Source organism: Dialister sp., assembly GCF_047832375.1.
GTDB lineage: Bacteria > Bacillota > Negativicutes > Veillonellales > Dialisteraceae > Dialister.
Genome location: NZ_CP181256.1, coordinates 375,172 through 490,514 on the forward strand (window position 1 = coordinate 375,172; position 115,343 = coordinate 490,514).

General features: G+C 50.2%; 94 protein-coding genes, 1 pseudogene, 2 riboswitches and 1 other annotated feature (1 of these 98 running past the window's edge). Of the genes and pseudogenes, 75 read left to right on the top strand and 20 right to left on the bottom strand.

Annotated elements, in window-relative coordinates; all coding sequences use genetic code 11:
- Positions 1 to 7: 7 nt before the first annotated feature.
- A riboswitch (cobalamin riboswitch) is annotated at positions 8 to 181 on the top strand.
- A gap of 96 nt (positions 182 to 277) precedes the next feature.
- A riboswitch (cobalamin riboswitch) is annotated at positions 278 to 454 on the top strand.
- Between the two features lie 770 nt (positions 455 to 1,224).
- The 11 genes and pseudogenes from ACFWUL_RS01520 (at position 1,225) to ACFWUL_RS01570 (ending at position 14,035) form a co-directional block, all read left to right on the top strand.
- A complete protein-coding gene (locus ACFWUL_RS01520) occupies positions 1,225 to 1,770 on the top strand; it encodes a glutathione peroxidase (protein ID WP_416177596.1) in 546 nt (181 codons plus the stop codon).
- A 307-nt stretch (positions 1,771 to 2,077) separates the two neighbouring features.
- Positions 2,078 to 2,839 (top strand): HAD-IIB family hydrolase, encoded by a 762-nt coding sequence (locus ACFWUL_RS01525; RefSeq protein WP_416177597.1) that lies wholly within the window; start codon positions 2,078 to 2,080, stop codon positions 2,837 to 2,839.
- Positions 2,840 to 3,126: 287 nt separating this feature from the next.
- Complete coding sequence (locus tag ACFWUL_RS01530; RefSeq protein WP_416177598.1) at positions 3,127 to 4,221, top strand: metallophosphoesterase; 1,095 nt, start codon at positions 3,127 to 3,129, stop codon at positions 4,219 to 4,221.
- A 575-nt stretch (positions 4,222 to 4,796) separates the two neighbouring features.
- On the top strand, positions 4,797 to 5,681 hold the full coding sequence (locus ACFWUL_RS01535) for an energy-coupling factor transporter ATPase (RefSeq protein WP_297021418.1): 885 nt from the start codon (positions 4,797 to 4,799) through the stop codon (positions 5,679 to 5,681).
- The gene (locus ACFWUL_RS01540) at positions 5,657 to 6,523 is read left to right on the top strand and encodes an energy-coupling factor transporter ATPase (protein ID WP_416177599.1); all 867 of its coding nucleotides are present in this window, start codon (positions 5,657 to 5,659) and stop codon (positions 6,521 to 6,523) included. The genes ACFWUL_RS01535 and ACFWUL_RS01540 overlap by 25 nt, the downstream gene beginning before the upstream one ends.
- Positions 6,517 to 7,319 (top strand): annotated as a pseudogene (locus ACFWUL_RS01545) (energy-coupling factor transporter transmembrane component T family protein). The gene ACFWUL_RS01540 and the pseudogene ACFWUL_RS01545 overlap by 7 nt, the downstream one beginning before the upstream one ends.
- A gap of 620 nt (positions 7,320 to 7,939) precedes the next feature.
- Entirely contained in the window at positions 7,940 to 8,737 is a 798-nt protein-coding gene (truA, locus tag ACFWUL_RS01550; protein ID WP_297021408.1) for a tRNA pseudouridine(38-40) synthase TruA, read from the top strand.
- A gap of 303 nt (positions 8,738 to 9,040) precedes the next feature.
- Entirely contained in the window at positions 9,041 to 9,862 is an 822-nt protein-coding gene (locus ACFWUL_RS01555) for a TetR family transcriptional regulator (protein WP_297021405.1), read from the top strand.
- Between the two features lie 265 nt (positions 9,863 to 10,127).
- Positions 10,128 to 11,576, top strand: coding sequence for an amino acid permease (locus tag ACFWUL_RS01560; RefSeq protein WP_297021402.1), 1,449 nt, complete (start codon positions 10,128 to 10,130; stop codon positions 11,574 to 11,576).
- 297 nt (positions 11,577 to 11,873) lie between these two features.
- Positions 11,874 to 12,081, top strand: a binding site (T-box leader).
- Positions 12,082 to 12,217: 136 nt separating this feature from the next.
- A complete protein-coding gene (locus ACFWUL_RS01565; protein ID WP_297021399.1) occupies positions 12,218 to 13,000 on the top strand; it encodes a transporter substrate-binding domain-containing protein in 783 nt (260 codons plus the stop codon).
- Positions 13,001 to 13,039: 39 nt separating this feature from the next.
- Positions 13,040 to 14,035, top strand: a complete 996-nt coding sequence (locus ACFWUL_RS01570) for an ABC transporter substrate-binding protein (RefSeq protein WP_297021397.1) — start codon at positions 13,040 to 13,042, stop codon at positions 14,033 to 14,035.
- Positions 14,036 to 14,294: 259 nt separating this feature from the next.
- On the opposite strand, the gene tnpC is transcribed toward ACFWUL_RS01570, so the two are convergent.
- Together tnpC and tnpB are read right to left on the bottom strand one after the other, a co-directional pair.
- On the bottom strand, positions 14,295 to 15,857 hold the full coding sequence (gene tnpC, locus ACFWUL_RS01575; RefSeq protein ID WP_416177600.1) for an IS66 family transposase: 1,563 nt from the start codon (positions 15,855 to 15,857) through the stop codon (positions 14,295 to 14,297).
- Between the two features lie 113 nt (positions 15,858 to 15,970).
- Positions 15,971 to 16,324 carry an IS66 family insertion sequence element accessory protein TnpB gene (tnpB, locus tag ACFWUL_RS01580; protein WP_416177601.1) on the bottom strand — a complete coding sequence of 118 codons (354 nt, stop codon included), beginning with the start codon at positions 16,322 to 16,324 and terminating at the stop codon, positions 15,971 to 15,973.
- A 597-nt stretch (positions 16,325 to 16,921) separates the two neighbouring features.
- Here tnpB and ACFWUL_RS01585 point away from each other — a divergent pair.
- From ACFWUL_RS01585 to ACFWUL_RS01625, 9 genes are all read left to right on the top strand, one after another.
- The gene (locus ACFWUL_RS01585; protein WP_416177602.1) at positions 16,922 to 17,629 is read left to right on the top strand and encodes a YggS family pyridoxal phosphate-dependent enzyme; all 708 of its coding nucleotides are present in this window, start codon (positions 16,922 to 16,924) and stop codon (positions 17,627 to 17,629) included.
- Positions 17,626 to 18,144, top strand: coding sequence for a cell division protein SepF (locus ACFWUL_RS01590; RefSeq protein WP_297021392.1), 519 nt, complete (start codon positions 17,626 to 17,628; stop codon positions 18,142 to 18,144). The genes ACFWUL_RS01585 and ACFWUL_RS01590 overlap by 4 nt, the downstream gene beginning before the upstream one ends.
- Complete coding sequence (locus ACFWUL_RS01595; RefSeq protein WP_297021389.1) at positions 18,144 to 18,566, top strand: cell division protein SepF; 423 nt, start codon at positions 18,144 to 18,146, stop codon at positions 18,564 to 18,566. The genes ACFWUL_RS01590 and ACFWUL_RS01595 overlap by 1 nt, the downstream gene beginning before the upstream one ends.
- A 2-nt stretch (positions 18,567 to 18,568) precedes the next feature.
- A complete protein-coding gene (gene proC, locus ACFWUL_RS01600) occupies positions 18,569 to 19,366 on the top strand; it encodes a pyrroline-5-carboxylate reductase (RefSeq protein ID WP_297021387.1) in 798 nt (265 codons plus the stop codon).
- A gap of 41 nt (positions 19,367 to 19,407) precedes the next feature.
- Positions 19,408 to 20,199 carry an RNA-binding protein gene (locus ACFWUL_RS01605; RefSeq protein ID WP_297021384.1) on the top strand — a complete coding sequence of 264 codons (792 nt, stop codon included), beginning with the start codon at positions 19,408 to 19,410 and terminating at the stop codon, positions 20,197 to 20,199.
- Between the two features lie 326 nt (positions 20,200 to 20,525).
- Complete coding sequence (locus ACFWUL_RS01610) at positions 20,526 to 21,245, top strand: DivIVA domain-containing protein (protein WP_416177603.1); 720 nt, start codon at positions 20,526 to 20,528, stop codon at positions 21,243 to 21,245.
- Positions 21,246 to 21,249: 4 nt separating this feature from the next.
- Positions 21,250 to 22,107 carry a polyamine aminopropyltransferase gene (speE, locus tag ACFWUL_RS01615; protein WP_416177604.1) on the top strand — a complete coding sequence of 286 codons (858 nt, stop codon included), beginning with the start codon at positions 21,250 to 21,252 and terminating at the stop codon, positions 22,105 to 22,107.
- A gap of 398 nt (positions 22,108 to 22,505) precedes the next feature.
- On the top strand, positions 22,506 to 23,405 hold the full coding sequence (locus ACFWUL_RS01620; protein WP_416177605.1) for a LysR family transcriptional regulator: 900 nt from the start codon (positions 22,506 to 22,508) through the stop codon (positions 23,403 to 23,405).
- Positions 23,406 to 23,987: 582 nt separating this feature from the next.
- Positions 23,988 to 25,304 carry an SGNH/GDSL hydrolase family protein gene (locus ACFWUL_RS01625; RefSeq protein WP_416177606.1) on the top strand — a complete coding sequence of 439 codons (1,317 nt, stop codon included), beginning with the start codon at positions 23,988 to 23,990 and terminating at the stop codon, positions 25,302 to 25,304.
- A 237-nt stretch (positions 25,305 to 25,541) separates the two neighbouring features.
- Here ACFWUL_RS01625 and ACFWUL_RS01630 read toward each other — a convergent pair whose 3' ends face one another.
- Both ACFWUL_RS01630 and ACFWUL_RS01635 read right to left on the bottom strand, forming a co-directional pair.
- On the bottom strand, positions 25,542 to 26,132 hold the full coding sequence (locus ACFWUL_RS01630) for an IS630 family transposase (RefSeq protein ID WP_416177607.1): 591 nt from the start codon (positions 26,130 to 26,132) through the stop codon (positions 25,542 to 25,544).
- On the bottom strand, positions 26,014 to 26,637 hold the full coding sequence (locus ACFWUL_RS01635) for a helix-turn-helix domain-containing protein (RefSeq protein ID WP_416177608.1): 624 nt from the start codon (positions 26,635 to 26,637) through the stop codon (positions 26,014 to 26,016). Before ACFWUL_RS01635 ends, ACFWUL_RS01630 begins: the two co-directional genes overlap by 119 nt.
- Before the next feature lie 272 nt (positions 26,638 to 26,909).
- Here ACFWUL_RS01635 and ACFWUL_RS01640 point away from each other — a divergent pair, with 272 nt between their 5' ends.
- From ACFWUL_RS01640 to ACFWUL_RS01700, 13 genes are all read left to right on the top strand, one after another.
- The gene (locus tag ACFWUL_RS01640; RefSeq protein ID WP_416177609.1) at positions 26,910 to 27,656 is read left to right on the top strand and encodes a carboxymuconolactone decarboxylase family protein; all 747 of its coding nucleotides are present in this window, start codon (positions 26,910 to 26,912) and stop codon (positions 27,654 to 27,656) included.
- Between the two features lie 32 nt (positions 27,657 to 27,688).
- Positions 27,689 to 27,850, top strand: coding sequence for a hypothetical protein (locus ACFWUL_RS01645; protein WP_297022850.1), 162 nt, complete (start codon positions 27,689 to 27,691; stop codon positions 27,848 to 27,850).
- A gap of 11 nt (positions 27,851 to 27,861) precedes the next feature.
- On the top strand, positions 27,862 to 28,482 hold the full coding sequence (locus tag ACFWUL_RS01650) for a flavodoxin (RefSeq protein ID WP_416177610.1): 621 nt from the start codon (positions 27,862 to 27,864) through the stop codon (positions 28,480 to 28,482).
- A 180-nt stretch (positions 28,483 to 28,662) separates the two neighbouring features.
- Positions 28,663 to 28,860, top strand: a complete 198-nt coding sequence (gene tatA / locus ACFWUL_RS01655; RefSeq protein ID WP_297022845.1) for a twin-arginine translocase TatA/TatE family subunit — start codon at positions 28,663 to 28,665, stop codon at positions 28,858 to 28,860.
- A 1-nt stretch (position 28,861) separates the two neighbouring features.
- Complete coding sequence (gene tatC, locus ACFWUL_RS01660) at positions 28,862 to 29,539, top strand: twin-arginine translocase subunit TatC (protein WP_416177611.1); 678 nt, start codon at positions 28,862 to 28,864, stop codon at positions 29,537 to 29,539.
- A 199-nt stretch (positions 29,540 to 29,738) separates the two neighbouring features.
- Entirely contained in the window at positions 29,739 to 30,275 is a 537-nt protein-coding gene (locus ACFWUL_RS01665) for a flavodoxin family protein (RefSeq protein WP_416177612.1), read from the top strand.
- An 11-nt stretch (positions 30,276 to 30,286) separates the two neighbouring features.
- The gene (locus ACFWUL_RS01670) at positions 30,287 to 31,591 is read left to right on the top strand and encodes an MATE family efflux transporter (protein ID WP_416177613.1); all 1,305 of its coding nucleotides are present in this window, start codon (positions 30,287 to 30,289) and stop codon (positions 31,589 to 31,591) included.
- A gap of 460 nt (positions 31,592 to 32,051) precedes the next feature.
- Positions 32,052 to 32,777 (top strand): flavodoxin, encoded by a 726-nt coding sequence (locus tag ACFWUL_RS01675; protein WP_297022835.1) that lies wholly within the window; start codon positions 32,052 to 32,054, stop codon positions 32,775 to 32,777.
- Positions 32,778 to 32,815: 38 nt separating this feature from the next.
- Positions 32,816 to 33,712 (top strand): aldo/keto reductase, encoded by an 897-nt coding sequence (locus tag ACFWUL_RS01680; RefSeq protein WP_416177614.1) that lies wholly within the window; start codon positions 32,816 to 32,818, stop codon positions 33,710 to 33,712.
- Between the two features lie 20 nt (positions 33,713 to 33,732).
- Positions 33,733 to 34,215, top strand: a complete 483-nt coding sequence (locus ACFWUL_RS01685; protein WP_416177615.1) for a cyclophilin-like fold protein — start codon at positions 33,733 to 33,735, stop codon at positions 34,213 to 34,215.
- Positions 34,216 to 34,241: 26 nt separating this feature from the next.
- On the top strand, positions 34,242 to 34,901 hold the full coding sequence (locus tag ACFWUL_RS01690; RefSeq protein WP_297022831.1) for a hypothetical protein: 660 nt from the start codon (positions 34,242 to 34,244) through the stop codon (positions 34,899 to 34,901).
- A gap of 59 nt (positions 34,902 to 34,960) precedes the next feature.
- Positions 34,961 to 36,130, top strand: coding sequence for an iron-containing alcohol dehydrogenase (locus ACFWUL_RS01695; RefSeq protein ID WP_297022829.1), 1,170 nt, complete (start codon positions 34,961 to 34,963; stop codon positions 36,128 to 36,130).
- A gap of 15 nt (positions 36,131 to 36,145) precedes the next feature.
- The gene (locus ACFWUL_RS01700; protein ID WP_416177616.1) at positions 36,146 to 36,490 is read left to right on the top strand and encodes a hypothetical protein; all 345 of its coding nucleotides are present in this window, start codon (positions 36,146 to 36,148) and stop codon (positions 36,488 to 36,490) included.
- A gap of 213 nt (positions 36,491 to 36,703) precedes the next feature.
- Here the strand turns inward: ACFWUL_RS01700 and ACFWUL_RS01705 are convergent, their stop codons facing one another.
- Positions 36,704 to 38,026 carry an IS4 family transposase gene (locus ACFWUL_RS01705; RefSeq protein ID WP_416177617.1) on the bottom strand — a complete coding sequence of 441 codons (1,323 nt, stop codon included), beginning with the start codon at positions 38,024 to 38,026 and terminating at the stop codon, positions 36,704 to 36,706.
- 204 nt (positions 38,027 to 38,230) lie between these two features.
- On the opposite strand from ACFWUL_RS01705, the gene ACFWUL_RS01710 reads away from it, so the two are divergent.
- The 4 genes from ACFWUL_RS01710 to ACFWUL_RS01725 all read left to right on the top strand — a co-directional run bounded on the left by ACFWUL_RS01710 (position 38,231) and on the right by ACFWUL_RS01725 (position 41,700).
- Positions 38,231 to 39,031: an alpha/beta hydrolase gene (locus ACFWUL_RS01710; RefSeq protein ID WP_416177618.1), complete on the top strand. Its 801-nt coding sequence runs from the start codon at positions 38,231 to 38,233 to the stop codon at positions 39,029 to 39,031.
- Between the two features lie 71 nt (positions 39,032 to 39,102).
- Positions 39,103 to 40,104 (top strand): aldo/keto reductase, encoded by a 1,002-nt coding sequence (locus ACFWUL_RS01715; protein ID WP_416177619.1) that lies wholly within the window; start codon positions 39,103 to 39,105, stop codon positions 40,102 to 40,104.
- 210 nt (positions 40,105 to 40,314) lie between these two features.
- Positions 40,315 to 41,220 (top strand): DUF362 domain-containing protein, encoded by a 906-nt coding sequence (locus ACFWUL_RS01720; RefSeq protein WP_416177620.1) that lies wholly within the window; start codon positions 40,315 to 40,317, stop codon positions 41,218 to 41,220.
- 24 nt (positions 41,221 to 41,244) lie between these two features.
- Positions 41,245 to 41,700, top strand: a complete 456-nt coding sequence (locus ACFWUL_RS01725) for a flavodoxin (protein WP_297022816.1) — start codon at positions 41,245 to 41,247, stop codon at positions 41,698 to 41,700.
- A gap of 3,606 nt (positions 41,701 to 45,306) precedes the next feature.
- On the opposite strand, the gene ACFWUL_RS01730 is transcribed toward ACFWUL_RS01725, so the two are convergent.
- Positions 45,307 to 45,948 (bottom strand): MBL fold metallo-hydrolase, encoded by a 642-nt coding sequence (locus tag ACFWUL_RS01730; protein WP_416177621.1) that lies wholly within the window; start codon positions 45,946 to 45,948, stop codon positions 45,307 to 45,309.
- A 95-nt stretch (positions 45,949 to 46,043) separates the two neighbouring features.
- Between ACFWUL_RS01730 and ACFWUL_RS01735 the strand changes: the two genes are divergently transcribed.
- The 4 genes from ACFWUL_RS01735 to ACFWUL_RS01750 all read left to right on the top strand — a co-directional run bounded on the left by ACFWUL_RS01735 (position 46,044) and on the right by ACFWUL_RS01750 (position 49,194).
- On the top strand, positions 46,044 to 46,640 hold the full coding sequence (locus ACFWUL_RS01735) for a TetR/AcrR family transcriptional regulator (protein WP_416177622.1): 597 nt from the start codon (positions 46,044 to 46,046) through the stop codon (positions 46,638 to 46,640).
- Positions 46,641 to 47,030: 390 nt separating this feature from the next.
- Positions 47,031 to 47,852, top strand: coding sequence for an ABC transporter ATP-binding protein (locus ACFWUL_RS01740; protein ID WP_416177623.1), 822 nt, complete (start codon positions 47,031 to 47,033; stop codon positions 47,850 to 47,852).
- Positions 47,836 to 48,645, top strand: coding sequence for an ABC transporter permease (locus ACFWUL_RS01745; protein ID WP_416177624.1), 810 nt, complete (start codon positions 47,836 to 47,838; stop codon positions 48,643 to 48,645). Before ACFWUL_RS01740 ends, ACFWUL_RS01745 begins: the two co-directional genes overlap by 17 nt.
- Positions 48,646 to 48,693: 48 nt before the next feature.
- Positions 48,694 to 49,194 (top strand): flavodoxin family protein, encoded by a 501-nt coding sequence (locus ACFWUL_RS01750; RefSeq protein WP_297019425.1) that lies wholly within the window; start codon positions 48,694 to 48,696, stop codon positions 49,192 to 49,194.
- 685 nt (positions 49,195 to 49,879) lie between these two features.
- Here ACFWUL_RS01750 and ACFWUL_RS01755 read toward each other — a convergent pair.
- Together ACFWUL_RS01755 and ACFWUL_RS01760 are read right to left on the bottom strand one after the other, a co-directional pair.
- Positions 49,880 to 50,554: a TetR/AcrR family transcriptional regulator gene (locus ACFWUL_RS01755; RefSeq protein WP_416177625.1), complete on the bottom strand. Its 675-nt coding sequence runs from the start codon at positions 50,552 to 50,554 to the stop codon at positions 49,880 to 49,882.
- A gap of 840 nt (positions 50,555 to 51,394) precedes the next feature.
- Complete coding sequence (locus tag ACFWUL_RS01760; protein WP_297019421.1) at positions 51,395 to 52,141, bottom strand: class I SAM-dependent methyltransferase; 747 nt, start codon at positions 52,139 to 52,141, stop codon at positions 51,395 to 51,397.
- Positions 52,142 to 52,846: 705 nt separating this feature from the next.
- On the opposite strand from ACFWUL_RS01760, the gene ACFWUL_RS01765 reads away from it, so the two are divergent.
- Both ACFWUL_RS01765 and argH read left to right on the top strand, forming a co-directional pair.
- A complete protein-coding gene (locus tag ACFWUL_RS01765; RefSeq protein ID WP_416177626.1) occupies positions 52,847 to 54,100 on the top strand; it encodes an argininosuccinate synthase in 1,254 nt (417 codons plus the stop codon).
- On the top strand, positions 54,097 to 55,524 hold the full coding sequence (gene argH / locus ACFWUL_RS01770; RefSeq protein WP_297019415.1) for an argininosuccinate lyase: 1,428 nt from the start codon (positions 54,097 to 54,099) through the stop codon (positions 55,522 to 55,524). The genes ACFWUL_RS01765 and argH overlap by 4 nt, the downstream gene beginning before the upstream one ends.
- 809 nt (positions 55,525 to 56,333) lie before the next feature.
- On the opposite strand, the gene ACFWUL_RS01775 is transcribed toward argH, so the two are convergent.
- Entirely contained in the window at positions 56,334 to 57,710 is a 1,377-nt protein-coding gene (locus ACFWUL_RS01775) for a PhoH family protein (protein WP_416177627.1), read from the bottom strand.
- Between the two features lie 180 nt (positions 57,711 to 57,890).
- Here ACFWUL_RS01775 and ACFWUL_RS01780 point away from each other — a divergent pair, with 180 nt between their 5' ends.
- The 3 genes from ACFWUL_RS01780 (at position 57,891) to sucD (ending at position 60,829) form a co-directional block, all read left to right on the top strand.
- Positions 57,891 to 58,526 (top strand): hypothetical protein, encoded by a 636-nt coding sequence (locus tag ACFWUL_RS01780; RefSeq protein ID WP_416177628.1) that lies wholly within the window; start codon positions 57,891 to 57,893, stop codon positions 58,524 to 58,526.
- 193 nt (positions 58,527 to 58,719) lie between these two features.
- On the top strand, positions 58,720 to 59,916 hold the full coding sequence (sucC, locus tag ACFWUL_RS01785; protein ID WP_416177629.1) for an ADP-forming succinate--CoA ligase subunit beta: 1,197 nt from the start codon (positions 58,720 to 58,722) through the stop codon (positions 59,914 to 59,916).
- 10 nt (positions 59,917 to 59,926) lie between these two features.
- Positions 59,927 to 60,829 carry a succinate--CoA ligase subunit alpha gene (gene sucD, locus ACFWUL_RS01790; RefSeq protein WP_416177630.1) on the top strand — a complete coding sequence of 301 codons (903 nt, stop codon included), beginning with the start codon at positions 59,927 to 59,929 and terminating at the stop codon, positions 60,827 to 60,829.
- A 66-nt stretch (positions 60,830 to 60,895) separates the two neighbouring features.
- Here the strand turns inward: sucD and ACFWUL_RS01795 are convergent, their stop codons facing one another.
- Positions 60,896 to 62,281 carry a PLP-dependent aminotransferase family protein gene (locus ACFWUL_RS01795; protein ID WP_416177631.1) on the bottom strand — a complete coding sequence of 462 codons (1,386 nt, stop codon included), beginning with the start codon at positions 62,279 to 62,281 and terminating at the stop codon, positions 60,896 to 60,898.
- 156 nt (positions 62,282 to 62,437) lie between these two features.
- On the opposite strand from ACFWUL_RS01795, the gene ACFWUL_RS01800 reads away from it, so the two are divergent.
- Both ACFWUL_RS01800 and ACFWUL_RS01805 read left to right on the top strand, forming a co-directional pair.
- Positions 62,438 to 63,217 (top strand): PhzF family phenazine biosynthesis protein, encoded by a 780-nt coding sequence (locus ACFWUL_RS01800; RefSeq protein WP_416177632.1) that lies wholly within the window; start codon positions 62,438 to 62,440, stop codon positions 63,215 to 63,217.
- A gap of 85 nt (positions 63,218 to 63,302) precedes the next feature.
- Positions 63,303 to 63,524, top strand: coding sequence for an RNA helicase (locus tag ACFWUL_RS01805; protein ID WP_416177633.1), 222 nt, complete (start codon positions 63,303 to 63,305; stop codon positions 63,522 to 63,524).
- 266 nt (positions 63,525 to 63,790) lie between these two features.
- Here the strand turns inward: ACFWUL_RS01805 and ACFWUL_RS01810 are convergent, their stop codons facing one another.
- A complete protein-coding gene (locus ACFWUL_RS01810) occupies positions 63,791 to 64,486 on the bottom strand; it encodes a hypothetical protein (RefSeq protein ID WP_301959707.1) in 696 nt (231 codons plus the stop codon).
- Positions 64,487 to 64,509: 23 nt separating this feature from the next.
- A complete protein-coding gene (locus ACFWUL_RS01815; protein ID WP_416177634.1) occupies positions 64,510 to 64,899 on the bottom strand; it encodes a hypothetical protein in 390 nt (129 codons plus the stop codon).
- Positions 64,900 to 65,089: 190 nt separating this feature from the next.
- Between ACFWUL_RS01815 and ACFWUL_RS01820 the strand changes: the two genes are divergently transcribed.
- Genes ACFWUL_RS01820 through ACFWUL_RS01830 form a run of 3 tightly spaced genes read left to right on the top strand, consistent with a single transcriptional unit; the run spans position 65,090 to position 67,212 of the window.
- Positions 65,090 to 65,302: a helix-turn-helix domain-containing protein gene (locus tag ACFWUL_RS01820; protein WP_370802981.1), complete on the top strand. Its 213-nt coding sequence runs from the start codon at positions 65,090 to 65,092 to the stop codon at positions 65,300 to 65,302.
- A gap of 15 nt (positions 65,303 to 65,317) precedes the next feature.
- Positions 65,318 to 65,737, top strand: a complete 420-nt coding sequence (brxF, locus tag ACFWUL_RS01825) for a BREX-3 system P-loop-containing protein BrxF (protein WP_416177635.1) — start codon at positions 65,318 to 65,320, stop codon at positions 65,735 to 65,737.
- Positions 65,738 to 65,751: 14 nt separating this feature from the next.
- Positions 65,752 to 67,212: a DUF6079 family protein gene (locus ACFWUL_RS01830; RefSeq protein WP_416177636.1), complete on the top strand. Its 1,461-nt coding sequence runs from the start codon at positions 65,752 to 65,754 to the stop codon at positions 67,210 to 67,212.
- Between the two features lie 18 nt (positions 67,213 to 67,230).
- Here ACFWUL_RS01830 and ACFWUL_RS01835 read toward each other — a convergent pair whose 3' ends face one another.
- Together ACFWUL_RS01835 and ACFWUL_RS01840 are read right to left on the bottom strand one after the other, a co-directional pair.
- Positions 67,231 to 67,815 (bottom strand): IS630 family transposase, encoded by a 585-nt coding sequence (locus tag ACFWUL_RS01835; RefSeq protein WP_416178102.1) that lies wholly within the window; start codon positions 67,813 to 67,815, stop codon positions 67,231 to 67,233.
- Positions 67,805 to 68,296, bottom strand: coding sequence for a helix-turn-helix domain-containing protein (locus tag ACFWUL_RS01840; RefSeq protein WP_416177637.1), 492 nt, complete (start codon positions 68,294 to 68,296; stop codon positions 67,805 to 67,807). Before ACFWUL_RS01840 ends, ACFWUL_RS01835 begins: the two co-directional genes overlap by 11 nt.
- A 62-nt stretch (positions 68,297 to 68,358) precedes the next feature.
- On the opposite strand from ACFWUL_RS01840, the gene ACFWUL_RS01845 reads away from it, so the two are divergent.
- The 17 genes from ACFWUL_RS01845 (at position 68,359) to ACFWUL_RS01925 (ending at position 89,647) form a co-directional block, all read left to right on the top strand.
- A complete protein-coding gene (locus ACFWUL_RS01845; RefSeq protein ID WP_416177638.1) occupies positions 68,359 to 70,605 on the top strand; it encodes a DUF6079 family protein in 2,247 nt (748 codons plus the stop codon).
- Between the two features lie 3 nt (positions 70,606 to 70,608).
- Positions 70,609 to 73,164, top strand: a complete 2,556-nt coding sequence (locus ACFWUL_RS01850; protein ID WP_416177639.1) for a DNA methyltransferase — start codon at positions 70,609 to 70,611, stop codon at positions 73,162 to 73,164.
- Positions 73,165 to 73,199: 35 nt separating this feature from the next.
- Positions 73,200 to 75,875, top strand: a complete 2,676-nt coding sequence (locus ACFWUL_RS01855) for a DEAD/DEAH box helicase (RefSeq protein ID WP_416177640.1) — start codon at positions 73,200 to 73,202, stop codon at positions 75,873 to 75,875.
- Positions 75,876 to 75,877: 2 nt separating this feature from the next.
- On the top strand, positions 75,878 to 77,353 hold the full coding sequence (locus ACFWUL_RS01860) for a hypothetical protein (protein WP_416177641.1): 1,476 nt from the start codon (positions 75,878 to 75,880) through the stop codon (positions 77,351 to 77,353).
- A complete protein-coding gene (locus ACFWUL_RS01865) occupies positions 77,346 to 78,059 on the top strand; it encodes a hypothetical protein (protein ID WP_416177642.1) in 714 nt (237 codons plus the stop codon). The genes ACFWUL_RS01860 and ACFWUL_RS01865 overlap by 8 nt, the downstream gene beginning before the upstream one ends.
- Positions 78,056 to 78,442 carry a hypothetical protein gene (locus ACFWUL_RS01870; protein WP_416177643.1) on the top strand — a complete coding sequence of 129 codons (387 nt, stop codon included), beginning with the start codon at positions 78,056 to 78,058 and terminating at the stop codon, positions 78,440 to 78,442. Before ACFWUL_RS01865 ends, ACFWUL_RS01870 begins: the two co-directional genes overlap by 4 nt.
- A 1,334-nt stretch (positions 78,443 to 79,776) precedes the next feature.
- Positions 79,777 to 80,364 (top strand): phosphatase PAP2 family protein, encoded by a 588-nt coding sequence (locus tag ACFWUL_RS01875; RefSeq protein ID WP_008859892.1) that lies wholly within the window; start codon positions 79,777 to 79,779, stop codon positions 80,362 to 80,364.
- A 38-nt stretch (positions 80,365 to 80,402) separates the two neighbouring features.
- Complete coding sequence (locus ACFWUL_RS01880) at positions 80,403 to 81,413, top strand: helix-turn-helix transcriptional regulator (RefSeq protein ID WP_297019785.1); 1,011 nt, start codon at positions 80,403 to 80,405, stop codon at positions 81,411 to 81,413.
- Positions 81,410 to 82,138 carry a hypothetical protein gene (locus tag ACFWUL_RS01885; protein ID WP_416177644.1) on the top strand — a complete coding sequence of 243 codons (729 nt, stop codon included), beginning with the start codon at positions 81,410 to 81,412 and terminating at the stop codon, positions 82,136 to 82,138. Before ACFWUL_RS01880 ends, ACFWUL_RS01885 begins: the two co-directional genes overlap by 4 nt.
- A complete protein-coding gene (locus tag ACFWUL_RS01890) occupies positions 82,131 to 82,550 on the top strand; it encodes a GerW family sporulation protein (protein ID WP_297041474.1) in 420 nt (139 codons plus the stop codon). Before ACFWUL_RS01885 ends, ACFWUL_RS01890 begins: the two co-directional genes overlap by 8 nt.
- A gap of 331 nt (positions 82,551 to 82,881) precedes the next feature.
- Positions 82,882 to 83,298: an OmpH family outer membrane protein gene (locus ACFWUL_RS01895; protein WP_297019777.1), complete on the top strand. Its 417-nt coding sequence runs from the start codon at positions 82,882 to 82,884 to the stop codon at positions 83,296 to 83,298.
- Between the two features lie 357 nt (positions 83,299 to 83,655).
- Positions 83,656 to 84,876 (top strand): ISAzo13 family transposase, encoded by a 1,221-nt coding sequence (locus tag ACFWUL_RS01900; RefSeq protein ID WP_416177645.1) that lies wholly within the window; start codon positions 83,656 to 83,658, stop codon positions 84,874 to 84,876.
- Positions 84,877 to 84,927: 51 nt separating this feature from the next.
- Positions 84,928 to 85,440, top strand: a complete 513-nt coding sequence (locus ACFWUL_RS01905) for an HD domain-containing protein (protein ID WP_416177646.1) — start codon at positions 84,928 to 84,930, stop codon at positions 85,438 to 85,440.
- A complete protein-coding gene (locus tag ACFWUL_RS01910) occupies positions 85,437 to 85,907 on the top strand; it encodes an 8-oxo-dGTP diphosphatase (protein WP_416177647.1) in 471 nt (156 codons plus the stop codon). The genes ACFWUL_RS01905 and ACFWUL_RS01910 overlap by 4 nt, the downstream gene beginning before the upstream one ends.
- Before the next feature lie 9 nt (positions 85,908 to 85,916).
- Positions 85,917 to 86,969 (top strand): A/G-specific adenine glycosylase, encoded by a 1,053-nt coding sequence (gene mutY / locus ACFWUL_RS01915; protein WP_416178103.1) that lies wholly within the window; start codon positions 85,917 to 85,919, stop codon positions 86,967 to 86,969.
- 227 nt (positions 86,970 to 87,196) lie between these two features.
- On the top strand, positions 87,197 to 88,312 hold the full coding sequence (locus ACFWUL_RS01920) for a metallophosphoesterase (RefSeq protein WP_416177648.1): 1,116 nt from the start codon (positions 87,197 to 87,199) through the stop codon (positions 88,310 to 88,312).
- Positions 88,313 to 88,573: 261 nt separating this feature from the next.
- Complete coding sequence (locus ACFWUL_RS01925) at positions 88,574 to 89,647, top strand: IS630 family transposase (RefSeq protein WP_416176725.1); 1,074 nt, start codon at positions 88,574 to 88,576, stop codon at positions 89,645 to 89,647.
- Positions 89,648 to 89,764: 117 nt separating this feature from the next.
- Here the strand turns inward: ACFWUL_RS01925 and ACFWUL_RS01930 are convergent, their stop codons facing one another.
- Positions 89,765 to 90,274, bottom strand: a complete 510-nt coding sequence (locus tag ACFWUL_RS01930) for a succinate dehydrogenase (protein ID WP_416177649.1) — start codon at positions 90,272 to 90,274, stop codon at positions 89,765 to 89,767.
- A gap of 286 nt (positions 90,275 to 90,560) precedes the next feature.
- Between ACFWUL_RS01930 and gyrA the strand changes: the two genes are divergently transcribed.
- The gene (gene gyrA, locus ACFWUL_RS01935) at positions 90,561 to 93,029 is read left to right on the top strand and encodes a DNA gyrase subunit A (RefSeq protein WP_416177650.1); all 2,469 of its coding nucleotides are present in this window, start codon (positions 90,561 to 90,563) and stop codon (positions 93,027 to 93,029) included.
- Positions 93,030 to 93,743: 714 nt separating this feature from the next.
- The gene (locus tag ACFWUL_RS01940; protein ID WP_416177651.1) at positions 93,744 to 95,618 is read left to right on the top strand and encodes an adenosylcobalamin-dependent ribonucleoside-diphosphate reductase; all 1,875 of its coding nucleotides are present in this window, start codon (positions 93,744 to 93,746) and stop codon (positions 95,616 to 95,618) included.
- A 242-nt stretch (positions 95,619 to 95,860) separates the two neighbouring features.
- Here the strand turns inward: ACFWUL_RS01940 and ACFWUL_RS01945 are convergent, their stop codons facing one another.
- The 5 genes from ACFWUL_RS01945 to ACFWUL_RS01965 all read right to left on the bottom strand — a co-directional run bounded on the left by ACFWUL_RS01945 (position 95,861) and on the right by ACFWUL_RS01965 (position 101,883).
- Positions 95,861 to 96,934 carry an IS630 family transposase gene (locus ACFWUL_RS01945; protein WP_416176725.1) on the bottom strand — a complete coding sequence of 358 codons (1,074 nt, stop codon included), beginning with the start codon at positions 96,932 to 96,934 and terminating at the stop codon, positions 95,861 to 95,863.
- A gap of 175 nt (positions 96,935 to 97,109) precedes the next feature.
- Entirely contained in the window at positions 97,110 to 98,603 is a 1,494-nt protein-coding gene (locus ACFWUL_RS01950) for a lyase family protein (protein ID WP_416177652.1), read from the bottom strand.
- A 290-nt stretch (positions 98,604 to 98,893) separates the two neighbouring features.
- Complete coding sequence (locus ACFWUL_RS01955) at positions 98,894 to 100,336, bottom strand: C69 family dipeptidase (protein WP_297019752.1); 1,443 nt, start codon at positions 100,334 to 100,336, stop codon at positions 98,894 to 98,896.
- A 270-nt stretch (positions 100,337 to 100,606) separates the two neighbouring features.
- The gene (locus ACFWUL_RS01960; protein WP_416177653.1) at positions 100,607 to 101,401 is read right to left on the bottom strand and encodes a transposase; all 795 of its coding nucleotides are present in this window, start codon (positions 101,399 to 101,401) and stop codon (positions 100,607 to 100,609) included.
- Between the two features lie 20 nt (positions 101,402 to 101,421).
- Positions 101,422 to 101,883 carry an IS110 family transposase gene (locus ACFWUL_RS01965; protein ID WP_273317918.1) on the bottom strand — a complete coding sequence of 154 codons (462 nt, stop codon included), beginning with the start codon at positions 101,881 to 101,883 and terminating at the stop codon, positions 101,422 to 101,424.
- A gap of 2,865 nt (positions 101,884 to 104,748) precedes the next feature.
- Between ACFWUL_RS01965 and ACFWUL_RS01970 the strand changes: the two genes are divergently transcribed.
- The 5 genes from ACFWUL_RS01970 to ACFWUL_RS01990 all read left to right on the top strand — a co-directional run.
- The gene (locus ACFWUL_RS01970) at positions 104,749 to 105,969 is read left to right on the top strand and encodes an ISAzo13 family transposase (protein WP_416177654.1); all 1,221 of its coding nucleotides are present in this window, start codon (positions 104,749 to 104,751) and stop codon (positions 105,967 to 105,969) included.
- 21 nt (positions 105,970 to 105,990) lie between these two features.
- Entirely contained in the window at positions 105,991 to 107,628 is a 1,638-nt protein-coding gene (locus tag ACFWUL_RS01975; RefSeq protein WP_416177655.1) for a ShlB/FhaC/HecB family hemolysin secretion/activation protein, read from the top strand.
- 99 nt (positions 107,629 to 107,727) lie between these two features.
- Positions 107,728 to 114,840 (top strand): hemagglutinin repeat-containing protein, encoded by a 7,113-nt coding sequence (locus ACFWUL_RS01980; RefSeq protein ID WP_416177656.1) that lies wholly within the window; start codon positions 107,728 to 107,730, stop codon positions 114,838 to 114,840.
- A gap of 11 nt (positions 114,841 to 114,851) precedes the next feature.
- Positions 114,852 to 115,223, top strand: a complete 372-nt coding sequence (locus ACFWUL_RS01985) for a hypothetical protein (RefSeq protein ID WP_301874092.1) — start codon at positions 114,852 to 114,854, stop codon at positions 115,221 to 115,223.
- A 10-nt stretch (positions 115,224 to 115,233) separates the two neighbouring features.
- Positions 115,234 to 115,343: the 5' end (the start) of a hemagglutinin repeat-containing protein gene (locus tag ACFWUL_RS01990; protein ID WP_416177657.1), read on the top strand. It continues 2,185 nt past the right edge of the window; 110 of the gene's 2,295 nt are visible here — the first part of the coding sequence; the start codon lies at positions 115,234 to 115,236; the stop codon falls past the right edge of the window.

Here is a 115,343-nt window from a genome sequence, read left to right on the forward strand (position 1 = left end):
AAATACAACCGAACAGGAAAAGAAAGGTGCCCTTAAGGGCTTAATAGGGAAGACCGGTGAAAAGCCGGCACGGTCCCGCCACTGTAATGCAGAGCGAATCCAGAAATGTCACTGGGAAACCGGGAAGACGGAGGAGCGAGGAAGCAAAGTCAGGAGAACTGCCTCTCTTATGTCACCGTTAATACCCACGAGCGATGGGAAGGGGATGTCTTATGGATGTCTCTTTACGCTTGGGTAAAGGGATTTTTTAATGGCGGCCATTCGGTTATGAGGAGAACAATTTCATAAGGAAACAGGTGCCCTTAAGGGCTTAATAGGGAAGACCGGTGAAAGGCCGGCACGGTCCCGCCACTGTAATGCGGAGCGAATCCAACAAAAGTCACTGAGTGCATTGGGAAGGCTGGAGGAGCAGGGAAGCAGAGTCAGGAGAACTGCCTGTTTTGTAATCACCGTTTGACCTACGAGCGATGGGAAGGTGTTCTATATACATGCTTTTAGCATGGGTGGGACCACCTTATCCTTTTTCGGAAAGGTGGATTTTTTATTCGGCGCGGAAATGAGGATTTCCTGCCGTATATGCCCGGAGGATGATGGCAGGGAACATGATTCTCCCCTTCCCGGTGATTGCGGTATGAATCGTTCTTGTCAATATCGATGTAATACTCCTTTGGGGTTTTACATAGTCCTGTGGGGGTTTCTCCATGGTTCATCTCCTTTCGGGTGATGGCGGTAACAGGGAAATATCATCATCACCCATACCTTTTACAGATGCTTCTGCAAAGAAGTTCCTATATACGGCGGTATCTATACCGCGCCGGGGGCTTGGCCCCCATGGTTCACCTCCCTTTCAGGCGATGGTTTTAACAGGGAAATAGAATCATCGCCTCCCCTTTTTACAGATCCTTCCTTTATGGAAGTTCCTATACAGAAGTTTTCTTCTGGTCCAATTTCCTCTATTTGAGGGATGGTGATAACAGGGAATGTTATCATCCCTCATCTCACTCTTTTTGGTAATAGCATTCCGAAAGGATGTTATTATACAGGTTCTCATAGGAGCAATAGCTCCAACCCCTTTTGAAGCGGCTTCCGGTCGCTTCTTTTTTTACTTGACTACTTCGATAAAAATAAATATAATTAATGCAGATGGAGAAATATCGTTTTATGCAACCGATGTAATAGATAAATCGTTTTTGCGGCCCCTGGGGACTGCAGAAGGAGGAAACAATGAACGTATATGATTTCAAAGCGACTACCATGAACGGAAAGGAAATTTCCCTTTCGGAATTCAAAGGAAAGGTACTCCTTATCGTGAATACCGCCAGCAAATGTGGGTTTACACCGCAGTTTGAAGGGTTGGAAAAGTTATATACCACCTATAAAGATAAGGGATTTGCGGTGCTGGGATTCCCCTGCAACCAGTTTGCAGAGCAGGATCCGGCCAGCAATGGGGAAATCCAGGAATTCTGCCGCCTGAACTACGGCGTCACATTCCCCATGTTCCAGAAGGGCGATGTCCGCGGCGAGACAGCCCAGCCTCTTTTCAAGTATCTGGTGAAGGAAAAGGGGTTCAAGGGCCTGGACATGGACCATCCCAATGCCCAGAATCTCTTGAATTTCATCAGGAAGAACTATCCTGATTTCCTGAAGGATGATTCCATTAAATGGAATTTCACGAAGTTCCTCATTGACCGGGATGGCAACGTGGTGGCACGGTTCGAACCCACAAAGACACCGGAAGCCATTGCTCCGGAAATTGAAAAGCTGCTGTAAGCAGGGAGTGAGTGCACGTCCACACGTAAAGGGGCTTTTAGCAACCAGGAAATCTGGCCCGCCTGCGGCGCATTCCAATCGTCTGATTCCTGTTGCTTACAGTGGAAATCGAAGTTGGCAGAAACTCATATTTCTGGCCTAAAGGGTCTGGCCAGCTTTCCTGGCAGCTTGAAGCTGGAAGCCCTGTGCAGATGACTCTATCCATAACCATGCTATACCGTCGGAAGAATCCTTTCCTTTTCGGCGGTATTTTCATGTCTGAAATCATAGTATAATGGTAAGCAGAAGACCCTATGGAGGAGAGGACATGAAAAAATACTTTTTCTTTGATATTGATGGGACCCTGACTACACCGCTGACGGCGGACTATCCTGAAAGCACCAGGGAGGCCATTCGCCTTCTTATCAGGAATGGCCATTTTGTATCCATCGCCACAGGCCGCATGCAGGCGGACGCCTGGGAAGTGGCAAAGACCCTGGGCATTCCGGCGGTGGTGTCAGATGGCGGTAATGCGGTGACCATTGACGGGAAAATTCTGTACGATGAGGGACTGCCTCTTTCGGACTGCTTCCAAATGCTGGCGGAAACGGATGAAGAGAAACATCCCTGGGCCGCGGCTCCTTATAACAGAAAGTATCGCATCACCCGGACACCGCTGTACCTGGAAAAAGTGAAGGACCGATACTATGAGACAAAGGTGGACCGGGACTTTGATTTCCGTAGGGTAGAAGCGATTCACAAGATTTTTGTGGCCTGCACGAAAGCGGAGGTCCATGAAGTTCCCCTCCATGGGCTGCCCCATGTATGGTTCAGCGCAGATACCATGCTTATTGAGCCGGTGCACAAGGAACGGGGTATCATGGAAATCCAAAAGAAATTCCACATACCTGATGAGGATATCGTGGTTTTTGGCGATGGCATGAATGATCTCACCATGTTTCGGAAGGAATGGATGACCATTGCCATGGGAAATGCCAAACCCCAGCTGAAAGCAAAAGCCCGCTACATTACGGACCGGGCTGATGAGGATGGCATTTATAACGCATGCCGCCATTTCGGTTGGATCTGATGGTATATAGTGTGTGGCAGGCAGATTGAATAGAGCGCAAAGTGGCAGGTGAACGTTTTGCGATGGGGGCATAAGGTACGAAATTTTGCCAGGGGCTGCGAATCCACATTATGACTTTGCCAAAACCATAATTCCAAAGGGACTGCTGGTCAGCCAGGCGGAGCAATGTCCAAATTGCCATCTCCTGATCCTGATTATCCTGTTAATCATCAGACGTATGGCCCTCACATATTACAGAAATCAGCCTCTGTCTGTCAGGGGCTTTTTGCCATACAGGAGAAACAACCATGAAAGAACGGAATCGGTTTTATCTATTCCAGGGGGGTCTGGGGATTCTCTGTGCCCTGCTGCAGTGGCTGCTCTTCCGAAGCGGTTTTGATTTCCTTAGAAATCCGGCGTGGGTTCTTTTATTCCTGCTGGAACCCCTTATATATACCCTGCCAAACCTGGCGGAGAAATACATGCCCCTTTCCCTGGTACGTCTTTGCGCATGGGCCGGAGGCTATGGATTTATATTTACCTATTATGCCACCATGGCGGCGGTTCCTTTCCTGCTGATGAAAGGAGCCTGGTGGATTACGGGATGGAACGGTCTTGAAAACTGGATTTCCCTGTATAGCCGACTGGTCCTGGCAGCCCTTTTTATCCTGATCGTTTTCGGCAGTTGGCGGGCCTTCCATCCCCAGGTGGTGCATCTGGACCTGACTACCCATAAGCCTGTGGGGGGACCGGTGACTTTTGCCTTTGTGAGCGATATTCATTTCGGTATCCTTCTGGGCCCCTGGTTTGCCCGGCGTTTCGTGAGGGACCTGAACCGACTCTCACCGGACTATATTCTCATGGGCGGCGATATTATTGATGGCAATCTTCACGTGGTGGAGAAAAGCCATATTTTTGAGGAACTGAGAAACCTGGAACCGAAAAAAGGGACATTGGCGGTCCTGGGAAATCATGACCATTACAGCGGCCATACGGAGAGGGAAAAGGACATGCTGGAACACCTCGGCATCCGGGTGCTCCTGAATGAAGGCTTCCTGACGGACGAAGGGGTTATGGTGAACGGCATGGGAGACTTCCTGTACCATCCCCTGTCGGAGGTCCCTCCTTCGGATGCTCATTTTTCCATAGTCATGGAACATGAGCCGGTGTCCATGAAGGAGGCGGCAAGGGCAGGTCATGATCTGTTCCTGGCGGGCCATACCCACGCCGGCCAGTTTTGGCCAAACCGTTATTTTACAAAGAAGGCCTTTGACCTGGACTACGGGGCAAAGAAATATGGAAATATGACGGCCTATGTCACCAGCGGTTACGGCATGTGGGGTACTCCGTTCCGCCTGGGCCCGAAGCCGGAAATTGTAATGATTACGGTGAGATGTATGTAAAATCGGTATTCCCATCTTTCTGGGTGTGATTTTCCTTAGGTGGCTTAGGTGGCTGAAGTGGCTCAGGGGGAACGGGCTTCGCCCGAGGGGAAGGTGCGGCGCACAGAATTTGGAAGCGCCGCAATATTTATATTTACTCCCTCGATACCTAAAGGCAGCTATAGCTTCAGCTGCCTTCGGTGGACACGGAAAGCTTCGTGCCTCTGGTGCGATAGCGCTCAACAGCCTATGGGAAATACGATTCACTTCATTCTCAGTCACCTGTCAGGCTCCCTACAGCACGGCTATCCAGCGACTTACCACAATTTGAGTGTCGATGGGTTTCGGCAAATTGTGTTCGCTGGTGTGACCGCAGTTCGCTATGCGCTAGTGAACGACTACAGCGATGTTCACCTGCAACCCTTAGCACCATCTATGAATATTGTAAACGAATGCAAATATATAAATTGACAAATGCGCTTCTCATGATATGATTATAAGAGGCTGAACGGACCCTTTCCATTGACGGCAGGGTCTTGATTCTGCTATCATAAAGTATCATTGTTTTATTCTTATCATTGCAGGAAAGAGGAATCATGGATACAGAACCGGTGAAGGATGAAAAACAGGGCGGAGAGATTCTGTTTGACATCCGTCATTTGACACATACCTTTGAGACAGAGGAAGGAAAGAAATTTGATGCCCTCTCCGATGTGACGGCCACCATAAAGAAGGGGTCCTTTACGGCCATCATCGGGACCAACGGCAGTGGGAAATCTACGCTGGCCAGGCATCTGAATGCCCTGCTTATTCCCACGGACGGAGAACTTTATGTGGAAGGCATGAATACTTCCGATTTCTCCCATATCTGGGATATCCGCCAGAAGGTGGGCATGGTTTTCCAGAACCCCGATAACCAGCTGGTAGCGGCTATCGTGGAAGAAGATGTAGCCTTCGGTCCGGAAAATATCGGTGTGCCCCCTGATGAAATCAGGAAGCGGGTGGATGTGGCATTGGAAAAGGTGGGCATGACGGCCTACCGCACCCATTCTCCTGCCATGCTTTCCGGTGGCCAGAAACAGCGGGTGGCCATTGCGGGAATCCTTGCCATGCATCCGGACTGCATCGTTCTCGATGAACCGACGGCCATGCTGGATCCGAAGGGCCGGAAAGAGGTCATGGATACGGTGCATGACCTGAATGAAAACGAAGGCATCACCATTGTTCTCATTACCCATTTCATGGAAGAAGCGGTGACGGCAGATCACGTGATGGTCATCGACAAAGGCCATCTTCGCATGGAAGGGACTGCCCGTGAGGTATTTTCCCAGGCGGAGAAACTGAGGGCCCTTGGCCTCGATGTGCCGGTGGCGGCTGACCTGGCCTATGGCCTTCGGAAAAAGGGATTTTCCATTCCTGAAGATTGTTTGACTGATGAGGAGCTGGGAGAGGCATTATGTCCATATGTGTCGAAAATGTAAGCTGTGTATACAGCAAAGGCTCTCCTTTTGAAAAGGTGGCTCTGGAAAATATCAATCTCACCATAGAGCCGGGAGAGTTTGTGGGTATCATCGGCCACACGGGCAGCGGGAAATCTACGCTCATCCAGCACCTGAACGGGCTCATCCATCCTACCACAGGCAAGGTCACCATCGATGGGGTAGACCTGGCGGCCAAGACGAAGGAAGCGGTGGCGAAGCGCCACTCGGTGGGTATGGTTTTTCAGTATCCGGAGCACCAGCTCTTCGAGGAGACTGTGGCCAAGGATATTGGCTTCGGCCCGAAGAATCTGGGCTGCGATGAGGAAGAAACGGAAAAGCGGGTAAAGAGTGCCATGAAGTTCGCCGGCCTCGATTATGATACCTATGGAGGACGTTCCCCATTCCGCCTTTCCGGAGGCCAGCAGCGGCGGGTGGCCATTGCGGGGGTCATCGCCATGCACCCGAATTTTCTGATCCTCGATGAACCGTCGGCAGGACTGGATCCCATCGGACGGCGGGAAATTTTCTCCCGTATCCAGAGCTGGTATCAGAAAGGCGTATTTTCCGTTATCCTTGTTTCCCACAATATGGATGATATTGCCCGGCTGGCGACGAGACTCCTTGTCATGCATAAGGGGCATCTTGTCATGGACGGAAAGCCTATGGATATTTTCCTTCACCACCGGAAGGAGCTGCAGGAATGCGGCGTCGATGCGCCGCCCCTCACCCAGACCCTTCTCCACCTGAAGGATATGGGCATTCCGGTGCCGGAAGAAGCGAAGACCGTGGAAGAAGCAGTCGATAAAATGAGCAGGATGCTGGGAGGTAAGAAATCATGTTAACCGATATCACCCTCGGCCAGTATTATCCGGGAGATTCCTTCCTGCACAGGATGGACCCAAGAGCTAAGATCCTGTGCACCATGATTTTCATTGTGGCCATTTTCCTGGCGAATAATCTCTGGTCCTATATCCTGGTAGCCGGCTTTACCTTCGCTGCCATTGCCATGTCCGGCGTCCCCGTTTCCCTCATCTGGAAAGCCATCAAGCCATTGTGGATTATCCTTGTGTTTACACTGGCCATCCATATTTTTACTACACCGGGAACGGAACTGTTCAGCTGGAAATTTATCCATATCAGTGAAGAGGGTATACGAAACGGTATCATCATGACACTGCGCCTCGTATTCCTCATTGCCTTTTCTTCGCTCCTTACTTATACGACGAGTCCTATTGTTCTCACCGATGGCATTGAAGCCCTGCTCATGCCCTTCCGCCGCTTCGGCGTACCGGCCCATGAACTGGCTATGATGATGACCATTGCTCTCCGCTTCATTCCTACACTTCTGGAAGAAACGGACCGCATCATGAAGGCCCAGTCTTCCAGGGCGCGGACTTTGTGAACGGCAATCTCTGGCAGCGGGCGAAGAATATGATTCCGCTGCTGGTACCGCTCTTCATTTCTGCCTTCCGCCGGGCCGATGACCTGGCAACGGCCATGGAAGCCCGCTGTTACCGTGGTGGCGAAGGCCGGACAAAGATGCACCAGCTGAAGTACACCTGGCGGGACAGGAACGCATTCCTGGCAGTCATCCTGGTGACGGCGGCCCTGCTGGTGCTGTACATTCTTTTCAGGTAAACCTGTGATTGACGAAAAAGTCTGTGAAATTTTTTCACAGGCTTTTTTAAGAGGAAATATGGTTACAGTCCCTGGCGTGGGACTTCAAGTGATGGGTTTTAATCACATTTGGAATCATGGTGCCAACTACAATTGGCGAGAGAACTACTGGATGTTTTAAACGACAATTGCATCTATTCGCTAGATGCGTGCCCCCTTAGAGAAGGGGGCAGCCCGAAGGGCAGGGGATGGATCCGCCTCGAAGAGGCGGTACCTGCGGAACGGTGGCGGTCCCCATTATCTATCAATCCATCCTGCGGCTTTGCTGCGGTCATTCTTTAAAGACCCGCATACTGGGGTTAGTTTCACATACGATTCCATCGAAATTTACTATGTTGGATTAACGCAAATATGCTTGAGAGGAGACACTGACTGCTGGCTGTCAGCTTTCAGGAAAGCTCAGCCGCCTACAGCATGAAGAGGCTGTCGAGCTGCCTGTAGGAAAGTGCCGCAGGCAGGTTAGCCTCTCTGGCCGCTGGGGGCTGTAAGTTGTAAGCCCCATGGGTTCTATGGCATTCTCCTATACAACTGCCATAGGGCGCAGGACCTCAAATCTCAATTCTTTTTTTATAAGGAGAATTATGAAAAATATCTGGATTACCCTTTCCTACGATGGCACCACTTTCGGCGGCTTCCAGCGGCAGGAGAACCGGATGACGGTACAGGAAATGGTGGAAAACTGCCTTCTGGAACTGACCGGGAAAAAGACGACCCTCTACTTCGTGGCCCGTACGGACGCCGGCGTCCATGCTTACGGGCAGGAATGCACGTTTTATACGGAATCCACCATTCCTGGCGGCCGGTTCATCTATGCCATGAATGCCCACCTGCCCTATACCATCCGGGTCACCGCCAGCCGGGAAGTGGATATGGACTTCTCTGTGCGCCGCAGGAATTTCGGCAAGACCTATGGGTACCTTCTTTCAGAAGAGCGGGAGGCCTCTCCCTTTCTGAAGCCCTATGTGTGGCGGACGGGGAAGAAGCTGGACCTTTCTCTCATGGAATCGGCGGCCCAGGTGCTGGAAGGAACCCATGACTTTACTTCTTTCCGGGGGAATAACTCGGTACCCTCAGACCCGGTCCGCAAAATTCACGAAATACGGATTCTGAAGGATGGCCCCCTTTTCCGTATCTACGTGACGGGAGAAGGATTCCTGTACCACATGGTGCGCAACATCGCCGGTGCCCTGGTGGATGCGGGAACCGGCGCCCTGACGCCGGCAGATATAGAGCGGATCATGGCAGCCAGGGACCGGCGGCAGCTGGGGATGACAGCCCCGGCGGAAGGTCTCTGCCTCCTTCGGGTCTATTTCAGGCCCATAACAAAGGAAGACGTGGACGAGACGCTGCATAGGCCTCTCTATCCCTGGTGTCTGTGATAGGGCCTGCGGCCGGGCAGAGGCTTTGCCTGGGAAGTGTCCTTCGGACATGGCTATGGCCTGACGTCCAAGGCTAAGGCGGGCACCTGGGTTCAAGGAAGAGATATGGACTTCGCCTGCGGTTCTTAACTGAAGACCATACCTTTGCCGGCGTGCATAGCCCCAGATGCCTTGGTGGATTCCATTTTTATGCTTGTACAGCTCTCTTGATACACTGACATTTAAACGTTTCAATCGTTTTACCTCTTATGTTCCAATCGGGATGAAAATCGTATATAATAGGGACAGAGAGCAGGAATAAAAATGACAACAATAATCCTGCAGGAGGTAATGAGAACCATGGTTCCGGATAAAAAGGAGCGGATTGGAAGAGCGGCAGCCAGACTGTTTAAAGAGAAGGGATATACCGGCACATCTCTCAGGGACATCAGTCGGGAAGCAAAGGTCAATGTATCTTCCATTTCCTATTATTTCGGCACGAAAGAAGCGTTATACAGGGAATTGTTCCCGGAAGGGGAGAAAGAAAAGGAACCGGACACGAAGGAACAGATCGAAAATGCGGCGATTCGGCTCTTTGCTTTTCGAGGGTATTCGGATGTATCCATCCGGGATATCGGAAAAGAGGCCGGCGTGAACAGTGCGGCCATTTCCTATTACTTTGGAGGGAAAAAAGAGCTCTATGCTTCCATCCTGGAACGGGGCTCGGCGCTGCTGGTGGATTTCGTGAAAAGTGCAGCCGATGGGACGCACAGCCCCACAGAAATCATGGAAATGTATTCCCATTTCTTCTTTCGACTCATGAAGGAGCACCCCTATATTCTCCGTATTTTTTCCTGGGAAATGATCCATCCTACCGAAGTCTTTGCGTCCATTGGGAAGGAACGGTTTGCCATGGTACTGGTGGTACTCCGGGCAGCTTTGACGGAGGGCATGGAAGAAGGGTGTTTCCGGAAAGACCTGAAGCCAACGGAAGTCTGCATTTCCTGGGCCGGTATGGTGGCCTACTACTACCTGATGAATGAAATCAAGAAACGGTTCGATGTGAAGGAAGATATTTCTGAAGCCTCCTATATGAACCAGGCCTATGATGTGCTCATGAATGGAATCAAAGCCAAAAAGAAATAAGTCTTCGCCTGTACAGGAAGTTACAGACCGCAAGAATCATGCTCAACAGGGTATGATTCTTTTGCTTTTATAAACAGTAAAACCAGACCATTTATACATATAATTTAAAAAGTATGGAAATTGTAAAAATCCATCTTGATGTTTATAAAATCTCTGTATAAAATAAAAAACGTAGTTTGTTTTACTGGAGGCGGCAGCAGGCCGTTCTCCATTTCCTGCGGAAATATAAAAGTCGCGGGTGGAATCGGGGAAATGGGAGCTTTTTATGGCAGAACAGAATCAGGAAATGCATGAAAATCTGGAGCGGGGGCTGAAGAACCGCCACATCCAGCTCATCGGCCTTGGCGGGGCCATCGGAGTCGGTCTTTTCTTAGGATCCGCCACAGCCATTGAACTGGCGGGCCCTTCGGTGCTCCTGACCTATATCATCGGCGGCATTGCTATTTATTTCATTATGCGAGCACTGGGCGAACTGTCTGTGGCTTACCCGGTGTCCGGTGCTTTCAGTGCCCACGCTGCCCGCTTCCTGGGACCGAAATGGGGATATCTCACCGGCTGGACTTACTGGTATATGTGGATGGTCACCTGTATGGCGGAATTAACGGCCGTAGGGATTTATATGAACTTCTGGTTCCCTGACCTGCCGCGGTGGATTCCGGCCCTGGCGGCGCTGGCCATTATGACGGCCGTCAATTTTATCGCCGTATCGGCGTATGGAGAATTTGAATTCTGGTTTGCCCTGGTGAAGATCCTCACCATCATATTCATGATTGTTACCGGTGGCGCTATGATTCTCTTTGGCCTCGGAAATGACTGGGAACCGGTGGGCATTACCAATCTCTGGAGCCAGGGCGGATTCTTCCCCAATGGTTTCGGAGGAACCCTGATGGCCCTGGTGATGGTTATGTATTCCTATCTGGGCATTGAAATTATCGGCGTCACTGCCGGCGAAGCCCATGATCCGAAATCCACCATCAAGAAAGCCATTGACGAAGTCTTCTGGCGTATCCTGATTTTCTATGTTCTTTCTCTTGGCGTAATCATGGCCATTTATCCCTGGAATGAAATCGGACACATGGGGAGCCCCTTTGTCCTCACATTCCAGAAACTTGGCATTTCCAGCGCTGCTGACCTGATCAATATCGTGGTGATTACAGCTGTCCTTTCTTCATGTAACAGCGGCCTCTTCAGTTCCGGCCGCATGCTGTACAACCTGTCTCTCCAGGGCAATGCGCCGAAGTGCTTCCAGACACTGAACCGCCATCGCCTTCCCTGGGTGGGCATTGCCTTTTCTTCCTGCATCCTCCTCATTGCCGTGGCTTTGAACTATGTGGTCCCGTCCCAGCTCTTTGTCTATGTCACCAGCGTAGGCTCCTTTGCAGCCCTGTGGACCTGGTTTGTGATTCTTCGGACCCAGCAGAAGTTCCGGGCTTCCCTGTCGGTGGATGAAAAGAAACTTCTCACCTATAAAATGCCCTTTGCTCCCTGGTCCGGTTATATAACCATGCTCTTCCTGGCAGCGGTGGTGGTGGCTTCCGGGTTCCGGGATGATACCCGGGTGGCCCTCTATGTAACGCCCATCTGGTTTGCCATTCTTCTCATCGGGTATCATTTCATCGAAAAGCATAGAGGCAAGATGGAAAGAAAAGGCGGTCTCCGGGAAGAACCGGAACCGGCCAAAGAGCTGGCTGCTGGAATTTCTGAGATAAAATAGATCCGTATCATCTGAATGGGGCTAAAGGTGGTGGGGCATTGCTGTGCTTGCCGACCGGGGTGTGACTTTACCTGGGGCTGGGGCCCCGGTAAAGCGGGGGATAAGGTAGTCTCGCCGCCGAAGGCGGCTGTTGTACCTTATGGCCCCGGCGCGAAGCGCCCACAACCCGGTGAACGAGCGAAGCGATGTTCACCCACCACCTTTAGCCCCATTTTTCAGTTTGATTGCACATATTCATTCTTCCATCAGCTTTTCTCTTGACAATCCATAACCCATTGGCTACAATGGACTCAATACAAAAAAGTGCTGATGGAAAAAAGTACGTGTCCTGAAGTTTCAAAGAGAGCCGGCCTGTGGTGAGAACCGGCAGCGGAGGGGCAGGGAAGTTCTTTCCTGAACTGCATGGCTGAACGCAGAGTAGGTTGTGACGGTGGCCTCCGTTATGGGCTTTGAGCTGATCTGGTGAAGATAATTTGGGTGGTACCACGGATAATCCGTCCCTTGGGTACCACCCTTTTGTGTTTATCCAGATAAAAAGGGTGGTACCGCGATGCGTCCCGTCGTCCCTTGTCCGAAATGGACAGGGGACTTTTGTTTTGGAAGATTTGCTCACGGGCAGTTGAGCATAGGAGGATGGGAATATGAAAAAAGCAATGAAATGGGGAGCCGGCCTTCTGGCGGCAGCCCTTCTGATGGCAGGAGGCGGAAGCGCCTGGGCGGCACATCTGGAGGATATTGCAGCGAGGGGAACCATTCGCATCGGTACCACCGGCGATTATCGGCCCATGTCCTACAGGGATCCCGCCACCGGGACCTATGAGGGCTTCGATACAGAACTGTCACAAAAGCTGGCGGACAGCCTTCACGTGAAGGTAGAATACGTGCCCACCACATGGAAGACACTGACCGCCGATACGGAGGCAGGAAAGTTTGATCTGGCCCTCTGTGGGATTACGAGGACCTTTGACCGGGAACGGGTGATGGCCATGTCCGATGGGTACCTTCTCTTCGGGAAGACTATTCTCTGCCGAAAAGGGGAAGAGGGAAAATACCAATCCCTGAAGGACCTGGACCGGCCGGAGGTAAAGGTCATGGTGAATCCGGGCGGAACGAATGAAAAGTTTGCCAAGGCAGAGCTGCCCCACGCTACCCTTCTCGTCCATGAGAAGAATGCCGAAATTCCTTCGCTCATAGCGGAAGGGAAAGCGGATATCATGATCACCGAAACCATGGAAGCCAGGCGGTACGTGAAAATGAATAAGAAACTGGCAGCACCCCTGGTGGATTCTCCTTTTACAAAGAGCCGGTTCGGCGCTCTCATGGCGAAGGGAGACCAGGAATTTCTGAATTATGTCAATTTCTTCCTGGCGGAAATGGAAACGAATGGGACCATGGAACAGCTGGAAGATAAATATATCCGTTAAAGAATATATAGAAGCAGAGGATTAAGGGAGGAAAATCATATGAAACAGTGGATGAAAATCGGTATGGCAGCGGCATTGGCAGCAGCGGCACTTCTTTACGGTGGATGCGGCAGCAGCGCAACGAAACAGGCAGCTGGCTCTTCCAATGGAAAGATGGTCATCGGTGTGGTACAGATCGTACAGCACGGGTCCCTGGACCAGGCGAATAAGGGCTTCGTAGATGGCCTGAAAGAACGGGGCTACGGGGAAGACAAGGTCCAGTTTGACCAGCAGAATGCCCAGGGTGACCAGTCCAACCTGAAGACCATTGCATCCCGGTTCAAATCAGAAAAACCGAAACTCATCTGCGCCATCGCTACGCCGGCGGCCCAGGCTGTGGCCAATGAAATCAAAGATATCCCCATTGTGGGCACCGCCATTACGGACTATACCACCGCTAAGCTCGTCAAGAACGATGAGCAGCCCGGCGGCAATGTGACCGGTGTCAGCGATCTGGCATCCATTGATGCCCAGATGGACCTGGGACGGCAGCTGGTTCCCAATGCAAAGACGGTGGGCCTTATTTACAGCTCCAGCGAAGTAAACAGCGAAGTCCAGGCAAACATGATGAAGGACTACTGCAAGAAGAACAACCTGGCCGTAGAAGAGCGGACGGTGAACAGCGTCAACGATATCCAGCAGGTGGCAGAATCCCTGGTGGGCAAGGTGGACTTCATTTATGTCCCCACCGATAATACCCTGGCTTCCTCCATTCCTACCCTCATGAAGATTACCGATGCCAATAAGATCCCTGTCATCGTAGGGGCGGATATTATGGCAAAGGATGGGGCTCTGGCAGCGCTTTCCGTGGATTACTACAAGCTCGGCGTCCAGACCGGCCACATGGCAGCGGATATCCTGGATGGCAAGATCAAGCCGGAGACCGCAGCCATCCAGCACCAGAAGGAATATACCATCGTTATCAATAAGAAGGATGCAGATATCCTGGGCATCAAGATTCCCGATGAAATTGCAAAGAAAGCACAGCTCGTGTAATGGACAATAAAAAACAGCAGCTTCGGCTGCTGTTTTTTTATTGGAGCTGAATCCGGCATTGAGTGAGGGGGATTTTGGGCATTCGGGGAATCTGTGGGTTTTCCTTGCCGCCCCTTTTGGGGGAGATGCCGCAGGCAGCGGGGGTGCATTTGCTGCAGGTCGGGCAGGGACTGAAACATAGTAAGCGCAAAATAAAAGAGTGTATTGAAAAAGCCCGAAAGTTATAGAATAATCATACTATAAGCTTTCGGGCTTTATGTTATTTGCAGGATTCCTGAACTACAGTGTTCCAAGGCATGTACTTCTCTAATACTGCCTCACCTTTGAGACGCTCTTCATTGGGCATCCCGGTGAGTATGTAGATCAGGTATTTCTCCGGATCTATATTATTGGCCTTGCAGGTTTCAATAATACTGTATACGCAGGCACTGGCTTCAGCACCTTTCGGGCTCGCTGAAAAGAGCCAGTTTTTCCGGCCCACGGTAAAAGGACGTATGCTGTTTTCCGCAATGTTGTTGGATATAGCACACCTGCCATCTTGCAAATAGGTTTCAAGCTGCTCCTTGTTAGTCAGGGAGTAGTTCAAAGCCTGGCTGATCTTGGATTTTGGAAGGACTTTGTCCCGGCTGCTTTCTACCCACTTCCAGTAGGCGTCGAGCACCGGCTTTTCCTTTTCAAGTCTTTGCGCCTTTCTCTCCTCAGGAGTAAGGTCACGCAGTCCTTTTTCAATTTTAAACAGTTCACGTATGCAGCCCAGCCCTTCGCCAGCCAGACTTACGGAAGATTCATCCTGCTTTGCTGTTTCTGCTTCTACATACTTTCGTCTTGCATGGGCCCAGCAGAGGCAGCGGGTAACTTCGGTTACCTGGTTGTATCCGGAATAGTCATCCGTTTGGAGGTAACCGGTAAATCCTTTAAGGAATTCCGAGGCATTGGATCCTTTTCTGGTCGGGCTGTACTGGAACAGGCGGATATTATGTAATGGTTCATACTCTCCACTGGTAAAGACCCACATATAGGATTTGCTGGTATTCTTACGTCCTTTTTCATTGAGTACCTGTACCGGAGTCTCATCTGCATGCAGACAGGCTTCTTTGAGAAGGAGACCATGCATGTAGTCCCACAAGGGTTTCAGGTACTCATTTGAAGAAATAATAATCCAGTTGGCCAGAGTTGCCCTGCTGAGAGGCAATCCCAGCTGCTTCCACTCCCGCTCCTGACGATTCAGCGGTACGGCTAATCCGTACTTCTGCATCATCACATGGGCAATGGCAGAAGGTGAAGCAAAGGAATGGGGAATCGGAGGCTTGGGCACTGCCGGCTTCACAATATGCGGTTCGTCATTCTTCCGGCAATTCCTGCATTCATAAGATATTTGGAAGTAACGCCTGCAGATAAGCTTTGGCGGAACAAACTCAATCTGAGTATTAACAAGCTCCCTGCCTATAGGAGACAGCTTATTTCCACAGATGTCACAGACTTTCTGGTCCGCATCCAGGTCAATATCTATGTTCTCAATGCAGTCTTCAGGAAGGGATTCCAGCAAGTTCTTAACAGATGCTGACTTGCTCTTTTTCTTTCGTTCATAGCCTTTAACCGCAGTCGTTTCAAGCTCCGGTTCCTTGACACTGGGCTTGGCCTCTGTTTCCGCCTCATTAAAGATGCTGGGATAGGCGGCATCCATATCCGGATCAGTCCGGCGTTCCGATTTAGAACCAAAACGGGCCTGCTGAAGTAATTTCACTGTAGCTAATAAAGCCGCTTTGTCCTTTTCCAGTTTTGCAATTCTATCTAGTAATTCCTGCTCACGGCGGTCTGTCATGGGTACACTCAATTCTATAAAAACAACCGAAATTTCATGTATTTATTATACCATAAAACAGGCGAAAAAGCTCGATAAAATCTAGCTTTTTCGCCTGTTTTAGCATGCAGATTTCATACGCTGCAGCAGGGGTGGATGACCTTTACTGCACGGGGTTGGATGATGGCAAGCCCCTCCATAAGCCAGCGGTATTGCTGTGGAGAAAGCTCAACCAGAGAGGACGATTTCCTGGGCCACTGGAAGCTCCCGCTTTCAATCCGTTTGTACAGAAGAACAAATCCATCGCCTTGCCAGAGAAGGCCTTTGATTCGATCACGCCGCCTTCCACAGAACAGGAACAGTGAGGGAAGAAACGGATCCAGATCATACTGTTGTGAAACCACAGCAGATAATCCGTCGATAGATTTCCGCATATCCGTATAGCCACCCGCCAGATATATGCGGTCAGCAGTTAATATAATTTCCATGAGTAATACCTCCCGTCGTTGAACTTGTAGGTATTATCTCATGTTCATCAGGAAGATAAAATCCATCATTTTATTTTGCGCTTACGAAACATAAAGCCCACTATTCCCGTTCGCAAGAAAGATTTCTCCACTCCTCTAAGCTTTAGGAGCTTTAACCGATAGGAGACATCAGGCATGTGTACCACCGGTCGAAATGACGGGTTTTGAGAGAGGCGAATTTCGGAAAAGCCGTTTGCTGCTATCTGACGCTCCCCCTCTCGCCGTCATCTCGAGCAGTGGTCAGCGCCGAATTGCCTATAAACATAAGAATCGTATGTGAGGAAGAGTCGAGAGATCTCCCTGGTTAATGACTATGATGATGTTGCAGCATAACGGGGCTGGGAAGAGACGACCGGCAGTGGGAAGATGCTGCATGCAGCGGGGGGTATTTGCTGCAGGTTGGGCCAATTTACCCGAGTTGGCCAGCCGCTATTTTCCCGCAGAAAATCATAAAAACTAATGCATTATACAGGAAAATTTGTTATACTATTACACAGGTATATCCTTTTTTTCGAAAATAGGGAAATGTACCGAAAATACTGTAAAGAAGGCGGGGCTATGTCAGAAATCAAAGAAAGATTAGCCCATGTAATGGACCGGATTGAAGAGGCCAGAAAACGGTCTCCCTGGCACCAGAAAGTGACTCTGGTGGCGGTAACGAAATTCCATCCTCTGGAGGATATGGAAGAAGCCATCCGACTGGGGGTCACCCAGGTGGGAGAGAACCGGGTCCAGGAAATGGAACAGAAGTATAAAGCCCTTACGCTTCCGGTGACCTGGAACCTGCAGGGCCATTTACAGAAAAATAAGGTGAAAAAAGCGGTGGCCATGGCGGACCTGATCCAGTCCGGCGATTCGGTGGAGATTCTCCAGGAAATCGACCGAAGGGCCGGAGAAATCGGGAAAGTGCAGGATGCGCTTCTGGAATTCAATATTTCCGGAGAAGCATCGAAGCATGGCATTCCACCGGAGAAAATGGAAGAAACCATCCGGACGGTCAAAGAACTCCCCCATATCCGGGTGAAAGGACTCATGTGCATGGCTCCGAACTATGAGGACGTGGAAAAGACGCGTCCCGTATTCCGGAAGGCCCATACCATGTGGAATGAAATGAAGAAAGAGTTCCCGGAAGGACAGATTTCCCTTCTGTCCATGGGGATGACCCATGATTTTGAGATTGCAATCGAAGAAGGAGCCAATATGGTTCGTATTGGCACAGCTATTTTTGGTGAGAGACAGTACCATCAGGAGGAGAGCAAAGCATGAGCTTACTTGATAAATTTAAAGACCAGTTCGTAGATCGTGACGAGGACGAAAGAGAAGAAGACCTGGGAGAGGAAGAAGAAGCACCGGTGAATCCGGCAGCTCCCGTTCCACCCCGCACCAATGCTGTCAATAATCCGGTGAGAGGTATCGGCCGTACGGCAGCTCCCCGTCAGGCAGCCAAACCCTATACCATGGTGGTGGTGAACCCCAAAAGCTATGGGGATGCAGAAAAAATCGGCGACCATCTGAAGGCTATGCGTCCGGTGGTGATGAATATGGAAAAGACCGATGCCGATGAAGCCCAGCGGATTGTGGATTTCGTACAGGGAATCATGTATGCCCTTGATGGACGGATTGACCAGATTTCCGAAAGCATTTATCTCTGCGCGCCAAATAATATGAGCGTTTCCCGCGAGAATTTTGCGGCCTACCAGGGAGACCAGCAGGCTCCGGCGGCTCCGCAGTGGAACGCGGGAGCTCCCCAGGGCCAGGGACCTGAGGCCCACGAAGGCTGATGTCCTTTCTTTCTAAGGGAATCCGCTGGCTTAAAAGCCAGATGGACGACCCGGTAGAAGAGGAAAGCTACGAGGAACCGGAAAGAGAAGAGGGGGAGGATGTCCCCGGGCCAGGCGCGGTGCCCGCTAGGACTATCCGGCCTCTTGAAGTAGATATTATTGTTCCGGGATCCTATGGAGATGCCCGCCATGCGGTGGACGCCCTGGAACGGGGGATGACCGTCATGGTCGTGCTGAATGATAATGTGGATGATGAAGTGGCCAGCCGTTTTGTGGATTTCATGAGCGGCGCCGTCTACATGGCCCACGGGGATGTGATGCTCCTGAATGATGATGTGCTCATCTGCGTGCCTTCTACTGTGGATATCCATGAAGACAGACTGGCATTTGTATCAGGCATTCCGACCTGGAAAGGACCGTAGGAATGAAGAAGATTCTGATCATCGGCTGCGGGGCCATGGGAGGAGCCATCCTCTCCGGCTGCCTTGCTAAAGGGCTTTGGGAAAAAGAAAATGTATATGTGAAAGAGCATTCCGAGGAAGCGTCCCGGGAAAAAGCAGCCCGATACGGCGTGCAGGCATCATTGGATGGGAAAGAAGCGGGAGAGGCAGACCTTGTCCTCATCGCTGTGAAACCGAACGTGGTGCCCGGGGTGCTCGAAGAAATATCCCGGTACCATCCATCCCGGGTTCTTTCAATTGCGGCGGCTGTGACACTGGAGTCTCTGGAAAAGGGACTTCCGGAGAATACGGAGGTAATCCGTGTCATGCCGAATACCCCCGCTTCCGTGGGAGAAGGCATGGCAGCCATTGCCCCTGGGACGAAAGCGTCCCCTGCCTTTATTAAAGAGGCGGAAGAGATTTTCTCTGCCCTCGGCAGGGAAGCGGTGGTGACGGAGCGGCAGCTGGACGAACTGGGGGCCCTCTCCGGGGCAGGCCCGGGATATGCCTTTGTCATTATTGATGCCCTGGCAGACGCCGGTGTCCTCATTGGACTTCCCCGCAAACTGGCCATCGAAGCGGCGGCCCAGACTCTTTACGGTGCGGCAAAGATGGTACTGGAAACAGGAAAGCATCCGGATGAACTTCGGGACCAGGTCACAAGCCCCGGCGGCACCACCATTGCCGGTATTTACGCCATGGAACAGAAGGGGCTCCGGGGAGCTCTCATGGACGGCGTGAAAGCGTGCCTGGACAAATCGGATCAAATGGCAGGAAAGTAAGAGATAGTCCATTTGATCCCTGTCATAGAGAAGAGAATGAGATGAAAGATAGAGAAAAAATTCTTCGTTATTTTGCAGCTTCCGGGGAGGAAGCCAAAGATATGGCTATCCGGCTCCTGGATATCGCCGACTCCGTAGATCGGGGCAGGCCCTTTGCAGTGGGACCCTTTATGGTACCCTTTTCCCGGCAGATCGGCCAGACCATTGCAGCCCACATGAAGACGGTGGTGGCGAAAAGTTACGGTGGCTACCACGAGGCGGAACGGGTGAAAATCGGCTTTGCCAGAAGCGATTACGATGGCCCCGTGGATTTCGGGGTGAGCCTCCTGTCGGTGACCTGGGACGGCCGGTACCGCCTCATCGGCCACCGGGATGTGCTGGGCTCCCTCATGGGTCTTGGCATTGACCGCTCTGTGCTGGGGGATATCCTCATGCAGGGCGCCGGCTGCCAGGTGGTGGTGGACAGCACCATGAAGGACTGGCTCATGGATAATTTCCATAAAGTGGCCATGGTGCCGGTGAAGGTAGAGGAAATCCCCCTTTCCGAAATCCAGCCGCCCAAGCAGACCGCCAAGGAAGTGCGGGCTACGGTGGCTTCCCTTCGCCTCGATGCGGTGGGAGCTGCAGGATTTGGCATTTCCCGGTCAAAAATGGTACAGGCCGTGGAAGATGAGCGGGCAGAAGTGAACTGGCAGCTCGCCAAGAGCCCGTCCCAGACCGTGAAAGCAGGAGATATTATCAGCATCCGCGGCCGAGGGCGCATTGAAATCGTGGAAGAGACCGGTATGAGCCGTAAAGGCCGGACGGGCCTCCTGATTCATAGATTTAAGTAAGGCCTGTGAAGAATAGGATCCTTTTTTAGCACATTTGGGCTAATCCTACATTGTTTGGAAAGTGGCTGAAGGGGAATGGCCTGCGGCCAAAGTGGCTCAGGGGAAACGGGCTTTGCCCGAGGGGAAGGAGCGGCGCACAGATTATATAGCGCCGCAAATGATGCATATAGCGGCGAAGCCGTCATCTTCCCTTTTGAACCTGCGGTGGCGAGCATCAGAGACACATTAACATCCCCGGAACTTCTCGAACATACTTGGACGAATGAACCAAAAGTTAAAATTATTTCACAGCCTCTGAAGTATCTTTTTTAAAGGAGATAATTTGTATGATTACACCGATGGATATACATAATAAGACATTTTCCCGCCAGATTCGCGGCTATTCCCAGGATGAAGTGAATTCCTTCCTGGAAGAACTGGCCCAGGATTATGAACGGATTTATCGGGAACATCGTGAGATGGAAGAAGAAATGGATACCATCAAGACGAAGCTTCGTAACTACGAAAAGATGGAAGCCACCATGTCCAATACCCTGGTCATGGCCCAGGAAACCGCAGACAATGTAAAGAAGAATGCCCACAAGGAAGCGGAACTCTCCATCCGGGAAGCCCAGAATGAAGCCCATAAGATTGTATCCGACGCAGAGACTGCCCGCCGCAGGATGAATGCAGATATCCTGAAGACCCAGGGCGACATGAACCTGTACATTGAAAAACTGTTGTCCAATTTCAAGTCCGCCCTGTCCCTCATCGAAGCAGCCAAGGCAGCCCAGGCTCCCCAGCCCGTAGAAGACGGCACAGCGCCGAAGGCAGCTCCGGCTCCGGAAGCAGCACCGGCTGAAACTTCCGCAGCAGAAGCAGCGCCTTCCGAAGCGGCAGCACCGGAAGCGGAACCGGCCGAAGAAGAAAAGGAAGCCCCTGCTGATAAGGAGGAAGAACAGGCAGCAGGCGGCAATCTTTTCGACCAGGCCGCAGCTACCGTAGCTCCGGCAGAAGAGAAGGCAGCGCCTTCCGAAGAAGCCGCTCCTGAAGAAACTAAGGAATAAAACTATGGAAGAAAAGCAGTATGTCACGGAATGGGCCAATGAAAATCTGGGGCTTACTTTGAAAATCACGAAAATGGTCCACGAAGAACAGACCCCGTTCCAGCATATCCAGATCGCCGATACCCTCCAGTATGGACGGATCCTTATTCTGGACGGCGTATTCCAGACTTCCGTAAAGGACGAATGGACCTACCATGAAATGATTTCCCACGTGCCACTCATGATGCATCCCCATCCGGAACGGGTGCTCATTATCGGTGGCGGCGACGGCGGCGTGGCCCGGGAAGTATGCCGCCATGATTGCGTGAAACAGGTGGATCTCTGCGACATCGATGGCAGGGTCATTGATCTTTCGAAGGAGTATTTCCCCACCATTTCCAAAGTACTGAACAATCCTCCGGAAAAGCTCCACGTCCATGTGGGAGACGGCATCGCTTTTGCGAAACAGGTAAAAGATTTTTACGATGTCATCATCATCGACTGCTCCGACCCCATCGGTCCGGGGGAGGGACTCTTCACGAGGGATTTCTACCGGAGTGCTTTTTCTGCCCTTCGGGAAGATGGACTCATCGTGCAGCAGACGGAGTCTCCCATTGTGCAGCAGCAGACAGTGCACGACGTGTTTGAAGCCATGAATGATGTATTCCCCATCGTCCGCATGTACTATTCCCACGTCCCCATTTACCCGGCCTGCATGCATTCTTTCATGCTGGCGTCCAAGAAATACGATCCCCTGACGGCGGATATCCGCAAAGATATGCCCCAGCCCATGAAGTATTACAACCCGGGCATCCAGAAGAGCTGCTTCGTCCTTCCCAATTTCGTGAAGGAACTGCTCTATAAGGGAGTCAGGAGTTTCTGATGTATTGAGCTTTGCCATTTTGGTAAAGCTCTTTTTGTCTAAATTGTTGGAAATGTGGCTGGTGGGCGCACCAATCGGTAAAGGTTGTAGGCCGGGCGCCGCTTCGCTGGCCCGACCGGGTTATGGGCGCTTCGCGCCGGCGGCATAATGTGGAATGGGCCTGCGGCCAGGGGGAGCGACTTACCAACCGGAAATTTGTCTGTGTGACTGGGCTTCCAAAAGACAGCAATTTTGGCGAAGCTTGTTTACCCTATGCCCCCGCTTCAATGAGCGCAGCGATATTGAAGCCACAACCCGGTTGGCGAGCGCAGCGATGCCAACCCACCACCCTTACGAACCATTCACCCGATTAGAGCGGTATCCTATTTATCACTTTCTATGTAACAGGGAGAAAATCTATGGAACTTCGTGTTTTGAATTACTTCCTCATGGTAGCCCGGGAAGGGAATATTACCAGGGCCGCCGAGCGGCTTCACCTGACCCAGCCCACCCTGTCCCGGCAGCTTTCGGAGCTGGAGGAGGAACTGGGAGTCAAACTCCTGATCCGGGGAAAGCGGAAAATTACCCTCACCGAAGAGGGATTCCTCCTGCGGCGCCGGGCGGAGGAAATCCTGTCTCTCGTAGAGCGGACGGAGCGGGAGGTGACGGAGTCCGAAGAAAAACTGGAAGGCACCGTCAGCGTGGGAGGCGGTGACCTTCCGGCGAGTCGGGACTTCATCCGCCTCATCCACGAATTCCAAGTGGCCCATCCTTTGGTGGAATTCCGTTTCCTTACGGCGGTGACTGATATCCTCTGCGAAAGGATGGACCGGGGGCTTATTGACGTGTCCCTCCTGGTGCAGCCCTTTGACATGGAGAAATATGAGGCCCTTCCCTTTGGCCGTCCCGGACGGTGGGGCATTTACATGAGAGCCGATGCTCCTTTGGCTGCAGAAAAAATGGTCAATATAAAGGCCCTGAAAAATGAGCCGGTTATCGCATCCAGCCGAAGCGATATCCTATCCCGCTATTTTTCCCTGTCCGGCCAGGGTGTTCATCTGAACCATGTTCCCATCATTACGAACCTTCCCAGCAATGCGGTTCTCATGGTGGAAGAGGGAATGGGATACTTCATGGGTTCTGAAGGAGCCCTGCCATTCCTCGATGAATCCCGTATCGTTTTCCGGCCGCTCACTCCGGTCATGCTGGCGCCGCCGGCCCTGGCCTGGAGGAGAAACCAGCCCTTCAGCCGGGCGGCAGCGGCGTTCATTGAATACCTGAAGGACCACGGAGAGAAGCGGGAAACCGTGGAGGCATAGGAGCCCGGAAAAAGGCTGTGAGTCTTCCAATCGGAAGTTACTCCATTCATTTCGCATCCGTAGAGACTGGAAAAGAGAAGAAAGGAAAAACAGAAAGGTACTGTACCCTTATGGGCCGGTACCTTTTTTTGTGGTGTATAGTTCATTCCGTTTTGTCAATTTGCGGTTGCAGGGCTGTTGTATCATGCGCTGATAGGTAGCGTCATTCGCACGGAGCTTCTAGCTGCTAGCTCCTGGCTTCTAGGAAAGCTGGCCAGCCTACGGCACGAATGACTGACGGAAATAACGGAAAGAAAGCGCCGCAGGCGGATCAGCCTTCCTAACAGCTAGCCGCTAGAAGCTAGCAGCCCCGTGTGAATGACTCTACACGCAAGCATACTAACCGCCAAACCCAACAGCTCGACAAACTGAAATATCGCAATATCTGCGTCTGAGCAAAGATGCTATCTTCCTTTCAAATACAATGCTTTATAAGTATGATTTCCTATTTATTATAAGTATTGGCTATTGTTAGGATCTGCAAGTATACTGTGTACAGAAAGAGGGAAGATCCCTGCGAAGTCTGGTGAAAGGAGAAAACAAATGAAACGGCATGTTCTTGGCAAAGTCATTCTGGCAGGTATGGTACTTGCCCTGGTACCGGCGGCAGCCCTTGGTATCAGCCATTACCGGTGCGCCAATGTACGGGCGGCAGAAGCGGTGACATGGAAAGAGAGCAGCGGCCTTGGTGTTCTCGGCTGGCCCCAGAACCTGAACGCCGTGCGCTGGGAACTGGAGGTTTTTGCAGGAGTGCCGACAGGGCTGGATGACGAAGCGCCTGTATCAGGTGCAGTATATCGGAATGAACATATCTATATGAACAGTGTCAGGCTGGATACCACTGCCCTTCCCCAGGGAGAGCCCCTGTTTTTCCGAGTGCGGCCCTACGACCTGGATGGGAACCCTGTGGGCCACTGGTCCCAGCCGGCGGAGCTCACGAGCTCTCTCACAAAGGCAGGACGGAATGCGCCGATGCCCCACAATCCCTTCAATAAGGGAAATGGTACGGTGCTGCTGTATCCGGTATATGCCTATACCCCAAACCCGGGGGCCGAAAAGTTTGAAGTAGAAGTGCTTGACCATTATCCGGAAAAACTGGATGGCTGGGCGCCATCGAAATACCGGGTTTACGCCGATGTAACGGAGCTCACGGACCTCTATGACAAGAGACCCCGTACCGGTACCTACTACTGGCGTGTGAGAGGCATGGATCGGGCAGGAAATCCGGTGGTCGAATGGAGTCTGCCCCAGGAAATGCACACCGCCCCCTCGGACCATTGGAAAGTGGCGGTCTTCGGAGACAGCATTTCCCATGGCGGAGGCCATCTGTCTTTCAGCCCTGCCGATTTCTCTTACAGCTACGAGTCCTATTTGGACTTCCCGTCTATCAACCTGTCGGAAAGCGGGGACACCAGTAAAATGATGGTGGACCGGTTCCAAAAGGACGTGGTTCCCTTCCATCCCGATTATCTTCTTGTCATGGGAGGCACCAACAGCCTCCGGGCCGGCGTTTCCCCGGACTCCGTGATCTCGGACCTGAAAGAAATCCAGAAGGAAGCCCGTGACCATGGGATGACACCCATCCTCATGACACTTCCTCCCATCAATCCGGCCAGCATAGAAAAGGCTTTCCAGGAACCAACCTATGAAGGATGGCGGGATTCTTTTGCCCAGGTCAATGATTTCATCCGGACCCAGCCCCATATCGATACGGCAGCCCCCTTTGCCCAGATGGATGAGATTCCGGAATGGCTGGCACTGGATGGGCTCCACGGGGACTGGAACATGAAACGGATCATGGCTTCTGTGATTAACAGGGAAATGCCCCGGTTCATCGGAGGTGGGGAGTATTCGTTTTAAGAAGTTGGAGAACGCAATCCACATGCCGAAATTGCGGTTTGTAGAGCTGATGGGTTTTGCATGCTGACGGGTAGAGTCACTCGCATGGAGCTCCTAGCTTCTAGCGGCTAGCTGTTAGGAAGGCTGATCCGCCTGCGGCGCTTCTACCCGGTATTTCCGTCAGTCATTCGTGCCGTAGTCTGGCCAGCTTTCCTAGAAGCTAGCAGCTAACAGCTATAGTGAACGACAAAAATAACTTTATTTAAAGCTGCACAGGGTTCGAAGCTGATTATTTGGCTTTTTCCAAGCCTCGAATGCTTTTTCAACTGTTTCCATAAGTTCCATTAAGGTTGCAAAGAAACGATTGTGTGTATATTCTCTGCGGGTTTTTCTCCAAACCTGTTCGATTGGATTCAGATCAGGTGAATAGGGAGGAAGCATCAAAATTGTAATTTTATCTGATATATCCGCATATTCTGGCCGCTTTTCTACAGCAATTAGTCGATAGGCCTTTTTGTGCCAAGGGGCATTGTCCATTACCAGAACATAATGCTTGCCTTCCGGCAACAGTTTTGCAGCCAAGAACTCACGAATAGAGGCTATTGTGGTCTCATAGTTGAATTTCTCCGGCTTTGTCGTAAATAACTCTCCGGTTTCTGGGATAACAAACCCACTATAAGGAGACTTGAAACGTGCCGGGAATGATTTCACCTTAGGTGCACTGCCTTTTTCATACCATCCACGTGTAATTGTAGTCTGAATTTGGAAATGCACTTCGTCCTGAAATGTCAGAATTGCGGTACTGTCTGCTTTTACTTCGTCGATTTTTTTTAAAGGCAATTCGTTCATCCGTATCTTCGTATCCCTTGGATGGATATAGTTGGGGGCGGATAAGGGAAAAGCCCAGACTGTGAAATAGACGTTGGCATTGTCTAACGCTTAGCGTAGTGTTGTACTTACTACTGATATAGTCAGACAAGCTCGGCCCATCCCAGACATTGTAGCCGTATTGTTTTGGCTCGGAAGTAAGGGCCTGCTTGATTTCTTTTAGCTGCCCGTTGGTAAGCTTTGAGGGCCGGCCTTTGTGCCCTTTTAATTTAAGTGCGTCAAAGCCCTTTTCATCAGCAATTTTTACCCAGGATGAAATTGTCATCTTGCTTACACCAGCTAATTTACTGATTTGGGAAGCAGACAAACCGGATAGAACCATGTTTACGGAGAATACTCTGAAATGGAACCTGGCGTCATCAGTAGACGACATAATCTCCTTACCTTGTCTCAAAAGTTCTTCCGGATCAGTGTGATACTTTCGATTGTTCATATGTACTGTACCTCCAATTGAAGTATAGCACATAGATACATCAATTTAAAGTAAAGTAATTAATGTCGTTTACTATAGAAGCTCTCACGCGTTTGACTCTCTCCACCAGCTTCGCCCTATTAGCTCGACAAACTGAAATTGGCAGAACTCTATTTCTAAGATAACTATCATGCTTTGCCCGTATGGATAGCGATTTATTATAAGTATTGGCCATCAAAAAGCATCGCAGATATACTGATAGTGAGAAATGGAAGTCATATATATCCCTACAGGACAACTTATTTACAGGAAGAAGGAAGTAAAAAATGACTAAGATTGTACAGATCGCAGGACATGATGTATTAGGAAAGTTTGCACCGGAATTTGCGAAACTCAATGATGACGTGCTGTTTGGCGAAGTATGGAGCCGGGATGGAAAGCTTTCCCTGAAGCTCCGCTCCATTGTCACTATCAGCGCCCTCATCGGCAAGGGTATTGTGGATTCTTCCCTCAAGTACCATCTGGAAACGGCGAAGAAGAACGGGGTGACCCAGGAAGAAATGGCGGAAATCCTCACCCACATCGCCTTTTATGCAGGCTGGCCCAATGCCTGGGCGGCCTTCCGGATGGCAAAGGAGGTCTATGAAACGGGAGACGCGGCGCATGGAGGCTTCTTCGGACAGGGAGGAGTAAATGTGGGATATGCGAAATATTTCACCGGCACCTCCTACCTGAAGGTTCTCACGAAACCGGAAGATCCTATGACCATCTGCAACGTGACCTTCGAACCGGGATGTCGGAACTGGTGGCACATCCACCACGCCGCTTCCGGTGGCGGCCAGGTCCTCATCTGTGTGGATGGGGAAGGCTGGTACCAGGCAGAAGGACAGGAACCGGTGAGTCTCAGGGCCGGGGACATCGTGGAAATCCCACCGGAAGTGAAACACTGGCACGGGGCAAAGAAGGACAGCTGGTTCAGCCACCTGGCCTTGGAAATCCCGGGCACCGGTCTTTCCAACGAATGGGTGGAAGAAGTGGGAGATGAAGAATACAACAGGCTGGAAGAGAAATAATTTTCCGGCAGCCCGGAAAGAGAGGAAACCCCATGGTGGAATGTTCAGCACAGTCTATAGAAGGAATGAATCTGAAGGAACTGAAAAAAAGAAGGATGCAGCTTCTGGAGGAAATTCATAAACAGCAGGAATTACTGGACCAGATGGATTATGTAATTTTTAAAAAGGAAAAAATCGGCGGAAAGGCCGATTGAAGGAGGAAACTATGATCTGGAAAAAAGCAGCAGTATTGGGAATGGCAGCAGCAGCAATCATGGGAATTTCTGCCTGCGGCAGCAGCAATGGAACCCAGCAGGCATCAGCGCCGGCCAATTCGTCCGCCGCTTCCCAGTCGGTCAAAAATCCCGCCGGCAATGGCAAGACCATTGTGGTCTATTTCTCTGCCACCGGCAATACGGGAAAGGCAGCCAATGTAATTGCCCGGGAATCGAAGGGAGATATCTGGGAAATCAAACCGGAAAAGCCTTATTCTAAAGCAGACCTGGATTACCTGGATGACAACAGCCGCAGCGTGAAGGAACACAATGATCCCTCCATCCGCCCTGCTATCAGCGGCAACGTACCGGCCTGGGATTCCTACAGCACCGTATATCTGGGATACCCCATCTGGTGGGGAGAGGCGCCGAACATTATGTACACCTTCGTAGAGAACCATGATTTCTCCGGGAAACGGGTCATTCCTTTCTGTACCTCCGCATCCAGCGGAGTGGGAGACAGTGCGGAACACCTCCACCAGGTAGCAGGCAAGGGCGACTGGATGGGAGGCACCCGGTTCTCCGGCGGATTCAATGAAAAAGACGTCATTGACTGGGTGAAGAAGTACTAAGGTTAAAGGTTCTTAAGGTTCAAAGGGTTCGTGGGTTCATGGGGCTGCTGGGAAGATTTCATTGCAAAGCCTGGGAATCTTCCCTTTGGACCTTTTTATTACCCCATGAATAACATTGCCGGCACTGGGATAAGAAACAGGGGCCCGCAAGGATAATAATTCGAAAGGAGGATGTCTGTTATGTTTGGATTAGGAGTACCGGAACTGCTGCTGATCCTGGTGATCGGGCTCATTGTTTTCGGACCGGGAAAGCTTCCCATGATTGGAAGTGCCCTGGGCAAGAGTATGAAGGAATTCAAGGATGCCTTGAACGCGCCGGTGGAAGTAAAAGAGAGTCCCAAAAAGGAGGCCGCTCCGGTAGAAGAAAAGGAGAAATAACATGAGCTGGACAGACCATATGGAAGAGCTCCGGCAGAGGATCCTGAAGTCCCTTCTGGCCATTGTCATGGGCATGGGGGTATCCTTCCTCTTCATGGACGAAATCATGGCCTTCCTTACATCCTATGTGGGCACCCTGTATTTCATGAGGCCCGCCGAGGCCTTCATGATTTACTTCAAGATTGTCTTCTGCGCCGGCACCATTGTGGCGTCACCCTTCTGGTTTTACCAGCTCTGGGCATTCCTGCTGCCCGCTTTTACGACCCATGAAAAGAAGGTCCTGGCCGTGGTGGTTCCTCTCTCCCTGCTGCTCTTTCTGGGAGGTATCGCCTTTTCTTACGGTATCGTGCTGCCTCGGGGACTGACGTTTCTGATGAATTTCACATCCGATGGGATCAGGCCTCTCTTTTCTATGGAAAGTTATATGGATTTCGTGTTTTTTATGACCATTCCCTTCGGCATTCTCTTCAACCTGCCTCTGTTCCTTGTGCTTTTGGCAGAGACTGGGCTCGTTACATCGGCAAAACTCAGGCGTATCAGAAAGTACGTGGTATTGGCCTCTTTTATCCTGGCCGCACTCATTACGCCCACCACCGACATTTTTTCCCAGTGCCTTCTGGCGGTGCCTCTGCTCCTTCTCTATGAGGGAAGCTGTATTTTCATCGCAGCGGCACTGTGAAAGTAGAATGGGGCCTGGGAATTTATTTTCCCTGTGATTTTGAAGGAGAAAGAAAATGAACAGGCGAGAGTTTTTAAAGGTCACCGGCTTCGGCATGCTGACACTGTTTCTCAGCGGCTGCAGTACATTCATAGCATCCGGTCAAAATGGCGGTTCTGCTGCCAGTGCTGTTCCAGGGCAGGTTTCAGGAGGTAAGAAAATGAAAATCGTCGTCATTACAAGCAGTCCCCATCCCAGAGATGAGTCAACTTCTATTTATCTGGCAGAACGGTTTGCCAAAGGTGCTGAATCGGCGGGGCATGAAGTGTTTCTCTTCGATGCAGCAAACAGCGACACCCATCCCTGCCGGGGATGCGACCACTGCCATATGAATGGGCCCTGCATTTTCCAGGATGATATCGAAAAGACGCTGATGCCAAAAATGCTGGAGGCGGACCTTCTGGTCCTCACCACCCCTTTGTACTACTTCGGCATGTCTGCCCAGCTGAAGACCATTGTGGACCGGTTCTATTCCCGCACAGGCCGGCTCCATGGAAAGAAGTCCATTCTCATGGCTACGGCCTACAACAGTGACGACTGGACCATGAGTGCCCTGGTGGACCACTACGACACCCTGGTCCGCTACATGGGATGGCAGGACTGCGGAAAGATTCTTGGTATCGGCTGTGGATCCCGGCCCCTTGTGGAACGGTCGGATTTCGGAAACCAGGCTGAAAAACTGGGTGCCAATCTATAACGGAGGATAGTATGGGACAATCGTCTGCTCTTTTCTGGAAGTCGCTGGTCATTCCGGCCGCGCAAAAGCCGCTTTCCCAAAAGGAACGGCTCTTTTCTGACAGCCAGCTGTGGCAGATGATGGTTCCCCTTTTCATCGAGCAGATCCTTGTAGTGGCCCTGGGAATTGCGGATACCTTCATGGTGAGCTTTCTGGGGGAGGCCGAGGTCTCCGGAGTGGCCCTGGTGGACCAGGTCAACCTGATTTTCCTCTATATCCTCATTGCCCTTTCCTCCTGCGGTGCTGTCATTGTGAGCCAGTACCTGGGAGCCGGTGACCGGGAAAATGGAAATTGTGGGGCAGGGCAGCTCCTTTCCTGCGCCGCCTTTACCGGAATATCTCTGGCCGCTTTGGCCGGCCTGTTTTACGAGCCTTTCTTCTCCCTCCTTTTCGGAAATGTGGAGCCCCCTGTCATGGCGGCTGCTGCAGAATATATGAAAATCTGCCTCTTCTCCTATCCCGCTCTCGGTATTTACCATGCCGGCGCCGCTATCCAGCGGAGTCTGGGAAATACGTCCTGCACCATGAAGATATCAGCCGCAAGCAACGGCATCAATATCATCGGCAATATTCTGGGACTCTTTGTATTCCATGCCGGCATTGCCGGTGTAGCGGTGCCAACAGTATTGGCCCGATGGTTCTCTGCCATTGTGGTGACCATGCTGACCTTCAGCCAGGAAAGGCCGGTCTATTATGAATGGAAAATGATTTTCTCCTGTCATCGGGATATGATTCGCCGGATTCTTGCAGTGGCCATCCCCAATGCCATTGAGAATGGCTTTTTCCAGCTCATGAAGGTACTGCTGGTGGGCATTGTGGCCCTCTTTGGCACATCCCAGATGGCGGCCAATGGCGTGGCCCAGAGCATCTGGAGCCTGGCAGCCATGTTCGGCGTCACCATGGGATATGTCTATGTGACGGTCATCGGACGGTGTATGGGGGCAGGTATGAAGGAGGCGGCGGCCTACTATTTCAGAAAGCTCAGCCATATGACGCTGGGGCTATCGGTATTCTGGAACCTCCTCGTCCTTATAGCCGCATTCCTCGCCCTGCAGTGGTACCCTCTCACCGAAGAAACCCGGCAGCTGGTGTTGGTGCTGGTGGTACTTCACAACCTGTGCAACGCCTTTTTCTTCCCCTTCTCCCAGCCCCTGGCCTTCGGTCTCCGGGCGGCGGGGGACGTGAAGGTGCCCATGTACATTACTATTTTCGGCACCTTCTGCCGGGTGGCGTTGTCCGTCATCCTCGGTATCTGGCTGGATATGGGGGGGTGGTAGGAGTCACACTGGCCATGTGCCTGGACTGGCTCTTCCGGGCCCTCCTCATGGTGAAACGGTGGCAGGAAGGGGCATGGGAGACAAAACAGCTCATCTGATGGGGATAGCAGGAAGACCGGCAAAATGGGAATCAGTACAAATAATGCATAGCCAATCCGGCTCTCTTACTGCAGGACGTATTTGCTTTACAAATACCGCTTCTGCGAGGCAGATCCATCCCCCGCCCTTTGGGCAGCCCCTTCTCTGGAGGGGCTCTTTTTTTATGGATAGGGTCACCGCGAGAAATGGCGGAAAGCGGTTAGCCGTAAGCTGTAAGCCGTCAGCTATACTCCTCTATTTCGTTGCACTTTCATGCTTTCTGTCTATGGGATTCCATTTATTATAAGTATTGGCTATTAATAGAAGAAAAGCGTAATCTTTTAGATGAAAGATAATGTTCCATGGAAGAAAGGAGAAAAATATGAAAAAGATGATTCTTCGTTTACTGGGATGTGCGGTGGCAGGTATGGTTGTCCTTGGGATTTCTGCCTGCGGCGGACAGAGCAGCACTGCCAGTACCTCCGCATCACCGGAGCCAAAGGCGGAGGCTGGGGCCTATGTGCCGAATCCCACGGGAAAGCCCATGTCCGAGGACCTGAAGGATGTACTGGAGATGAAGCACAAGGAGGAAGCGAAGTCCATTCCTCTCATTAAAGAACTTCCGGCGGGGTCCAATAAGGATAAGAAAGTGATGATTGCCTACTTCACCTGGGGCGGCCGTTCCGGCGAAGTAGCCCAGATGATCCACCAGAAGGTGGGTGGCGATGTTTACGAAATCGTAAGGGACCCGGATTATCCGGCGGACTACGACAGCATCCTGGACGTGGCGGCGAAGGAAGTCGATGAAAATGCCCGGCCGAAGATTGCCGGTGAAATGCCGGACCTTTCCAAATACGATGTCATTATCCTCGGCTATCCGGCCTGGTGGTTTACGGCGCCCATGATTATCCCCTCGTTCCTTGAAAAGCAGCATCTGGATGGAAAGCTGATTGTCCCCTATATGTGCTCCTTTACGAGCCCCATCGAGGTAAGCCTGCCGGCCATTGCCCATGCGGCTCCGGGAGCGAAGATTTTCCAGGGCCTTACGCTGGATAAAGATACGGATTACAACGTCATTGACCCCTGGCTGCAGAAAGCGGGATTCTAATGATACCCTCTATTTCATTCAGAAAGGAATGAATGCCTATGGAATATGTTACGCTGGCTAATGGTGTGAAAATGCTATCCTTCGGGTTTGGTACATTCCAGATTCCCGCCGCTTCCTGCGAAGGAGCGGTGAGAATGGCACTGGATGCGGGGTATCGGCTCATCGATACGGCCTGGTCCTACCAGAATGAAGAGGCCGTTGGGAAGGCCATCCGGGAGTCCGGTATTCCTTGGGAAGACATTTTCGTTTCCACCAAGGTATACATGATGGGCCCCGATGGCTACAGCTATACGAGGAAGGCCTTCGAAGAGGCCCTGGAGCGGCTGGGACTGGAGTACGTGGATATGTACATGATCCACATGCCCTTTGCTGACTATTACGGCGCCTGGCGGGCTATGGAAGAATTTTACCGGGAAGGGTGGATCCGGGTTCTGGGAGTCTGCAATTTCAGCAGTGCGAAACTGGTGGACTTCAGCAGGAATGTGGATACCATGCCTCAGGTGGACCAGGTGGAACGGTATCCTTTCTACGTGAGGCAGGAAGAGGAGAAATGGATGAAGAAGCTGAGGGTGCAGCCCCAGGCCTGGGCTCCCTTTGCGGAAGGAATGAACGGCATGTTTACCAATCCCCTGCTGAAACGGATTGCTTTGGCCCATGGGAAAACGGTGGGCCAGGTGATTCTCCGCTGGGAAATACAGACCGGCTGGGCAGCCATCGCCAAAAGTGTCCATGAAGAAAGAATCCGGGAGAACTTTGATATCTGGGACTTTACTCTTTCCGATGAAGAAACAGGAGCCATTTCTGCCCTTGACCTTCACAAGCCCCAGATGCTGGATACCGAAAATCCGGTGGAAGTGAACCGGTGCTACGATTTCCTGGAACATCCGGTGGTGACTTCCCTGCAGAATGAAACGAACCAGGATAGCAAAGACTGATTCATTAGAGGAGATACATCATGAAAAAAGGAATCTGGGTCCTGGCAGCGGTTATCCTGGCAGCAGGGGCGTGGCATTTTGCCTTTTCTGCAGGAGCGGCACCTGCTCCCGCGCCGTCTCCGGTGGCAGACGGAGAAAGCCTGAACCCTGTGGCGGAGCCAAGAATTATTACCATCAGCGATGGTACAAGAGAGGTGTCCTATGGACTGAATGACAGCACCGCAGCCATGGACCTGTACCAGCGGCTTCCGCTCAAGATAGAACTGAAAGACTACAGCGATAATGAAAAAATTTTTTATCCCGGCGCCCTGGATGTATCAGATACGCCAAGGGCGAAGAACAGGGAAGGCACACTAGCCTACTACGGCCCCTGGAAAGATGTGGTTCTCTTCTATGGCCCCTACAGGGAAAATGAGGAGCTCTATGAATTGGGCCGGGTATTGGAAAATGGGGACAGGATTTCCCAACTGAGACCGGGTATGGTAACCATTGAGAAGAAATGATATCGCTGGGGGAAGGAGGAAGTACGGTGAGATATGCACTGGACCTTGCGATGATGGCAATTCTGGTTCTGGAAATGAGCTTTCTATTTATGCCCCGGCCTTTCCATGAAATATTGGGCGTGGCTTTTCTGGTACCCATTATTTTCCACGTCTGGAAAAACCGGTATTTTCTGAAATCCCTTCCCCGGGGACGTTGGCCGATTCCCCGAATTATGGGGGCATTGATTGACCTCCTTCTGGCCATTGCCTGCTTCACTACGATAATCAGCGGCTGTCTTATTTCCAATCTCTTTTCGGATCTGGTGCCCTCTGCCATCCGCACAAGCCCCATGCTTTACCAGCTCCACAGCTTGGGGGCCCGGGGATTCCTGATTTTTGCGGGCATCCATATGGGGCAGCATGTGGAAAGCTGGTGGAAGCGGCTGCTCCAGGTATTCCACATTCCCCGCCGCTCCCAAGTGGCCCGCATGGCCGCAGGAATTCTTGTGCCTTTCATTGGCGCAGGCGGACTCTTTGCGGCTTACCAGGACAGGCTCTGGCAGCGGCTCATGGGGATGCCGGTCTTTATGACGCCGGCCCTGAAGTACCATACCCAGGGCTACATACTGGTGCAGCTGGGGATATTCCTGCTTTTTACGGAAGTGGGCTGGATTCTCTGGCGCATGGCAAGCCGAAGGAGAAGATGACTTTTTAGAGCATAAATCTGGTATGAAACCGTTATTTTTGCGATCAAAGGAGAAAAAACATGTTAGGAGATTTTACATACTGCAACCCGACAAAACTGTATTTTGGGGAACATGCCCTGGATAACCTTCACGGGGAACTGAAGAAATATGGAAAGAAGGTCCTTCTCGTCTATGGCGGTGGTTCCATTAAGAAGAATGGCATTTACGGCGACGTGACCCGGATTCTCCGGGAAGAAGGGAAAGAGGTAACTGAGGTTGCTGGCGTCATGCCGAACCCCACCATCCATAAGCTCCATGAAGGCATGGACATCGCCAGAAAGGCGGGGACCGATTTCATCCTGGCCGTGGGCGGCGGATCCGTCATCGATTATGCCAAGGCTCTGTCCGTATCCGTATACTGTGAGGAGGATCCCTGGGAAAAGTATTTCATCAGGATGGAAGAACCTGCCTGTGAAACCATTCCTGTGGGAGCCGTACTCACCATGGTGGGAACGGGTTCAGAAATGAATGCGGGCTCCGTCATCACCTATCCTGAGAAGAAACTGAAAATCGGACATGTCTTTGCGGACGAGAAAATCATGCCCCGGTTTTCCATCATGAATCCTCTTTACACCATGACTCTGCCGAAGTACCAGATGGTGGCCGGCATCTATGATATGTTCAACCACATCTGTGAACAGTACTTCTCCGGAGAAGACGATAATACCAGCGATTACCTGGCAGAGGGCCTCATGAGGAACGTCATCGAGTCCGGCCGCAAGGCGGCAGAGGACCCGAAGAACTATGAAGCCCGTTCCAACCTCATGTGGGATGCTACATGGGCCCTGAATACGCTCATTGCCAAAGGCAAGACCACGGACTGGATGGTCCACATGCTGGGCCAGTCTGTGGGGGCCTGCACCAATGCCACCCATGGTATGACACTGGCTGCCGTTTCCCTTCCTTATTACCGGTTTATTATGAAATGGGGACTGCCGAAGTTTGTCCGCTTTGCGAAGGCAGTCTGGAATGTAGACAGTGCCCACAAGACCGACGAAGAAGTGGCAAAGGAAGGACTGAAACGGATGGAGTCCTGGATGAAGGAACTGGGTCTGGCGCTTCACTTGAAGGACCTGGGGGCCACGGAGGATATGATGGATGACCTGGTGAAGGGAACCCTGATCCTGGACGGCGGTTACAAGGTGCTCACGAAGGAAGAAATCCGGAAAATTTTTGAAAAAGCTATGTAATGGAAGAGGGGATCTATGATGAGAAAAACTGCAGTGAAGAAAATGGTTCTGGGCCTTGCGTGCCTGCTCCTTATGGGCGGTGGGATGATTACCGCGGAAGCGGCGGTGCCGGGTCCCATTCCGGATCCGTCGAAAGTACAGGATTCCGTGGCGCCGAAAGAAACGATTGATGCAGGCAAACTGTCCAATGCCTGGGACAAGGTATTTCCGGAGAATCCGGCCGTTGCCCATCACAAGGTGGTATTCCACAACCGCTACGGCATTACCCTGGTGGCAGACCAGTATACTCCGAAGAACCTGAAGCCCGGCGAGAAGCTGCCAGCCATTGCCCTGGCCGGCCCCTATGGGCAATGCTATTAAGTTAAGAGAAAAACGAGCAAAATATGTCTTTTAGGGATGCAATATTATTGTGAACTTGCCATAAATTCTCCATTTTTGCTTTGCCTAAACAACCATTTTTACATCAGTTATTTTTACAAGTTAGATTTTTGCATGCGAAAAGAACCGAAAATTGCGGATTTTTTTCGGATTTATCCGTGATAATAGCTTGGGTATCTTAGTTGACAATATTCCTTAGAATCCGGTAGGTTTTCCCTCGAAGGCATGGACCTTCTTTTCAATTCTTCCACGGTCGTAATGCCTGTTGTGAATGATAGCTACTTTGTAGGCCTCGAGTCGCTTAGTCAAATTGAAAGAATTCGCCTGCTCTTCCGTACAGAATAAATAGTGCAGGCAGGGCAGGACTCCTGCTTTGAAATTAACCTTGTACCGGTACTTGTGGTGTGCATCAATTTCCTGAATAGGAATATGGTTTATGATGGCTGCAACACAGTTATACAACGTAAGTGCCGCATACAGTTCCATTTCCTGATAGAGCAGGAACTTGGAGTGAAATACGATGGCTCCTACTCCATATTTCAAATGGCGGAAAGCTGTTTCAACCTGCCAGCGCTTTCTGTAAATACATCCAATCTCCGAGGCAGAAAATGACCGGATATCCAGGTTGGTAAGGTAATACTGGACATCCCCACTTGGCGAAACCGAGGACACGATGCGGATTCTCAGCATCATATCTGTCTCAGGCCGGAACTTTTCACTGGATTCCTTATGATAGATTCCTTTGGCACTGCGCCTTACATGGACATTGATTGTTATTTCTTTGTTGGTGATGCCATCCGGGAGATTAAGCCCTTTGGCTGAAAGAATGCCTGCACTCGGACCTTTTGCCCGGATGACGTATCCAAAACCCATTTGAGTAAGCAGACACAGGACCTGATAGCCTTCATAACCACGGTCACTGATGATGACCGTATCCTCGGGTTTATAGATAGGATGCTCTTGGGACAGTATTTGGGCCAGCTCCAGAAGTTCGCGCTGCTCATTGCATGACAGCTTTGGTTTAGTCGTAATTGCCAGATAGAGATGGTTTAGAACGTCATAAAAAGCATTTACATGATCCATATGGTACTGTGGCCTCCCAAATGGACTGCAGTCATCTGGAACAGGTAACACTGGAGTAGGCATGGGCGAATCTGAGCCATCGCAGGCGATAAGGAATTTGCCATGGTATCTCTTAAGCTCAAGTAACCGGTGCAGGTCCTTGAGGACATTCCTGAAAATGGTGGTAAAAACTTCCGTCGTGAGTTTCTGCCGCTGCTGAATGAACGCAGAAGGAGTTGAGTCACCAAATTCATCCATCTCAATGAAATTCTTGAAAAGGATATCTGGCAAGGTGCCGGTCTGCATCTTATACATAACTAAAAGAATACGTGCAATAGGCCATTTCCGTACCCGGGTAAAAAATCTGGGGTTAATCCCATACAACTTGGGATTGTCAATAACATGTTGAACGTGGCTCCTAAAAATTTTTCTGACTTGCTTTTCAAAATTGATCATAACAAATCCTCCTTGTTAACAATTGGGGTGGTTCCCTTACTAACAGGCGGAGCCTCAAATTTTTGAGGATTTGTCAAGCCTTTTTTTGATGTTTTTATATTTTTTTGTAAACCTAAGCTTTTTTTAGACACAAAAAAAGCACACGTCGTTATAACGTATGCTTGTGTAAAACGCTTAACTGAATAGCATTGCCCCTATGGGGCGGTGAAGGAGCAGGTCTCCGGCCGTTATGCCCAGGAGCTGGCTGCCCGGGGCTTCCTCACCATTGCCTTTGACCCCTCCTTCACCGGGGAAAGCGCCGGTGAACCAAGAAACACCACGTCCCCCGATATGGCGACGGAAGACTTTATCGCCGCCGTGGACTATCTTTCCAATAATGACCAGGTGGAACCAGGAAAAATAGGCATCCTTGGCATCTGCGGATGGGGCGGCTTTGCCCTGAATGCGGCATCCCTGGATCCCCGGATCAGGGCCACCGTGACCTCTACCATGTATGACATGAGCCGGGTCATTGCCAATGGCTACTTCGACTACAACAGGAAACCGGAGGATTTGGTGAAGGAAAGAAAGGCTATGCGCCAGTCCATCAGTGCCCAGCGGACACTGGATTACAAAAACGGTACCTATAAGATGGCCGGCGGCGTTCCTACGGAAGTGAATAAGAACACACCCCAATTCGTGAAAGATTACCATGATTTTTACCAGACCAGGAGGGGCTACCATCCCCGGTCCTTCGGTTCTACCACCGGTGCCACCTTAAGCTCCCTTTTGGATTTCGCCGTCATGCCCATCAATTCCTATATCGATGAAATCGATACGCCGGTGCTGATGATCCATGGCGAAAAGGCCCATTCCCGCTACTTCAGTGAAGACGCCTTCAAAAGGCTGAAGGGTACGAATAAGGAACTCTACATCGTCCCCGGCGCCGTCCATACGGACCTCTATGATAAGATGGACGTCATCCCTTTTGATAAAATCGAACAGTTTTTCAAGAAGAACCTGTAAGGAAAGGCCGGGCTTTGCTGTGCATGGCCCGGCGATTTTCCCTTTCAGACAATAAGATAAGGAGGAAATCCATGGAATATGTAAATCTTGGACATACGGATATCAGAGTATCCCGGCTCTGCGTGGGATGCATGAGCTTCGGCAAGGCTGGCACCATGCATGACTGGACTTTGGACGAGGAAAAGAGCGCGGAAGTGATTCACCATGCCCTGGACCTGGGCATCAACTTCTTTGATACTGCCAACGGATACTCCGCCGGTACGAGCGAAGAATACCTGGGGAAAGCGCTGAAGGGATATATCCCCCGGGACCGGGTGGTCATTGCATCGAAGGTCTATTTCAATCCCGGCCGCCTTTCTAAAGAAGCTGTCCATCGGGAAATCGACGGTACCCTGAAGCGGCTTGGCACCGATTACCTGGACCTTTACATTATCCACCGCTTCGATTATGAGACTCCCATGGAGGAAACCATGGAAGCCCTGAATGATCTGGTGAAAGCGGGCAAGGTGCGGGCCATAGGTGCCTCCGCCATGTACGGCTACCAGTTCTACAACATGCAGCTCATTGCCCGGGACCATGGCTGGGCCCGGTTTGAAACCATGGAAAACCACTATAACCTGCTATACCGGGAAGATGAACGGGAACTGATTCCTATCTGCAAACAGATGGGGGTATCTCTCATGCCCTACAGTCCCCTGGCCGCAGGACACCTGGCCCGGCCAACCTGGAAGTCCGATTCCCTCCGGGGAAGAACGGACAGGGTGGCCATGGGAAAGTATGATAACTATGAAGCCAATGATATGGAAATTATAAATAGAGTAGAAAAAGTGGCTGACAACCACGGGGTCTCCATGGCCCAGGTGGCCATCGCCTGGCAGTGGGCCAAAGGGGTGACAGCTCCCATCATCGGCGGCACGAAGACAAGAAATTTCGATGATGCCCTGAAGGCTTTGGACCTCCATCTGACAAAAGAAGAAATCGACTATATGGAGGAACCCTATGTACCCCATAAGATTGTAGGAGCCATTGACCATAACCCGCCCCAGGGGGTCATGCTTCTGGATAAAAAATAGGAGGAAGGGCCATGAACCGCAGGGAATTTTTGAAAGTTTCAGGTATGGGGGGCCCTTTCCATCCTACTGGCAGGCTGCGGCCTGACTTCCCAGGCCAGTTCCCAGGGAGCCCCGGCCGCGTCCGGTATTCCGGCAGCAGAAAAAGAGAGAAAACCGGGCAGTGGCGGCAACCACTACGTGCCGCCGGGAGAAAGACAAGGCGGAGAATCGGTGGTCTATTTCACAAGGGACCTGTCGTCTGCGGGACTTCTCAAGGTATACAGTACCATTGCGGGCAATATGACCGGAAGGGTGGGCATCAAGCTGCACACCGGGGAGCCCCATGGGCCAAACATTATCCCAAGGTCCTGGGTGAAGACGCTGATGGCAGAAGTCCTCCCGGATGCCCATATCGTGGAAACCAATACCTACTACCAGGGTGCAAGGTATACCACGGAAGACCATCGGAGAACCCTGGCCATTAACGGCTGGGATTTTGCGCCGGTGGATATTATGGATGAAGAGGGAACCACCATGCTGCCGGTGAATGGGGGCAAGTGGTTCACGGAAATGTCTGTAGGTTCCCATATGATGAATTACGATTCCCTCCTGGTCCTGACCCATTTCAAAGGCCACACCATGGGCGGATTCGGCGGGTCCGACAAGAATATCGGTATCGGTTGCGCCGACGGGCGCATCGGTAAGAAGATGGTCCATACCGGTGATTCCGGCGGCCAGTGGAGCGCTATAGAGGAAGAATTCATGGAACGGCTCACGGAGTCTACGAAGGCCACGGTGGACCATTTCGGAAACCATATTGCCTATATCAATGTGCTCCGCAACATGTCCGTATCCTGTGACTGCGAAGGTACCTCCGCCCAGCCGGTGGTGACACCGGACATCGGTATCCTGGCATCCACGGACATCCTGGCCGTTGACCAGGCTTCAGTGGACCTGGTCTATGCCCTGCCGGAAGGAAAGCACCATGACCTGGTGGAGCGCATGGAAAGCCGCCATGGCCTCAGGCAGCTGTCCTACATGAAGGAACTGGGCATGGGTTGTGACCGCTGCGTCCTGCTGGATATGGACAACGGCAGCAGGCCCATTACCCTGGCAGAAGCGGTGAAGGATGTATAGAGTATTCCACAAGGAGATGTTTTTATGTCTGAATCATTGGTTACTTATTTTTCCGCCAGCGGCACCACTGCTAAAAGGGCAGAAGAACTGGCAAAGGCCCTGGGAGCAGACCTCTATGAAATCGTTCCCAAAGAAAAATATACGGCAACAGATCTGGACTGGACAAACCGGAAATCCCGGACTTCTGTGGAAAGGGATGACCCCGCGTGCCGTCCGGCACTGGAGAAAACGTCCATTTCTATGAAGGAATATGACAGGGTGTACGTGGGCTTTCCCATCTGGTGGTATACGGCGCCCCGCATCATCAACAGCTTCCTGGAAGAAAATGACTTCGGCCAGGCAGAAATCATCCTCTTCGCCACCAGCGGCGGCAGCGGCATCGGAAAAGCGGTAAAGGACCTGCAGAAGGCCTATCCGGGTCTCCGCATCACCGAAGGAAAACTGGTAAATGGGGGAGTGAGTGGGTTAGTGGGAAAGTGAGATAGTGGATTGGTGAGTTAGTGAATTAGTGGATTAGTGGGACAGGTTGGCAGGATTGAGTGGTGTCCATTCAACCCACGCAACCTATCTAATCTATCCAGGATTACCAATCCTGCGTGCCCTGCGTCATGGTTTGCCTTATAGTCAGCGACTTTGCCGCAGATGGAAGTCTGATGGGAACAGATGGGATTGGCCCAAGGGGCCTGAACGCCTGGCCACGAGCTATTAGTTTACCGGTAAGCTGTAAGCGGATAGCTGATAGCCTGCTCCCCTCGATCTCGACCTCGGTCTCGACCGGTCATTCGCAACTGACCAGTCACCCTAAAAATTTTTTGAAAAAATTTCACTTTCCATGTTCACAAAATTGAAGTTCGCGGTATGTATATAGTAGAGGGACAAAATAGTACCAGGTATGGCGAGATTCCATTTCATATTTCCCCATTAGCCGGCAAAGGGAAGATTCTATGAAAAAGGATGCAGCCATGGATGTCCACTTGAGTTCCTCGACTCGATGGCCAACGAGAAGGTGAGATTGAGTAGCGAGACCAAGATCGAATAGGACAGCGGCGAAGCCGCGAATTGCCTCAATCTCAATCTCGATCTCGATCTTCACGCAATGATCCACCGTCCGGATAACGGACAATGTTACGCAATACAACACCATAAGACCCAAGGACTTTCTGATAGCTCATGCTTTTGCCTCTTTGACGACTAGTTCGGTTTTTGGAGAAACTTCGGTTTCCATCCTTACGCCGGCGCCTGATTCACTGGACAAATTCCTGCATCTTACGGACACCGGGTCTTGTTGGTGTTTTTTTGTTTTGCGTCATTTCGATATTTGTGGATAGAGGACAGATTGAGATCGAGGTCGAGATCGAGTGAGTCAGCAGCTTCGCTGCAGAGACGATAGATGGAAGAGGGGAAGGGGCTTGCGGTGAAATTGAAGCTGATAGTCAGGCTTACAGCTATCAGCTGACAGCTTACTGAAACCCAGCGGCTGCAGCCGGACGGCTCTTGATATCCATTATGAAACTGTATCGAAGCTTTGCCGCATGCAGAAATGCTGCTAATCATTTCCTGAAAAAATTCACTATCCCTGATTCGTCATCTCGAGCAGTGGCAAGCGCCGAAGTGAGTAAAAATTGTAAGAATAGTATGTGAGAAAGCGTCGGGAGATCTCCGAGAAAAATGACTGTGACGGTGTTACAACGCTGACGCCGGTGTGAAAAGCGTGTATTCCTGAACACAAGAAAGATTTCTCGACTCATCGTAGCTGTAGCGATTTTGGCAGTAGAGTCATAGAGTATGCTGGCACCGCTCGAAATGACGTGAGGCGGAAAGGGGCATTTTCTGGAATACTGTAATCGTGACGGTGACTCCATCCCTTTCCCGTCATTTCGAGCGGTGGCAAGCGCCGAAGTAAGTAAAAATTGTAAGGATAGAATGTGAGAGAGAGTCGAGAAATCTCCGAGAAAAATGACTATGACGGTGTTACAACGCTGACGCCGGTGTGAAAAGCGTGTATTCCCGAACACAAGAAAGATTTCTCGACTCATCGCAGCTGTAGCGATTTTGGCAGTAGAGTCATAGAGCATGCTGGCACCGCTCGAAATGACGTGAGGCGGGAAGGGGTATTTTCTGGAATACCGTAATCGTCATGATGACTCCATCCCTTTCCCGTCATTTCGAGCGGTGGCAAGCGCCGAAGTAAGTAAAAATTGTAAGGATAGAATGTGAGAGAGAGTCGAGAAATCTCCGAGAAAAATGACTATGACGGTGTTACAACGCTGACGCCGGTGTGAAAAGCGTGTATTCCCGAACACAAGAAAGATTTCTCGACTCATCGCAGCTGTAGCGATTTTGGCAGTAGAGTCATAGAGCATGCTGGCACCGCTCGAAATGACGTGAGGCGGGAAGGGGTATTTTCTGGAATACCGTAATCGTCATGATGACTCCATCCCTTTCCCGTCATTTCGAGCGGTGGCAAGCGCCAAAGTGAGTAAAAATTGTAAGAATAGTATGTGAGAAAGAGTCGAGAAATCTTTCTGAAAAGTGGCTGTGACGGTTTTAAAAAAAGAATTGAGATTTGAGAAAAGAGAATTGAAGCCCGGCCTGCGGCGCTTCCATCGGTCGGCCTCCGTTAAATGAGAGCGAGAACGAAGCCGAGACTGAGGTGGAAAGCGGCTCTGCCGCCGTAGGAAACCTGATGACTCTGTTCACAAAATGTAAGAATACCACTGCAGTAGGCCCCTTCCTCGGGGAAGTAAGCGAACCCAGTTCACTTGCCACCCGCCAGGGTGGAGAGCTGATGGAAAGCAATGGAAGCGCCGCAAGCGGACCATCTTTCCTAAAAGCTGGCTGCTAGCAGCTAAAAGCTCCCGTACGTTCGCACGCCGCTCAGCCACAAAAGCGCCGCAGGCTGGACCTCAACTCTCAACTCTCAACTCTCAACTCTGTATTATTCAGACACCACAAAAACACGGAACCCTATGCCGGTATCTCCCATGCATCGAAGGCCGCCATGAATCAGGCATCAGCGCATTAGCTCAGCGGAAGATTGGTGGGATAAGCAAAGCTTTCCCTCTCTGCCGAAGGCTGCTCTAGGATTGGTCGTCAAAGCCTGCCGTTCCGTGTAGAGATAGTAGTGGCTATATTCCGTGTTTTCGTATTTGTGAAACTTTGTCTTGCCGGTTGCAGGATCCTGCTTACCGCTTTCTTCCGGACGGGAGCGGGGCGGGTAAAGGAGGAGCCCCTGCGCAGACAGGAGATTTTCTTTTCTGACATCGTTTCCTGCCTAGGATTTGGAAATAAGATCATACTTTTGTGAAAATCACCTGCTCTTAAGAGGGCTCCTGATTTACCCCTCCATATATTAAAAGGCCGTTTCGAGGGTAAAATCACAACCAACTTTTGGAATATATAATGTTTTGCTAATAAATTGGTACATGCACTATAGGAAGTGGCTGAGGTGACTGAGGTGACTGAGGGGGAGGTGGCGGCGCACAATTCATATAGCACCGCATTATGAAGACTGATTACCGCTTCACCACTTTCTCCACTGACTCTACACTCACTCGTCATCTCGAGCGGTGTGAGCATGCCGAGTGATTCAACATATAAAAATCGCTACAGCTGCGATGAGCCCTGAGATTTCTCAGAAAAATGAGTGCGACGGGATTTTTAAGAAGAATTGAGATTTGAGGAAAGAGAATAGAGGTCCAGCCTGCGGTACTCCCATCAGCTAACCTCCGTTGCCTTCGGCGCCACCGCTGGGCCACAAAAGGAAGGTGTCTCATTGTGCAGCATAGACGCCAATGTGGATTTGGCCCAAAGGTCCTTCTGCAGGTCCTTCGCCTTCCAGAAAAGGAGCCTATACATCAGCGGCGTAGCCGCAATTGGAATCCTTATGACTCTGCTCCCAAAACGTGAAAGTGCCTCAATACGGGGCTTCCTTCAACAAAGGGAGCCCCGTATTGAGGCATTACTAAGGGGAGTAGCTCACAGGGCCGGATCAGCTAAAGGTGCTCAATGCTCATGCCTGTTCACACGCTGCTCAGCCACCGGACACATGCCGTACAGCGGTGGTCCATCGTAGGGCTTTTCTCCTTATCCGATACAGTCTATGCAATAGCCGTGACCTACGGCCAGAAAGGCGGGATTCAGGAATTCCAGGCGCTGCTGCAGTTTTTTCCGGGCTTCTTCATTGGGGACCCGCTGGTCGTCAATGCGGGCGACTTCGCTTTGCCAGTCTTCTCTGATAACTTGACCGACGCCGTTGCCGAAACGAAGGAAAAGGTCCGCCGAGTAGAGGAGGCGGCTGTTTTCTTCATAGGCCAGGAGGCCATCCTGCAGGTGTACTTCAGAGGGGTAATCCAGGAAGGAGAGGGAGAGGTCTCTATCCTTCAGGGGTTCGCCGCCGCGGCGGGTGATGATGTTTCCGGTGTAGCCGTAGCCTGGGAGTTCCCGGGATGTAATGGGGCCGGCAATGACGGTGAGCTGGGGATATTCCTTCTGCAGTAACCAGAGGCCGCCGGCTTCATCGGATTCCATGTGGGACACAAAGACGTATTTGAGGGGCTTTTCTCCGAGGATGGCCTTCAGCTCCGGCAGCATAGCCGCTGCCTGCTGCATCGTACCGGCGGCAAAGAGGATGGCCGGGTCCACGTTCAGGAGATACTGATGAATCGTGAAGTCCATGGGCGGAATGTACTGGGAAAACTGGTAGAGATTTTTTCGGATTTTTTTCATAGTCTGGCCTCCATTGGGTACTGCTTGTCTTAGTTCGTTGATTACGCTATCATGATAGCAACAGTTGTTTCTTATATCAAGGCCCGGGAGGGTAGATGCAACAGGAAGGGAGTTTTGTTGCTATGCGGATCAAAGGATTGGCGGGGCAGCAGATCCGGCAGTACTTGGTGGAGGCGCTGCTGATTCTGATGGAGACAAAGGACTACGACTATATTTCTATCGGAGAAATCGCGGAAAAGGCGGGGGTGAACCGTTCCAGCTATTACCGCCATTTTTCCTGTAAAGAGGACATCCTGCGATTCTACCTCATGACCATTATGAGGGAATATCAGGAGACCTACCGGAAGGGGCCCGACCGGACCTTCCATGCCTATACGAGGCAGATTTTTGATACCTTTTATGCCCACCGCGATGACCTGCTCCTGATTCACAGGAATGGGCTCTCCTATCTCCTGTTGGATGTGCTGAACCGGTGCTTTCGGCTCAAGGAACCGGGGCGTAAGATCCCGGCAAAGGAAGAGTTCATGATTTCCTATCATATCGGCGGTATCTATAATAACCTCTGTCTATGGATGGATCACGGCATGAAGGAAACACCTGCACAAATGACTGACATTGCCCTGTCCTTCCGGCCGGAGGGATCCTTCACTCTGCTGGACATAAAGGACCAGGGAAGTCAGGGAGATGAATAAACACCATATGCCTGAAGGCAGAAATAGGAAGCTCACTATGACTGGGAAGCTTCCTTTTTCACTGTCTGGAGAAATCGTAGATAGTCCGAAATAAACCCATCCAACCTTTCCAACCTATTGAGCCATTCCACTAACCCACTAACCCACTAACCCACTAACCCACTAACCCACTAACCCACCAATCCACTTTCCCACTATCCTACTATAAAATCAATTGATATATCGCGAAAATAAGAATACAGAACCGGGGACCGATGATTGGTCCTGCCGATGGCTTCCGGGGATTTATCCCTTGGGAAGCCTTAATTTTCGAAATATCATATCTATAATAAGCGAAATATAGAATAGACAGGGCCCCTATGGGCCCGCTGGAAGGGAAGGAGAAAGACCATGAATGATGTAATACTGGATGTGAGAAATCTGAGGAAAACCTTTCGTGAGAAGAACGGGAACCTCCTGGAGGCGGTGAAGGGGATTTCTTTCCGGGTGGAAAGGGGAGAAATCTTTGGATTCCTGGGGCCCAACGGAGCCGGAAAGAGTACCACCATTGCCATGCTCACCACAGGGCTGGCGGCGGATGGGGGAGACATCATTCTGGATGGCCGGTCCATCCTGGAAAATCCCGCAGCAGCCCGGGGCAAAATCGGGGTGGTGGCCCAGCACAATAACCTGGACCGGAGCCTCACGGCAAGGGAAAATCTACTTTTCCATGGCCGCTATTTCGGCATGGACCGGAAGGATGCAGCCCGCAGGGCCGATGAACTGCTGAAGAAATTCGGCCTCTGGGAACGGAGGAATGACCGGGTATCTTCTTTCTCCGGCGGCATGAGCCAGCGCCTTAAAATCGCCAGGGCCATCATGCACAGGCCATCCATCTTATTCCTCGATGAACCGACTACGGGTCTGGACCCCAATTACCGGGAAATCCTCTGGGAACAGATGGTGGAGCTGAACCGGGAGGGGACCACCATTTTCCTCACCACCCACTACATGGAGGAACCGGAAAAGTTCTGCCGCCACATTGCCATCGTAAACCATGGGACCATCGAAGCTTTCGGCACGAGCCGGGAGTTGAAGGCCCTGGTCCCGAAGGATGAGGTGATTCTTTCCCATGAGGCGGCAGCGGCTGCTTCGGATGGAGAGAGCAGAATCAACCTGAACGATGTATTTGTGTATCTCACAGGAAAGGGGCTCAATGCAGATGTACAGTAACAGTTTTTACAGGTCCGTTTTTATGGCCATGGTGGAAAGGGATCTCCTGGCCCAGTGGCGGAATAAATGGGAATTCGTTTTCCGGGTGATGATGCTGCCGGCGGTACTGATCGTGATTTACGGCTATATCCTTCCGGCCATCGGCATGATGCCGGACACCTTCCAGTCCCAGATGTTCTGGGGCATGGTGGGTATGAGTATCCTCATCACCGGCATCCATGGTACCGCCATTCCCTTTACCATGGATTTCAATAACCGCCATGAAATCGAAGACCGCCTGCAGGCGCCGGTGCCGGTGAATCTTATCGCTCTGGCCAAGATGGCGGTGGGCATTATCGAGGCATTCATCGGCGGTCTCCTGGTGCTGCCGGTGTCTCTCCTCTTCATGGGTAATGGGCTCCATCTGGCGCTGACAGTAGAAACGGCATTGGCCCTTGTGCCGGTGCTTCTGCTCATCGCCCTGGCTTCCGCTTCTTTGGGCCTTTTGGTGGGAACCATTGTGAAGCCCATGGAAATCGCAGCCATGTTTCCAGGATTCCTCATGCCCATGGTCTTTACGGGAGCCATTTTCTTCAGCTGGGGCGCCCTCTCTTCGGTACCCGTTTTCCAGGTGCTGGTTCTCCTGAATCCCCTGGTCTACGCCAATGAGGCCCTCCGGTATATCACCATGCCCGAGCTTTCGAGCATGCCGGTGTATTTCAGCATTTCCGGGCTCCTTATTTCCATTATTCTTATGGCAGATTTCGGGTTCCGCCGGTTCCATCGCATGGCGGCATCCCAGAATGGGAGGTAAATCGTATGGCTAAAAAAGTATTGATTATCGGCACCAGCCCAAGGCTTCATGGAAATTCCCAATATCCTGGCCCAGTCCTTTGCCAAAGGGGCGGAGGAAGCGGGAAATGAAGTGGAATTTGTGCCCATGGCGGGGAAGCGGATCGGCTTCTGCATCGGCTGCTGGGGTTGCCTGAAAACAAAGACCTGCGTGGTGAACCATGATGATGCGGAAGAGGTGGTACAGAAAATCCGCAGGGCCGACGTGGTGGTCTTTGCTACGCCCATCTATTACTACGAAATGAGCGGCCAGATGAAAACCCTTTTGGACAGGACGAACTGCCTCTACACGGCGGACTATGATTTCCGGGATGTGTACCTCCTCACCACGGCGGAGTCCGGAGAAAGGGATACACCCCAGCATGCCATAGGCGGTGTGGAAGGATGGCTCAAGGTCTTCAACAAGGCGAAACTCCGGGGCGTCATCTTTGCCGGAAGAACTACGACTGACGGCTCCATCCGGGGCCACCAGGAACTGGCGGAAGCAGAAGCCATGGGAAGAGCGGTGTAATGAAATAGAAAGGAACAGGGAATCATTCGAATAAAAAGGGGATAGTGGTCAGGAAGAGTCGAAAAATCTCCCCAAAAAATGCTTCTGCCCATGTAATATTCCTGAAATGGAGGTAAAAAACCTGCAGTAAGAAAGATTTCGGGGCTCAACGAAGCTGTAGCGGTTCTTGACTGTAGAGTCACAGGGCATGCTGCCACCGCCGTTTTGGCAGACTGAAGAGGGAGAGATAGATTTCCCCTCACAGAAGTGGAGTCTGCTAAGCAGAGATTGGCTATGTCTTATACTCCGCCGCTTACTATTGCGGTAATCCATCCTGCGGCTTTGCCGCGGCCCTTCTCTAAGGGCCTGCATGCTATCGATTGTTTCACATATCGAGAATCTTGGTAAGTAAGCTTGGAAAAAAGCGGAGAATGGAAAAGATGAGATCTGCGAAGCAGATGAGTCCGGTAAAGAAGAAACCGGATAGGTTGTGTCTTATATTACACCGCTGGCCATTATGACCATCCATCCTGCGGCTTTGCTGTGGGCCGTCTGGCTTGCATATCGAGAATCATAGTAAGCAAGTGCCCCACTTGGAAAAGGAAAGAGCATATCTGTACGGGAAAGCGCTGGCTGTGTATACTAAAAAAGAAGCCATAAACCACTTGGGGTTACGGCTTCTTTTTTATATCCTGTGAATAGGGGCTCATGCCTTGATCTCTTCGGAATGGTGCAGGACCTGGTCTGCCAGGCTGAGCCAGAGATCCTTGTTTTCTTCCATGTAGGCAATGAGCTTATTGGTTTCCCTGGTATCCAGTCCCAGTGTACGAAGGATGGAGAACATGACCCGTTTCCGGATGGCACTGTAGTCCAGCTTTTCAGAAAAGGCGAAGCAGAGTACATAGGAAGCCACAGCTCCTTCAGAAAGGAGAAGAGCGGTGGAAAGGCTTTCAATCTTTGTATGCCGGCGGGCATCCCAGATTTCCCGTGCCAGGTAGGCATGGTTTTCAATGACGCTTTCCATGATCAGGGGCGATGAATGGGCGGCATACATCATTTCCCGGATGACCGGGCTCTTTTCCACAGAATAGAGTTCCATGGCGATGAAACCGACGAGACGCTGCTCCGGTGTCCTGTCTTCCAGTGCTTCACCTACACGGTTTGCGGCATCGTTAAGGAATTCATCAATCAGTGCTGCAAAGAGGTGTTCCTTGTCTTCATATATATTATAGATACTTCCGGAAGTGATACCGGAATCCTGTACAATCTGGCGTATGGTGGTGGTCTTATATCCCTGTTCTAAAAACAGGTTTTCCGCAGTTTTGAGGATCCGGCTGCGGATTCCTTTCATGTGTACAGCTCTTTTTTCTGCTTTAGCCATAGTAACCTCGCTTTTCCCCTAAAAATTTTGTTCCTGCCGGTGTACCTGCTTATCGGCCGCTCGAACGAGTCACGGCGGGACAGGGGTTTCTTCGTTTTTCCTGTTTCCCATCTCCCCTGAATATTGGGAAACAGAGAAACAGCAGGTATACAGGGACCTGAAACCATTAGCGATAGATTTATCCAATAAGATGAGGCAAACCATCTGCATCTGCTGCAGAGGCCCTGAACTGCCATGAATCTCAGGAAATCGAATCATCGTGGCCTATTGATTTGTGTACCCTATATTGCAGGATGCATAAAAATATAACCCTAACTTAGGACTATTATAAAAGACTATTACCCCCATTGTCAAACACAAAATGTACTAAAAAGTGATGTAAATGGTATTGCTCCATTGGTAAAGGGGCAATAGAAAGAGGCCCATTCTGTCGTGACAAAGGGAAATGCCCCTGGGGAACCAATCGGTACTTCCCATTGGGGAAAGACCGGGTTTCTTATTTATACAATCAAAAATTTCTGTTTATAAATTGTGAGGACAGGCAAGTCGTTTGCAATAGTGAACAATATAAAGGAAAGGAGCGGGACTTAGGGGGATCCCGCTCCTTCATTTCCCCCAGTGGTGATTGGGCGCGCTAATCCCGGGAACCGGAATCGCCAATGGAGAATACCTTATTCCAGAACCTGCGAAACAGATTCTAGAATAAACATATTATAGAAAATTTTGGGACGGATGTCAATCAGAAAATTGAGCCTGTATCATAAAAGTTATAGAACATTAATAAAATGGTGGTTTATGCATAGGCTTCGATCTCCATTTCCTGCGAGGCAGGATGTCCATTTATTTTTTCCTTCTCGAAGCACCGTAGGCGGCGAGACCCAGGGCGGCGGCGCTGACGGCGATGGCCGTGAGTTTGCCATAGGGAAGGGAGGAAGAAAGTTTCAGCCTCTTCTTTGCCTGGTCCAGTACGGAGAGAGGTTTCACCGATGTCACCGCCAGGGCGCTCAGCCTTGATTTTGCCGATACGTTCCGGAATCCCGCATCTTCCAGGTATTCTTTCAATTCCTTTTTGCCGTACACCTTCATATGGGGAATCAGTTTTTCATAAATCTTATCCGGCGGCAGGGCGCCCTTGGAATGGAGAAGGAGGAACCGGCCTCCCGGTTTCAGGACCCGATAGATTTCCTTCAGGCAGGCGGCAGGGTCTTTCCAGAAATAGAAGGTCTCCTCCGCAATGACCAGGTCAAAACGGTTGTCATCAAAGGGAAGGGCTTCGGCGGTGCCCTCTACGATCTGACAGCGCCCTTCCCGAATGGCCTTCTCATTGAGGCGCCAGGAAAAATCGACGGCCCGGAAGGAAGAATCAATGCCATAAACGTGGCCTTCCGGAACTTTTTTCAGAAGACGGGAAATGGTCTTGCCACCGCCGCAGCCGATGTCCAGAATTTCTGCATCCTTCGGCGCATTGACCTGGGAGAGCCCCCACAGGGAAAGGGGCGTATTCCAGAGGTTCATGGCGGATAAGAGATATCCTTCCGTTTTGGGACCAGGCCGGAGCAGGGATGGCTTTTTCAGTTCTAATTTCATGGGAATGACCTCCTTTAATTATGATTCATCTTATATACTATTATACTCGAACTCCAGGGGCGGGGGAATGGGAAATGAAAGGTGGCTGAAGTGGCTAAAGTGGCTCAGGGGGGAACGCCCTGCGGGCGATGGGCTGGTGTGGCACATAAAGTTTAGAAGCGCCGCGAAACGAAATACATGGTATTTGCCCGGAATGCGGACTTCGGCGGAGTCTGCTTGGGTGGATGGGGCTAAGGGCGGTGGATGAACATAGCCGCCGCTCGTTCATCGAGTTGTGGCTTCAACTCTCGTTGCTCGTTGAAGCGGTGGCATAAAGGGTATTAGCCGCCGAAGGCGGCAGATCCACTTTATGCCCCTGGTGCGAAGCACCTACAACCTGGTTGGCGAGCGTAGCGATGCCAACCCACCACCCTTAGCCCCATTCACCCCTTTGGGCCATCAGCCATTCATTCCATCAACCTGGCTGCTATATGCATCCTTTTCTGCATATCCTGCATACAGCACATAAATTGGACACGATTGTAATTACTCGATAATATCGAATAAACCACGATACATTTGAAAAATATTTCATAAAATTGCAAGAAGATTCACTTTTGCTATTGCACATTTATGCAAGCAGATGTATAATTATCACATCTTAAGAAAAGCCCCCGTGAAGGGCCTGTGAAATTGTCTATGTTCAAACAGAAAGGCGGCATTCCTATGGCTGATGTAAAAAATGTAAAAAAAGTAGTTCTTGCTTATTCCGGCGGACTGGATACTTCCGTTATCATTCCCTGGCTGAAAGAAAATTATGGCTGCGAAGTCATTGCCTGCACCGTGAACCTGGGGCAGCCTGAAGATTTCGATGCTATCCATAAAAAGGCTCTTGCTTCCGGCGCTTCCTATGCGGAAACACTGGATGTGAGAAAGGAATTCATTGAACAGTATGCCTACAAAGTACTCCAGGCCGATGGCAAGTATGAAGGAAAATACCTTCTCGGTACCTCTTTCGCCCGTCCCCTCATCGGCAAATGCCTGGTGGACATGGCAAAGAAGTACGGCGCTGATGCCATCTGCCATGGTGCTACGGGCAAGGGCAATGACCAGGTCCGTTTCGAACTGACCATCAAGGCTCTGGCTCCCCACATGAAGATCATTGCTCCCTGGAGAATCTGGGATATGAAATCCAGAGAAGATGAGATGAAGTATGCTGAAGCTCATGGCGTGCCCATCGATAAATACGACGAAAAACAGACAGATGAAGAAAAGGCTGCCCAGAAGTACCCCTATTCCATGGACTGGAATATGTGGCACCTGTCCCATGAAGGGGACGACCTGGAAAATCCGGCCAATCCGCCCCACAAGGATATGTACCTTGTCACCTGCGATCCTGAAGATGCTCCGGACAAATCGGAAATCGTGACCATCGATTTCGAAAAGGGCGTACCGGTGGCTGTGAACGGCAAGAAGATGGATGGCGTGGAACTGGTGAATACGCTGAATGCCATCGGCGCCAGAAACGGCATCGGCATCGATGACCTCGTAGAAAACAGACTGGTAGGCATGAAGTCCAGAGGGGTCTATGAAAATCCCTGCGGCTCTATCCTCTTCTACGCCCATACAGAACTGGAACGGCTCTGCCTGGACCAGGCTACATTCCACTTCAAGGAAGTGGCAGCTGTAAAATATTCCGAACTGGTTTATGACGGCATGTGGTTCGCACCCCTTCGTGAAGCACTGCAGGTATTCGCAGAAAAGACTTCCGAAACCGTAACGGGCAAAGTCACCCTGCGGCTCTACAAGGGCAACATCATGTCCCACGGCGCAGAAAGCCCGTACTCCCTGTACAATGAGGAATTCGTGACCTTCGGTGAAGACGATGTATACAACCAGGCCGATGCAGAAGGATTTATCAACCTCTTCGGCCTGCCCCTCACCATCCGGGCTCTTATGAAGGAGAAGAATGCAAAATGAGTGATATGATGTGGGGCGGACGCTTCACGAAAGCGGAGGAAAAAACGGCCCTCGATTTCAACGCATCCATTTCCTACGACTGCCGGATGTATAAAGAAGACATTGCCGGGTCCATGGCCCATGCGAAGATGCTTGCCCGCCACGGCATCATTTCAGAAGAGGACTGCCGGAAGATTACCGAAGGTCTCAAGAAGATCAAGAAAGAAATCGACGATGGAAATTTCGATTTCTCCGTGGAACTGGAAGATATCCACATGAATGTGGAAAAGCGGCTCACCGACGACATCGGTGATGCCGGCGCCCGGCTCCATACGGCCCGGAGCCGTAACGACCAGTGCGCCCTGGACCTCCATATGTATATGAAACGGCAGATGGGCCGCATTGCGGAAAAGCTCATCGCCCTGGAAGAGGCGCTCCTTAACGCTTCGAAAAAGTACAAAGACGTCATCCTGCCGGGCTACACCCACATGCAGCGGGCCCAGCCGGTGCTCTTTGCCCACCATATGCTGGCGTATTTTGCCATGATGGAAAGGGATTTCAAACGGCTGGAAGAGGCCTATGATATGGCGGATATGTCCCCCATCGGCGCCTGCGCCCTGGCGGGAACCACATATCCCACGGATCCCCTGGAAGAAGCGGAGGATCTCCATTTCTCCAAGGTCTATGGAAACAGTCTCGATGCCGTATCGGACCGGGACTACCTCCTGCAGTTCCTGTCCTTTGCCTCCATCTGCGCCATGCACCTGTCCCGGCTGTCGGAAGAATTCATTTACTGGAGCACCAGTGAATTCCAGTTCATCGAGCTGGACGACGGCTACTCCACGGGAAGTTCCATTATGCCCCAGAAGAAAAATCCGGACATGTGTGAACTGATCCGCGGCAAGACGGGCCGGGTGTACGGGGACCTGGTGGGTCTCCTCACGGTGATGAAAGGACTGCCCCTGGCCTATGACAAGGACATGCAGGAAGACAAGGAAGGGGTTTTCGATGCCATCGATACCCTTTACTTTGCCTTGGATATCTACGCCGGCATGATCAATACCATGACGGTGAACGGGAAACATACAAGGGAAGTGCTGGAACACGATTTCTCCAACGCTACGGACATGGCGGACTACCTGGCCAAGAAGGGCCTCCCTTTCCGCCAGGCCCATGCGGTGGTAGGGGGCGCTGTACATTACTGCATCGAGCACCACAAAGTGCTCCACGACCTCACCATGGAAGAACTGAAATCCATGAGCCCCCTCTTTGAGGAAGATATCATGGATGCACTGAAGATAGAAAACTGCGTGAAAAACCGGGAAAGCTACGGCGGCACAGGACCAAAGTCCGTAGCCCGCCAGCAGGCCCATGGCGAAGAAGTGATCAAAGCCATGAAGAAACAGGCAGAGTCATGGAAAGAGTCCATGGCCTTCCTGGGATAAAAGGAAGCCATAGCGCACTGCGCTTGGTATAGACAATTTCACAGGAAAACCCCCGCTCCGGCGGGGGCTTTTCCGTATGCGGCTGAGTGGACGGTCAAAAGTGTGGGGGCTCCTGGTGATGCGTCTCAATCACATTTGGGATAATGATTAATGTTGGCGGAAGAAAAATCACTACTGTTATGTACCGATTTTAAATGCTGTAGACTCTGAATTTAACTCGTCATCTCGAGCGGTGGTAAGCGCCGTAATGATGTAACACATAAAAATAGAATGTGAGAGAGAGTCGAGAGATCTCCCAGATAGATACCTCTGACGGTCTTACAACGCTAGCCATGGTTAAAAAGCCCTGTATTCTCGAACGCAAGAAAGATTTCTCGACTCATCGTAGCTGTAGCGATTTTTACCTGCACAATCACATTGCATGCTACCACCGCTCGAAATGACGATATGGGGGTAGTTTCTACTTGCGAATCTATTACCAAGTTACCACATAATTAAACTATCATTAGCACAAATGTGATTGAGACAGGACACTAGCTTCTAGCTGTTAGCTTTTAGGAAAGCTGGCCAGCCTACGGCTTGGGTAACTGATGAGAACAGGCAGAAGGAAGCGCTGCAGGCCATTGATCTTTCCTGACAGCTAGAAGCTAGAAGCTGGCAGCTCCCGTACCATTGACTCTATCTGTCAGCATGGGAACCGATAGTTCATAAAAATGGCGGCGCTTCCCTATTTGATGCGCCGCCACATTCACTCCTCACTCCTCACTATTCACCGTTTGTAGACGAAACAAAAGCCATACCAATGAATATCACAACCTCTGTATAGCATCCATAGCCAGTTTCGACCGTTCGCATTCGTCCCTGCCCATGGTGATCTGCCAGCAGAGGGGGCTTCCCCTCATGCACTTGGCGGCGTAGGAGAGACCGTTGGTCCGTTCGTCCAGGAAGGGGCGGTCGATCTGCTGGGGGTCGCCGAGAAGGATGATTTTTGTCCCTTTCCCGGCCCTGGTGATGATGCCCTTCGCCTGGCTGGGGGTGATATTCTGGGCTTCATCGATGATGAGGTAGGTCTTCACGATGGACCGGCCTGGGATGAAGTTCAATGCTTCCGTCTCTATGATGTCCCGGTCGAAGATTTCCTGGACCTTGTCGGTGAGGAGGGATTCATCTTCGTAGCGGCCGGCTTCATCGGAGTCCAGGAGCTGCTCTAACGCATCCACCACCGGCCGCATGAGGGGAGAAATTTTTTCCTGTTCCGTCCCCGGAAGGAAACCGATGTCATCGTCAAACTGGGCGTTAGGCCGGGATACGATAATGCGCCGGTATTCGCCGGTGGGATTGTTGAAGACCTTTTCCAGCCCCACGGCGATGGAGTAGAAGGTTTTTGCCGTACCTGCCATGCCCTTCACAATGACCAGGGGCGCCTTTTCCGCGCTTTCCATGAGGGCTTCCTGGAGGAAGTACTGCCCCACATTTCTCGGGGTCACGCCGTAGGGACGCTGCTTCCGATAGCGGAGGGGCACCATCTGCTGCCCTTCCACCCGGCCCAGGAGGGTGACGCCGGCCGACTCATCAGGGGTGAGAAGGAAAAATTCATTTTCCGTGAATGACAGGGGCAGGGGGTCCCCATTCTCGTCGGTGCTGTAAAGGATAGAAAGGGGAACGCCTCCATTTTTGAAGTCCCCCACGGCGTTCTGGGGAAGGTAGGCGTGGCCTCGGCCGGTGTAGTTGGCTTCCTGCCGGGAAACCTGCTCCGCTTCGAAGTCTTCGGCCCGGATGGAGAGGAGCTGGGCTTTGATACGGAGTACGATGTCCTTTGTCACCAGTACCACGTCCCGACAGGGGTCTGATTCCTTCAGCCCCTTGCAGACCATGAGAATCCGGTTGTCCGATTCATTTTCCGGCAGGTCCCGGGGAAGGGTGACGTCCACGCAGTTCGTTTCCACCCGCACGGTGCCGCCGTTCTGTATGGGTACGCCGGAAAGAAGGTTGCCCCGCTGCCGGAGGCTGTCCAGGAGGCGGATGGCCTTGCGGGCGTTGGCGCCTTTTTCGCCTTCCGCCTTCTTCAGCCCATCCAGCTCTTCCACCACCACCAGGGGAATGACTACCTCATTCTCCTCGAACGCATAGAGCCCATAGGGGGACTGTACCAGTACATTCGTATCTACCACATAGGTCTTTTTCATGGGGATGCTCCTTCCTTACCAGGTTTTATTCTATTATAAAAGGAAAGTATTGATCCTGTTTTTATGATACCATGAGGATGTAAAGGGAACATCAAAAGTTTGTTTATGAAAGAGGGGGAAAATCGGCTTTTATATCCGCAGGTATGGGGACCGGCATTTTCTTCTTTACGGAGGTATTCTATGAATCACAGACTGATGGTGGCAGCCCTGGTGGCTGTCCTTTGTACAGGCAGTATGGCTCCGTCCGGCGCATCGGACCTTCTGGGGCAGAGTTATATCTCTCTGGAGGCTCTGTCTTTGGGGAGCGGTTTCCAAAAGGTGCTGGCAGAGGATAAGCCGGCCGAATCTATTCGAAAGTCCGTAATCCGGGACCTGGATATTCCGGAAGAGGCCTGGCGGGCCACGAAGTACAGCTATAACTATGCGGAAGGGGAAAATGGGGAACGGGAGGTTCTGGTTCTTCTCCGGGGGCCCTGGACCTCCGGTACCGGCGGCAGTACCCTGGCCATCCTGACGTCCGATGGAAAAGACCGGTGGCACGTATCCCAGATTTTAACTCTCATCCACAGCCCCCTTATCGTGGTGAAGGGAGAAAGTGGGAAACCCTCGGGACTGCTGGTGAGACGGTATGGTGGCGGTGCCCGCCCGGCCTGGGTCCTTCTTACCAGGAAAAACGGGCTGTATGAAGGGGTTAATGAGGGCCAGGTAATCGAAAATATTTCAGGTTTTCGGAGCACTGCTTTCTTTGCCAACGATTTTATCCTGGATGACATGACGGGCCGGTACCATACATTGGAAGGAAAAGATATCTTCTGAATTTTTATCTATACCTTTTTCGCAACAGTTTTCAATAAGGCTATGCTAATTTTGCAAATGGTACTCTTATAGGAGGGCATTGTCTTTTTTGCGGATACATAAAGTGATATGATAGGAATTGTAATTCTATACGCTGTCATGAGGAATGAACCATAGAAGAAAGGGTTCTTCTGTTTCCGAAAGGAGAATTTTCATGAATATCCATGAATACCAGAGTAAAGCCATTATGAAGCAATATGGCATCCATGTACCGGAAGGATATCCGGCATTTTCCGTGGAAGAAGCGGTGGCCAATGCCAAGCGCCTCGATACACCGGTGGTGGTCGTAAAGGCCCAGATCCATGCCGGCGGCCGCGGGGAAGCGGGAGGCGTGAAGCTGGCCCATTCCGTGGAGGAAGTGCGGAAATATGCGAAGGAACTTTTGGGAAGCACCCTCGTCACCCGTCAGACCGGGCCCCAGGGGAAGAAGGTGAACCGCCTCCTCATCGAAGCAGGTGCCCACATTAAGAAGGAATACTATATTTCCTTCCTGGTGGACCGGGAATCCCGGGGCGTGGTCATGATGGCTTCTGAATGTGGCGGCATGTCTATCGAAGATGTGGCGGCGGAAAACCCGGAGGCTATCCTGAAGGAATACATTGACCCCGCCATCGGTCTTGCTGATTTCCAGGCAAACCGCATGGCCTATGATCTCCATATGGAACCGGCGGTGGTCAGAAAAGCGGCGACTTTCATGAAGTACCTCTATAAACTCTTTGTGGATAAGGACTGCTCCCTTGCTGAATGCAACCCATTGGTGGTGACCGAAGAAAACGACGTGCTGGCGCTGGATGCGAAACTGAATTTCGATGACAGCACCCTTACCCGCCATCCGGATATCATGGCCCTCCGTGATATTACGGAAGAGGACCCGAAAGAACGGGAAGCGGCGGCGGAAGGCCTGAACTACGTGAACCTGGGCGGCGACGTGGCCTGCATGGTCAACGGTGCCGGCCTCGCCATGGCTACGGTGGACATTATCAAGGAAAATGGCGGAGATCCGGCCAACTTCCTGGACGTAGGCGGCGATTCCACGCCGGAAAAAATTGTGGCAGCCTTTAAGATTATGCTGGAAGGCAGCCAGGCCCACAGTATCCTGATCAATATTTTCGGCGGCATCAATAAATGCGATGTCATTGCCACGGGAATCGTGGAAGCGGCAGCAGAACTTTCCGGTGGAAAAGAAGAATTCCCCATTCCTGTCATCGTTCGTCTGGAGGGACGAAATGTGGAAAGGGGACGGGAAATTCTCCATGAAGCGAATATAAAGAACCTGTTCCCTGCAGCGGATATGGATAAAGGTGCGAAAGCGGCTATCCGTCTGGCTAAAGAACAGCGGGAAGGAAAATAAGGAGGGGCAAATGAGTATTTTAATTCATAAAGATACAAAGGTCATTGTACAGGGCATCACCGGCAAGGCAGCCCGTTTCCATACAGAACAGATGCAGGCCTACGGCACGAATATCGTAGGCGGCACGGCCCCCGGCAAGGCAGGCCAGGTATGCAACGGGGTACCCGTATTCAATACGGTGCGGGATGCCGTCCAGGTTACCGGTGCTACGGCTTCTGTCATTTTCGTTCCCGCTCCCTTTGCGGCTGACGCCATCCTGGAAGCGGTAGAAGCAGGTCTTGACCTGGTGGTATGTATTACAGAGCATATCCCAGTGGAGGACATGGTGAAGGTGCATCGTTATATGGAAGGGAAAAAGACCCGTCTCATCGGGCCGAACTGTCCCGGCATCATCTCTGTGGATGAAGCCAATATTGGCATCATTCCCTCCCAGATTTATAAAAAAGGCCATGTAGGCGTCGTATCCAAATCCGGTACATTGACCTACGAAGCCACCTACCAGCTCACAGAGGCCGGCATTGGCCAGACCACGGCCATCGGCATTGGCGGCGATCCTATCAAGGGCATGGATTTCATTGACACCCTGACCCTTTTCAATGAGGACCCGGAAACGGAAGCAGTGCTTATGATCGGTGAAATCGGCGGTAATGCAGAGGAAAGGGCGGCTCAGTGGATCAAGAAACATATGAAGAAGCCTGTGGCTGCTTTCATCGCAGGCCGCATGGCGCCTCCAGGAAAGCGCATGGGTCATGCGGGGGCCATCATTTCCGGCGGCAAGGGCACGGCGGCTGAGAAGATTGCTGCCTTGAACGCTGTAGGCATTCCGGTGGCCAGGACTGTAGCGGATATCGGAGAAACGGTCATCCAACTGCTGAAGGAAAAGGGCATTTACGAGGACTGCCATACCTGCTGAAGGGTGGAGCTTTAAGAAAAAACTGACTTCATGGTGGAATGTGATTCTGCCAGGAAGTCAGTTTTTTTATGGGTTTATGTAGTTCTTTATAATCATCAGCCCTTTGCGAAGACGGGCTGTATTTCCGGCGGAGCACAGGGATACGCGGAGAAAACTGTTTTCTTCGTGGTTTGAAGTCATAAAACGGCCGGAGTGGTAAATATGGATGCCCTGCCGGAGGAGGTCTTTTTCCACCTGGTCAAAGGGGCGGCCGTCAGAAATGGGAAGCCAGCGGAAGTAGCTGGGAGGCTGAGGCGGCAGGTCGGGGAAAAGGGCATCAAAGAGGGCGGACGCTTTTCTGGCCAGGGCCGCTTTTTGATGAAGCAGTTTTTGGGCAGAGCCGGACAGAAGCAGTTCCGTCATGATTTCCGCATCAAGAGAAGAGGTTTTTATGCTGATATTGGAAAAGCCTTCCTGTATGACATCTTTTATGTCATCGGTCACAGCGCCATAGGCTATACGGAGCCCCGGACAAAGGCATTTGGTAAGGCTTGCAATATAGAAAGAGCGGCAGCCAATCAGGTCATGCAGGGATATCATGTCCCCGCCTTCTTCTGCCCGAAGCCAGCCGTAGAGGTCGTCTTCAATCAATACCAGTTGATTCTTTTTGATTACGCGGGCCAGTTCCTCTTTCCGGGCAGGGGAAATGATGATATTGGTGGGATTGGAGCAGGAAGGCATGAGATAAATACCTTGGATTTTCAATTTGCTGCAGGCCCTGTCCAATTCTTCTGCCATCATGCCGTCTTTGTCGCCGGCTATGGGGATGAGTAAAAGTCCTTTCATTTTGGCAAGAAGTATGAAATTGGAGTAGGTGTAGGTATCCACGGCAATGCGGTCCCCTGGATGGAAAAGGGAAAAGAGGGCGGTGGTCAAAGCATTTTCCGCTCCCTGGAACAGGATGATGTGTTCTGCATCGGTATGGGTGCCCAGCATGGCCATCCATTCTGCTGCCTGCAGCCGCTGGTGGGGAAAGCCGAAGGGGTGGTCATAGGAAAGAAGATTTCGTACATAGCTGCGGCGGAGGACTTTCTCCATGGCTTCTTCCACCGGTGACGCCAGCTCCGGAAACCCACTGATAAATCCCATTTCTATAATGTCCTTCCGGGCAAAGGGCTGCTCAATGGCAATGGATGCGCCGGGGTGGGGCGCCACAAAAGTGCCCCGTCCGGTGACGCCGTACACCAGCCCTTTCCGGCGGCAGGCATTATAGACTCTGGTGATGGTGGAATAATTCAAATCCAGATAATCAGCCAGTTCACGCTGCGGTGGGAGCCTGGTGCCTTCCGGCAGTTCACCGGTCAGGATTTTCTCCTCCAAATCCCGGGCTAGGGAAAGATAGTAGGGCCTGGAGAGCCGGGACAAATCCGGTTTCCAGGAAAGGGGATAGTGGTCGAAGGAATTAATGGGCATGGCATTTCCTTTGAAAAGAATGATGATAGAGGCAGGTACACAAATTGCTATACATACAATTCCAGAATTGTATTCATAGTACGACGGCGCTATGATATTGTCAATGAACAAAGGGTTCAGACGGCAGCAGAATGGATACAGAAAGGATGACAGACTATGAAACAGTACATAGCAGATGCATTTACAGACGAAATCTTTAAAGGAAACCAGGCGGCAGTCTGCGTCATGGACAAGTGGCCTTCCGAAGATACCATGATGCATATTACGATGGAAAATAATTTTTCCGAAACCGCTTTCATGGTGAAGGAGGAAAATGGACATTACCGTCTGCGCTGGTTCACACCGGGCGGAGAAATTGATCTCTGCGGCCACGCCACCCTGGCATCGGGATATATTCTTTTCCGTTTCTATGAAAAGGATAAGGAAGAAGTAGTATTCGATACCATGAGCGGACCACTCACCGTGGCCAGGAAGGAGGATCTCTACGTCATGGATTTCCCGGCCTATGAACTGAAGCAGGTACCGGTGACAGATGAAATGGAAGAAGCTATCGGCGTAAGACCGCTGGAAGCCTGGATGGGAAGGGACCTTCTTTGCGTACTTCCGACGGAAGAAGACGTAAGAAATGCAGAAGTGGACCAGGAGAAAGTGAAAAAACTGGACGGTCTTCTCCTGCACATTACGGCAAGAGGGAAAAAATGGGACTCTGTATCCAGAAGCTTTGCTCCCAAGCTCCTGGTACCGGAAGACCCGGTGTGCGGAAGCGGACACTGCCATATCGTGCCCTACTGGTCGAAAAAATGGGCAAAAAGGAAATCCTTGCCTATCAGGCTTCCCGGCGGAGCGGCATCCTGCATTGCCGGATGGAAGGAAGTCGGGTCCGCCTTGGCGGCAGGGCGGCGCTGTATTCGATTGCGGAAATTGCAGATACAGTGAAGGGGCTGTAATAGAAACGGACTTGACGAAGCCTCTCCTTTCCGCTATTGTAAGGATAAGTCTTTAGGAAGCGGAGGAAGGCAGTATGTTCTCAAAATTTCAGGATTTTCTTCTGGTGGTGGTTCTCTTCTACTCCATTTACCGTATCGGCTTCGGAGAAGGCGTCACTACGGTGAACCTTTTCATCCTTCTCTGTGCTGTGGTGGCGGTCATTTCCATGGCCCTCAAACGGAGCGGTGCCTATGACAGGGCCCACAAGCAGAGGGATGAGGCTATGAAGAAAAAAGAGGAAAATAAGGAAGACTAAAAAAGAGCCGGCAAGGCTCTTTTTTCATGGGAAATAGGAGGGATAGCCGTTATCGGCTATCGGCTATCAGCTGTCGGCTGTCGGCTATCGGTTGTCCGCTACCCGATGTTTGCTATCCGCCGGGCGGCTTTTCACTGATGAGTCATTGGCCAGTCCCGTGACGCTGGCTTTACATCATCGCCGCGCTGAGGGCAATCCGCAACTCTCTGGCCCAAATACTCTCAAACCTGAGAGTATTAAGAACCTGGGGCCCGTTATCCATTCCCCTATGAATCCTCTGCACCTGCAGGGGGCAGCTCCGCCATTTTCCCAAAGGGGATGCCTCTGGTATCCTGTTTATGGTCGGAAATGAAAAGGGCAAGGAGAACATCCTCTTCTTTTTCTATGATGACAGCGGTTATGTAGACCAGCTGGGTCATGCCGCCCCCGGTGAGGAGAAAGCTGGCACTGCCCTGTACGTAGGGAATGTCACCATCTTCCGATTTTTCCTCCCAGCCGGTGAATTTGCGGAGGCGGATGTGGGAGCTGTCCCTATTGGTGATGGATGAGAGCCTATCTTCTGGAAGATTTTCCTTAAAGCGGTCTTTCCATAATTGAAATTCTTCTTTGGGCAGGGAGAGTGAGACGCGGTAGCCGCCGTAGTAGCGGCGGCCCTGGCAGCGTACCTGCTCCAGGGATGTATCACGGCCCAGGGAGACTGCAAGGGAAGCCAGCTCTTCATGGTATTCCGGATGATCAGGGAAAAGGGGAAGCGATTCCATTTCATGGGCCAGTTTTTCTTCCAAATCCTCCCGGGCAAAGAATTCTTTCATTTTTTTTCCTATAAAGCTGTCGTCCGCAGAGGTGACGGTGATGGAGGTCTCCATCATTCTGGCGTATCGACCGGAAAAGGTGAGAGCGTTCAGGAGGATAATACCTGCCACTGCCAGGATGGAAGCCAGGGTAATCAGTACTTTTCTCATGGTAGTCCTTTCTTGTGGATTCATTATACCATGAGAGCAGTGCCGTATGGCCGGAGGAGATTTCTGGCGGCCTGGCGGTCTGGTCCTGCATCGCTTATGGTATGGACTGCAATGCTTTTTGGCCGGCTGGTATGTAGGGCCTTAGAGTTTCCATCGATGCGTACCGGGATCCTTCGAAGCGATTGGAATAACTGTGTCTGGCAGGGCCGTAAAGCTCTGGCGCGAAGCTCCGTCAACCTTTCCGCTTTGAATCGTCCCAGCCCGGAGGCGACCAGCTTGTCACTACTGAAACCGGCATTACGTGCATTGGCAATCAGATCACTTGCCGAATACGCCTCGATACCCAGTTCCTTTTTTACAAGGCCACAGAAGTAGCCTTTGCCGACCGCATAAATGCCACTGATAAAGATCATAGGACCACCTCCTAAGTGCTCTGCATGGCTAAGAAAGATAGATTAAGTACAGCATATCAAAAACTTGTGTATAAATTAAGAATTCAGTGGAAAATTTCATGCGAACACTTGATTTAATCTTGATTTTGCGTCGAATAATGTGCATAATGGGTTTACAAGTCTGATTTTGGCGGAAAGCGAGGTAAGCGTCATGGCCATTAGCTATAAAAAATTGTGGAAACTACTGATAGATCGCGATATGAAAAAGAAGGACTTACAGAAGGCTGCCGGTATCAGTTCGGCGTCAATAACCAAACTTGGAAAAAATGAAAATGTGAATACAGAGATCATAGAAAAGATATGTATTGCCTTGGATTGTGATGTCAGCGACATAATGGAAATGACGAGCGAAGAGGCAAAATGAGAAAGGCAGATTGAAATGGGCGAGATTATTAAATGCGAAAATCTCCAAAGGCAAAAGGACACCATTTCCCGATTGCTTGTTTACTGGGCACGAATGAGAGAGCTTTCTTCACAGCCGGTTTCAGTCAGCAAACCTCTCTCGGAAAAACTGCAGGACGTATCACCGCGGAGCAGGACGATGAGGCTTGCCTCGTGTTTTCAAAGCGTGCTCGCACAGTATCCGGACAACGTGGTCATCAAGGATATCGATGTGATGTTCAATCCTGCCTATCAGGTCGACGTTTTGAAGATTCTCATCGAGGCCCGGAAAAGCAAACCGTACAGCGTGATCTGGCCGGGACGATATGAAAACGGAACACTTTATTACAGCGAACAAGGGTATCTGGACTATAAAACATATGAAGTAAAGAACTATGATATCATCTGTGTCATTTAAGGAGGAAACGCTAAATGAAGTATTCGGAGCTAATAAGCTTCAAGCCAATTGAATCGACGATACAGCTTGTTGAGGGCACAAAAACAGAAAGCGGAGTCAAGGAACTCGTGCAGACCTATGTCATGTCGGATAGCATGGCGGAAAGTCTGCAGGCTCCCGTTATCGACCAGCTCCAGATGGATGAGGTAGTCGACAACAAAGGCGTTTTCATCGTAGGTAACTATGGTACCGGTAAATCTCACCTGATGAGTGTGATTTCTGCTGTGGCTAATGACGCAGACAATCTCCAATATTTACAGAACCAGAACTTTGCAAAGCGCATGGAGCCTGTTGCAGGCAAATTTGAGATTCTACGGTTGGAAATTGGTGGAGTGACCATGACGCTCTACGATATTCTCTTCGACTACATTGAAGAGGATTTCCAGCGTCGTGGCATTGACTTCAAGAAACCAGACTATTCGACGGTCCGCGACAACAAGAAAGTCATCCGTCAGATGATGGAAGCCTTCAATTCCAAATACCCGGACAAGGGATATCTGATCGTCGTAGACGAGTTCCTTGCCTACCTTACATCCAGAGACGAGCGCCAGCTGGTTCTTGACCTGGAAGTGTTGCGTGCTTTCGGAGAAATGTGCTCAAAGAGCAATCTCCGTATCATTCTTGGCATTCAGGAGAAAATCTTCGACAATCCAAAATTCAGCTTCGTCTCCGAAACGCTGAAACACGTCAGCGATCGTTTTACACAGATGGAGATTACAAAGGAAGATACGGAGTACGTTGTTTCAGAAAGGATTCTGAAGAAGAATCCGGAACAGAAGGCGCTGATCCGGAATCACCTCGAGAAGTTCTCCAGCCTTTACAGTGGCATGTCTACCCGCATGGATGAATTTGTGGATCTGTTTCCGATTCACCCGGCTTATATTGATGTATTCAATAAAGTCTATCTTGTGGAGAACCGCCATATCTTGAAAAACATCTCCAGAGTCATTCGTGATATCTTTGATAAAGACGTACCGGAAGATGCACCTGGAATCTATTCCTTCGATACCTATTGGCCCGCTATCAAGGGAAATGGGCTTCTGAAGAGCGACGTTACAATCAGCAAGGTCGTTAATGCCAGCACACAGCTGGAGGAAATCATCAATCGCTCCTTCCCGCACAAGGTTTATAAGCCATTGGCGATTCAGATCATTTATGCACTTAGCGTGCACAGGCTGACGACAAACGGCCTCGATGTGCAGTTCGGACTGACGGCAGAAAACCTTAAAGATGACCTCTGCCTTTATCTGGACTCTATGCCGGAAAACGACGCAGACTTTCTCCTTGGCGTTGTTAACACCACGCTCAAGAACATTATGACAACGGTCTCTGGACAGTTCATCATCCACAACGATGCCAACAATCAGTACTACATCGATGTCGACAAAATCGTCGACTACGACGAGAAGATCAACCAGAAGGCATCGCTCCTATAGTGAACGACAAAAATAACTTTATTTAAAGCTGCACAGGGTTCGAAGCTGATTATTTGGCTTTTTCCAAGCCTCGAATGCTTTTTCAACTGTTTCCATAAGTTCCATTAAGGTTGCAAAGAAACGATTGTGTGTATATTCTCTGCGGGTTTTTCTCCAAACCTGTTCGATTGGATTCAGATCAGGTGAATAGGGAGGAAGCATCAAAATTGTAATTTTATCTGATATATCCGCATATTCTGGCCGCTTTTCTACAGCAATTAGTCGATAGGCCTTTTTGTGCCAAGGGGCATTGTCCATTACCAGAACATAATGCTTGCCTTCCGGCAACGGTTTTGCAGCCAAGAACTCACGAATAGAGGCTATTGTGGTCTCATAGTTGAATTTCTCCGGCTTTGTCGTAAATAACTCTCCGGTTTCTGGGATAACAAACCCACTATAAGGAGACTTGAAACGTGCCGGGAATGATTTCACCTTAGGTGCACTGCCTTTTTCATACCATCCACGTGTAATTGTAATCTGAATTTGGAAATGCACTTCGTCCTGAAATGTCAGAATTGCGGTACTGTCTGCTTTTACTTCGTCGATTTTTTTTTTAAAGGCAATTCGTGCATCCGTATCTTCGTATCCCTTGGATGGATATAGTTGGGGGGCGGATAAGGGAAAAGCCCAGACTGTGAAATAGACGTTGGCATTGTCTAACGCTTAACGTAATGTTGTATTTACTACTGATATAGTCAGACAAGCTCGGTCCATCCCAGACATTGTAGCCGTATTGTTTTGGCTCGGAAGTAAGGATCTGTTTGATTTCTTTTAACTGCCCGTCGGTAAGCTTTGAGGGCCGGCCTTTGTGCCCTTTTAATTTAAGTGCATCAAAGCCCTTTTCATCAGCAATTTTTACCCAGGATGAAATTGTCATCTTGCTTACACCAGCTAATTTACTGATTTGGGAAGCAGACAAACCGGATAGAACCATGTTTACGGAGAATACTCTGAAATGGAACCTGGCGTCATCAGTAGACGACATAATCTCCTTACCTTGTCTCAAAAGTTCTTCCGGATCAGTGTGATACTTTCGATTGTTCATATGTACTGTACCTCCAATTGAAGTATAGCACATAGATACATCAATTTAAAGTAAAGTAATTAATGTCGTTTACTATAGCTCCGGCAGAACTGAACCGCTACTTCTATACGGTCGTCTACAACTGCCTCGAATGGGACGCGAAGGAATACGTCACGAACTTTAAGATTTACGAATACGACCTGAACTGGAACAGCCACAATATCTTCCGGGAAGGCTATCTCTTTATGGGACTTCCGGGAGAGCGCAGCACTGCCCAGCCGGAGCGTGATTTCTATATTCACATCATGCCGCCTTATGACAACGGTAATGTGGATATTGCTAATCTCCCGGACGAGGTATACTTCTTCTTTCGCTCTGCGGATGAGTTCAAGAAGAATCTTGAACTTTATGCTGCTGCAAATCAGCTGGCTGAAATCAGCGAGGGCAAGGATAAGGAAGCCTATCTGAACAAGGCGAAAATGTTCAACCGCCAGCTCGTAAAATATCTGAGCAATAACAAGAACACCTGCTTCAACGTGACCTACAAAGCTCAGATGAGACAGCTGATCGAGGTTTTGAAAGGCAAGTATCGTCCAGACCTGACTTTCAAAGATACCATCGACCTCGCAGCCTCGATCTGCCTTGATGAATATTTCACGGGCAAGTACACTGACTTCCCGGTCATGAAGACCAGAGTCACCAGAAAGAACATGGCAGGACTGGCACGGGATTCCTTTGACTATTTTGCAGGCCGGAAGACGCAGCAGGCACGGATGATGCTCGAGAGCTTTGGTGTGCTCGAGGATGACAAGATCAAACCTGAAAACTCGAAGTATGCCAGATACTATATCGATCGCCTGCAGGAGCTGCCGCCACAGGGCGTGCTGAACTATACAGACCTGTTTGAAGAGCAGTTCATGGGTGCGTATATCGACAAGCAATTTAAGATCAGCTTCTTGTTTACACCGATCATCTTCCTATCGCTTATCTACGCGGGATACGCAGTTATTACACTGAACAATGGTAAGACAATCACGGCATCTAATCTGGACGAGATCCCGAGCATAAATGCGCTTGATCTCTATGAGTTCAAGTATATCTCCCGCCCGGCAAAGATGGCCCTTGCTGAGCTCAAGAAGATGTTCGAGGTGATTGGCCTCAATCCTGCGCTCCTGGATCTTCCGAAGGACCGAGACAATAGTGTCAAGCAGCTTATTCAGGCCGCACAGAATCTCTGCAATGATGCGGTTCTCGGAACGAGAAAACTTTCTGACGGCTTCGAGCTGTGGGGAGAGCCGCTCGCGGATTCGCAGATGAAGGCGAGGATACAGAGCGCTTGCGACAAGGTCAAAGAGGAATTCAGCAACTACTCAGCGAAGTTTAACACCTTCGCGAAGCTGAATAATTTCCGCCACACAATGGATGAAATTCAGGAAATTGAAAAGCAGATCTGGACATTGCGCCGTATTCCGGAGTATCTCGATTTCAAAAGCGAATGCGGAGATCTCGTCAGCTACATTGCCAGTGTCCAAAATTTCGATATTGACGAACTGAAAGCTTCCATCGAGGACGCGCGTGCAGCTTTCCGTACAGCCAGAGACAGTATTGCTGAAGGCACCAGTGGAACAGATGCTGCCCGCGCCGTGAAGGATGCGCTAGAGCCGGTTCAGCAGCAGTACATCAATCTCTACTACGATGCGCATTCGAAAAAACGCCTCGGCATTGAGGACGCACAGCGCAAAGGCAAGATTCAGGAGAGTCTTGCGCTCAAGAATCTCCGGAAACTGCATAGCATCACAATCCTGCCCGGCGCAAAGCTGTCTGACCTCGAAACCTCGATGGCAAATATTAAAGTCTGCTATGAGCTGACACCGAATGAACTGAAAAAGAATCCGATCTGCCCGCACTGCCACTTTGACATGAGCAGCCACGAGAGAAATGTGCATGGGCTGCTGGATCAGATCGATGACGACATTGATGAGCTGACAAAGGAATGGACGAAGAAGCTGTTGGAGACCGTCACTGATCCGCTCGTGCTCGCACAGAAGCAGTACCTGAATGACGACCAGCAGAAAGTCATCGACGACTTCGTCTCTACCAAGGAACTACCGAAACGAGTGGATGATTTCTTTGTAGAGAGTATTACCGCGCTTCTGAAAGGATTCGAGCCGGTGGTCATCGACGCGGAAACGCTGGTGGAAAAGCTCGAACAGCTGCAGCCGCTCAGTGAAGATAACTTCCGCAAGAAACTGAACGACATCATCGCTTCCTACACAAAAGGCAAGGACGAAAGCAAGCTGCGTATCGTCGTAAAGCGTAAGGAGAATTAAACCATGGAGAAGAGAAAACTGACCAAGGAAGATCTTGACAAGGTTCGTGATATAGAAGGCTTCCCGATCGGCACGGACGAGGACATTATTGCGCTTTCCGATGCGCCTTATTACACGGCTTGCCCGAATCCGTTTATCAAGGAGTTCATAGAAGAAAATGGGACTCCGTATGATGAGGAGACGGATGATTATCATTGTGAGCCGTTTGCAGCAGACGTGAGCGAGGGGAAAAATGATCCGATTTATATGGCTCACACCTATCATACAAAAGTACCGTATAAAGCCATAATGCGTTATATCTTGCACTATACGAAGCCGGGGGATATTGTCTTTGACGGTTTTTGTGGCACTGGAATGACTGGCTTTGCTGCTCAGATGTGCGAACGTCCAGATGCAAAAACAAAATACAAAATAGAAGCTGAACTTGGCAAGGACAACGTCAAGTGGGGGATTAGAAAGGCGATTATAAATGATCTCTCTCCAGCAGCTTCATTTATCTCGTATAACTACAATACGAGAATCGATCCCGTGGAATTTTCACGTCAGATAGAATCTGTTCTTCAAGTTTGCAAAGAAAAATGTGCGTGGATGTATAAGACGGAGCACGTTGATGAGAAGGGTAAGCCGGTTACTGATGTGCTCGGGAATAAAGTTCTGGGAGATATTAGTTATACCGTGTGGTCAGACGTATTGGTTTGCCCACATTGTTCTCATGAAATGGTTTATTGGGACGTTGCTGTCGATCAAGTGGCTGATAAAGTTTTAAAGACATTCAAATGCCCGCACTGTGGGCAAAGTTTGCAGAAAAAGGATTGTGATTATGCGCAAGAAACTTTTTTTGACACTTTGCTTAACCAGCCTGTAACTATGAAAAAGCAAGCGCCTGTGAAAATATGCTACTTCGTACATGGGAAAAGAGCTGAAAAGCGGCCCCAGGAGTCTGACTTTGAACTTCTCAAAAAAATAAACGAACTACCTATAGAGGAATGGGTGCCAGCAGAACGTATGCCAAAAGGCGGTGAAAGTAGAAGAAACGATAAGTATGGTATTACCCATATACATCAATTCATGACAAAAAGAAACCTAATAACTTATGCTGTAGCTGTTGAAGAGGCGAAGAACAGTCGAGCGATGTTTGCTTTGACTGCTATTACAAAAATACTGACAAAAATGTATCGATGGGCTCCGCATGGGAAGTGCACGGCAGGCATGCCGGGAACCTTATACATGCCCTCGGTAACACATGAATATGCAATTTTTGACGTTCTCAGAAGACGTGTTAATAAATTTAGTGAATGGTTGTCTACAGCATCTACTTTTAATAATGATGTTTTGATAAGCTGTGGAGATTTGGCCCATCTTCCTATTGCGCCGAATAGTGTTGATTATATATTCACAGATCCGCCTTTTGGTGCAAATCTCAGCTATTCTGAGTTATCTTTTCTTTGGGAGGCGTGGTTAAAGGTAAAAACTAACAATTCCGAGGAAGCAATTATTAATGACTCGCAAGGCAAGAGTTTAGTTGAGTACCAACAGCTGATGACGAATTGCTTTAAAGCATATTATGACGCATTAAAACCGAATCATTGGATGACTGTGGAATTTCACAATTCACAGAATTCGGTATGGAATGCTATTCAAGAATCTTTGCTAAGAGCCGGTTTTATAGTTGCGGATATTAGAACCCTTAACAAAAAACAGGGCACATTTCAGCAAACTACAGCACAGGGCACGGTTAAGCAAGACCTTGTTATTTCCGCATACAAACCTAAAGAAAAGTTCCGTAAAGAGTTTGAGGATAACGCTGGTTCAGAAGAAACTGTATGGGCTTTCGTTCGTCAACACCTTGCCAATCTGCCTGTTGTAGTTGATGCAGATCACGACGGCAAGATCGACATTATTGCAGAGCGTCAGGCTTACCTGCTCTTTGACCGTATGGTTGCCTACCACATCATGAATGGTATTCCGGTGCCGATTGACGCGTCGGATTTCTATAAGGGACTGGATGAGAAGTTCCTGAAGCGCGACGGCATGTATTTCCTGCCAGATCAGTTGAACGAATATGATATTGCCCGCATCAAGATGGATGTTGAGCCGATCCAGTTCGAACTGTTCGTAACGAATGAGAAGTCTGCTATTGCATGGCTTTATCAGCAGCTCGATACACCGCAGACGTACGCAGAACTCCAGCCGAAGTTTATGCAGGAAGTGAAGTCTGTCGACCGCCATGAAGATATGCCGGAGCTTTCCGTCATGCTGGATGAGAACTTCATTCAAGATGATAAAGGCCGCTGGTATATTCCAGATCGCACAAAAGAAGGCGACGTCGCCAAGCTCCGAGAGAAGAACCTCTGGAAGGAGTTCGAGAGCTACATGAACAGCAAAGGAAAACTGAAGCTGTTCCGCTCCGAGGCGATCCGGGTAGGTTTCTCAAGGCTCTGGAAGGATAAGAACTATCAGGCCATTGTCGACATGGCTGAGCGGCTGCCGGAGCAGACCATTCAGGAAGACGATAAGCTGCTGATGTACTACGACATCAGTTTGAGCCGCGTGCAGTGAGGCTTTGAACTGCATATTTTGGGAGGTGGCAATGCATGCTGAAGGCAGGTGAATTCGCCTTTGACAGGAATACGGGAAAAAGTGTACAGGTTCTTGAACGCCTCGAAGTGTGGGGATATGTATCCTATCGTGTCTTCGACCCGTCTACAGGACGTGTCTACAAGGTAATGGAGGACAGCTTGAGCGATTCGTCCGGCTCGAATACTTACGACGAGAATTATCTGCGCTATGTTTCGCTGCTGTCAAAGATTAAAAACGAAACTGCGGGAGGACTCCTGACTTCTCTTGCCAGTGGTGTCATTCCGCTGCCTCATCAGCTGCATGTTTTGAACCGTGTGATGTCTACGAACAATATCCGCTATATTCTGGCGGATGAGGTCGGCCTCGGGAAAACGATCGAGGCTGGCATGGTCATCAAGGAACTGAAAGCAAGAGGACTTGTCAGGCGGACGCTTGTAGTCTGCCCGACTGGTCTTGTAACGCAGTGGTCTGCGGAAATGCAGGAGAAATTCCACGAGAAGTTTCAGGTGATTCTCCCGTCGGATTACGATACGATTCGCAGGCTTACGGACAGCGATGATGTCTATGGGCAGTACGATCAAGTCATCTCGCCGATGGATTCCATCAAGCCTCTCGAAAAACATGCCGGGTGGACAGAGGAGCGCGTCGAACAATATAACCAAGAACGTATTTATTCCATCATTAACAGCGGCTGGGACCTGATCATCATCGATGAGGCACATCGCGTCGCTGGTTCTTCCGGCGAAGTGGCTCGATATAAGCTCGGGTATTTACTTTCACAGGCAAGTCCATATCTGCTTCTTTTGACAGCAACACCACACAATGGTAAAACCGAGCCGTTTCTGCGTCTGGTTCGTCTACTCGACGAAGATGCCTTTCCGAACGCAAAATCTGTGGTCAAGGAGCAGGTTGCTCCGTTCCTGATCCGTACAGAGAAGCGCGAGGCTATAGACAATAACGGAAATCTGCTGTTTAAGAACCGCTTAACACATCTGGTCGAGCTGACCTGGGACGAACGGCATACCTATCAGAGACATCTCTATGAGATGGTCACGTCCTACGTTTCGAAGACCTATAACAAGGCACTCCGGAACCGCAAGAAAAATATGTGCCTGATTTTCCTGCTTATCATCATGCAGCGCATGGTGACGAGCAGCACAGCAGCAATCCGTCAAAGCCTAGAAAGACGGCTTGAAATCCTGAGAACCCAGAATACAAAACTGGGTTCTCTTACTGAGGAGGATCTTGCCGAACTTGATATTGAGGATGGCGTCAAGGATGCCCTTCATGCAATGTCTCTTGACGTGGAAGAAGAAATCAGCGAGCTGGAGAATATCATCGCAGTCGCCAAGCAGGCAGAGTTCCAGCACCCGGATGTAAAAGTCGAAACGCTGGAGAACACGATAGACACACTCCTGAACGCAGATAGAAACCAGAAAATCATTATCTTTACGGAATTTGTTGCTACGCAGGAATATCTCCAGCGATTGCTGACGGCTATGGGATATTCTGTGACAATCCTGAATGGCCGAATGAGCATTGAGGAGCGTAACGAGGCACTTCGGGAATTCCGCGACAATACGAACGTCTTTATTTCTACCGATGCCGGTGGTGAAGGCCTGAACTTACAATTCTCGAATATCATCATCAACTACGATCTGCCGTGGAATCCGATGAAAATCGAGCAGCGCTGCGGTCGTGTAGATCGTATCGGGCAAACGCGAGATGTGCAGATTTTCAATTTCATCGTAACAGATACGATTGAAAACCGTGTACGGGAAGTGCTGGAAGAAAAGCTCTCTGTGATCCTCAAAGAAATGGGCGTCGATAAGTATTCTGATGTCCTTGATAGCGAAGTTGCAGAAGTTGATTTTACCGATGTCTATATGCGTTCGATCAGCAGGCCGCATAGAAAATCCGATGAGAATCTGTATCCGGTAGAATCTGAGCTGCGGCAGGAGCTGAAAAACTCGCAGAAATACAAGAGCCTGCTTCATGAAGACAAAGACCTGACGAAGCTCGTCGGGAAGGAATCGAACTTTGATGTGGATTCCGCTCTGCGCCAGATGCTCACCTATTATGATGCATGGCAGGGATTGGACCCGCGGCTCATTATGGATATCAGTATCAATGACGAAAGTATTACGCGGCATCTCAATGCAGACGTGATTCAGGATCGATTCTCCCCGATATTGTCGGTTTCGATTCAGGATTTCCCGAACGAAGAAGGCTACTTCATGCTTTGGGATCTGTCTGTAACCGATGAAGAAATGGATCAGAGAATACTCCCTGTATTTGTTAATAAGGATTTTGTGCTGCGGCCAATGGCTGGGAAGCGGATTATGGATGTGTTCCTTGATGGAACGTCACAACTTTCTGTCCATTCCGTACCGAACTTAACTGGAGACGAGTATCAGCGACTCGAAAAGCTGAGCACAGAATTTGCGTATGATTCGTTTCTTAAATTAAAGGATCAGCAGCTAAAAAGAAATAAGGAAAGCTACGACAAATACATGTATGCCCTGAAACTGCGGACAGAAGCGACAGAGCATGTGGGCATAGATAACATCAGAAAATCCCGGCTGCAGCGACTGGAAAAAGAAAAAGAAACTGTAGAGGAGCGATATAGAAAAGGACAAGAGGTCTATCCGGAATTTAAGTTGTGCCTACTTGTCAGATTGGAGGCGTGATAATGTTCGGGCAATATATATATGAAAAAACTTATGCTTCCAACACTTCACGCATGCTATTCATTGATGAGGACGGCCTTGAAGAACAGGCGCACTATACAGATGAGTTTGAGCACAGAGGTTTCCAGATCATTCGTTACAAAGATGACCTGAGCTTTAGAATTAAGTGGGAAGACGAGTTCAAAGGCGGCCAGGATAAGTACCTGATTCTCGCAGCGCCAAAGGTTTATATACCATATGATATTCTGAAGGCTTGTGGCTCTTACATATTTCATATTTCTTTGATGAATCTCTTCCCGCGTCTGCAGACACAGTGCATTCGGGAAAAAGCTGATCTGAATTTCGACCTTCTCTGTATGGCGTATAAAAGCCTCTATGACGATTGCTGCACACACGATAAGACGGAAGAATTCATAGACAATGTTGTATACGGCAGAGACAATGTTCGCGAATATGTGAAGCTGCGTATCAAAGATGTCTCTGTTCTGGCAGAAAAGGCTCAAAGCTATAGAGATTGGATCAAGGTCGCGGAGACAAAATCCGATATTGATGTCTTCTGTGCAGCTTATGAGATCGACGCGGATGCCGAGTTCGTACAGGAACCATTCTTGAAATTCATACTTGAAGGCTTCGGCAAGCTTTCAGGAAAGATTACTTCAGATCGGGAAACGCCGGTGCTCGTCAAGGGCGCGATGGATTACATGCATAATCACAGCGACAAGTTCGTGATCATTGTCATGGACGGAATGTCGGAGTTCGACTGGACCATATTGTCGCAAAGCTTCGCAGACATAAAGTACGAACGATCTGCGGCTTTTGCCATGATTCCGACGATCACATCACTTTCTCGGCAGAGCCTTGTTTCAGGCAAATATCCACTTCAGCTTTTGAGCCCGTGGAGTACCAGCAAGGAGAGTAAGGAATTCACTGATTGCGCCATAAGCTTTGGCCTGCGTAAAGAGCAGATTGAATATCATCGAGGATACGATGCCGACTTTGGGCCGACGATTCGGTGTGGTTGCATCATCATCAATGACATAGATGATATGGTTCATGGTCAACAGCAGGGTCGCTCTGGCATGTATCGTGATGTGGAATACCTGTCCAGTACCGGAAAGCTCGCGACACTTGTCCGGAAACTACTCAGTAAAGGCTTTGATATCTATATATCAGCTGATCACGGTAATACTCCATGCGTCGGTCAGGGGAGACTGATGAAGCTTGGCGTCGAGACAGAAACAAAGAGCCATCGTATGTTGGTTCTGGAGAAGTTTGCAGACAAAGAGAAAATGAAGGAACAATATGACATGATCGAGTATCCGAAGTATTTTCTTGACAAGCAGTACGATTACTTGATCTGCAACATTGGGAAATCCTTTGATACGAAAGGTGACAAGGTGATGACACACGGAGGCATAACAGTGGACGAGGTGATCGTGCCATTTATTAAAATAAAGGCGGTGGATAACAATGGGTAAGATGGTCGGACTTTCGAGAAATTTGAAGATGACGTGGCTTAACAAGGCCGTCGAGCTATTATCCGAGAATCTGCCAGAACAAGATTATAAGGATAGGCTGAATGAATACCTCAGCTTTGAAATCAAGAGTCCTACGAACCTGCGTAAAACCAGAGAAATTCTAATGAACTTGTGGTATTACGAGAATCCGGAGACGAAATCTCTACGTACACAGGCACGGGCTCTTATCGAAAAGGATGCTGATAATTCGCTTGCAGCACACTGGTGTATTATCCTCGCCAATTATCCGATATTTGTAGATGTATCGAGGATCATTGGTAAGCTCTCCGAATTTGAAGAGGAGTTTACGATCCAGCAACTAAAGCAGAAGATTTTTGATGAATGGGGTGAACGCGCCACATTGTTCCACTCCATCGACAAGATCATCGCAACAATGAAGGCGATAGGCGCTTTGAAAGCTGAGAAACCGGGTCGCTATACTATCATAAAGCATGAAGTGCGAGACGATAAAGTAAATGCACTTCTGGTAAGTGCCGGTATGACCGTCGAGGATAAAGGAAGCTTTACCCTTCAGGACTTACGCAAAATGAGCTACATGTTCCCGTTCAAATACCAAATTGAGAGGGAAATGCTTATGATGAATGATACGTTTACCATCACGAACATCGGCGGCGAAATGATGGTGAGCCTGACGGCAAGCTTATGATGACTTGGGAACCGTTCTATGACGGTTATCTCGGCTGGTCGGATAGCACCGTCTCTTCCAGACTTTCACAGATATCCGACCTACAAAATGCGGATACGGCCGAGATTGTAGATTGCTGTCAATGCATAGATGAGGCTCTTGCCTGCCGCCTTCTTCGCAAGGCAGAGAAGGCACCGCTTTCCTTCACCTATGCTCAAGTTGTGGAGCTTGCTGTATTTATCAGTGACGAGGAGCTTTTGAATGCTCTTGCGATAGCGGCGACGGGTCCTTGTACGCAGGAGAATCTGGAAGAACTGAATAATAACGAGATTCAGGACGATGTGATAACGGACATCGCTAAGCATTACAACCTGCACGATCCGAATGAAGGTGCTATCTGGTAGCCAGGTGTTCTTCAGAAACAGATCGACGACCTCGCGGAAAGTGCCGGACGGCTGGCGGACAAACTGAACCGGATTAACAAGAATCTCGAAAAGCAGAAACGAAAGAAAAAATCAGGACTGGTTGCTTTTCTCGGTGTGCTTGGAGATTCAAACGGAGCCAAGTCGTCCTCCAGTTTCAGAGTTGGTGATCATGTGCGAGTGAAGTATTGCGGCCAAGAAGGAACGATAATTAACATCAATGGGAACCTGATAATGGTCTCCCTTGATGAAGGAAAACATGTGGATTCCTACGACGCGTCGCAACTTGAGAAAGCATGGTGACGCTGATTAAACCTTTCAACGATAGCCATACTTTTTAACGATTGCAGATTGGGGTGTCGTTTTTGGCAACAGCAACCGCAGCAGCATACGAATACAGAGTCGGAAGTGAGATCCCGCTCTATGCCCTGAAACGCAGAAAAGCCCAGATACAGCGCGGTTTCCGGGCTAAAAGCACATACGGCATTATATCAAAGATGAGGCCTTAATAGATACGGCGCGAGTGTCGGGATTAGATGTCATGTACAGCTTGAATCTTTTAACGATGGGTGTCGCGGAGCCAGTGGCAGAATGCCAGCCGAGAATCTGCGACGGTAGAAAACCGGACATTCAAATAGAAAACCGTACATTGGAGTCATGTCGGAACCGGTTCAAGAAGAGAGCAACTTGATTGGTGGCCGACCAAGATAAGCGACCAAGATACCGACCAAGTTAACGGCATACTGGGTTGAGACCTTGATCATAAACTGATTGGGCAGAGGAGAGCAGGTCGAGACGATGGCATCCCTCCTGCCCGCCGTATTATAGGTAGAAAAAGCACGTGGACAAGTTCCCACAAACGGAGAGCACCTGTAAAAGCGCCGATTTTCGGCTTAGAGCAGTTCCCGCGAACGGACGGAAATGTGTATGGAATCTAGACATTCAGGTGCTTGTCTCGTGCCATGTGGAAACGGTGACTCTCATAGAAAAAGGAAAATAGACTGAAACCGGAAAGGGCTGTGAAAAAATGCAAATCATGTCTTCACCGTCCCTTTTGCGAATCATGCACAGCGTGAGGCCCATTTCCCGGATTCCTGTAAAATAAGGATAGAAAATCCAAAGGAAAGCAGGTCATGAAAGAATTCTGATTTCACCACATGGCCCTCCACAGGGGAGCCTTTGATTTGGGCGCCTCCCTCTGATGTATACTTACCCGGAGGCCTGCCCTTTTTGTCAAACAGTGGGGATTATGATAAAATTAAAAACATAGGAAAGCGGCAGAGGCGGCGGCTTCTCCCGGAAAGAGGTGCTTTTTCATGAATCCGGATTTAGACATAGTAAGAAAAATCAATGGGCTGGCCGGCAGGGTGCGGCCCTTTGACCTGATGATGGATCTGATTGCCCGCTACGGGCATTGGGCATTTGTGATTTACGGCCTGTTTCTCTGGTTTACCCCGGGGAAGGATCGGGAGGTGCGGCGGCGCTGCTGCATTCTTTCGTTCCTGGGCGTATGCGTGGCGTCTCTGATTTCATTTGCCCTTGGTAAAATATGGTTCAGAAAACGGCCGTTTACCCGGGATTACCGGATATGGAACTTTACAGGCCATAAGGCCAATGCGTCTTTCCCCAGCAACCATACCATGAACGGTGCAGTGGTGGTGATGGAGCTTCTATCCATGCACATGAAGGGGTCCAGGCTGATGACCCTCATGGCCATGATTCTTGCCTTTTCCAGACTTTTTGCAGGGGTTCACTATCCCAGCGATCTTCTGGGCGGCACGGCCGTGGCTTTCCTGGTACACCGCGCCCTGCAGTCCATAGCCCATTCTCCTTTTATCCGCTTTCTCACCGTGATTTCTTCTCTCATCAGTGATGAAGCTATTCGCAGAATCAGAGGGCGGTGATTGGGATGGCCGGAGAACACAGTGAAACAGGACGCAAAATGTCCATCATGCGGATTGTACAGGTCCTTATCCGGGAATCGGATCAGGAGCATCCCCTGACCCAGCAGGAAATACTGGACTACATGGAAGAAAAGTACGGCATGACGGTGAGCCGGAAGTCGGTGGGACGGAATCTTTCCCGCCTGAAGGAAGCGGGGCTTCCCGTCATGTGCAGGGAAGTGAGCCGGGTGGTGAACGGGAAGGAAAGTTCCCTTTCCCTGGACTGGTACTGGGACCACGAATTGTCCCGGGAAGATTTAAAGGTACTCATTGACCTTCTGTATTTTTCCCATATTCCCTACCAGCAGGTCCGCCAGCTCTCGGAGAGGCTGAAACGGCTCCAGAGCCACAGCTTTGAAGATGGCAGGGAAAATGTTCGAAATCTTCCATCCCTCCGGAAACCGGCGGATGTGGATGAAATAGTGGCGGTCCTTTCCCGGGCACTCACAGAAAAGAAGAAAGTCTCCTTTTACCATGACCATTATGAGGTGGATGGGAAGAGGCACCATGATTATACGGTATCCGGTGAAGACCGCCTCTTCAAAGCCAGTCCCTACCAGATTACCGCATCCGATGGGGAATATGTGCTCCTCTGCAGTCTCGATGACAGGGAAGATATCTCTGCCTTCTCCCTGTCCCTCCTCTCGGACGTATCCCTTTTGGATGAGCCCCTGCGGCCCCAGAAATCTCTCCGGAGTCCGGACCAGGGAGGAAAGCTTTCGGACTATCTCTTCGCCCATGAGGAACTGTACAGCGGGGCTCCGGTATCCTGCACTTTCGAAGCGGACTGGCACCTGATGACGAATATAGTGGAGGATTTCGGAAAATCGGCCCATATCCTTTCAGCCCGGCAGGACCTGGTGGTGGTGGAGGTAGTGATTCCGCCCTCTGCCATGAAAGCCTGGGTACTGAAACATGCGCCCCTGGTGAAGGTGACGGCTCCGTCCTATCTTGTGAAGGAGGTCAAGGAGGCGGCTGATGGCCTGTACCGCCTTTATGGGTCGCCATGATAGTCCTGAAGATTCTGGGGGGTCTGGCTGCCTTTATTCTCTTCTTTCTCCTGGTTCCTGTGACCTATTCCCTCCGTTTTGAAAAATGGAAGGCGACCCTGAAAATTGGATTTTTCTTCGGCCTTTGGAGAAAAGAAAAGGGAGTCGCCTTTCATGAAGGAGAAGAGGAAAAGGGAGAAACAGCAGCTTCCTTCGACAAAGTAGAAGAGGGAGAGGAGTCGGAACAGGAACCGCCCATAGAATCGGAAACCATTGAGACAGGTGCCATGGAAGAAATATCGGCAGGAGAAGAAATTCCGGCCGAAGGAAATCCCACAGGTTCGGCAGGACCGGAACAGGCATCTGGGGAACCGGAATCCTCACAGGAAGTATCCCTCTGGGGCCAGATCCGGTTTGCCCTGGGGAATGGACTGGCGGAGGAACTCCTCTCTGCCGTGAACCGCCTCCTGTCCCACAGTTTTCCCCGGCAGTACCATGTGGAAGGGGCCCTGGGACTGGGAGACCCCATGGATACCGGAATGCTCTGCGGCCTGGCCTATGCACTTCTTCCGGGAGCAGCTCTATCTATCCAATGGGACTATATTGAAAAAGTATGTACATTAAAAGGAAATATTCGAGGGAGGATTATCCCTTTATATGTCCTTTATATAGCATTACGGCTTGCGGCATCCAAGCCGGCAAGAGAATTCTGGCATTTCAGACAAGGGGGAAATGACAATGGATGATGAAGTAAGAAAACAGATTTTTGATGATTTCAAGAAAATGATTACCACTGAGTCCGTGGTGGGACAGCCCATATACCTGGGCGATGCCACTATCGTTCCCTTCGTGGATATTTCCTTCGGCTTCGGTACCGGAGCCCATGGAACCACCGCCACCGGCGGCGCCGGCGGCGGTAAGGTCACCCCTACGGCGGTGCTCATCATGAAGGGGGAACGGGTGGAACTCTTCTCCATCAAGAACGCCTCCGGCAATGGAACTATCGATAAGGTGCTGAACATGGTGCCGGAAGTGATTTCCCACTTTACAAAGAAGAAAGAAAAGAAAGAAGAAGTCCGGGAAGCGGCCCTGAAGGAAGCAAAAGAAGCCATGGCAGAAGAGGCGGAAACAGCGGCTATCGAGGCGAAAGGGGAATAAGGACGGGCATCGGCCGGCGGCCGGAGCTCTGTCCTTCGGACAGGGCTGTGATTTCGTCAAGGCTAAGGCTGCCGTCTGGGCTCAAGGAAGAAAATACGGATGTGGGCCTGGCAGCTACGCCGCAGGCAGACCTTGTCCGCAGTACATAGCCCAAGACCGAAGTCCATAACCCTGTCAATCCCAATTGACTGTCGGTCATTAAAAACCTGTGAGAAACGATGGCTACAAGAAATTTACCCCGTTTACCATTGACACCTGCCTCTTCTTTGATTAGAATAAATACATGCTTACTTAAGACTCTCTCATTTAAGAGCCTTGTTAGGAGGAACATATGAAGATGAATAAAGCAGTAGCAGCAGTAGCTGCTGGTATGATCGCATTTGGCGCTATGTTTTCCGTTTCCGCAGCCGGAATCGGCTATGTAAATTCCAATGCCCTTCTCGCAGCCCATCCGAAGATGCAGAAGGCACAGCTCGATATGAGAGCAGCTGCCCAGAAGGCTGAAGAAACTTTCAAGAGCCGTTCTGCCGGTAAGACGGACCAGGAAAAGCAGCAGATCGCTACGGAACTCCAGAAAGAAATGGACCAGAAGGAAAAGTCCACCATGCAGCCCATCCTTTCCGATATCATGAAAGCAATCCAGCAGGTTCGCCAGGAAAAGGGACTGGATGTCATCCTTGAACAGGGTGCTGTCGTAGACGGCGGCGTAGATGTCACTTCCGCTGTAGCCCAGAAGCTTTCCAAATAAGTCATATGGAATGAAAAAATACCGCAAGCCCTTTGGCTGCGGTATTTTTATTTTCGAAAAGTTTCGTTATAATAGGAACATGGAATCAAAGAAGGCTTGTGTGGATTAGTAATCGTTCAATCGTGCGGGGGCTTTTAGCTCCTGGCTTTTAGCAGCTAGGAAAGCTCTGCAGCCTACGGCGTAAATGATTACCGGATGTATCGGATGGATACCGCCGGCGGCAAATCAGTTTTCCTGAAAGCTAATAGCTAGAGGCCCCGTGCGAGTGACACTAAGGAATTGTGCGCAAACAATATTTACATTTTAATTGATTAAAAGTGTAAAAAATGCTATGCTGATGCCAAGGAGGAAATCAGCATGGTTAAAGAAGTCCCTGTAGATAAAATCAATAAGATGCTTCCACTGCTTAACGAGGCGCAGAAACGAGTATATCTGGCCTCTGAAGCCGAAGCACTCGGCCACGGTGGAATTACTGCTATCAGCAAAGCCACTGGCGTATCCCGGGTAACCATAACGAATGGCATAAAAGATCTGAATTCTGAACATCCCTATTTATCTCAAGATGCACCTTCCCCTCGTATCCGAAGGGAAGGCGGCGGTCGTAAGCCCATAGAGGTTACTCAGCCGGGAATTATAGAAGCACTTGAAAGCCTTATGGAAAATTCCACTTTTGGAGATCCCCAAGGACCTTTGCGTTGGACGACAAAGAGCCTGCGTAACCTCGAAGCGGAAATGAATGCCCGTGGTTATAAGATTAAATATCGTAAAATCGGATACCTCTTGAAAGATATGGGTTACAGCCTCCAAATCAATCAAAAAATGAACCAGGTTGGAAGTCAGCACCCAGACAGGGACGCACAGTTCCGGCACATCAACGAAACTGCTGAAGAATACATGGAAAACGGGTTTCCTGTTATTTCCATAGACTGTAAGAAAAAGGAAAACATTGGAAATTTCAAAAATAGCGGAGCCGAATATGCCAAAAAAGGAAATCCGGTAAACGTTCTTGAGCATGACTTTCCTCTTCCTGACAAGGGAAAAGCTGCTCCTTACGGCGTTTACGATATTGCAGCCAATGAAGGGTTTGTGAATGTGGGAGTAAGCTCAGATACTGCGCAGTTCGCAGTGAATTCGATCCGCTCCTGGTGGGATGAGATGGGTAAACCACGATATCCTGAAGCAACCCGTCTGTTAATTACGGCAGATGGTGGTGGAAGCAATGGAAGCCATAGCCGGCTTTGGAAATTTGAGCTGCAAAAATTTGCTGATGAAAGTGGCCTTGAAATCGAAGTCTGCCACTTCCCGCCCGGAACATCCAAATGGAATAAAATAGAGCATCGACTATTCAGCCAAATTACAAAGAACTGGCGAGGCCGTCCTTTGGAAACGCTTGAAATTATCGTTAATCTGATCGCTTCAACAACTACCGATAATGGGCTTGTGGTTCGGTGTAAAGCGGATACCGCAGTCTACCCTAAAGGCACTAAAGTTTCTGACAAGGAATTTGCTGGCATTAATCTGCTAAGAAATGAATTTCATCCTGATTGGAATTATGTCATCAGGCCATCATATGAATAGCTTAATAATGCACAGATCCTAACCATATATTTATTAAAGGAGACAACCATTATGGATAAATTAACCGCTTTATGCAAAGCCATGATTACCTATGACAAGGGGGATCCCCGGAGGATTCACCATTTTCTGAAAGTTCATGCCTTTGCCCGTCAGATCGGCATGGAAGAAGGACTGGACGAGAAGACCCTCTTCCGTCTGGAAGCGGCGGCCTACGTCCACGATATCGGTATCCACGAAGGGGAAAGGCGCTTCGGCAGGAACGACGGCCAGATCCAGCAGGAACTGGGACCGGACGAAGCACGGCCTATGCTGGAAACACTGGGATTTGACAGGGATGATGTGGAACGGATCTGCTGGCTCGTGGCCCATCACCATTCCTACGGCAGCATCGATGGCCCGGACACCCAGATTCTGGCGGAAGCGGACATGCTGGTGAACCAGTATGAGGACGGGGCCCAGAGGAAGCAGAACGAAGCCCTCTATCACCGGCTCTACAAGACTGCTGCGGGAAAGCGGATGTTTGAAGAACTCTATTTTGAAGAATATAAGCCGGGAAACAAATGAGAGATACTTCCCTTGTGTATCCCGTCCGCAGGGATGGGGCTATCCTTCTTGGTCGGAAACGGCGGGGCATGGGCTATGGAAAGTGGAACGGCTTCGGTGGAAAAATCGAAGCCGGAGAGACCATGCGGGAGTGTGCGGCCCGGGAACTTCGGGAAGAATGCGGCCTTCTTATGGCACCGGAGAAACTGGAAATGGTGGGGGACCTCTATTTCCACCAGCCCTCGGATCCCACCTGGTCCCATGCAGGTATCGTTTATTTTGCCAGAAACTGGACGGGAGAACCCCGTCTGTCGGACGAGATGGATCCCCGGTGGTTTGATCCGCAAGATTTCCCCTACAGTGATATGTGGATGGCGGACCGGGTATGGCTGCCCATGATCCTGGCAAGGAAAAAGATCCGGGGCACCATTTATTTTGCGGAAGACGGGGAGACTGTGTACGATTATGAATTTCAGGAAATGGAGTGACCGGTGAGCATGACGAAAGAGGAACTGCCGGGAAAAAATTGGCCAGCCATTCTTCTGTCCTGGTTTGACAGGAATAAAAGGGACCTTCCCTGGCGGGAAGATAAGCCCAGAAATCCCTACCATGTATGGATTTCTGAAATCATGCTGCAGCAGACGAGGACCGAAGCGGTGAAGCCCTATTTCGTAAGCTGGATGGAACATTTTCCCACCATCCATGACCTGGCAAAGGCTGACGAAGCCGATGTGCTCCACCAGTGGCAGGGACTGGGCTACTATACCAGGGCCCGCAATATCCATCGTGCCGCCCGGGAAATGGAAGAGAAATACGGCGGCCACCTGCCGGAGAATAGAGAAGAAATCCTCTCTCTTCCCGGCATTGGCGGCTATACGGCAGGAGCCATCCTTTCCATGGCCTACGGAAAAAAGGAAGGTGCCATTGACGGAAACGTGCTTCGGGTCTATGCTCGGCTTTACGCGGTGGAAGAGGATATCCTGAAGAGCAGGGGACGGAAAACCATCGAGTCCCTGGTGAAGGAAACCCTTCCGGACCGGGCCGGTGACTTCAACGAGGCCCTCATGGACCTGGGAGCAGAAATCTGTATTCCTAAAAGTCCCCGCTGTGAATCGTGCCCCCTCCTGTCCCGGTGCCGTGCTTTCCATGAAGGGAAGGAAAAGGAACTGCCCAAAAGGACGCCGAAGAAGCCGCAGAAAGAGGAAGAAGCGGCCTGCGCCATTGTAGTAAGGGAGGGAAAAGTGCTCCTCCATAAACGGCCTTCCAAAGGCATGCTGGCGTCTATGTGGGAATTTCCCATGGTTCTTTCCGGCAGTGCGGAAAAAGCCAGGACCGTACTGGAAACCGCCCTGTCCGGAAAGGCAGGAGAATGCCTCTGGCAGTACCGCCACGTCTTCACTCACCGCATATGGCACATGAAAGCCTACCGGATGGAAGCCAGCCATATCCCGGAAGGGGAATATGGCTGGTACAGCCCTGAAGAATACAGGGAACTCCCCCTGGCCGGCCCCCACGCCAGACTGGCGGCCTTTGTGGAACAGCTGATCTGATCAGGTAGCGGTCTTAGGCGAGGATTGAAAGTGTGGCGCGAAAAAATGAGAAATTGGGAAGGGTGGAGCGGCGTACATAATATAGAAGCGCCGGGAATATATTTTCTTTCCTCAAGCCCAGGCGGAAGCCTTAGCCATGCCCGCAGGGCAGAGCTCTGACGCAGCCACCGCCCCGGCCATCAGGCCGCCGCCCTTGCCGCCAGGCCATTTTAGAGAAAGGAGCAGCCATGTTTGAACGGATGATACTGACCGTCTTCTCCATTCTGGGACTTTTGAATGGAGCCTTTTTTTCTATCATCTTCAGGAAAAGAAAATTCTATATTCCCCTGGCCCTGAGCCTTGGAATCAGCCTGGCAGCGGCCGGCTTCTTTCTCTGGTACGCCCGGGGCTACGACGGCCTTGGCAGCTGGTCCCTTTCTTTGGGGTATGTCATGTGCGGCATCATGGTGGCGGAGATTATCGCTGTCATTCCCCTTTTTGCCTGTACCATCCTGTCTTTCTTTCGGAGAATTCGAAGCATCGTCCGGGCAGGAGCGGTTCTTTTCATGGTTCTCGCCTTTGGTATTGGTGTCTACGGAGCCATAGATGGTAATACCAGGGAAGAAGTGGCCCATGTGGATGTGTACGTGGATGGACTGCCGCCGGCCTTTGACGGGTACAAGGCGGCCCAGATGACGGACACCCACATCGGTCCCTATTTCCGGTACACCGACCTTCCGGCGGAAATCCAGCGGGCCTGGAAAGAAGGAGCCCATGTCCTCTTCTTCACCGGTGATCTCATTGACGATATCCGGTACATGCCGGAAACAGCAAGGACCCTTTCCGCCTTCAGCGGTGATTTTCCGGATGGCATCATCTACGTCTGGGGCAACCACGAATACTATCGGGGGAAAGGGTATATCGAAGAAGAACTGGAAAAGACGCCGGTGAGGATCCTGGCCGATGACCATACCGCCATTATACGAAAGGGACAGGTCCTGTATGTGGCAGGCGTGGACTATCCCTGGGCCCGGGGAGAAGCCATGAAGGAAGAAATGGATGAAATGACGGAAGATGCCTGGCAGGGCATTCCTTCCGGGGCACCGGTGATCCTTCTTGCCCACCATTCCGATTTTCTCGACAAGGGATTCAAAAAGGGAGCCATACTCACTTTGACCGGCCACACCCATGGCACCCAGTTCGGCCTCTTCGGGAAGCCTTTGTGGACGCCCTTCACCTACACCCGGGGTGCCTACAGCGACGGCAGCCACCTGGGCTACGTTTCCCGTGGCGATGCCAGCTGGTTTCCCTTCCGCTTCAGCTGCGAGAGAGAATTGGTGATCTTTACACTCCATCGGAAATGAGGCGGTGGGATAGTATGTATGATGGTGAGGGCCATTCGAGCGAGGGCTTCTAGCTGCTGGCTTCCAGGAAAACTGGACAGCCTACGGCACGAATGACTGACGGAATACCGGATCGGAAGCGCCGCAGGCAAATCAGTTTTCTAACAGCTAGAAGCTAGAAGCTAGTGTCTAATTTCATAAATAATAGATTGTATTGCCGGACACAGCAAATAATGGTATACTTATTCCAGATAAATGCAAATTGCAGGGGGGGATAACGTTATGCCAAAAGTTGCTAAGCAAATACGCTGCTCCGAAAGCGAACGCATAGAACTGCATAAAATCGTAAACTCTCAAAAAACAGAGCATCGCATTGTAAGACGTGCAAAAATGGTTCTTCTATGTCTTGATGGAATGCAAATCAAGGATATCGCGGCTAAGTTGGGGGAACGCCCCAATACCGTTAGCCTTTGGCGGAATCGTTTCGCTGAACAGGGCATCCCTGGACTACAGGATAAGAAAAGGCGGGGCCGTACTGCTCAATATGGACCGGAATTCCGCGAAATGGTGTTAAATAAGCTGAAGGAAGCGCCTCCAGACGGGCTAGCACACTGGGATGGTCCTACACTGGCAAGAGTTCTGAATGTCTCAAAGGCTGCCATTTGGCGACTTATGAGAAAGGAAGGAATACAGCTGGCAAGGCAGCGTTCCTGGTGTGTCAGTACTGATCCGGAGTTTACTAAAAAGTCTGCTGATATCGTGGGACTTTACTTGAACCCGCCAGAGAATGCTGTCGTAATCAGCGTTGATGAGAAACCATCGATACAGGCCTTAAGTAGAGCCCAAGGATATGTACTTACTCATAACAAGAAAATTGTGCGCGGGTTGAAAAGCACATATCGGAGGAATGGAACAATAAATTTATTCGGTGCACTGGAGGTAGCTACCGGACAAATTTATGGAAAGACAACAAAGAGAAAAACCAGAGAGGACTTTGAAGAATTTTTAGATGACTTATTGAAAAGTGAGCCGGGTGGAGACAAAGTGCAATATCATATTATTGTCGATAATTACTGCACGCACAAGCGCTTAAACGACTGGCTGGAAAAGCATCCTAATGTCCATTTTCATTACACACCAACGTCAGCAAGCTGGCTGAATGAAGTGGAAATATGGTTTAACATTATGTCGCGAAAAGTGCTCCGAGGGGCAAGTTTTGACTCTGTTTCGGATCTTGTGTCAGCGATTAAAAAGTTTATTGCTGCCTACAATGAGCATGCAGAACCGTTCCGCTGGAAAAAACGTGAGGTCAAGGGTTCGCAACTTAGGGATACAATCGGAAACTTACGAAATTAGACACTAGAAGCCCCCGCGCAAATGACTCTACAAATCAGCCTGCTATCCGTAATCTTCTATCTTCTGCACATAAAAAGACACGGATACGAATATCCGTGTCTCTACCGACACCTCCTGTCAACTCTTGGAAGAGGACAGGGTGGTGTCGATTTTATTTTCCGGTTTCTGGGAAATCTGGACGATTTCGCTCCGGATCTGTTCCATTTCATCGTTATTATCGGAAGTGAGGACCTGCAGGGTTACCGCTGATTTATCCGCATTGGTCAGGGGGAGCTCGATGGTCTTGGACATGGTGTTGTAGGAAAGGGCCACATCCTTGCCGCCTTTGTTGGGAGTCACCACCAGACGGCCGCCATCCACCACGCCGGTACCGGACAGGGAGCCATCCACTTCCTTGCTGCCCTGCTGCACCTTGTGCTCTACGGTGATTGTCTTATCATCATTCCGGGTAAAGGTGACTGTTTCCAGGTTCCGGATATGATCGCCGGACCAGTTCACGCCGGCGTCCTGCACGCCCCACCAGGTGCCCTGCCAGGGACCGCCGCTGAGAAAATGAACGTAGGCGAAAAAGCCGCCGCCCGCCAGGAGTACGATGGCAATCACAATGGCTGCCAGGTATTTCTTCATGATTCCACATCCTTCAGATAAAAAGAGTCTATGCCTTATTATATAAAAAAACATGAATGAATAAAAGAGAGAAATTTTCATTTCCTTGAAATGGCTGAAATAGGGCTTCCAGTATCTTAAACGGATTTCACCATCCGTGTGATAAAAATGGAAAAGGGCCTGTAAACGCATTTAAATGGCCCTGGAAGCCATTTTATGGTATAATATCTATAAGCAAAGTAAGTTCCCAAAGGACTGACAGGGCTTCCTGAAGTCCTTATTTTTATGCCTCATCAAAGGAGGACCTATGGATTCCATTGAATGGAAGGAAGGAAAAATCATCAATACCCCTCTGGAAGGGCAGATGAAAAATTCCTACATTGATTATGCCATGTCCGTCATCGTCACCCGTGCGCTGCCGGATGTGCGGGATGGTCTGAAACCGGTGCACCGCCGCATTCTCTATGCCATGAGTGAAGCCGGCATGCTTCCGAATAAGCCTTACAAGAAATCGGCCCGTATCGTGGGCGATGTACTCGGTAAATTTCATCCCCATGGCGATTCTGCGGTATATGAATCGGCCGTCCGCATGGCCCAGGATTTCTCTACCCGCTACCCCCTGGTAGACGGCCACGGCAACTTCGGCTCCGTGGATGGCGACTCTCCGGCGGCTATGCGTTATACGGAAATGCGTATGTCCAAAATCACTCTGGAAATGCTTCGGGATATTGACAAGAACACCGTGGACTTCATGCCCAACTACGACGGTTCCCTGCAGGAACCGGTGGTGCTTCCTTCCCGTATCCCCAACCTTCTGGTGAACGGCTCCTACGGCATTGCCGTAGGCATGGCTACGAATATTCCGCCCCACAACCTGTCGGAAGTGGTGGATGGCCTTTCCGCCATGATTGACGATCCCGATATTTCCATCGAAGGACTCATGAAATACATCAAAGGCCCTGATTTCCCGACTGCCGGCATTATCATGGGCCGGAAGGGTATCGAAGATGCCTACCGCACTGGCCGCGGTTCCATTACCGTCCGTGCCAAAACCGCCATCGAAGATATGCCGAAGGGCAAGCACCGTATCGTGGTGACTGAACTTCCTTACCAGGTGAACAAAGCCCGCCTCATCTCCTCCATTGCAGACCTGCAGCGGCAGAAGGTGCTTGACGGCATCACCATGCTTCGGGATGAATCGGACCGCACGGGCATGCGCATTGCCATTGAACTCCGTGCTGATGTAAGCCCGGAAATCATGCTGAACAACCTCTTCAAGCATACCCAGATGCAGATTAATTTCGGTGCCATCATGCTGGCCCTGGTGGACGGCCATCCCCGCATTCTGAACCTGAAGCAGATTCTCTACTACTACCTGAAGCATCAGGAAGAAGTGATTACCAGAAGAAGCCGCTTCGAACTGGATAAGGCCAAAGCTAAGGCCCATATCCTGGAAGGTCTGCTCATTGCACTGGACCATATTGATGAAGTCATCCGTACCATCCGCGAATCCAGAACCGACGAGATTGCAAAGAATGCATTAATGAGCAAGTTTGACCTGTCCGACAAGCAGTCCACCGCTATTCTGGATATGCGCCTGCGCCGCCTCACCGGACTGGAAAGAGACAAACTGGAAGCTGACTACAAGGACGTGAAAGAGACCATCGCTTACCTGGAAGACCTCCTCTCCAGCAGGGACAAAATCATGAATGTGGTGAAGGAAGAACTGCAGGATGAAAAGAAGAACTTCGGCGACGACAGGAGAACCGAAATCACCGACGCCCAGGAAGAGTTTACCATTACCGACCTGGTGCCCGACGAACCCATGACCATTACCCTCACCAAGCAGAACTACATCAAACGCATGGACTCCGCCGACATCCGGGTACAGAGAAAGGGCGGCCGCGGCGTATCCGGCATGAAGATGAAGGACGAGGACTATGTATGGAAGATACTGAACACCTCCACCCATAACCGCATCCTCTTCTTCACCAACTACGGCAAAGTGTACATGAAGACCGCCATCGACCTGCCCAAGTCCGGCCGCACAGCCAGAGGCAGCGCTCTCATTAACTACATCCCCAGCCTCTCTCCGGGCGAACGGGTGACGGAGCTCCTCGACATCGACGCTGCCGGGGAAGATACGAAGTATCTCCTCATGGTGACGAAGAAGGGCTTCGTGAAGAAAACCGCCATTTCCGAATACAAGAACATCAATAAGAATGGTCTCATTGCCATCCGCCTGAACGACGGGGATGAACTGGTGACGGTGCTCCGGGTGAAGGGAGACGAAGACGTCATCCTGGGCACCCGCTTTGGCATGGCCATCCGCTTCTCCATCAACGACGGCGAAGTAAGATCCATGGGCCGCGCCGCAGCCGGCGTCCACGGCATCCGCCTTGGCGAAGTGGACGGCAAGGAAGATGAAGTGGTAGGCGTAGTCATTGCGGCAGACAAGGACATTTTCACTATTTCCGCCGACGGCAATGCCAAGAGAAACAAAGCCGATGCCTACCGCATCCAGGGAAGAAACGGCATGGGCGTCCGCAACTTCAAGAAAGGCTTCGAAGTGGTAGCCCTGGTGGCAGCCGACGACAACGATGAACTGGTAGGGGTTTCCGAACAAGGCATCACCATCAAGACCAAGGCCAGCCAGATTACCAGCAAAAAAGCCAAGGCAGGACAGGGCGTCATCCTCCAGAGATTGGAAGAGGGCGACCGCATCGCATCCATCGACGTTCTTTCCGGCGATACGGAAAACGAAGAGGAAGAATAAATAGAAATCCTTTGATGAAATAAAGAGACAGTGAAGAAATGACGATATTTCTTCACTGTCTCTTTTGCGCTGCCTGAGATTTTAGAGTAAACATTCCAAAATGACAGTGGAGGGGGAAAAAAGACAGTCAGACATGGAAACGGACAGACGACAGCCGCTGCGGAGCCTTCCTGCGGGGACGGTCATTCTGAACGCAGTGAAGAATCTCGGTGCCTGATGTTAGTGGGAATTATGTCGTTAAGGAAGCGCTGATTAAATCATTGTTTGCTTTTATTCTTGAATTTTTATGCAATGTGAGGAATGGGCTGACGCGAATAGCGAGCTATTTAAGGAAGCCCATGACGAAACAGTGCATAAAAATTCTTATAAAAGAAAACTCTATGAATTAATCAGTGCTTCCTTAAATACCGATGAACAGGAAGGCGGAAGAGGCATAACAGCCATGTGCCATAGAGCAGTGAGATTTCTCCACTTCACTTCGCTGCGGTCGAAATGACATGGGAGCGTCTGAAGTCTGATTGTCTGACCATCTGACAGCGTTTCAAAGAGGCCTTCATACCCCTTTTTCGCTGTTTTCTTCTTTATTCTCACTATATCGCTATATTTCTATATCTCATGTGAAATACAATATATTGTATGCCTTTATGGTATTTGACTCAATACATAGTATGTGCTACCATGGGTTTATCAAAATTACGGAAACGAGGGATTCTTATGAACCACTGGTACGACAATACAATCAGTCAGGGCATCCTGAAAGAAAAATATTATCATAAAGGAGAAAAGACTCCTCAGGAATTTATGGACCGGGTGAGTTCCATCTTTGACCCGGAGCTGAAAAAGAGGGTCAGAGGTTATCTGGAAGATACCTCCTTCTGCCCCGCAGGCCGTACTCTCTATGCGGCAGGGGCCAAAGGAAAATTCAAGGTATCCATGTCCAACTGCTATATTCTGCCATCGCCGGAGGATAATCTGGAATCCATCTTCCGGGCCAACTATGAAATCGCCCGCATTTTTTCCTATGGCGGCGGCATCGGCATCAATATTTCCAACCTCCGCCCGAAGGGAAGCGTGGTGAGAAATGTGGCCCGCACTTCCACGGGAGCCGTTTCCTTCCTGAAGATTTTCAATGTCACCGGCGAGGTCATCAGCCAAAATGGACGCCGGGGCGCCATGATGGTGGGTCTCAACTGCGACCATCCGGATATTTATGAGTTCCTCCACATCAAGCAGAATGAGGAGAAACTGTCTTCCATGAATATTTCCATCCTCTTCACCGATGAATTCATGGAAGCTGTAAAGGACGACCGGAACTACACCCTCCATTTCACCGTGAAGGCTACGGGAGAGGAAATCAGAAGGACCATCCGGGCCCGGGAGTTCTTTCGGGAATTCTGCGAGACCCAGTGGGACTGGGGGGATCCGGGAGCCCTCTTCGTGGACCGGCTCAATCATAACCACCTCCTGGCGGGATACGATGAATACAATATCGAGATTACCAATCCCTGCGGCGAATTCGGTGGCAATGCCTATAACGCCTGCAACCTGGGCAGCGTGAACCTCTATGAGATGATCGATGACAAGTTCAGTGACCATCCCGTATTTAACGAAGAACGGTTCAAACAGGTGGTGTACGACGGCATCACAGCCCTCGATGAAATCGTGGATTACGGTTATGATACCCAGCCACTGGATGAAAACAGGAAATGCATCGATGACTGGCGGTCCCTGGGCCTTGGCCTCTTCGGCGTAGCCGATGCCCTGGTGGCCATGAAGCTCACCTACGGAAGCAAAGAGGCCAATGATTTCATGGCCCATGTGATGAAGGTCATGCTCCTCACAGCCCTTCGCTCCTCCTGCGACCGGGCAAAAGTCGAGGGCACCTTCGGCCATTACCGCTGGGAAGCTGCGAAGAAGTCTCCCATCCTGGACCTGGTGAAGGACCTGGACCCTGCCCTCTATGAGGACATCCATCAGAATGGCCTCCGGAACGGTACCCTTCTTGCCGTGGCGCCTACAGGAACCATTTCCCTTCTTATGGGCAGCTTCTCCGGCGGCTGTGAACCGCTGTACAAGATTTCCTACGAGCGAACCACCCACAAAATGGAAACGGTCCATGGCCATTTCCGGGTTTTCGCCCACAGCGTGAAGGACCTCCTGGAATACCATCACCTGCCCCTTACTCTGACGGATGAGGAAATCCGGGCCCGGTTCCCCTGGGTGGTGGAAAGCCATGAAATCCCCTTCATGAATCGGGTGGACATGCAGGCGGCCATGCAGAAATACGTGGACAATTCCATTTCCAGTACCGTGAACCTTAAAAATGAGGCCACGGTGGATGATATCTACCACATTTACATGTCGGCCTGGGAAAAGGGATGCAAAGGGATTACCGTATTCCGGGACGGCTGCCGCCGGGGCAATATCCTTGGCGTGGATACGTCCAAAAAAGAAGAAGAAAAGAAAACACCGGACGTGAAAGAGACGGAAAATATTCCGGAATGCCCGAAATGCCATTCCCACCACCTCCACGTGGAAGGCCACTGCACTACCTGCGAAGAATGCGGCTGGTCCGCCTGCGGGCTGTAAGAAAAAAGTACAGGCATCATGGATAGATTCCTGTACTTTTTTTGAAAGAACGGGGCCAATTGCGGTTTGTCGAGCTGTTGGAGCGAACGGTTTGTCATGCTTGCGGATAGAGTCACTCGCATGGAGCTCCTAGTTTCTAGCGGCTAGCTGTTAGGAAGGCTGATCCGCCTGCGGCGCTTCCACCCGGTATTCCCGCCAGTCATTCGTGCCGTAGGCTTGCCAGCTTTCCTAGAAGCTAGTGTCTAATTTCGTAAGTTTCCGATTGTATCCCTAAGTTGCGAACCCTTGACCTCACGTTTTTTCCAGCGGAACGGTTCTGCATGCTCATTGTAGGCAGCAATAAACTTTTTAATCGCTGACACAAGATCCGAAACAGAGTCAAAACTTGCCCCTCGGAGCACTTTTCGCGACATAATGTTAAACCATATTTCCACTTCATTCAGCCAGCTTGCTGACGTTGGTGTGTAATGAAAATGGACATTAGGATGCTTTTCCAGCCAGTCGTTTAAGCGCTTGTGCGTGCAGTAATTATCGACAATAATATGATATTGCACTTTGTCTCCACCCGGCTCACTTTTCAATAAGTCATCTAAAAATTCTTCAAAGTCCTCTCTGGTTTTTCTCTTTGTTGTCTTTCCATAAATTTGTCCGGTAGCTACCTCCAGTGCACCGAATAAATTTATTGTTCCATTCCTCCGATATGTGCTTTTCAACCCGCGCACAATTTTCTTGTTATGAGTAAGTACATATCCTTGGGCTCTACTTAAGGCCTGTATCGATGGTTTCTCATCAACGCTGATTACGACAGCATTCTCTGGCGGGTTCAAGTAAAGTCCCACGATATCAGCAGACTTTTTAGTAAACTCCGGATCAGTACTGACACACCAGGAACGCTGCCTTGCCAGCTGTATTCCTTCCTTTCTCATAAGTCGCCAAATGGCAGCCTTTGAGACATTCAGAACTCTTGCCAGTGTAGGACCATCCCAGTGTGCTAGCCCGTCTGGAGGCGCTTCCTTCAGCTTATTTAACACCATTTCGCGGAATTCCGGTCCATATTGAGCAGTACGGCCCCGCCTTTTCTTATCCTGTAGTCCAGGGATGCCCTGTTCAGCGAAACGATTCCGCCAAAGGCTAACGGTATTGGGGCGTTCCCCCAACTTAGCCGCGATATCCTTGATTTGCATTCCATCAAGACATAGAAGAACCATTTTTGCACGTCTTACAATGCGATGCTCTGTTTTTTGAGAGTTTACGATTTTATGCAGTTCTATGCGTTCGCTTTCGGAGCAGCGTATTTGCTTAGCAACTTTTGGCATAACGTTATCCCCCCCTGCAATTTGCATTTATCTGGAATAAGTATACCATTATTTGCTGTGTCCGGCAATACAATCTATTATTTATGAAATTAGACACTAGCAGCTAACAGCTAGAAGCTCCGCACGAATGACTCTACCCACCAGCGTCGCCCCATCAGCTCGCAATACTGAAATATCACAGCAGCTTTTCAAAGTCCCGGTTCAGTCGGTCTTCTGCTTCCTTCAGGTGACTTTCCGTGTTCTCCACCCAGGACTCATGGCGGGCGAGGTCATCTTTGGCCATCCGGATCATTTTATCCAGCTCCGCCGACTGGGGGCCCCCTTTGACTTTCCGGTTTCTCACGATGGAAGCCGGATCTTTGGCGTGGTTCCATTCCTCTTCGGTCATGGGGAATGCGGGCGGCAGGTTCGGGTCCTTTTCTGCAGTGGCCTTGTAAACTTCATTGGCCGTTTCCCAGGTGAAATTCTTCGGTGTAATGTTGTGAGCCCTTGCGTAGGTGACGATTTCACTGGCAAAGTGGTGGCCTTCCCGGAAAGGGATGCCGTGGTTCTTCATGAGCTCATCGGCGATTTCCTGGGAACAGGTCCAGTCCAGGTCCAGTTCCTCCAGGGACCGGTCCGGATGGATGACGAGGTTATTGAGGATCCGGTCCATGCCGGAAAGGACCTTCGCAGCCTGGGGCATGATGTCCCGGGCCCCGTTCAGGCGGCCGTCCGCCATGCCGGCGGGGATGTTGTGGGAGCGGAACATGGCTTCCACCGACATGCCGAGAAGCGTAGACGCATCGGTGCGGCAGCTGTTCAGGATGCCAGGGTTCCTCTTCTGGGGCATGGCGGAGGAAACATAGGTATTGCCGCCTCCCTCTTTCAGAAGTACCCAGGGCCGGGGCTGGGCGTACTGCTGCATGATTTCTTCAATGAAGCTGGTGGTGTGGATGGCGATGCAGTTCGTAATGCCCCCGGTTTCAATGGGCGCTTCCTGGGGGAAAATCTGCCCCGCATCGTAGGTGTTGTAGGCAAGTCCGTCGAAACCGAGGTAGGAAGCCATGCGGTCCCGGTCCAATGGCCAGCCGGTGCCGTTGAGGACTGTGGAACCCATGGGGGAGCGGTTGAGACGCTTGTAATATTCCTCTGTCCTGTCCATGTCCCGGCTGTAGGCATTGGCGTAGGCGATGAGGTAATGGGCCATGCTGTTCGGCTGGGCGGCTACGCCGTTGGTGTAGTTCGGAATGAGGGTATCCTTATTTTCTTCCGCCAGCCGGATAAGATCTTCCTGTACACGGTTCAGTTCCTTCGCCATGGCAATGAGGTGTTCCCTCTGTTCCATAATGCCCACGGTGGTGAGCATGTCCTGGGAAGAACGGCCGGCATGAATCTTCGTCACATCCGGTCCGGCGGCTTTGATGAGGTAAGGCTCGAAGGCCACCACATTCCTGGGGCGGGGCGCATTGGGGAGACTCCCTTCTTTCAGCACCCTATCGATGCCTTTGGCAAAGGCATGGCCCTCTTCCGGAGTCAGGAGCCCTTCGTCCGTATTGATGACGTCCGAGGCTTTATTGATCTGGCCGAGCCAGAAAAAGTTGTCCCGCGGCGTTTCTTTCGCAAAGGCCGGCAGGGATCCGGCAGAAATCATGGCACAGAGGGCAAGAGTAAGGATAGATTTTCTCATGGTAGTTCTCCTTTTGGAAATAGGGGCCTTCGGCCCCGGGCAGCGGCCTGTGGCCGGGGCTCTGTCCTGCGGATAGGGCGGTGACTGCGTCAGGGCAAAGGCTATCGCCTGGGCTTAAGGAAGTATATATATTTCGCGGCGCTTCAAAATTTGTGCGCCGCTCCTTCCCTGGCCGAAGGCCATAGCCTTGCCGTCAGGCAGAGCCATGCCATGCATAGCCCCGGCCGCAGGCCGCTGCCTGATATACTTTTATCCACAAACGCGTAGATGGGCAGGCACTTGTACCAGCCTTAAGAGTCCGACCTGGCGAAGGAGTTCTTCATTTCCAGACTGGCGGTATAGAGGACCTGGTCCAGGCACTTGTTTGTTTCTTCTTTTGCCATGGCCGCCATCTTCTCGTTGCAGGACTCCAGGAAGCTGTGAATGTCGCCTTCTACTGGTGCTTTATCGGAGGCGGCAAGAAGGGCGCAGGCCCTGTTCGAGGTGGCTGCGATATACCGTTCGATGGAAGAAGAGGTGGAGCCGAAGTGGGAGTCCGCCAGGGCGGAAATGAAGCGGATAGCCCAGTAGAACTGCTGGCTGTCCGGAATTTTTCCTGTTTCTGAAATGTAGGATGGCGTCTTTGTGACGTTGGCGTAGAAGGGGATGAAGGAATTAAATACGTTGCAGCTCACTGCAAGCCATTCCACTGCCATCTTTTCCGGCGGCATATAGGGACGAAGCTGGGTGAGGGCGAGGAAATTATTCCGATTGATACCGATGGGGCGGTACCGGTTCCGGCTGTGTTCATCGCCCCTTCCTCCATAGCAGTCGTAGGGGGTTCCCTGGTAATGGCTGCTGAGGACGTACTTCACGTCGTCCACAGTAATTTTCTTTTCCGGCACATAGCTCCAGGGAAGGTCGTCCGATTCCGGCGTCATGGAAGAGAGGACGCCATCCTTCTGGAAAGCGTGGGGATTGAAATAGGACAGCATGTACCAGGCCCTGGGGGTGTTGTAGGTGTGGTCTGAATCACTGCGGCTGCCGAAGGCGCTGCGGCTGTCAAAGGGGCCTTCCTTTGTCATGGAGAGGTCCAGGTGGTTCTCCGAAATGAAATCGGCCAGGTCAGAGGAGCACATGTAGTTTTTCCCTTCCCCCAGGGCATCGGCAAGGTCCAGGGTATCGATGCCCAGCTGGTTCGGCATGACCACATAGGCGTCATCGGGTACCCGTTTCGCCATCCAGTGGTGGCCGCCGATGGATTCGAACCACCAGATTTCATGAACATCCTGGAAGCCGATACCGTTCAGTTCGCAGGTACCGCAGGTTTCCAGAAGTTTTCCGAGACGAAGCACCCCTTCCCGGGCACTACGGATATAGGGGAGCACAAGAAGAAGCATATCCTCCTCCCCAATGCCGTCTTTCACGAGAGGGTCCGCCCCAAGCACCCGGTCATTGGAGGTGATGGTCTCGGTCTCCGACATGGCCACATTGGCTTCATTGATGCCTGCCTCTCCCCAGAATCCTTCCTCCGGGAGCGCATTGGGCATGGCCGTATACCGGAGAGGTTCCTCCGGCAGGTCCATATGGAACTTCGTCAGCACCGACTGATACTTCCGGGGCTGGTCCTTCGGATTCACCACAATCCACTTTTTCGGCGTAAAACTGCCGGAAGGGGAATCCTCATTCCGGGCCATCATGGTGGACCCGTCATAGGTTGCGTTCTTTCCAACAAGTATAGTTGTACAGGGCATAGTAGTTCCTCCTTATTATCTTTTTCCTTATTATACTGCATTATACTGCAGGAAAAGGAAAATTAGGTGAACATGGGCATGTGGAATGGATGGGCTTTGTTTGGAGCGAGATAAGTTTGAAACCATCTTCATTACTAAGTGACAGGTTTTGGGGGCAACTTTAACAAGCCCCCTGGAAAAATCAATTTTTTCGGAGTTGCTCTGCCTAAAGCTAGTGTATAATAGCTTTAGGTTCTCTATGAACCAGACGTGGTTAACGGGTTGCAGTTGTCAATCAACGACAGTTATCCCCTGCGAAGCAAGGTATTCGGCAAGTTGAGCACGAGTCATTACCTTTTTAGCCTTTTTTGGCTTCTTTGCAGTCATGTATCCATCAGCTTTGTAAGGTTCGTCCTTATGTAAGATGTGCCAGATGGCGGTCAGGAACATCTTGCAGATTGCAATGATGGCTTTCATGTAACCACGTCTATTTTTTATCCTGTTGAACCGAAGTGTAATTTCCGGGTGAATTTTGGACCGTACAACTGCTCTGGCAATATTAACCAGTAACGGCTTGATGTATGTCCCTGCTTTGGATATTTTCCGCCCTTTTACTTTACGGGCACTTGAGTCATGGCTTGGACATACACCGGCCCATGAGCAAAGGTGTTTTGCTGAAGGAAATACACTCATGTCCGGTCCGATTTCCGCCAGTACACGTTCAGCAGTGAAAGGATCTTTATCAAACCCCGGAACAGTTCTGATCAGTTCCAATTGATGGGCATAGGGCTTCATTTTCTCAGAAATGTCTTGCTTAAGGGTTGTTTCATTTCCGATTGTCCTTACCATCCTGTCGAGGGCGACTCTAAGCTTGGATAAAGCAGATAAATCAATGGATGCCGCTTTTTCTACTGCTTCTTGAATGACAGGGATGGGCGTCTTGCAGCCTTTCCGAATGAACGGGGTCACATCGAATGCTTCTCCAGGATGTTGAATCATATATTTAAAGATATCCATTGAAGATGTACCAAATGGATCTGTAAACACATCATCCAGTTTAATGCCTTCTCCTGTCAGACAATTCAATATACGGTTTTTCTCTCCTGTTATCGAATTGTGAATCTTAAGACAGTAACGGATAACTGATCTAATAAGCCGGATCTTTTTAGGAGGAATAAGCTTGGAACTACATGTCCTCCAGCATAGGATTTGGCAATCCACTTGGCGTCGGCCGGGTCACTCTTTTTCCCTTTTAATGGCTTGGTATACTTTGGATGAGCAATAACAGGATGCAGCCCGGCTTCTTCAAAAGCATCGAAAACAGGATGCCAATACTGCCCAGTGGATTCCATACATATCTCGCTGCATCCATTGACAATATGCCAATTCACCATTTCCTGCAAACCTTTTGGAAATGTAGTAAAGCGGGCAGTTATATAGCGGACCTGATCCCTGTTCTTGTCATAGATATGGATTGCTGCGAATAACATCTTCTTGTGTACATCAATGCCACTGCATATAGGATGAATATACTCGTTTTTATCGCCGATTTCTAGCTGTTCGTGCATTTTACTCAACTCCTTTCGTTAAAAGACAGAAAGTATAAGAATAAATGTAACGGACATTGACTGACCATTCTGAATCAATCGAGACGATTGTACAAAGATATAAGTTTACGGGCTCTAATGTCAGGTCGAAACCTGGCCGCACCACTGGTCAATTCCAAAGAATGATCTCCTATTTAATTAGACGGGGTAGTCACCGCCATGACTCCGCCATTCAGCTCCACGGGTTTATGTAGTGTATCCGCACATTCAATGTCAGTATGGCACGAGTGGGGCAACAAAACCAGCGTTAATTGACGTTACTATCAATGGTTTCCTTGCTGGTCAATGGCGCGCAGCGCCTAATGTCTAATTAAGAGACTGTTGCCGTGAAGAAGATAGACGATAGAAGATAGATTAAAGAGGATCAGCTTACGGCGGGGGTGCTGAGGTGACTGAGGAAAAGGTGGCGGCGCTGATGATATGGAGATCGGGATGAAAAGCGGCAAAGCCGCAGATGGAATCCTAAAGACTCTAGCCCCATAACGGGCTGAGAGATGGCAATGGATTCGGCTCGCAGGGCCTGCTCAGTGCAAGGTACAAAGTCTTCACTCATTCGTACGCACAACCACACCAATGCTCCAGGCTGACGTCCGGTAAGCTGTAAGCGGATAGAGAAAAGCAAATTTTTTGAAAAACTTCACTTTCCATGTTCACAAAATCACACTTTTTGCAATGTATATAGTAGAGGGGCAAAAAGTTCCGGGGATTAGACAGGCTCTTATCCTGCTTTTCCGCCAGCCGGCAGTGGGAAGCTTTGATGGGAAAATGGAAAATCTGCCAACGTAAGCCCCTCCAGACCAAGGATGTCAAAATTTTTCAAAAAATTTTTGGAAATTTTTGCACATCAAACGCTTTTCCGTTATGTATATAGTAGAGGGATGAAAAAGGCCCGCGGTATGAAAAGTGGATTCCCCGTTTTCCTGAGTGCGCGCTGTGGAAAGAATCCCGGGAGTCCAATGGACATAGGGTACCGCCTGAATCGTCCCTCGCCCATTCGGCCGAAAGGGAGTGTAAGGTCGAGTGGCGAGACCGAGATCGAGTAGGACAGCGGCTCTGCCGCAAATCCCCTCGATCTCGACCTCGGCCTCGATCCCCGCACAATGTTACGCAATTCGGATAGCGGAAAAAGATTCACAACACCATAAGGCCCAGGACTTTTTGATAGCTCATGCTTTTGCCACTTTGACGACTAGTCCGGAATTTGGAGAAACCTCGGTTTCCATCCTTACGCCGGCGCCGTATTCACTGGACAAATTCTTGCATCTTACGGACACCGGGTCTTGTTGGTGTTTTTTGTTTTGCTATGATAAGCCGTGCGTGCGAACCGGCGGGGCCTTGAGCCTTTTGCCTTGAGCTGGTCGGCGGCTCTGCCGCAAAGGTAGCGGCGCGCAAATCAAATAGCGCTGCTTTTTTTATATTGTTTTTTAGCGGCGAAGCCGCAGTTGGAATCCTAAAGACTCTGTACAAAAATCGTGCAATTGCCTCTGCAGTAGGCTCCTTCCTTGGGAAGGAGCTGCCCACGGGGTTGAGGTTAGCTAATGGAAAAGGCCCGCAGGACCTGACCGGCGCACTCTCAAGGCTGAAGGTTCGAAGCAGTGCACGCTATTATTGCGCCCAAACCAGATGGGACATTCTTTCTTGCCGTTGGACTATACAGTTGAGAGGCGGAAAGGCCGGATGTAATTTCTTCCCTGCCGGTGGTGCTCAGCCCATGGGACCGGGAAAGGGAGAAAGGACGTCTTCATATGATTCTGCCCCTCCAGCGCGCTGAAAATGGGATGGCCGCGAAGCGGCTAAGGGTCTAGATCTAGGTCTAGACCTACAGCGACTTTGCCGCTGATCCGGAATAACTACACAGAAGCTCCTGAGGAAAGACCTGTCAGAAATCATGAGCGGCCGTTTGACCACCTCGCTCTTCCCTGACGACACAGACATCCCGCACTGCGGTTACCCCTGGCCGATTCATGGAAGAAGATGGTACAGGCCCCACTCTGCATCGGCATTGGGATGAATCAGGAGTTTTTGTAGTGGAATAAAGGATATTTTACGGTTCAGTGGCTATGCTGCAGAGACGATAGAATATAGTCAGGCTTACGGCTATCAGCTGACAGCTTACTGAGTCAGATTGTGGAGAAGTGGCTATAGGCTTAAGTGGCTGAGGTGACTGAGGGGGAGGTGGCGGCGCACCATTTATATAGCGCCGAATCAAGATTGTAGTTTGCGGCTATGCCGCTGTTGGAATCCTAAAGACTCTGTACAAAAATCGTGCAATTGCCTCTGCAGGAGGCTCTCTTCTCTGAAGAGAGCTGCCCACGGGGCTGAGAGATGGTGATGGAAACTGATTGATTCTGCCCGCAGGACCTGGCCGTATCTATCTTCTATCTTCTATTTTCTATCATCTTCGGGAATACATATGACCAGGACAAGGTAAAGCTATACTGTATCCGGGCACCACAAAAACACGGAACCCTTTGCCGGTATCTTCCATGCATCGAAGGCCGCCATGAATCAGGCATCAGCGCATTAGCAAGGGAGAAGATTGATGATAGAGGATGCGCCATCCTTCTCTGCATCCCGTGACTCTGGAAGAGCACTCCGTTACAAATTGAAATGCCGGCCTTTACAGGATCTTCGCCAGGGAATATAATGCCTGTAAAGAAACGCATAGGATTTATCATTGCTTTCATAAATTTCGGGGGTTCCTATGAAAACGGAGAGAGTGCTTTTCCTGGCTTTGGTCCTTAGGAATTGTGCGCAAACAATATTTACATTTTAATTGATTAAAAGTGTAAAAAATGCTATGCTGATGCCAAGGAGGAAATCAGCATGGTTAAAGAAGTCCCTGTAGATAAAATCAATAAGATGCTTCCACTGCTTAACGAGGCGCAGAAACGAGTATATCTGGCCTCTGAAGCCGAAGCACTCGGCCACGGTGGAATTACTGCTATCAGCAAAGCCACTGGCGTATCCCGGGTAACCATAACGAATGGCATAAAAGATCTGAATTCTGAACATCCCTATTTATCTCAAGATGCACCTTCCCCTCGTATCCGAAGGGAAGGCGGCGGTCGTAAACCCATAGAGGTTACTCAGCCGGGAATTATAGAAGCACTTGAAAGCCTTATGGAAAATTCCACTTTTGGAGATCCCCAGGGACCTTTGCGTTGGACGACAAAGAGCCTGCGTAACCTCGAAGCGGAAATGAATGCCCGTGGTTATAAGATTAAATATCGTAAAATCGGATACCTCTTGAAAGATATGGGTTACAGCCTCCAAATCAATCAAAAAATGAACCAGGTTGGAAGTCAGCACCCAGACAGGGACGCACAGTTCCGGCACATCAACGAAACTGCTGAAGAATACATGGAAAACGGGTTTCCTGTTATTTCCATAGACTGTAAGAAAAAGGAAAACATTGGAAATTTCAAAAATAGCGGAGCCGAATATGCCAAAAAAGGAAATCCGGTAAACGTTCTTGACCATGACTTTCCTCTTCCTGACAAGGGAAAAGCTGCTCCTTACGGCGTTTACGATATTGCAGCCAATGAAGGGTTTGTGAATGTGGGAGTAAGCTCAGATACTGCGCAGTTCGCAGTGAATTCGATCCGCTCCTGGTGGGATGAGATGGGTAAACCACGATATCCTGAAGCAACCCGTCTGTTAATTACGGCAGATGGTGGTGGAAGCAATGGAAGCCATAGCCGGCTTTGGAAATTTGAGCTGCAAAAATTTGCTGATGAAAGTGGCCTTGAAATCGAAGTCTGCCACTTCCCGCCCGGAACATCCAAATGGAATAAAATAGAGCATCGACTATTCAGCCAAATTACAAAGAACTGGCGAGGCCGTCCTTTGGAAACGCTTGAAATTATCGTTAATCTGATCGCTTCAACAACTACCGATAATGGGCTTGTGGTTCGGTGTAAAGCGGATACCGCAGTCTACCCTAAAGGCACTAAAGTTTCTGACAAGGAATTTGCTGGCATTAATCTGCTAAGAAATGAATTTCATCCTGATTGGAATTATGTCATCAGGCCATCATATGAATAGCTTAATAATGCACAGATCCTTATGGGTACTTTCTGCTCTTTCCATGCCGCTGCCATGGAGGATGTGACCTTCGTCCGTCAGGAGCAGGCAGCCCGGAGCAGGGAGCGGGAAGCATTCAGGGACCGGTTATTCCGGGATACCTTCAAACCGATAGAGACAGAAGAAAAGAGCGGTGAAGTGCCGCCTGTTTCTTCTGTCTCTTTTTATGTGAAACAGGTAGTATTGGATAATCCTTCGGAAGAGTTATCCTTTCTGGATGACATAGCTTCCCGGGATACTGGCCACAATATGACAGCGGGAGACGTGGAGCGCCTTGTATCCCGGATGAACAGAAAGCTTATGGATAAAGGGTACATCACAAGCCGGGTGATGGTGCCGGAGCAGAATCTTTCCGGCGGCGTCCTGCGGCTTTCCATATTTCCCGGCAGGCTGGGACATGTGCGGTATGCAGAGGGAAGTGAAAGGCTGCCCTGGCGGAATGCCGTTCCCCTGAGGGAAGGGGACCTTTTGAATATCCGTCTTCTGGAACAGGGACTGGAGCAGATGAAGCGGCTGCAGTCCCTGGACGTATCCATGAAACTTCTCCCGGGAGCGGAACAGGAGACGGATGTAGAACTTTCCATCAGGCGCAGGAAACAGGTCTGGGGCCTCATCTCCCTGGACGATTCAGGCATGAAGGAAACGGGAAAGTACCAGTGGACCGGTACCCTTGGCATAGACAGGCCCACGAACAGCAATGACATCCTCGTCCTGTCGGCGGGACTCGATGGCAGCCGTGACGGTTATGACAGGAGCACCAGGGACCTGGGGCTCTATTATTCCATACCCTTCGGAAAAGATACCTTTACCATCCGCCATAACCGGTACCACTATCACCAGACCGTCACATCCATTCCTTATGAGTTCAACAGTGAAGGAAAGACGAGGATTACCCGTTTCACCTTCGACCATGAAATATCCAGAAGCGCCACGGAGAAAAGGGACTGGGACATCACCGTTGCCAAGAGGGATTCCCATTACTACATCAATCACATGGAGATCCCGGTGCAGGCCATGGATACGACTTCCCTGGAAGTGGGTCTGTCTGACCGTATCTATCTGGGAAACAGCACACTGTACCTGCGGCTTGCCCACCGCCAGGGCATGGGCTGGCTGGGAGCGCAGAAAGAAAGCCCCTATTCCGATGGCCCGAAGACAAGATACAAAATGTGGCTGGTGGATATGGACTATAAAAAGCCCTTCACCCTGGGCAGGCGGCCCGCCTCATGGACGGCATCTTTCCATGGCCAGTGGAATACAGCAGGAAACCGGCTCTATGGGGTGGACATGGTGAGCATCGGAAACCGCTATACGGTATGGGGATTTGACGGGGAATACACCCTCATGGGAGAAAGCGGATGGTATCTCAGGAATGAACTGTCCTCCGCCATTTCCCGTTTTCACAGCGAAGCCTATGTGGGACTCGACGTGGGAGCTGTCTATGGGCCCTCCACGGATATGCTGGTGGGAAGGACTCTTTCCGGCATGGCCCTGGGGCTCAGGGGCACCTTTTCCAGCGGCCTTTCCTATGACGGGTTTATCAGCCGGAGTATTTACCGGCCCGAAGGTTACCACACCAGGAGATGGGTTCCGGGATTCACGGTGAGCTGGCGGTTCTAAGGAGCCTGTGAGAACCTTTGAATCTTATTCCCTTGAATCCCTTGAACCAATTGAACGCTCTGAACCCTTTAGTATTAAACATCCGAAAGAAGGCATACCATGAACCGGAAAGCAGGAAGAACACTGGCACGGAAAATAGGGGCCGCTATGATGGCAGGGCTTTTCATGGCGGACTCAGCTGTTTTCGCCGCAGCACCCATTATGCCCGATGCCGGGGCTCCCGCTTCCCGCCATCCCCTGGTGCAGGAGACAGCCAATGGGATTCCCCTGGTTCATATCGCAGCTCCCTCTGCTTCCGGTGTATTCCGAAATGACTATGACCGGTTCAATGTCCCGGAAAAAGGGGCCATCCTGAATAATTCCTATACCCTTTCCAAAACGGAATTGGCAGGTTACGTACAGGGAAATCCAAACATGGCCAAAGGCCCGGCCAGGATCATCGTGAACCAGGTCACCGGAAGCAGCGCCACCGCCATGAATGGCTTCCTGGAAGTGGCAGGGAACAAGGCGGACGTGGTCATAGCCAATCCCAACGGCATCACCGTTAATGGCGGCGGATTCATCAATACCGGCCGTGCCATCCTCGCCACGGGGAAACCGGAATTTGACGCCGGAGAAAACCTGGAGGACCTCAGGGTGAACGGGAACGGCACCATCCTCATTGACGGGAAAGGACTGGACGGAAGAAAAGCCGATTCCCTGGCTATCTATACCCGGGCGGCCAGGGTCAATGCGGCCATCTGGGCCAATACCCTCCAAGTCACTACCGGCGCCAATACCATAGAGGCTGAAACAGGGAAAGCTGTGCCAATCACTCCGGAAGGAAAGAAACCGGAAGTGGCGCTGGACGTATCCGCTGTTGGCGGCATGTATGCAGGCCGTATTTTCCTCGTGGGTACGGAAAAGGGCCTTGGCTTCCGCATGGATGGCCATATGAATACCGATGACCTCATACTGGATGCGGACGGACACCTGTACCATAGCGGCACCATCCATGCAGCCAGGGAAGCGGACCTGGAAGTATCTTCCCTGGAACACCAGGGCACCCTGGTGTCTGAAGGGAAACTCAAGATCCAGTCAGATGGGAACCTGGTGAATACGGGTACCCTGGGAGCGGGAAAAGAACTGGCTGTCCAAGCCGCCGGTATTACCAACGATAGAGCAACCATTGCTTCGGAAGGGACTCTTTCTATAGAAACTACGAAAAAAGGAAAGGATACTCTCTCCAACCGGGAGGGGAAGATCCTGTCCAATGGAACCCTGCAGGTAAGGACTAATTCCCTGGATAATACCAAAGGCACCCTCTCCTCAGGGGTAGACCTTGTCCTGAAAGGAAATACCCTTACGAACGAAGAAGGAAAAATTACCGCCTTTGGAAACAGCCAAATCACGGAGAAAGAAAAAGTCAATAACCGGTCCGGTTCCATCGAGGCTCATGGAGACATCAGCCTATCCGGAAATCAGGCAGACATTTCTGGGGATAGTGCCAATATTTCCGGAAACGATGCCGGTGTTTCTAAGAATACATTGGAAGTGGACAACCACAATGGTACTATGGATGCGGGAGGCAGCCTCACCGTGACGGCTGCTACCCTCCAGCTTGACGGTACCCTGGCAGCCGGAAAGGATATGACCCTCCATACCGGGGACTCCATGACCAATGACAATGCGGGATCTTCCTACGGCATCACCCGGGCCGGAGAGAACCTTTCTATTGAGACCACAGGAACGCTTACCAACAGCAAAAAGATAGAAGCCGGAAAGACGCTTTCTATAGAAGCGGCGCAGATAGAAAACAGGGCGGAAGGGGAGCTCAATGGAAAGAGCCTCTCCCTGAAGACACAAACCATGACGAACCGGGGCCTTGTGAATGGAGACAGGGACTTGTCCATCGAAACCGGCACCCTCCTGAACCTGGAAACAGGACGGATCTATGGAGAGGATATTTCTATCAACGCCGGCCGCCTGGAAAACAGGAAGGATAAAGCCCTGGAAGAAAGCCTTGCCGCTGCCATGAAAACACTGCAGAACAAGGAAAAAGCACTGGATGATGCCTATGGCGTCGACGTGACAGCCTTCCATTCAGATGAGGAAAAGGAAGCCTTCTTCAAGACCATAGAAGAAAAGACCGGGGACTACGAAAAGGCCAAGGCGGAAGTCGATGGCATACGGAAGGAAATGGAAAGCCATCCGTCGGCGGCCCTCGCAGCCCGGGGCAGCCTGACCATGACAGGAAATACCCTCCTCAACAGCTCCGGCGCCCTCCTCTACAGCGGTGGCGATATGACCCTTACAGAAAAAGGAAGCGTCATCAATCGGGGAGGCACCATCAATGCCCAGGGAAATCTCTCCATCACGGCGCCCGTTATTTCCAATGAAAACGAATCCTTCTCATCGGAGCGTGTATGGACAAGCCACGTGACAAATCCCAAACTCATCCGCATCGACCAGGACGGCCATCCTGAAAAGGGACAGGCCTTCCCGGAAAGCGAGTTCAGCCGCCTTTCCAGCGGCTACGGGGCTTACCATAATAAAGGCATTACCCCTAAGGAACCGTTGGAAGAAGCGGCCTATGGCATCATCACAGCACCTACGGAAGAAGAACTGGCGGAAGGGGAAGACCCGGTGGATCCTTCCCTCGTGGGTACCCTGGCGCCGAACTATGCCTATGATGACCCCATTTTCCAGCAGTTTGGCATAACCTCCATGACCACCGCCCGGCCGAAGAACGGGGATCCCGCCCAAAAGGCCTGGGATGAGTCCTACCGGAAGATCCTCGACGCCCTCAATGTGAAAATCCGGGAATACAACCGGGAAGTGGAAGCCTACAACAACTCCATCGGCGCCATAGAGGGAGCCAAGATCAAGAACTACACCATCATCCGCACCAATACCCATACGTCCGAAAAGAAAGTAACCGAGACAAAGGCGGGTATCCTTTCCGGTGGAAAGGATATGACCCTTGTGGGGAATGTGACAAACGAAAACAGCCGGATTACCGCAGGAAAGACACTGGCGGTCCAAGGGAACCTTACCAATGAAGAAACGAAGAACCAAGTGGAGAAAGTAACCTTCGGCACCACCCAGGAAAGTTACACAAAGAAAAAGCATTTCCCCCATAAGGCCCACCGCCGCCACTACCGGAGTGAAATCTTTATGACGCCCCAGAAGGATCTGGAGAACCCCGCATCTTTTGGCGTGGCGGAGACAAAAGAAAACAGCAGTGACATGTCCGATTCTATGGACATAACCAAAGCGGGGAGGGAGAATATACAGAGCTATCTGAATCCCTTCCAAAGCGGCAATGAAACCCATCCGGGCACCGTGGCAGGAGATAAAGGGACATCTATTCCCTTCCTTTCCGAGAGTGCCCTCTACAGTCTCCATCCGGAAGAGACAGCCACATACCTCGTAGAGACAGACCCCGCCTTTACCAATAAGCATTGCTTCCTTTCTTCAGACTACATGTACAGACAGATGACCTGGGATCCGGACCGGGTCACCAAACGGCTGGGAGACGGATTCTATGAACAGGAACTGGTAAGACAGCAGATTGCAGGCCTTACGGGCATACGGTACCTCAATGGCTATACGGACGACGAAGAAGAATACAAAGCCCTGATGGATGCAGGTATAGCCTATGCAAAAGAATATAACCTGAAACCCGGCATTTCCCTCACCAAAGAACAGATGGCAAGTCTCACCAGTGACATGGTCTGGCTGGAGACCACTACAGTCACTGTGCATGGAAAGACCTATGAAGTTCTCTATCCTAAAGTGTATCTGAAGCCGGGAAATATGACCCTTACCGCTGATGGCAGCCTCATCAGCGCCGACACACTGGTGGCAGAGACGAAAGAGACACTGGAGAATAACGCATCCATCCTCGGAAATACGGTAGTCCTGAAGGGAAATGACGTAGTCAATTTAGGGAAAATTCTGGGCAAAGACATTAGCCTCAGGGCAGAAAGAGACATAACCCAGAAGGGCCTCATCACCGGCGAAGACCGGGCAGCCCTTACGGCAGGCCGGGATATCTCCATGGGAAATACCATCTTCCACGGAAAGAACCAGGACATTTTGGATACTACTGCCGGTATCGCGGTAAAGGGGAAAGAGGGAGTCCTCCTCATGGAGTCGGGCAGAGATATCCACCTCACCGGTGCCACTCTGGCAGCTTTGGGAGATAAAGGCTCCATGATCCTTTCTACCGGTCACAATCTCACCATGGATACAGACGCTCTCGAAGCCAGGAAAGATATGACCGAAGACAGTGACAACTATATTCGTACTTATCGCAAGACGGAAACTGCCAATACCTTGGCCGCCGGAAAAGATGTGACCATGACAGCGGGCAATAACATCAAAGCCAGAAATACATCTGTATCCAGTGAAAGTGGCACAATTGGCGTCAAAGCAGGCAATGATGTGACTGTAGAAAACGGTTTCCAGAAAGCGGCAGACGACTATGGCTTGAAGTACAAGGAAAGCGGCTTCCTCTCCCACAAGAATACCGGGTTCAAGAGCCACGATGAAAGTAAGGCCGTGACAGGCAGTCTGCTTTCCGGTGATACGGTAACCATTGTTTCCGCCGGTAATACCGAAGTGACTGCATCTAACATCGTGGGGACAAATGATGTATCTATCGTTTCCGGCAAAGATACCACCATCACCAGTGCAGAAGAAGTGGAGAAGCATGATTATGAAAAACGTGTCAAGAAGAGCGGCCTTTTAGGTGGCGGATTAGGTTTCACCATCGGCAGTGAAAAGCGAAATGATCAATATAAAGATGAAGACATTACGCAGAAGGGTTCTACTATTGGTAGCATTGCTGGTAATGTGACCATCGAAGCGAATAAAGACGTACATGTGAATGCCTCGGATATTATCGCCGGGAAAGATATTTCGCTGACTGGCGAGAATGTAGACATTTCCAGTAAAGACAATGTGTATCATAGTGACGAAAAGCATGAGTATAAGAAGAGTGGGCTTACTGTCGCTGTTGGCGGTGCTGGAATCAATGCTATAGAATCTGTCGCAGCACCAGCCACTCGTATGACACAAGTCTCAGATAATCGTTTGAAAGCCCTCTATGGCTATGAGACGGCTGAAAAGATAAAGAAAAATGGAGATGCATTAAAAAATATCGTCAAGGGAAAGCTTTTTCCTACGATTTCTATCGGTATCGGTAGTAGCTCTAGCAAATCCGAAAGACATAGTACCATCACTGAAGCACAAGGCAGCTCATTGCAGACTGGACAAGACGTGACTATTAAGACGAAAGAGGGTTTGAGTGTCATAGGCTCTGACATTTTAGGTAATAACGTTACTCTGGACGCAGGCAAAGATATCCGTATTTCTGCTACCAAAGAAAAAGAAAAACAGAAGATTAGTCAAAGCAGTAAAGGTGGAAGTCTCGGCGTCAGCCTTTCCGCTGGTTCGGTAGTTTCTGTAGATAGTAAATTCTATGCTGGTAAAGGCAAAGAAAATAGCAGTACCACTAGCTACAAAGAGAGCACTGTAACGGCCAATGATACGCTGACGATGAAGAGCGGAAAAGATATCAGCTTTATTGGCAGTACCGCTAGCGGAAACAAAGTAAAAGCCGATGTAGGCAGGAATCTGGATATTGAAAGCGTGCAGACTAAGAAAGAGTATAACGAGGAAAACGCATCAGCCGGTATGAGCTTTGGTACATCGGCAGATAAAACCAGCTACGGTGGTAGTGCGTCCAAAGGGAACATGAAGAGCAATTACGAAAGCGTTACTGATCAGGCTGCTATTCGCGCTGGTGGAGATGGTTTTGATATTTCTGTCAAAGAAAATACAAATCTCAAAGGTGGTATTATTGATAGCGATGCAACAAAAGATAAGAATACTCTTACTACGGGTACATTGACGTGGGAAGATATGGACAACAAAGCAGATTATTCTTCTATAGGAATGGGCGTATCTCATAGCCATTATGGTGATTATGACCAAATGACACAAAAGCAGAAAAATGAAGTATACAATAAAAAAGGATTGACTCCGTCTATTTCCAGTGGTGCTAAAGGAAAGTCAAACTCTACGACTAATTCTGCGGTTGCAGCAGGTACCATTAAAATTACTGACCTGGATAAGCAAAAACAGAAACTAGCAGATTTGAATCGAAATGCTAAAAACAGCCTGCATCAATTAGGTGAAATCTTTGATAATCAAAAAATAGAAGAACGAGAAGAAATGGCAGGACTCTTTGGAAGAATCGCTTATAATGCAATTCATGATATGAAAGATGGTACAAAAAAGACCGCTATGCATGCACTAACAAGCGGTATTATGAGTAAGTTAAGCAATGGGAATTTTCTGGCTGGGGCCACTTCTGCTACAGTGAATAAGATGCTTATGGATGAAATAAAAAAAGCTTCTAAAGGTGATCCTGCTACCATGGAATGGATGAGTGCAATAGTGGGCGGTATCACCACAGAATTGGTATCTGGAAATAGTTTAATCGGTGCTAGTGTAGCAAGTAGTGCCACTAAAAATAATAGTCTTAGAGATGCTATTGATGCGATAAACGGGATATTTGATGCCAATGAAGCGTACGAAGAAGCAAAAGCAGACGACCATCAAAAAATATCAGATGATATATATGAAAGTGGAGCTGGTGAAGAAGAAAGTACTATGCGTGAAACAGGTGATGTTGAGGTAAATACGACCGATATAGCCAAAAATATAGAAGATAAGGCAGCTGAAACATATGGGGAGCCCTTGTCTGACAGCATGGATGAGGAAGAATATGAATCGAATAATGAATCCTTTGATGAAACGCCGCAATTGCCTCATGAAAATGGACCTACCAGTGATGATGCATTTAGTGCTTGGGAAGGTATGATGGGGAGTGCTTTAGATAATAAGTCTATGTCAGTTACAGGCAAAGTATTGCCAGTAGGTACAACTTTAACAACTACGTGGGATATTTTAAATGATGCAAGAACCGATTTGTATGGAGTAGGTGGTTCAGCGGGACGAATTCGTATGGACTTTATTGCAACAGGAGCATCACTTTCTGGATATTTACCATCAGGTAAGTATGCTGGGATTATTGCTGGTGCAGCAATGGGAGTGAGTATTTCTAAATTAAAAGATTATTATTTTCCTGAATTACCAGAATCAAAGAGGAACAAAGAAGATCAAAAAATATATAACGAGGCTAAAAATTCAATAGAATAGGAGATATACCTATGATGTATGTGATTATAGGATTTTTTTATATAATTGCCAGCCTGTTTTTATCTATGCATGATGAAAAGTTGATTGGATTAGATTTCCCTATTAAACCAAGCCCTAAAGTTATAGCAATTAACTTGATGATTTGTGTCGTATTTGGAGCAATTATCTGTAGTTTATATTTTGATAATATTTATTGGCGATTTGGAATTATAATTTTTTCTATTTTACTAAATGTACGGTTTAGATGTTTAAAAAAGATAGGAAGCAAAATGGAAACAATGGCAACTAGGAGTACGATAAAGTTTTGGGAGCAAAGAGAAATTCTCATGAATCTATTTACGTTTATATTATCATTTCTAACGTTATTAACATTTTTCAAATGAGAAAATTACCATGTTAAATGCTAAGATAAGCATAAATATTTCTGCCAATAAAAATGGCAACAGGACCAAAGAAACTACCAAATCTAGCGGTTCCAGCATTAGTGCTTCCATCGGTGTAGG

Excerpts from the sequence above, each read along its gene's own strand:
- ACFWUL_RS01520 (WP_416177596.1), top strand. The coding sequence starts at position 1,225 with ATGAACGTATATGATTTCAAAGCGACTACCATGAACGGAAAGGAAATT.
- ACFWUL_RS01595 (WP_297021389.1), top strand. The coding sequence starts at position 18,144 with ATGTCCTTTCTTTCTAAGGGAATCCGCTGGCTTAAAAGCCAGATGGAC.
- ACFWUL_RS01555 (WP_297021405.1), top strand. The coding sequence starts at position 9,041 with ATGACAACAATAATCCTGCAGGAGGTAATGAGAACCATGGTTCCGGAT.
- ACFWUL_RS01930 (WP_416177649.1), bottom strand. The coding sequence starts at position 90,274 with ATGAAGAAATACCTGGCAGCCATTGTGATTGCCATCGTACTCCTGGCG.
- ACFWUL_RS01640 (WP_416177609.1), top strand. The coding sequence starts at position 26,910 with ATGACTAAGATTGTACAGATCGCAGGACATGATGTATTAGGAAAGTTT.
- ACFWUL_RS01800 (WP_416177632.1), top strand. The coding sequence starts at position 62,438 with ATGAAACAGTACATAGCAGATGCATTTACAGACGAAATCTTTAAAGGA.
- truA (WP_297021408.1), top strand. The coding sequence starts at position 7,940 with ATGAAAAATATCTGGATTACCCTTTCCTACGATGGCACCACTTTCGGC.
- ACFWUL_RS01780 (WP_416177628.1), top strand. The coding sequence starts at position 57,891 with ATGAATCACAGACTGATGGTGGCAGCCCTGGTGGCTGTCCTTTGTACA.
- ACFWUL_RS01725 (WP_297022816.1), top strand. The coding sequence starts at position 41,245 with ATGTCTGAATCATTGGTTACTTATTTTTCCGCCAGCGGCACCACTGCT.
- ACFWUL_RS01925 (WP_416176725.1), top strand. The coding sequence starts at position 88,574 with ATGCCAAAAGTTGCTAAGCAAATACGCTGCTCCGAAAGCGAACGCATA.
- ACFWUL_RS01875 (WP_008859892.1), top strand. The coding sequence starts at position 79,777 with ATGAATCCGGATTTAGACATAGTAAGAAAAATCAATGGGCTGGCCGGC.
- ACFWUL_RS01810 (WP_301959707.1), bottom strand. The coding sequence starts at position 64,486 with ATGAGAAAAGTACTGATTACCCTGGCTTCCATCCTGGCAGTGGCAGGT.
- ACFWUL_RS01730 (WP_416177621.1), bottom strand. The coding sequence starts at position 45,948 with ATGAAAAAAATCCGAAAAAATCTCTACCAGTTTTCCCAGTACATTCCG.
- ACFWUL_RS01830 (WP_416177636.1), top strand. The coding sequence starts at position 65,752 with ATGAAGTATTCGGAGCTAATAAGCTTCAAGCCAATTGAATCGACGATA.
- sucC (WP_416177629.1), top strand. The coding sequence starts at position 58,720 with ATGAATATCCATGAATACCAGAGTAAAGCCATTATGAAGCAATATGGC.
- gyrA (WP_416177650.1), top strand. The coding sequence starts at position 90,561 with ATGGATTCCATTGAATGGAAGGAAGGAAAAATCATCAATACCCCTCTG.
- ACFWUL_RS01975 (WP_416177655.1), top strand. The coding sequence starts at position 105,991 with ATGGGTACTTTCTGCTCTTTCCATGCCGCTGCCATGGAGGATGTGACC.
- speE (WP_416177604.1), top strand. The coding sequence starts at position 21,250 with ATGGAAGAAAAGCAGTATGTCACGGAATGGGCCAATGAAAATCTGGGG.
- ACFWUL_RS01855 (WP_416177640.1), top strand. The coding sequence starts at position 73,200 with ATGCTGAAGGCAGGTGAATTCGCCTTTGACAGGAATACGGGAAAAAGT.
- ACFWUL_RS01950 (WP_416177652.1), bottom strand. The coding sequence starts at position 98,603 with ATGAGAAAATCTATCCTTACTCTTGCCCTCTGTGCCATGATTTCTGCC.
- ACFWUL_RS01745 (WP_416177624.1), top strand. The coding sequence starts at position 47,836 with ATGCAGATGTACAGTAACAGTTTTTACAGGTCCGTTTTTATGGCCATG.
- ACFWUL_RS01765 (WP_416177626.1), top strand. The coding sequence starts at position 52,847 with ATGGCTGATGTAAAAAATGTAAAAAAAGTAGTTCTTGCTTATTCCGGC.
- ACFWUL_RS01525 (WP_416177597.1), top strand. The coding sequence starts at position 2,078 with ATGAAAAAATACTTTTTCTTTGATATTGATGGGACCCTGACTACACCG.
- ACFWUL_RS01560 (WP_297021402.1), top strand. The coding sequence starts at position 10,128 with ATGGCAGAACAGAATCAGGAAATGCATGAAAATCTGGAGCGGGGGCTG.
- argH (WP_297019415.1), top strand. The coding sequence starts at position 54,097 with ATGAGTGATATGATGTGGGGCGGACGCTTCACGAAAGCGGAGGAAAAA.
- ACFWUL_RS01815 (WP_416177634.1), bottom strand. The coding sequence starts at position 64,899 with ATGATCTTTATCAGTGGCATTTATGCGGTCGGCAAAGGCTACTTCTGT.
- ACFWUL_RS01625 (WP_416177606.1), top strand. The coding sequence starts at position 23,988 with ATGAAACGGCATGTTCTTGGCAAAGTCATTCTGGCAGGTATGGTACTT.
- tnpC (WP_416177600.1), bottom strand. The coding sequence starts at position 15,857 with ATGACAGACCGCCGTGAGCAGGAATTACTAGATAGAATTGCAAAACTG.
- ACFWUL_RS01870 (WP_416177643.1), top strand. The coding sequence starts at position 78,056 with ATGATGACTTGGGAACCGTTCTATGACGGTTATCTCGGCTGGTCGGAT.
- ACFWUL_RS01610 (WP_416177603.1), top strand. The coding sequence starts at position 20,526 with ATGATTACACCGATGGATATACATAATAAGACATTTTCCCGCCAGATT.
- ACFWUL_RS01945 (WP_416176725.1), bottom strand. The coding sequence starts at position 96,934 with ATGCCAAAAGTTGCTAAGCAAATACGCTGCTCCGAAAGCGAACGCATA.
- ACFWUL_RS01570 (WP_297021397.1), top strand. The coding sequence starts at position 13,040 with ATGAAACAGTGGATGAAAATCGGTATGGCAGCGGCATTGGCAGCAGCG.
- ACFWUL_RS01590 (WP_297021392.1), top strand. The coding sequence starts at position 17,626 with ATGAGCTTACTTGATAAATTTAAAGACCAGTTCGTAGATCGTGACGAG.
- ACFWUL_RS01565 (WP_297021399.1), top strand. The coding sequence starts at position 12,218 with ATGAAAAAAGCAATGAAATGGGGAGCCGGCCTTCTGGCGGCAGCCCTT.
- ACFWUL_RS01540 (WP_416177599.1), top strand. The coding sequence starts at position 5,657 with ATGTCCATATGTGTCGAAAATGTAAGCTGTGTATACAGCAAAGGCTCT.
- ACFWUL_RS01885 (WP_416177644.1), top strand. The coding sequence starts at position 81,410 with ATGATAGTCCTGAAGATTCTGGGGGGTCTGGCTGCCTTTATTCTCTTC.
- ACFWUL_RS01670 (WP_416177613.1), top strand. The coding sequence starts at position 30,287 with ATGGGACAATCGTCTGCTCTTTTCTGGAAGTCGCTGGTCATTCCGGCC.
- tatA (WP_297022845.1), top strand. The coding sequence starts at position 28,663 with ATGTTTGGATTAGGAGTACCGGAACTGCTGCTGATCCTGGTGATCGGG.
- ACFWUL_RS01715 (WP_416177619.1), top strand. The coding sequence starts at position 39,103 with ATGGAATATGTAAATCTTGGACATACGGATATCAGAGTATCCCGGCTC.
- ACFWUL_RS01965 (WP_273317918.1), bottom strand. The coding sequence starts at position 101,883 with ATGCACGAACAGCTAGAAATCGGCGATAAAAACGAGTATATTCATCCT.
- ACFWUL_RS01585 (WP_416177602.1), top strand. The coding sequence starts at position 16,922 with ATGTCAGAAATCAAAGAAAGATTAGCCCATGTAATGGACCGGATTGAA.
- tnpB (WP_416177601.1), bottom strand. The coding sequence starts at position 16,324 with ATGGAAATTATATTAACTGCTGACCGCATATATCTGGCGGGTGGCTAT.
- ACFWUL_RS01760 (WP_297019421.1), bottom strand. The coding sequence starts at position 52,141 with ATGAAATTAGAACTGAAAAAGCCATCCCTGCTCCGGCCTGGTCCCAAA.
- ACFWUL_RS01895 (WP_297019777.1), top strand. The coding sequence starts at position 82,882 with ATGAAGATGAATAAAGCAGTAGCAGCAGTAGCTGCTGGTATGATCGCA.
- ACFWUL_RS01755 (WP_416177625.1), bottom strand. The coding sequence starts at position 50,554 with ATGGCTAAAGCAGAAAAAAGAGCTGTACACATGAAAGGAATCCGCAGC.
- ACFWUL_RS01920 (WP_416177648.1), top strand. The coding sequence starts at position 87,197 with ATGTTTGAACGGATGATACTGACCGTCTTCTCCATTCTGGGACTTTTG.
- brxF (WP_416177635.1), top strand. The coding sequence starts at position 65,318 with ATGGGCGAGATTATTAAATGCGAAAATCTCCAAAGGCAAAAGGACACC.
- ACFWUL_RS01850 (WP_416177639.1), top strand. The coding sequence starts at position 70,609 with ATGGAGAAGAGAAAACTGACCAAGGAAGATCTTGACAAGGTTCGTGAT.
- mutY (WP_416178103.1), top strand. The coding sequence starts at position 85,917 with ATGACGAAAGAGGAACTGCCGGGAAAAAATTGGCCAGCCATTCTTCTG.
- ACFWUL_RS01705 (WP_416177617.1), bottom strand. The coding sequence starts at position 38,026 with ATGATCAATTTTGAAAAGCAAGTCAGAAAAATTTTTAGGAGCCACGTT.
- ACFWUL_RS01735 (WP_416177622.1), top strand. The coding sequence starts at position 46,044 with ATGCAACAGGAAGGGAGTTTTGTTGCTATGCGGATCAAAGGATTGGCG.
- ACFWUL_RS01620 (WP_416177605.1), top strand. The coding sequence starts at position 22,506 with ATGGAACTTCGTGTTTTGAATTACTTCCTCATGGTAGCCCGGGAAGGG.
- ACFWUL_RS01980 (WP_416177656.1), top strand. The coding sequence starts at position 107,728 with ATGAACCGGAAAGCAGGAAGAACACTGGCACGGAAAATAGGGGCCGCT.
- ACFWUL_RS01860 (WP_416177641.1), top strand. The coding sequence starts at position 75,878 with ATGTTCGGGCAATATATATATGAAAAAACTTATGCTTCCAACACTTCA.
- ACFWUL_RS01605 (WP_297021384.1), top strand. The coding sequence starts at position 19,408 with ATGAAAGATAGAGAAAAAATTCTTCGTTATTTTGCAGCTTCCGGGGAG.
- ACFWUL_RS01840 (WP_416177637.1), bottom strand. The coding sequence starts at position 68,296 with ATGAACAATCGAAAGTATCACACTGATCCGGAAGAACTTTTGAGACAA.
- ACFWUL_RS01900 (WP_416177645.1), top strand. The coding sequence starts at position 83,656 with ATGGTTAAAGAAGTCCCTGTAGATAAAATCAATAAGATGCTTCCACTG.
- ACFWUL_RS01880 (WP_297019785.1), top strand. The coding sequence starts at position 80,403 with ATGTCCATCATGCGGATTGTACAGGTCCTTATCCGGGAATCGGATCAG.
- ACFWUL_RS01955 (WP_297019752.1), bottom strand. The coding sequence starts at position 100,336 with ATGCCCTGTACAACTATACTTGTTGGAAAGAACGCAACCTATGACGGG.
- ACFWUL_RS01700 (WP_416177616.1), top strand. The coding sequence starts at position 36,146 with ATGATGAGAAAAACTGCAGTGAAGAAAATGGTTCTGGGCCTTGCGTGC.
- ACFWUL_RS01970 (WP_416177654.1), top strand. The coding sequence starts at position 104,749 with ATGGTTAAAGAAGTCCCTGTAGATAAAATCAATAAGATGCTTCCACTG.
- ACFWUL_RS01665 (WP_416177612.1), top strand. The coding sequence starts at position 29,739 with ATGAAAATCGTCGTCATTACAAGCAGTCCCCATCCCAGAGATGAGTCA.
- ACFWUL_RS01865 (WP_416177642.1), top strand. The coding sequence starts at position 77,346 with ATGGGTAAGATGGTCGGACTTTCGAGAAATTTGAAGATGACGTGGCTT.
- ACFWUL_RS01985 (WP_301874092.1), top strand. The coding sequence starts at position 114,852 with ATGATGTATGTGATTATAGGATTTTTTTATATAATTGCCAGCCTGTTT.
- ACFWUL_RS01940 (WP_416177651.1), top strand. The coding sequence starts at position 93,744 with ATGAACCACTGGTACGACAATACAATCAGTCAGGGCATCCTGAAAGAA.
- ACFWUL_RS01680 (WP_416177614.1), top strand. The coding sequence starts at position 32,816 with ATGGAATATGTTACGCTGGCTAATGGTGTGAAAATGCTATCCTTCGGG.
- ACFWUL_RS01795 (WP_416177631.1), bottom strand. The coding sequence starts at position 62,281 with ATGCCCATTAATTCCTTCGACCACTATCCCCTTTCCTGGAAACCGGAT.
- sucD (WP_416177630.1), top strand. The coding sequence starts at position 59,927 with ATGAGTATTTTAATTCATAAAGATACAAAGGTCATTGTACAGGGCATC.
- proC (WP_297021387.1), top strand. The coding sequence starts at position 18,569 with ATGAAGAAGATTCTGATCATCGGCTGCGGGGCCATGGGAGGAGCCATC.
- ACFWUL_RS01530 (WP_416177598.1), top strand. The coding sequence starts at position 3,127 with ATGAAAGAACGGAATCGGTTTTATCTATTCCAGGGGGGTCTGGGGATT.
- ACFWUL_RS01905 (WP_416177646.1), top strand. The coding sequence starts at position 84,928 with ATGGATAAATTAACCGCTTTATGCAAAGCCATGATTACCTATGACAAG.
- ACFWUL_RS01805 (WP_416177633.1), top strand. The coding sequence starts at position 63,303 with ATGTTCTCAAAATTTCAGGATTTTCTTCTGGTGGTGGTTCTCTTCTAC.
- ACFWUL_RS01630 (WP_416177607.1), bottom strand. The coding sequence starts at position 26,132 with ATGAACGAATTGCCTTTAAAAAAAATCGACGAAGTAAAAGCAGACAGT.
- ACFWUL_RS01645 (WP_297022850.1), top strand. The coding sequence starts at position 27,689 with ATGGTGGAATGTTCAGCACAGTCTATAGAAGGAATGAATCTGAAGGAA.
- ACFWUL_RS01650 (WP_416177610.1), top strand. The coding sequence starts at position 27,862 with ATGATCTGGAAAAAAGCAGCAGTATTGGGAATGGCAGCAGCAGCAATC.
- ACFWUL_RS01675 (WP_297022835.1), top strand. The coding sequence starts at position 32,052 with ATGAAAAAGATGATTCTTCGTTTACTGGGATGTGCGGTGGCAGGTATG.
- ACFWUL_RS01685 (WP_416177615.1), top strand. The coding sequence starts at position 33,733 with ATGAAAAAAGGAATCTGGGTCCTGGCAGCGGTTATCCTGGCAGCAGGG.
- tatC (WP_416177611.1), top strand. The coding sequence starts at position 28,862 with ATGAGCTGGACAGACCATATGGAAGAGCTCCGGCAGAGGATCCTGAAG.
- ACFWUL_RS01635 (WP_416177608.1), bottom strand. The coding sequence starts at position 26,637 with ATGTGCTATACTTCAATTGGAGGTACAGTACATATGAACAATCGAAAG.
- ACFWUL_RS01820 (WP_370802981.1), top strand. The coding sequence starts at position 65,090 with ATGGCCATTAGCTATAAAAAATTGTGGAAACTACTGATAGATCGCGAT.
- ACFWUL_RS01775 (WP_416177627.1), bottom strand. The coding sequence starts at position 57,710 with ATGAAAAAGACCTATGTGGTAGATACGAATGTACTGGTACAGTCCCCC.
- ACFWUL_RS01750 (WP_297019425.1), top strand. The coding sequence starts at position 48,694 with ATGGAAATTCCCAATATCCTGGCCCAGTCCTTTGCCAAAGGGGCGGAG.
- ACFWUL_RS01695 (WP_297022829.1), top strand. The coding sequence starts at position 34,961 with ATGTTAGGAGATTTTACATACTGCAACCCGACAAAACTGTATTTTGGG.
- ACFWUL_RS01890 (WP_297041474.1), top strand. The coding sequence starts at position 82,131 with ATGGATGATGAAGTAAGAAAACAGATTTTTGATGATTTCAAGAAAATG.
- ACFWUL_RS01845 (WP_416177638.1), top strand. The coding sequence starts at position 68,359 with ATGTCGTTTACTATAGCTCCGGCAGAACTGAACCGCTACTTCTATACG.
- ACFWUL_RS01535 (WP_297021418.1), top strand. The coding sequence starts at position 4,797 with ATGGATACAGAACCGGTGAAGGATGAAAAACAGGGCGGAGAGATTCTG.
- ACFWUL_RS01740 (WP_416177623.1), top strand. The coding sequence starts at position 47,031 with ATGAATGATGTAATACTGGATGTGAGAAATCTGAGGAAAACCTTTCGT.
- ACFWUL_RS01910 (WP_416177647.1), top strand. The coding sequence starts at position 85,437 with ATGAGAGATACTTCCCTTGTGTATCCCGTCCGCAGGGATGGGGCTATC.